This window comes from Pseudomonas oryzihabitans NBRC 102199 (assembly GCF_000730625.1).
GTDB lineage: Bacteria > Pseudomonadota > Gammaproteobacteria > Pseudomonadales > Pseudomonadaceae > Chryseomonas > Chryseomonas oryzihabitans.
In genome coordinates, this window is record NZ_BBIT01000016.1 from 1 (window position 1) to 101,992 (window position 101,992).

The 101,992-nt window shown below is 67.4% G+C and carries 86 protein-coding genes, 2 tRNA genes and 4 pseudogenes; 52 read left to right on the plus strand and 40 right to left on the minus strand.

What is annotated here, in order from left to right:
- Positions 1 to 118 precede the first annotated feature (118 nt).
- From POR01S_RS17545 to ribA, 3 genes are all read left to right on the plus strand, one after another.
- Positions 119 to 628: a phosphatidylglycerophosphatase A family protein gene (locus tag POR01S_RS17545; protein WP_042137302.1), complete on the plus strand. Its 510-nt coding sequence runs from the start codon at positions 119 to 121 to the stop codon at positions 626 to 628.
- Positions 629 to 655: 27 nt separating this feature from the next.
- Complete coding sequence (locus tag POR01S_RS17550; protein ID WP_027599166.1) at positions 656 to 1,288, plus strand: retropepsin-like aspartic protease family protein; 633 nt, start codon at positions 656 to 658, stop codon at positions 1,286 to 1,288.
- Positions 1,289 to 1,383: 95 nt separating this feature from the next.
- On the plus strand, positions 1,384 to 2,010 hold the full coding sequence (gene ribA, locus POR01S_RS17555; RefSeq protein ID WP_027601106.1) for a GTP cyclohydrolase II: 627 nt from the start codon (positions 1,384 to 1,386) through the stop codon (positions 2,008 to 2,010).
- On the opposite strand, the pseudogene POR01S_RS24360 reads toward ribA, so the two are convergent.
- The 5 genes and pseudogenes from POR01S_RS24360 to POR01S_RS17575 form a co-directional block, all read right to left on the minus strand.
- Positions 2,011 to 2,532, minus strand: a pseudogene (locus POR01S_RS24360) (methyl-accepting chemotaxis protein); the annotation flags it as partial.
- Positions 2,533 to 3,179: 647 nt separating this feature from the next.
- A pseudogene (locus POR01S_RS24365) lies at positions 3,180 to 3,501 on the minus strand (methyl-accepting chemotaxis protein); the annotation flags it as partial.
- A 786-nt stretch (positions 3,502 to 4,287) separates the two neighbouring features.
- Positions 4,288 to 6,237, minus strand: a complete 1,950-nt coding sequence (gene dxs / locus POR01S_RS17565) for a 1-deoxy-D-xylulose-5-phosphate synthase (RefSeq protein WP_042137306.1) — start codon at positions 6,235 to 6,237, stop codon at positions 4,288 to 4,290.
- Positions 6,238 to 6,387: 150 nt separating this feature from the next.
- Positions 6,388 to 7,266, minus strand: a complete 879-nt coding sequence (locus POR01S_RS17570; protein ID WP_042137307.1) for a polyprenyl synthetase family protein — start codon at positions 7,264 to 7,266, stop codon at positions 6,388 to 6,390.
- Positions 7,263 to 7,505 carry an exodeoxyribonuclease VII small subunit gene (locus POR01S_RS17575; RefSeq protein WP_007161201.1) on the minus strand — a complete coding sequence of 81 codons (243 nt, stop codon included), beginning with the start codon at positions 7,503 to 7,505 and terminating at the stop codon, positions 7,263 to 7,265. Before POR01S_RS17575 ends, POR01S_RS17570 begins: the two co-directional genes overlap by 4 nt.
- Before the next feature lie 263 nt (positions 7,506 to 7,768).
- On the opposite strand from POR01S_RS17575, the gene ilvA reads away from it, so the two are divergent.
- Positions 7,769 to 9,310 carry a threonine ammonia-lyase, biosynthetic gene (ilvA, locus tag POR01S_RS17580; RefSeq protein ID WP_042137309.1) on the plus strand — a complete coding sequence of 514 codons (1,542 nt, stop codon included), beginning with the start codon at positions 7,769 to 7,771 and terminating at the stop codon, positions 9,308 to 9,310.
- Between the two features lie 219 nt (positions 9,311 to 9,529).
- Here the strand turns inward: ilvA and POR01S_RS17585 are convergent, their stop codons facing one another.
- The 6 genes from POR01S_RS17585 to exaC form a co-directional block, all read right to left on the minus strand.
- Positions 9,530 to 10,591 (minus strand): AsmA family protein, encoded by a 1,062-nt coding sequence (locus tag POR01S_RS17585; RefSeq protein WP_042137394.1) that lies wholly within the window; start codon positions 10,589 to 10,591, stop codon positions 9,530 to 9,532.
- A 468-nt stretch (positions 10,592 to 11,059) separates the two neighbouring features.
- Entirely contained in the window at positions 11,060 to 11,587 is a 528-nt protein-coding gene (gene ppa, locus POR01S_RS17590; RefSeq protein ID WP_007161198.1) for an inorganic diphosphatase, read from the minus strand.
- Positions 11,588 to 11,638: 51 nt separating this feature from the next.
- Positions 11,639 to 12,475: a M90 family metallopeptidase gene (locus POR01S_RS17595; RefSeq protein ID WP_042137311.1), complete on the minus strand. Its 837-nt coding sequence runs from the start codon at positions 12,473 to 12,475 to the stop codon at positions 11,639 to 11,641.
- Between the two features lie 4 nt (positions 12,476 to 12,479).
- On the minus strand, positions 12,480 to 13,127 hold the full coding sequence (locus POR01S_RS17600; RefSeq protein ID WP_007161196.1) for a DedA family protein: 648 nt from the start codon (positions 13,125 to 13,127) through the stop codon (positions 12,480 to 12,482).
- Between the two features lie 175 nt (positions 13,128 to 13,302).
- Positions 13,303 to 14,334, minus strand: coding sequence for an alcohol dehydrogenase AdhP (adhP, locus tag POR01S_RS17605; protein WP_042137313.1), 1,032 nt, complete (start codon positions 14,332 to 14,334; stop codon positions 13,303 to 13,305).
- Between the two features lie 253 nt (positions 14,335 to 14,587).
- The gene (exaC, locus tag POR01S_RS17610; RefSeq protein ID WP_042137315.1) at positions 14,588 to 16,108 is read right to left on the minus strand and encodes an acetaldehyde dehydrogenase ExaC; all 1,521 of its coding nucleotides are present in this window, start codon (positions 16,106 to 16,108) and stop codon (positions 14,588 to 14,590) included.
- A gap of 247 nt (positions 16,109 to 16,355) precedes the next feature.
- Between exaC and POR01S_RS17615 the strand changes: the two genes are divergently transcribed.
- A complete protein-coding gene (locus POR01S_RS17615; protein WP_042137317.1) occupies positions 16,356 to 18,248 on the plus strand; it encodes a sigma-54-dependent Fis family transcriptional regulator in 1,893 nt (630 codons plus the stop codon).
- Between the two features lie 185 nt (positions 18,249 to 18,433).
- On the opposite strand, the gene POR01S_RS17620 is transcribed toward POR01S_RS17615, so the two are convergent.
- Together POR01S_RS17620 and POR01S_RS17625 are read right to left on the minus strand one after the other, a co-directional pair.
- Positions 18,434 to 19,594 (minus strand): SLAC1 family transporter, encoded by a 1,161-nt coding sequence (locus POR01S_RS17620; protein ID WP_042137319.1) that lies wholly within the window; start codon positions 19,592 to 19,594, stop codon positions 18,434 to 18,436.
- Between the two features lie 130 nt (positions 19,595 to 19,724).
- A complete protein-coding gene (locus POR01S_RS17625; protein ID WP_042137321.1) occupies positions 19,725 to 20,099 on the minus strand; it encodes a COG4315 family predicted lipoprotein in 375 nt (124 codons plus the stop codon).
- Between the two features lie 207 nt (positions 20,100 to 20,306).
- On the opposite strand from POR01S_RS17625, the gene mpl reads away from it, so the two are divergent.
- The 3 genes from mpl (at position 20,307) to POR01S_RS17640 (ending at position 22,745) form a co-directional block, all read left to right on the plus strand.
- Complete coding sequence (gene mpl / locus POR01S_RS17630; RefSeq protein WP_042137323.1) at positions 20,307 to 21,662, plus strand: UDP-N-acetylmuramate:L-alanyl-gamma-D-glutamyl-meso-diaminopimelate ligase; 1,356 nt, start codon at positions 20,307 to 20,309, stop codon at positions 21,660 to 21,662.
- Entirely contained in the window at positions 21,662 to 22,294 is a 633-nt protein-coding gene (ubiX, locus tag POR01S_RS17635) for a flavin prenyltransferase UbiX (protein WP_007161189.1), read from the plus strand. Before mpl ends, ubiX begins: the two co-directional genes overlap by 1 nt.
- A gap of 178 nt (positions 22,295 to 22,472) precedes the next feature.
- Positions 22,473 to 22,745: a YceK/YidQ family lipoprotein gene (locus POR01S_RS17640; protein WP_027601095.1), complete on the plus strand. Its 273-nt coding sequence runs from the start codon at positions 22,473 to 22,475 to the stop codon at positions 22,743 to 22,745.
- Here the strand turns inward: POR01S_RS17640 and POR01S_RS17645 are convergent.
- Positions 22,742 to 24,157, minus strand: coding sequence for an aminotransferase-like domain-containing protein (locus POR01S_RS17645; RefSeq protein WP_042137325.1), 1,416 nt, complete (start codon positions 24,155 to 24,157; stop codon positions 22,742 to 22,744). The two genes, POR01S_RS17640 and POR01S_RS17645, sit on opposite strands and share 4 nt — an antisense overlap.
- A gap of 145 nt (positions 24,158 to 24,302) precedes the next feature.
- On the opposite strand from POR01S_RS17645, the gene POR01S_RS24035 reads away from it, so the two are divergent.
- Complete coding sequence (locus tag POR01S_RS24035; protein ID WP_007161186.1) at positions 24,303 to 24,431, plus strand: hypothetical protein; 129 nt, start codon at positions 24,303 to 24,305, stop codon at positions 24,429 to 24,431.
- Here the strand turns inward: POR01S_RS24035 and POR01S_RS17650 are convergent.
- Both POR01S_RS17650 and POR01S_RS17655 read right to left on the minus strand, forming a co-directional pair.
- A complete protein-coding gene (locus tag POR01S_RS17650; RefSeq protein WP_042137327.1) occupies positions 24,419 to 24,895 on the minus strand; it encodes a YbaK/EbsC family protein in 477 nt (158 codons plus the stop codon). The genes POR01S_RS24035 and POR01S_RS17650 overlap by 13 nt on opposite strands.
- A 63-nt stretch (positions 24,896 to 24,958) precedes the next feature.
- Positions 24,959 to 26,335: an L-serine ammonia-lyase gene (locus tag POR01S_RS17655; RefSeq protein ID WP_042137329.1), complete on the minus strand. Its 1,377-nt coding sequence runs from the start codon at positions 26,333 to 26,335 to the stop codon at positions 24,959 to 24,961.
- Between the two features lie 126 nt (positions 26,336 to 26,461).
- Between POR01S_RS17655 and POR01S_RS17660 the strand changes: the two genes are divergently transcribed.
- A complete protein-coding gene (locus POR01S_RS17660) occupies positions 26,462 to 27,397 on the plus strand; it encodes a LysR substrate-binding domain-containing protein (protein WP_017642882.1) in 936 nt (311 codons plus the stop codon).
- A gap of 307 nt (positions 27,398 to 27,704) precedes the next feature.
- Here the strand turns inward: POR01S_RS17660 and POR01S_RS17665 are convergent, their stop codons facing one another.
- From POR01S_RS17665 to POR01S_RS17675, 3 genes are all read right to left on the minus strand, one after another.
- Positions 27,705 to 28,346 carry an oxidoreductase gene (locus tag POR01S_RS17665; protein ID WP_017642883.1) on the minus strand — a complete coding sequence of 214 codons (642 nt, stop codon included), beginning with the start codon at positions 28,344 to 28,346 and terminating at the stop codon, positions 27,705 to 27,707.
- 89 nt (positions 28,347 to 28,435) lie between these two features.
- Positions 28,436 to 29,974, minus strand: a complete 1,539-nt coding sequence (locus POR01S_RS17670; RefSeq protein ID WP_027598856.1) for a C13 family peptidase — start codon at positions 29,972 to 29,974, stop codon at positions 28,436 to 28,438.
- 21 nt (positions 29,975 to 29,995) lie between these two features.
- On the minus strand, positions 29,996 to 31,489 hold the full coding sequence (locus POR01S_RS17675) for an AhpA/YtjB family protein (protein WP_027598855.1): 1,494 nt from the start codon (positions 31,487 to 31,489) through the stop codon (positions 29,996 to 29,998).
- Positions 31,490 to 31,678: 189 nt separating this feature from the next.
- On the opposite strand from POR01S_RS17675, the gene serB reads away from it, so the two are divergent.
- Complete coding sequence (serB, locus tag POR01S_RS17680) at positions 31,679 to 32,833, plus strand: phosphoserine phosphatase SerB (protein WP_042137332.1); 1,155 nt, start codon at positions 31,679 to 31,681, stop codon at positions 32,831 to 32,833.
- Positions 32,834 to 32,860: 27 nt separating this feature from the next.
- Here serB and POR01S_RS17685 read toward each other — a convergent pair whose 3' ends face one another.
- The 5 genes from POR01S_RS17685 to POR01S_RS17705 are packed head-to-tail and all read right to left on the minus strand — an operon-like array spanning position 32,861 to position 40,119.
- Positions 32,861 to 34,939: an EAL domain-containing protein gene (locus POR01S_RS17685; protein ID WP_042137334.1), complete on the minus strand. Its 2,079-nt coding sequence runs from the start codon at positions 34,937 to 34,939 to the stop codon at positions 32,861 to 32,863.
- A gap of 40 nt (positions 34,940 to 34,979) precedes the next feature.
- Entirely contained in the window at positions 34,980 to 36,764 is a 1,785-nt protein-coding gene (locus POR01S_RS17690) for a cyclic-di-GMP receptor FimW-related protein (RefSeq protein ID WP_027598852.1), read from the minus strand.
- 43 nt (positions 36,765 to 36,807) lie between these two features.
- Positions 36,808 to 37,716, minus strand: a complete 909-nt coding sequence (gene asd / locus POR01S_RS17695; RefSeq protein ID WP_042137337.1) for an archaetidylserine decarboxylase — start codon at positions 37,714 to 37,716, stop codon at positions 36,808 to 36,810.
- 16 nt (positions 37,717 to 37,732) lie between these two features.
- Positions 37,733 to 38,542 (minus strand): rhodanese-like domain-containing protein, encoded by an 810-nt coding sequence (locus POR01S_RS17700; RefSeq protein ID WP_042137340.1) that lies wholly within the window; start codon positions 38,540 to 38,542, stop codon positions 37,733 to 37,735.
- A gap of 59 nt (positions 38,543 to 38,601) precedes the next feature.
- Positions 38,602 to 40,119 (minus strand): HDOD domain-containing protein, encoded by a 1,518-nt coding sequence (locus POR01S_RS17705; protein WP_042137342.1) that lies wholly within the window; start codon positions 40,117 to 40,119, stop codon positions 38,602 to 38,604.
- Positions 40,120 to 40,236: 117 nt separating this feature from the next.
- Between POR01S_RS17705 and motA the strand changes: the two genes are divergently transcribed.
- From motA to POR01S_RS17720, 3 genes are all read left to right on the plus strand, one after another.
- The gene (gene motA / locus POR01S_RS17710; RefSeq protein WP_007161173.1) at positions 40,237 to 41,088 is read left to right on the plus strand and encodes a flagellar motor stator protein MotA; all 852 of its coding nucleotides are present in this window, start codon (positions 40,237 to 40,239) and stop codon (positions 41,086 to 41,088) included.
- Positions 41,088 to 42,248, plus strand: a complete 1,161-nt coding sequence (locus POR01S_RS17715; RefSeq protein ID WP_042137344.1) for a flagellar motor protein MotB — start codon at positions 41,088 to 41,090, stop codon at positions 42,246 to 42,248. Before motA ends, POR01S_RS17715 begins: the two co-directional genes overlap by 1 nt.
- Before the next feature lie 163 nt (positions 42,249 to 42,411).
- On the plus strand, positions 42,412 to 43,011 hold the full coding sequence (locus POR01S_RS17720) for a nitroreductase family protein (RefSeq protein WP_007161171.1): 600 nt from the start codon (positions 42,412 to 42,414) through the stop codon (positions 43,009 to 43,011).
- 48 nt (positions 43,012 to 43,059) lie between these two features.
- Here POR01S_RS17720 and rsgA read toward each other — a convergent pair whose 3' ends face one another.
- Positions 43,060 to 44,082: a small ribosomal subunit biogenesis GTPase RsgA gene (gene rsgA / locus POR01S_RS17725; RefSeq protein ID WP_007161170.1), complete on the minus strand. Its 1,023-nt coding sequence runs from the start codon at positions 44,080 to 44,082 to the stop codon at positions 43,060 to 43,062.
- 94 nt (positions 44,083 to 44,176) lie between these two features.
- On the opposite strand from rsgA, the gene POR01S_RS17730 reads away from it, so the two are divergent.
- The 5 genes from POR01S_RS17730 to POR01S_RS17750 all read left to right on the plus strand — a co-directional run bounded on the left by POR01S_RS17730 (position 44,177) and on the right by POR01S_RS17750 (position 48,829).
- The gene (locus POR01S_RS17730; protein WP_027598845.1) at positions 44,177 to 44,947 is read left to right on the plus strand and encodes a class I SAM-dependent methyltransferase; all 771 of its coding nucleotides are present in this window, start codon (positions 44,177 to 44,179) and stop codon (positions 44,945 to 44,947) included.
- Positions 44,948 to 44,997: 50 nt separating this feature from the next.
- A complete protein-coding gene (gene orn / locus POR01S_RS17735; protein ID WP_042137346.1) occupies positions 44,998 to 45,546 on the plus strand; it encodes an oligoribonuclease in 549 nt (182 codons plus the stop codon).
- 16 nt (positions 45,547 to 45,562) lie between these two features.
- Positions 45,563 to 46,177, plus strand: coding sequence for a trimeric intracellular cation channel family protein (locus POR01S_RS17740; RefSeq protein WP_042137396.1), 615 nt, complete (start codon positions 45,563 to 45,565; stop codon positions 46,175 to 46,177).
- A 97-nt stretch (positions 46,178 to 46,274) separates the two neighbouring features.
- Positions 46,275 to 48,146 carry a PAAR domain-containing protein gene (locus POR01S_RS23490; protein ID WP_042137348.1) on the plus strand — a complete coding sequence of 624 codons (1,872 nt, stop codon included), beginning with the start codon at positions 46,275 to 46,277 and terminating at the stop codon, positions 48,144 to 48,146.
- Entirely contained in the window at positions 48,143 to 48,829 is a 687-nt protein-coding gene (locus POR01S_RS17750) for a DUF2931 family protein (protein WP_042137350.1), read from the plus strand. The genes POR01S_RS23490 and POR01S_RS17750 overlap by 4 nt, the downstream gene beginning before the upstream one ends.
- Before the next feature lie 4 nt (positions 48,830 to 48,833).
- Here the strand turns inward: POR01S_RS17750 and queG are convergent, their stop codons facing one another.
- The gene (gene queG / locus POR01S_RS17755; protein ID WP_042137352.1) at positions 48,834 to 49,898 is read right to left on the minus strand and encodes a tRNA epoxyqueuosine(34) reductase QueG; all 1,065 of its coding nucleotides are present in this window, start codon (positions 49,896 to 49,898) and stop codon (positions 48,834 to 48,836) included.
- A 61-nt stretch (positions 49,899 to 49,959) separates the two neighbouring features.
- Between queG and POR01S_RS17760 the strand changes: the two genes are divergently transcribed.
- The 13 genes and pseudogenes from POR01S_RS17760 to POR01S_RS24375 all read left to right on the plus strand — a co-directional run bounded on the left by POR01S_RS17760 (position 49,960) and on the right by POR01S_RS24375 (position 65,042).
- A complete protein-coding gene (locus tag POR01S_RS17760) occupies positions 49,960 to 51,447 on the plus strand; it encodes a bifunctional ADP-dependent NAD(P)H-hydrate dehydratase/NAD(P)H-hydrate epimerase (RefSeq protein ID WP_042137354.1) in 1,488 nt (495 codons plus the stop codon).
- Positions 51,435 to 51,896, plus strand: a complete 462-nt coding sequence (gene tsaE / locus POR01S_RS17765; RefSeq protein ID WP_007161160.1) for a tRNA (adenosine(37)-N6)-threonylcarbamoyltransferase complex ATPase subunit type 1 TsaE — start codon at positions 51,435 to 51,437, stop codon at positions 51,894 to 51,896. The genes POR01S_RS17760 and tsaE overlap by 13 nt, the downstream gene beginning before the upstream one ends.
- Before the next feature lie 38 nt (positions 51,897 to 51,934).
- Positions 51,935 to 53,365: an N-acetylmuramoyl-L-alanine amidase gene (locus tag POR01S_RS17770; protein WP_027598837.1), complete on the plus strand. Its 1,431-nt coding sequence runs from the start codon at positions 51,935 to 51,937 to the stop codon at positions 53,363 to 53,365.
- Positions 53,358 to 55,256: a DNA mismatch repair endonuclease MutL gene (mutL, locus tag POR01S_RS17775; RefSeq protein ID WP_042137357.1), complete on the plus strand. Its 1,899-nt coding sequence runs from the start codon at positions 53,358 to 53,360 to the stop codon at positions 55,254 to 55,256. Before POR01S_RS17770 ends, mutL begins: the two co-directional genes overlap by 8 nt.
- A gap of 42 nt (positions 55,257 to 55,298) precedes the next feature.
- Positions 55,299 to 56,279 carry a tRNA (adenosine(37)-N6)-dimethylallyltransferase MiaA gene (miaA, locus tag POR01S_RS17780; protein ID WP_007161157.1) on the plus strand — a complete coding sequence of 327 codons (981 nt, stop codon included), beginning with the start codon at positions 55,299 to 55,301 and terminating at the stop codon, positions 56,277 to 56,279.
- Between the two features lie 87 nt (positions 56,280 to 56,366).
- On the plus strand, positions 56,367 to 56,612 hold the full coding sequence (gene hfq / locus POR01S_RS17785; RefSeq protein ID WP_007161156.1) for an RNA chaperone Hfq: 246 nt from the start codon (positions 56,367 to 56,369) through the stop codon (positions 56,610 to 56,612).
- Positions 56,613 to 56,632: 20 nt separating this feature from the next.
- Positions 56,633 to 57,937: a ribosome rescue GTPase HflX gene (gene hflX / locus POR01S_RS17790; protein ID WP_042137359.1), complete on the plus strand. Its 1,305-nt coding sequence runs from the start codon at positions 56,633 to 56,635 to the stop codon at positions 57,935 to 57,937.
- 98 nt (positions 57,938 to 58,035) lie between these two features.
- On the plus strand, positions 58,036 to 59,223 hold the full coding sequence (gene hflK, locus POR01S_RS17795) for an FtsH protease activity modulator HflK (protein ID WP_007161154.1): 1,188 nt from the start codon (positions 58,036 to 58,038) through the stop codon (positions 59,221 to 59,223).
- Positions 59,223 to 60,092 carry a protease modulator HflC gene (gene hflC, locus POR01S_RS17800; RefSeq protein ID WP_007161153.1) on the plus strand — a complete coding sequence of 290 codons (870 nt, stop codon included), beginning with the start codon at positions 59,223 to 59,225 and terminating at the stop codon, positions 60,090 to 60,092. Before hflK ends, hflC begins: the two co-directional genes overlap by 1 nt.
- Before the next feature lie 255 nt (positions 60,093 to 60,347).
- Positions 60,348 to 61,535 carry an ATP phosphoribosyltransferase regulatory subunit gene (locus tag POR01S_RS17805; protein WP_042137361.1) on the plus strand — a complete coding sequence of 396 codons (1,188 nt, stop codon included), beginning with the start codon at positions 60,348 to 60,350 and terminating at the stop codon, positions 61,533 to 61,535.
- A gap of 78 nt (positions 61,536 to 61,613) precedes the next feature.
- A complete protein-coding gene (locus tag POR01S_RS17810; protein WP_027601077.1) occupies positions 61,614 to 62,909 on the plus strand; it encodes an adenylosuccinate synthase in 1,296 nt (431 codons plus the stop codon).
- A gap of 1,104 nt (positions 62,910 to 64,013) precedes the next feature.
- Positions 64,014 to 64,184 (plus strand): annotated as a pseudogene (locus POR01S_RS24370) (HAMP domain-containing protein); the annotation flags it as partial.
- Between the two features lie 123 nt (positions 64,185 to 64,307).
- Positions 64,308 to 65,042 carry a methyl-accepting chemotaxis protein gene (locus POR01S_RS24375; RefSeq protein WP_391564043.1) on the plus strand — a complete coding sequence of 245 codons (735 nt, stop codon included), beginning with the start codon at positions 64,308 to 64,310 and terminating at the stop codon, positions 65,040 to 65,042.
- A gap of 91 nt (positions 65,043 to 65,133) precedes the next feature.
- On the opposite strand, the gene POR01S_RS17820 is transcribed toward POR01S_RS24375, so the two are convergent.
- Together POR01S_RS17820 and POR01S_RS17825 are read right to left on the minus strand one after the other, a co-directional pair.
- Positions 65,134 to 65,220 (minus strand) — tRNA-Leu (locus tag POR01S_RS17820).
- A 112-nt stretch (positions 65,221 to 65,332) separates the two neighbouring features.
- Positions 65,333 to 65,419 (minus strand) — tRNA-Leu (locus POR01S_RS17825).
- Positions 65,420 to 65,628: 209 nt separating this feature from the next.
- Here POR01S_RS17825 and rnr point away from each other — a divergent pair.
- The 10 genes from rnr (at position 65,629) to POR01S_RS17875 (ending at position 76,057) form a co-directional block, all read left to right on the plus strand.
- Complete coding sequence (gene rnr / locus POR01S_RS17830; RefSeq protein WP_042137366.1) at positions 65,629 to 68,433, plus strand: ribonuclease R; 2,805 nt, start codon at positions 65,629 to 65,631, stop codon at positions 68,431 to 68,433.
- Positions 68,430 to 69,182 carry a 23S rRNA (guanosine(2251)-2'-O)-methyltransferase RlmB gene (gene rlmB, locus POR01S_RS17835; RefSeq protein ID WP_027601074.1) on the plus strand — a complete coding sequence of 251 codons (753 nt, stop codon included), beginning with the start codon at positions 68,430 to 68,432 and terminating at the stop codon, positions 69,180 to 69,182. The genes rnr and rlmB overlap by 4 nt, the downstream gene beginning before the upstream one ends.
- Positions 69,183 to 69,311: 129 nt before the next feature.
- On the plus strand, positions 69,312 to 69,686 hold the full coding sequence (locus POR01S_RS17840) for a response regulator (RefSeq protein ID WP_007161147.1): 375 nt from the start codon (positions 69,312 to 69,314) through the stop codon (positions 69,684 to 69,686).
- 182 nt (positions 69,687 to 69,868) lie between these two features.
- Entirely contained in the window at positions 69,869 to 70,285 is a 417-nt protein-coding gene (gene rpsF / locus POR01S_RS17845) for a 30S ribosomal protein S6 (protein ID WP_007161146.1), read from the plus strand.
- A gap of 26 nt (positions 70,286 to 70,311) precedes the next feature.
- Positions 70,312 to 70,542, plus strand: coding sequence for a 30S ribosomal protein S18 (gene rpsR, locus POR01S_RS17850; protein ID WP_007161145.1), 231 nt, complete (start codon positions 70,312 to 70,314; stop codon positions 70,540 to 70,542).
- A 35-nt stretch (positions 70,543 to 70,577) separates the two neighbouring features.
- Positions 70,578 to 71,468 carry a hypothetical protein gene (locus POR01S_RS17855; RefSeq protein ID WP_027598829.1) on the plus strand — a complete coding sequence of 297 codons (891 nt, stop codon included), beginning with the start codon at positions 70,578 to 70,580 and terminating at the stop codon, positions 71,466 to 71,468.
- 20 nt (positions 71,469 to 71,488) lie between these two features.
- A complete protein-coding gene (gene rplI / locus POR01S_RS17860; protein WP_007161143.1) occupies positions 71,489 to 71,935 on the plus strand; it encodes a 50S ribosomal protein L9 in 447 nt (148 codons plus the stop codon).
- 150 nt (positions 71,936 to 72,085) lie between these two features.
- Entirely contained in the window at positions 72,086 to 73,480 is a 1,395-nt protein-coding gene (gene dnaB / locus POR01S_RS17865) for a replicative DNA helicase (protein ID WP_007161142.1), read from the plus strand.
- On the plus strand, positions 73,480 to 74,496 hold the full coding sequence (locus POR01S_RS17870) for a D-alanine--D-alanine ligase (RefSeq protein WP_042137369.1): 1,017 nt from the start codon (positions 73,480 to 73,482) through the stop codon (positions 74,494 to 74,496). The genes dnaB and POR01S_RS17870 overlap by 1 nt, the downstream gene beginning before the upstream one ends.
- Before the next feature lie 79 nt (positions 74,497 to 74,575).
- Entirely contained in the window at positions 74,576 to 76,057 is a 1,482-nt protein-coding gene (locus POR01S_RS17875; RefSeq protein WP_042137371.1) for a glucosyltransferase domain-containing protein, read from the plus strand.
- A 103-nt stretch (positions 76,058 to 76,160) separates the two neighbouring features.
- On the opposite strand, the gene POR01S_RS17880 is transcribed toward POR01S_RS17875, so the two are convergent.
- Positions 76,161 to 77,537 carry an amino acid permease gene (locus tag POR01S_RS17880; RefSeq protein WP_007161139.1) on the minus strand — a complete coding sequence of 459 codons (1,377 nt, stop codon included), beginning with the start codon at positions 77,535 to 77,537 and terminating at the stop codon, positions 76,161 to 76,163.
- A 358-nt stretch (positions 77,538 to 77,895) separates the two neighbouring features.
- Between POR01S_RS17880 and POR01S_RS17885 the strand changes: the two genes are divergently transcribed.
- Both POR01S_RS17885 and POR01S_RS23495 read left to right on the plus strand, forming a co-directional pair.
- Positions 77,896 to 80,163, plus strand: a complete 2,268-nt coding sequence (locus tag POR01S_RS17885; RefSeq protein ID WP_027598826.1) for a YgiQ family radical SAM protein — start codon at positions 77,896 to 77,898, stop codon at positions 80,161 to 80,163.
- A gap of 123 nt (positions 80,164 to 80,286) precedes the next feature.
- Positions 80,287 to 80,741 (plus strand): annotated as a pseudogene (locus tag POR01S_RS23495) (REP-associated tyrosine transposase).
- 93 nt (positions 80,742 to 80,834) lie between these two features.
- On the opposite strand, the gene POR01S_RS17890 reads toward POR01S_RS23495, so the two are convergent.
- The 7 genes from POR01S_RS17890 to urtA all read right to left on the minus strand — a co-directional run bounded on the left by POR01S_RS17890 (position 80,835) and on the right by urtA (position 88,266).
- On the minus strand, positions 80,835 to 81,689 hold the full coding sequence (locus POR01S_RS17890; RefSeq protein WP_042137373.1) for a shikimate dehydrogenase: 855 nt from the start codon (positions 81,687 to 81,689) through the stop codon (positions 80,835 to 80,837).
- Positions 81,690 to 81,693: 4 nt separating this feature from the next.
- A complete protein-coding gene (gene aroQ / locus POR01S_RS17895; RefSeq protein ID WP_042137376.1) occupies positions 81,694 to 82,137 on the minus strand; it encodes a type II 3-dehydroquinate dehydratase in 444 nt (147 codons plus the stop codon).
- A gap of 146 nt (positions 82,138 to 82,283) precedes the next feature.
- Positions 82,284 to 82,982: an urea ABC transporter ATP-binding subunit UrtE gene (urtE, locus tag POR01S_RS17900; protein ID WP_027601068.1), complete on the minus strand. Its 699-nt coding sequence runs from the start codon at positions 82,980 to 82,982 to the stop codon at positions 82,284 to 82,286.
- 99 nt (positions 82,983 to 83,081) lie between these two features.
- A complete protein-coding gene (gene urtD, locus POR01S_RS17905; protein ID WP_027601067.1) occupies positions 83,082 to 83,927 on the minus strand; it encodes an urea ABC transporter ATP-binding protein UrtD in 846 nt (281 codons plus the stop codon).
- The gene (gene urtC / locus POR01S_RS17910) at positions 83,924 to 85,003 is read right to left on the minus strand and encodes an urea ABC transporter permease subunit UrtC (protein WP_027598821.1); all 1,080 of its coding nucleotides are present in this window, start codon (positions 85,001 to 85,003) and stop codon (positions 83,924 to 83,926) included. The genes urtD and urtC overlap by 4 nt, the downstream gene beginning before the upstream one ends.
- A complete protein-coding gene (gene urtB / locus POR01S_RS17915) occupies positions 85,000 to 86,568 on the minus strand; it encodes an urea ABC transporter permease subunit UrtB (RefSeq protein WP_042137378.1) in 1,569 nt (522 codons plus the stop codon). The genes urtC and urtB overlap by 4 nt, the downstream gene beginning before the upstream one ends.
- 423 nt (positions 86,569 to 86,991) lie before the next feature.
- A complete protein-coding gene (urtA, locus tag POR01S_RS17920; protein ID WP_027601065.1) occupies positions 86,992 to 88,266 on the minus strand; it encodes an urea ABC transporter substrate-binding protein in 1,275 nt (424 codons plus the stop codon).
- 277 nt (positions 88,267 to 88,543) lie between these two features.
- Here urtA and POR01S_RS17925 point away from each other — a divergent pair, with 277 nt between their 5' ends.
- From POR01S_RS17925 to POR01S_RS17935, 3 genes are read left to right on the plus strand one after another with little or no spacing between them, the layout of a single operon-like run.
- Entirely contained in the window at positions 88,544 to 89,500 is a 957-nt protein-coding gene (locus tag POR01S_RS17925; protein WP_255211838.1) for an NAD(P)-dependent oxidoreductase, read from the plus strand.
- Between the two features lie 2 nt (positions 89,501 to 89,502).
- The gene (locus POR01S_RS17930) at positions 89,503 to 91,020 is read left to right on the plus strand and encodes an aldehyde dehydrogenase family protein (protein WP_152643573.1); all 1,518 of its coding nucleotides are present in this window, start codon (positions 89,503 to 89,505) and stop codon (positions 91,018 to 91,020) included.
- Positions 91,021 to 91,023: 3 nt separating this feature from the next.
- Positions 91,024 to 92,178 carry a M20 aminoacylase family protein gene (locus POR01S_RS17935; protein ID WP_042137382.1) on the plus strand — a complete coding sequence of 385 codons (1,155 nt, stop codon included), beginning with the start codon at positions 91,024 to 91,026 and terminating at the stop codon, positions 92,176 to 92,178.
- 222 nt (positions 92,179 to 92,400) lie between these two features.
- Here the strand turns inward: POR01S_RS17935 and POR01S_RS17940 are convergent, their stop codons facing one another.
- A complete protein-coding gene (locus POR01S_RS17940; protein ID WP_042137384.1) occupies positions 92,401 to 93,303 on the minus strand; it encodes a LysR family transcriptional regulator in 903 nt (300 codons plus the stop codon).
- Between the two features lie 329 nt (positions 93,304 to 93,632).
- Here POR01S_RS17940 and POR01S_RS17945 point away from each other — a divergent pair, with 329 nt between their 5' ends.
- From POR01S_RS17945 to POR01S_RS17960, 4 genes are all read left to right on the plus strand, one after another.
- Positions 93,633 to 94,958 (plus strand): DUF3100 domain-containing protein, encoded by a 1,326-nt coding sequence (locus POR01S_RS17945; RefSeq protein WP_027598814.1) that lies wholly within the window; start codon positions 93,633 to 93,635, stop codon positions 94,956 to 94,958.
- 243 nt (positions 94,959 to 95,201) lie between these two features.
- On the plus strand, positions 95,202 to 96,128 hold the full coding sequence (gene rbsK / locus POR01S_RS17950; RefSeq protein ID WP_027601062.1) for a ribokinase: 927 nt from the start codon (positions 95,202 to 95,204) through the stop codon (positions 96,126 to 96,128).
- Positions 96,129 to 96,175: 47 nt separating this feature from the next.
- Positions 96,176 to 97,507: an L-fucose:H+ symporter permease gene (gene fucP / locus POR01S_RS17955; protein ID WP_027598812.1), complete on the plus strand. Its 1,332-nt coding sequence runs from the start codon at positions 96,176 to 96,178 to the stop codon at positions 97,505 to 97,507.
- Positions 97,508 to 97,520: 13 nt separating this feature from the next.
- Positions 97,521 to 98,606, plus strand: a complete 1,086-nt coding sequence (locus POR01S_RS17960) for an aldose 1-epimerase family protein (RefSeq protein ID WP_042137386.1) — start codon at positions 97,521 to 97,523, stop codon at positions 98,604 to 98,606.
- Here the strand turns inward: POR01S_RS17960 and deoR are convergent.
- The gene (gene deoR / locus POR01S_RS17965) at positions 98,599 to 99,363 is read right to left on the minus strand and encodes a DNA-binding transcriptional repressor DeoR (RefSeq protein WP_027601060.1); all 765 of its coding nucleotides are present in this window, start codon (positions 99,361 to 99,363) and stop codon (positions 98,599 to 98,601) included. The genes POR01S_RS17960 and deoR overlap by 8 nt on opposite strands.
- A gap of 94 nt (positions 99,364 to 99,457) precedes the next feature.
- Between deoR and deoC the strand changes: the two genes are divergently transcribed.
- Positions 99,458 to 100,135: a deoxyribose-phosphate aldolase gene (gene deoC / locus POR01S_RS17970; RefSeq protein ID WP_042137388.1), complete on the plus strand. Its 678-nt coding sequence runs from the start codon at positions 99,458 to 99,460 to the stop codon at positions 100,133 to 100,135.
- A 138-nt stretch (positions 100,136 to 100,273) separates the two neighbouring features.
- Here deoC and cobM read toward each other — a convergent pair whose 3' ends face one another.
- Both cobM and POR01S_RS17980 read right to left on the minus strand, forming a co-directional pair.
- Positions 100,274 to 101,005: a precorrin-4 C(11)-methyltransferase gene (gene cobM / locus POR01S_RS17975; protein WP_042137390.1), complete on the minus strand. Its 732-nt coding sequence runs from the start codon at positions 101,003 to 101,005 to the stop codon at positions 100,274 to 100,276.
- Entirely contained in the window at positions 101,002 to 101,724 is a 723-nt protein-coding gene (locus POR01S_RS17980) for a cobalt-precorrin-6A reductase (protein ID WP_042137392.1), read from the minus strand. Before POR01S_RS17980 ends, cobM begins: the two co-directional genes overlap by 4 nt.
- Positions 101,725 to 101,992: the final 268 nt, after the last annotated feature.

The window sequence follows — 101,992 nt, forward strand, 5'->3', positions numbered from 1 at the left end:
GGTGATCGGGCGAGTCGAGGCGGGCAGTGGCGTTGTCGTCCTCGCCGCCGACGGTCAACCCATGATCCCGGCGCAGGCCGGCTTCCAACATTTCTAGCGCCCCGCGCGGAGTCCTCTCTTGAGCGAACAGCAAGCCCCCGCCCAGCCGGTCCCTCCGTCGGTCTGGCGCGATCCCTGGCACTTCCTGGCCTTCGGCCTGGGTTCCGGTACCCTGCCCAAGGCGCCCGGGACCTGGGGTTCGCTGATCGCCTTGCCCTTCCTGCCGCTCTGGCAGCTGCTCGGCGGCTGGAGCTATCCGCTGCTGCTGGTGCTGGTGACCGTCTTCGGCTGCTGGTTGTGCGGCAAGGTCGCCCGCGAGCTGGGCGTGCACGATCACGAGGGCATCGTCTGGGACGAGATGGTCGGCATCTGGATCACCTTCTGGCTGGCGCCGCCGGGCCTGATCTGGCTGCTGGTGGGTTTCGTCGCCTTCCGCGTGCTGGACATCTGCAAGCCCTGGCCAATCCGCTGGCTGGATGTCAATGTCCGCGGCGGCGTCGGCATCATGGTCGACGATGTACTGGCCGGCATCCTCGCCTGGCTGGTGGTTCAGGGATTACACATCGGTTGGGGTCATCTCGTCGGCTGACGAGACGCAGGCCCAAGGAGCAGGGCAGTGAAAAGACTGGGCGCGTACGGCCTCCTGTTGGCCGTCGGTTCGCTCGCCTGGGCGCAACCCCAGGTCAGGGTCGTGGGGTTGTTCAACGGCGCGGCGGTGGTCAACGTCAATGGCCAGCGCAAGTTGCTGCGGGTCGGCCAGCGCCTGGACGACGTCGAGGTGGTCAGCGCGGATCCCCAGCAGGCGGTGCTGCGCATAGACGGCCGGACCCAGGCCTTTACCCTCGACCGCGAATATAGCGATGGCTACAGCGCCCCGCAGCGCCGCGAATTCAGCGTGCCGCGCAGCAACAACGGCCATTACCAGGTCACCGCCAACGTCAATGGCCGTCCGGTGTCGCTGCTGGTGGACACCGGCGCCACCAGCGTCGCCCTGAGTGGCGCCCAGGCCGATCAGCTGGGCATCAGCTATCGCGACGGCACCCCGGGCTGGGTGGAGACCGCCAGCGGCCATGCCCGCGCCTGGCGCACCACGCTCAAGCAGGTGCGCCTGGGCGATGTCGAGGTGGTCGGGGTGGACGCCATGGTCCTGGAAGGCAACTATCCCAGCCAGGGCCTGCTGGGCATGAGTTTCCTCAACCGCGTGGGCTGGCGCGAGGCCCAGGGCATCTTCTACGTCCAGGCACGCTGATAGATCATCGGGTATCGACGTCATAACCCCTGGCGATGACGCCGGAGCCGGGGAAAAGGTTACAATGTACGTCTTTCCCCGCCAGGAGCCCGCAGGTGTCCGTCGTCTTTGTCGCCGCCTCCCAACTGCCCACCCCCTTTGGCCTGTTCACCATGCACGGTTTCCTCGACGAAACCGATGGCAAGGAGCACGTCGCCCTGACCTTCGGTGACGTGGCCGATGGCGAGCCGGTCCTGGGACGGCTGCATTCCGAGTGCCTGACCGGCGACGCGCTGTTCAGCCTGAGATGCGACTGTGGCTTCCAGCTGGAAGCGGCGCTGCGCGCCATCGCCGAAGCCGGGCGTGGCGTGCTGCTCTATCTGCGCCAGGAAGGACGCGGCATCGGCCTGCTCAACAAGATCCGCGCCTATGAGTTGCAGGATGCCGGCGCCGATACCGTGGAAGCCAACGAGCGCCTGGGTTTCGGCGCCGACCAGCGTACCTATGCGCTGTGCAAGCCGATGCTCGAACACCTCGGCATCACCTCGCTGCGGCTGATGACCAACAATCCGCGCAAGGTGAAGGCGCTCGAGGTCCTGGGCATCCCGGTCGCTGAGCGGGTGCCGCTGCAGGAAGGCCTCAATCCGCACAACCGCCGCTATCTGCTGACCAAGGCCGGCAAGCTCGGCCACATGCTCGGCAATCTGCATCAGAACGAAGAGACCGCCGATCCGGCCTCCTGATCAGCCGGCTGCGCGCGCCGGTTCCAGGCGCTGCGCGGCTTCCTGCAATTCCAGTACCTGTTGATCCACGTTGCGACTGGCGCCCAGGGTGGTCTGGGCCAGCTCGGCGCTGCGCCGTGCCTGGTCCTGGGCCGCCTGGCTGCGTAGCTGCAGCTGGTTGCCGCTGGTATCCAGGGCCTCCAGGGTGTGGCCGATGTGGGTCAGGTGCTCCTGCAGCGCGCCGACATCGCGATCGATGGCGCCCAAGGCCTCCTGGGCCTGGTCCGAACGACTGCGCGAGGTCTGGGCGTCCGCCTTGCAGCGCTGCATGGCGGCCACCGCCTGTTCCGACAGCAGGCGGATCTGGTCGAGGATGCTGGCGATCTCGCGGGTGGAATCCGCCGAATGATTGGCCAGGCGCCGCACCTCGTCGGCGACCACGGCGAAGCCGCGTCCCTGATCGCCGGCGCGGGCCGCTTCGATGGCGGCGTTGAGCGCCAGCAGGTTGGTCTGTTCTGCGATGCCGCGGATGGTGTCGGTGACATGGCGCACCGCGTGGGTCTGCTCGTTGAGCGCGCTGATGGTGCTGGCCGAGGTGCCGATGGTGCCATCGAGGATTTCCAGATCGCGGGCCACCTGGCCGACCAGCAGATTGCCGTGGTCGCTGCCGTTGCGTGCCCGGGTCGAGAGGCCGCTGCTGTCGCGCACATGTGCGGCCATCTCCTGGCTGCCCTGCAGCATCGTCTGCATGGCCTGGGTGTTGGCCTCGGCCGCCTGCCATTGCTGTTCGGCTTCCTGGCTGGCGTGCTGAGCCCCGCGCTGCAGACTGGCGGCATCGGCGCTGAGGGCGCGGGTGACCTGCTTGACGGTCTGCAGCGAGGTGTCGAGGCGATCGACGAAGCTGTTGATCCAGACCGCCAGCTCGCCGGTCTCGTCGGCGCGAAAGCCCTGGCGATCCAGGCGCTGGTCGAGACTGGCGCCGCATTCGGCGATGTCCAGGAAGAAGTCGCCCAGGCGTTGCAGGCGACGGGTACAGGGCCGCACCACCAAACCGCCGTAGAGCGCCAGGGCGAGGGCTGCACTGCCCAGGGCGAAGCCGCTTTGCCACAGCGGTTGCCAGAGGCTCAGTGCGGCCTGCAGGCCCCAGGCGCCCGCACCCAGCAGCAGGGCGCCGAGCAGCAGGTGCTGGGTCAGACTGCCGCCACGATAGGCTTCTTCCAGATCCGCTTCGCAGAGCAGGCCCCAGGTATCCGGCGAACCAGGCAATTGCAGGGTAAGGCCGGCGCCGATTACCGGGACGTGGCGGTAATCGGAATAGCCTGGATAGGCGACGAACAAATTGCGCCCCTTGCGAATGGTCTCGCGCACCCCAGGGTGCAATTCCTTGGTCGCCGGGGCGGTGAATTTCAGCTCGAACTCGGTGTGCTCGCGGATCCGTACCGTCCCGAAGGGGGTGGCGACCCCTTGCTTGAGGTTATCGCCGGCGGTGAAGGTGGCGTCTTCGAAGCGCGAGCGCGACAGCGCGGTGCCGGGCGCTATGCTGGGGTCGGCGACCGCCTTGACCATGAACAGGTAGTTGTCGCCGGAATCCGGAAAGACATGCCCAGCCTCGCGCTGAATGAGATCGCTGAGGACATCGTTGGGCAGGCGCAGACAGAGACAGCCCAGCGGCTTGCCGGCTTGGCGCAGCGGCTGGTGGAACAGCAGGGTGACGGCATCGTGGAAGGCCGAGGTGGTCGGGCCCAGGGCGAGGGTGACCGGATCGCGATAGGGGCCCTGCAGAAAGGGCGCCTGCAGACCGCGGGCGAGGGCCGCGGCGTCGTGCCGCTGTCCCTGGCGCTGACGTGCGGTGGAGGCGAGGACCAGGCCCTGGGTATCCACCACGAAGAGTTCGGAGGCCGCGCCCAGGTGCAGCAGGGCGTCGTCCAGGATTTGGGGATCCAGCGCGGGCCAGCCGGTCTCCACCGCCCCGGCGATCCGTTCCAGTTGCTGCCAGTGTCTCTGGGGCCAGGTCAGCAGCAGATCACGACGGGTGCCGGCCAGGCCGGCAAAGGTCTTTTCCAGGCGTGCCTGTCGACCTCCGTTGCGCAGGCAGGCCCAGCCACGGGCGATCTTTCCATTGCGCCCCAGCCAGGGCAGCCAGCGGCGCTCGGGGCCGCTCAGATCCATGTCACTCATAACACCCATCCTTGTCGCCACGCTGATTGTAGTCAGCAGCCAGCATGGTGGGGGCTCCAGCCGCGTACTAGAGCGGCTGGACGAGGTGTCGGTGCCTTCAGATCAGCGGTGCGCGGCCCTTTAGGCGGAGGCGCCGCGGGCCAGGCGTGGCGAGGTATCGGCCTGGGCGGCTTCCAGCCGTGCCAGGCGCTCGCGTACCGCGCGCTCGATCCCGGCGACGTCCAGACCGCACTCGGCCAGCATGTCGGCCGGCTTGGCGTGTTCGATGTAGCTGTCCGGCAGGCCCAGGTTGAGCACCGGCTGGACCAGGGCATTGGCCTGCAGGAATTCGTTGACCGCACTGCCGGCACCGCCCATGACGCTGTTTTCCTCGACGGTGACCAGCAGGTCGTGGTCGGCGGCGAACTGGCGGATCAGGGCTTCGTCCAGCGGCTTGACGAATCTCATGTCGGCCACGCTGGCGTCCAGGCGCTCAGCGACCTGCAGGGCCTCGGCCAGTTGCACGCCAAACACCAGGAAGCCGACGGTGGGGCCGTTTTTCAGGCTGCTCTGGCGACGCACCACGCCCTTGCCGATGGGCAGGGGTTCCAGACCCGGATCAAGGGCGGCGTTGGGGCCGCTGCCACGCGGGTAGCGCACCGCGGCGGGGCCTTGGTGGCGATAGCCGGTGGTAAGCAGGCGGCGCAGCTCGTTCTCGTCGCTGGGCGCCATGATCACCATGCCGGGTATGCAGCGCAGGTAGGACAGGTCGAAACTGCCGGCATGGGTCGGACCGTCTTCGCCGACCAGGCCAGCGCGGTCGATGGCGAAGAGCACGTCCAGATGCTGCACCGCCACGTCATGGATCAGCTGATCGTAGCCACGCTGCAGGAAGGTGGAGTAGATGGCCACCACCGGCTTCATGCCGTCGCAGGCCAGGCCCGCGGCCAAGGTCACCGCGTGCTGCTCGGCGATGGCCACGTCGAAGTAGCGCTCGGGATAGCGTTCGGCGAAGCGGATCAGGTCGGAGCCTTCCTTCATCGCCGGGGTGATGCCCACCAGCTTGGCATCGGCGGCGGCCATGTCGCACAGCCAGTCGCCAAAGATGTTGGAGTACTTGGGCGCGCCCGGGCGCTTGGGCTTGGCGTCCAGCGGCTCCAGCTTGGTGATGGCGTGGTAGCCGATGGGGTCTGCCTCGGCGATGGACAGGCCCTTGCCCTTGCGGGTGATGACATGGAGGAACTGCGGGCCCTTGGCGTCGCGCAGATTGCGCAGGGTTGTGACCAGGGTCGGCAGGTCATGACCGTCGATGGGGCCGATGTAGTTCCAGCCCAGTTCCTCGAACAGGGTGCCGGGTACCAGCATGCCCTTGGCGGCCTCTTCGGTGCGGCGGGCGATTTCCCAGGCACCGGGCAGCTTGGAGAGGGCCTTCTTGCCGTTCTCGCGCAGGTGCTGGTAAGTGCGGCTGGAGAGCAGCCGCGCCAGGTAGTTGGACAGGCCACCGACGTTGCGCGAGATGGACATGTCGTTGTCGTTGAGCACCACCAGCATGTTGGCGCCGGTGTCCGAGGCGTGATTGAGCGCCTCGAAGGCCATGCCCGCGGTCAGGGCGCCGTCGCCGATCACCGCGACCGATTTGCGCTCGATGCCTTGCAGCTGGGCGGCGATGGCCATGCCCAGGGCGGCGCCGATGGAGGTGCTGGAGTGACCGACGCCAAAGGTGTCGTACTCGCTCTCGCTGCGGCGCGGGAAGGCGGCCAGGCCGTCCTTCTGGCGCAGGCTGGCCATGCCTTCGCGGCGACCGGTGAGGATCTTGTGCGGATAGGCCTGGTGGCCGACGTCCCACACCAGCCGGTCTTCCGGGGTGTTGAAGACGTAGTGCAGGGCCACGGTCAGTTCGATGACGCCGAGGCCGGCGCCGAAGTGACCGCCGGTCTGGCCCACGGTCCACAGGAGAAAGGCGCGCAGTTCGTCGGCGACGGCTTCCAGCTCGGCGTCACCGAGCTGGCGCAGCTGGACCGGCGAGTCGATGCGGTCGAGCAGGGGCGTCGCGGGACGCTGGCGGGGAATCTCGTGAAACGTCTTGGGCATCTGGCTGATCACTTTGCGCAGAGAATTAGGCAGTTTACCCGATGCCCGCGTGGCATCCCAACAGCGGACAGGGCGTCTTGTTATGCCCCTGTGACAACGGACCCGGGGGCAAATGCGGCCCGGGTCACGAGTTTTTCCGCGGGCGAGCGCTCAGTTGCGCCGCTCGACGATGTAGCGGGCCAGGGCGCGCAGGGGTTCGGCGGGCTCGCCCAGGGGCTCGATGGCCGCCAGGGCAGTGTCGCGCAGCTCCAGGGCATAGGCCTTGGCCACGTCCAGGCCGAGCAGTGCCGGGTAGGTCGGTTTGTCGCGGGCGAGGTCGGCGCCCTGGCGTTTGCCCAGGGTCTGGGTATCGCTTTCGATGTCGAGCACATCGTCCCAGACCTGGAAGGCCAGGCCGATGGCCTCGGCATAGCGGGCCAGGGCCTCACGCTCGGCGGCACCGGCGGCTTCGCTGGCCAGGGCGCCGAGTTGCACGCTGGCGGCGATCAGGGCGCCGGTCTTGTGCAGGTGCATGGTTTCCAGCGCCGGCTGGTCGATACGGCGGCCGACCGACTCCAGGTCGATGGCCTGGCCGCCGACCATGCCGGCCGGGCCGCTGGCGCGCGCCAGCACCGCGACCATCTCCAGCCGTACCGCGGCGTCCTGGGGCGCCGCCAGCAGGGTCTCGAAGGCCAGCGTCTGCAGGCCGTCGCCGGCGAGGATGGCGCAGGCCTCGTCATAGGCCTTGTGGGTGGTGGGCCGGCCGCGGCGCAGGTCGTCGTCGTCCATGGCCGGCAGGTCGTCGTGGACCAGGGAATAGGCGTGGATCAGCTCCACCGCGCAGGCGGCCTGGTCGGCCCGCGCCGGATCGCCGCCCAGGGCTTCGCAGGCGGCATAGACCAGCAGCGGCCGCACCCGCTTGCCACCACCCATGACGCTGTAGGCCATGGCCGCATAGAGCCGGGCGAGTTCGGCGCGCGGGGCGGTGAAGAGCGGGGCGAGGGCGGTGTCGACGCGGCTCTGGCAGCGCTGCTGGTAGGCCTCGATCATGCGTCGTCCCCGACCGGGGCGAAGGGCGCGGCGCTGAGTTCGCCATCCTTCTCCAGCAGGATCTGCACCTTCTGCTCGGCTTGGGCTAGGGCGCCCTGGCATTCGCGGGTCAGGCGGATGCCCTGTTCGAAGGCGCCGAGGGAGTCCTCCAGGGACAGCTCGCCACTTTCCAGGCGTTCCACCAGGGTCTGCAACTCGGCCAGGGATTGTTCGAAGTCGGGAGCTTTCTTGCGGGCCATCGGGATTCTCGACAGAGGCGATCGGGTCGCGGGAAGGGGGCAATGGGTCGGCCATTGTGCCACAGCCATCGGCGCCGCTTGACGCCATGCCCGGCCAGGCCCTAGGGTAGCGGTCATGAAAACGCGCAGCCACCAACGCCCCAGCATTATTACCGCCATTACCTGATGGCGGGACAGCGTTAGCTGCGCAACCAGACCCGCCCAAGAGGCGGGTTTGTACTTTCTGACTCCTGGGCCCCGATGAAACACCCCAGGAGCCCGCCATGACCGCCCAGGAACCCGCCACCGATCTCTTGCAGCGCTATGCCCGCAAGATCCTCGAAGCCCCCGTCTACGACGTGGCGATCGAAACGCCCCTGCAACCGGCGCGGGCGCTGTCCGAGCGGCTGGGCTGCCAGGTGCTGCTCAAGCGCGAAGACCTGCAGCCGGTGTTCTCCTTCAAGATCCGTGGTGCCTACACCAAGCTGGCCAGCCTTTCGGCCAGCGAAAAGGCCCGTGGCGTCATCACCGCCAGCGCCGGCAATCACGCCCAGGGCCTGGCCCTGGCGGCGCGCGAACTGGGCGTGCGGGCGATCATCGTGATGCCGCGCACCACGCCCGAGCTCAAGGTCATCGGCGTGCAATCGCGTGGCGGCGAGGTGGTGCTGCACGGCGACGCCTTTCCCGAGGCCCTGGCCGAGGCGCTGCGCCTGGCCGACGAGCAGGGCTACACCTTCGTCCCGCCCTATGACGATCCCGACGTCATCGCCGGTCAGGGCACCGTGGCCATGGAAATCCTGCGCCAGCATCCTGGTCGGCTGGATGCCATCTTCGTCCCGGTCGGGGGCGGTGGTCTGATCGCCGGTATCGCCGCCTATGTGAAGTACCTGCGGCCCGAGATCAGGATCATCGGCGTCGAACCGGACGATTCCAACTGCCTGCAGCAGGCCCTGGCCGCCGGCGAGCGGGTGGTCCTGCCACGAGTCGGGCTGTTCGCCGACGGCGTGGCCGTGGCCCAGATCGGCGATCACACCTTCGAGATCTGCCGGCGTTATGTCGATGAGGTGATCACCGTCAGCTCGGACGAGATCTGCGCGGCGATCAAGGACATCTACGACGATACCCGCTCCATCACCGAACCTGCTGGCGCCCTAGGCGTGGCCGGGATCAAGAAATACGCCGAGCGTGAAGGTTCGAGCGGCCAGGTGCTGGTGGCCATCGACTCGGGCGCCAATATCAACTTCGATCGGCTGAGACACGTGGCCGAGCGCGCCGAATTGGGCGAGCAGCGCGAAGCCATCATCGCCGTGACCATCCCCGAACGGCCGGGCAGTTTTCGCGCCTTCTGCGAGGCCCTGGGCCGGCGGCAGATCACCGAATTCAATTACCGCTACCACACTGGCGAAGAGGCCCATATCTTCGTCGGCGTCCAGACCCATCCCCAGCGCGATCCGCGTGACGCCCTGATCCAGGGCCTGCGCGACCAGGGCTTCCCGGTGCTGGACCTGACCGACAACGAACTGGCCAAGCTGCATATCCGCCACACCGTGGGCGGCCATGCGCCGCGGGTCGGCCAGGAGCAGGTGTTCCGCTTTGAATTCCCCGAGCGGCCCCGAGCGCTGTTCGATTTCCTCGACCGCCTGGGCGGGCGCTGGAACATCAGCATGTTCCACTACCGCAACCACGGCGCGGCGGATGGGCGGGTGTTCGCGGGGCTGGAAGCCAGCCAGGCCGAGCGGCCGGAGCTGTTGGCTACCCTGGATGCCATCGGCTATCGCTATTGGGACGAGACCGAGAATCCGGCGTATCGGTTGTTCATTGGATAGACCGAGTCAGAGGGATCGCGGCCATGGCGGTCCGCAAATGTGGTCAATTCCGGAGATTGGAGTATCGCCAAATCGTGGCCATGGGCCGCTCCTACCTCGTACCTACGGTCACACCTGAGCCTGTAGGAGCGGCTCATGGCCGCGATTGGCACTGGGGCCTATCAGTAGAAAACGCTGCGCGGTTTTCCACGCTACGAAGCGGGCACAAGACGCCGGACCTCAATCCGCGTCATAGCGGGCACTGAACGCCTGTACGAAGGCGTTGCGCAGGATATTGAAGAAGGCCTGCAGCGGGCTGATGTCCTGGTTCTTCACGCTGCCCGAGAGATCCACCCGGGTGGCGAACTGGTCGCGGGGCTGGTTCTTCAGCAGCGTCTGGGCGGTGCCGACCACGGCTTCCCAGGCGCTTTCCAGGGCGTTCTTGTTGCGATTCTCGACGTCCTGCTGCCAGTCGAAGATATCGACGTTCTTCATCAGGGGTTTGACGTAGCCGCTGAGCCGGCCATCCACCGCCTTGGCTTCGACCACCACGTCACCGCTGCCGGCGCGGAAATCGAACTTGCCATAGGCACGGGCGAAGTCGTTGAGCTTGGGCAGGTCGATGTCGGTCACGCGCAGACGGAAGTCGAAGTCGGTGAAGTCCTTGAAGGGATCGAAGCGGGCACTGGCTTCCAGCGGCGCGCTGCCGAGCACGGCGGCCTTGCCTTCGAAGTGGGCGATGCGTTCGCCCTGGGCGTCGGCGGCGTTGGTCAGGTTGTAGAGGCTGGCATTGACGTCGGTGGCCGCCAGATTCACCTGGGGCCTGGAGTTGAAGTTGCGGAAGGTCACCCGTCCATTGACCACCCGCACCTCGTCGAGAGTGATGGAGATCAGCTTGTCCACCTGGTCCTGCCAATCGGTGCCTTCACCGGTCTGCGACTGCTCCTTGCGTGCGCCGCCGTCGACGAAGTTGAGTTCGGGGCGATCGAAGAGGATGCGTCCGACGATGGCATGGTCCCGCCACAGCGAGCGCCAGCTCACCGCGATGTCGATGCTGGGCGCCTTGAGAAAGGGCACCGGCACCTTGCCGTTGACCTTGACGATCTCCAGCCCCTCGATGCAATAGGCGCCGCGCCACCAGGCCAGGTCCACGTCGGTCACCTGGCCGCGGTAGTCGCCCATGTCCGCCAGCTTGTCGTTGAGGTAATGGCGGATCAGCAAGGGCGCGGCCAGGTGCAGGCACAGCAGCAGGACGATCAGGCCGATGAGGATATAAAGCGGCAGGCGCAGACGACGGGACATGACGGTGGCTCGGGACAAACTTCGTCCCCGGTCGACCCTGGGCGCCCCGCATGAGTTTCTTGCGACCAGGTGTGACGGGAGGAGCCGGTCGCTGCGCTGGCAACGAAGGGCTCTGGCGTGCCGCCTGGCGAACACCAGACCTCGGCGCCGGTCGTCGGTCCGCTGGGCCTGGCTGAGCGCTGCTCGAATCGCAGACGCAAAAAAGCCGGCTTGTGGCCGGCTTTCGAGGGCGGGTTGAGCTGATTTTTGGTGAGCCCGGCCCGCCCGGGTTGCCCTTGCCGGGCAGATGAGAAAGAGGCCTGGGGCCTCCGGCGGCGATCGGCAGATGGCGGATCGGCGCAGGGTCGCGGATGGCGACGAGGGGTGCAGGGTAGTCGCTTTGCCGCCGGATAGGAAGCCCGGCGTGGCCGCTGTGACGTCCGGAAACAGAAAAGCCCGGCGAACCGGGCTTTGCGACAGCGGCGTGGATCAGCCCTTGTAGGCGGCCACGGCCTTGGTGATCTCGGCGCGGGCGGCGTCGGCGTCGCCCCAGCCTTCGACCTTGACCCACTTGCCCTTTTCCAGATCCTTGTAGTTCTCGAAGAAGTGCTTGATCTGCTCCAGCAGCAGGGCCGGCAGGTCGGTGTATTCCTTCACGTCCTTGTACAGAACGCTCAGCTTGTCGTGGGGGACGGCGATCAGCTTGGCGTCACCGCCGGCTTCGTCGGTCATGTGCAGCACGCCGACCGGACGGGCGCGGATCACGGCGCCGGGAGCGACCGGGTAGGGGGTCACGACCAGCACGTCCAGGGGATCGCCATCGTCGGCCAGGGTGTTGGGGATATAGCCGTAGTTGGCCGGGTAGAACATGGGGGTGGCCATGAAACGGTCGACGAAGAGGGCGTCGCTGTCCTTGTCGATCTCGTACTTGATCGGCGCGTGGTTGGCCGGAATCTCGATGGCGACGTAGATGTCGTTCGGCAGGTCTTTGCCGGCGGGAATCTTGCTGTAGCTCATGAACGGGTCCCTCTGGTCGGTTGGGAAAAGTGGCCGGGAGTATAGGCGCTTTCAGATCGGGGTTCGAGCCTCGGACCCCGGGGGTGTCGGCTGTTGCACGCTCGCCAGGCTGACGGCGAGACGCTGGCGCGGATCCTGGCGGAACAGCTGCTGCAGCTGAGCGTAGACCGCCGGATAGTGTTCGCCGAGCAGGTCGGGCGCGCTGAAGAAGTACTCGCAGGCGACGGCGAAGAATTCCTCGGGGCTTTCCGCCGCATAGGGGTCGAGTGCGGTCTCGGCGTCCGGATCGGCGTCGAGCTGGCGATTGAGTTCGTCATAGGCGTGCTGCAGGGCGCCGGTCCAGGCCGCCTGGGGCATGCCTGGGTGCAGTGGTGGCTGACCGTTGCACAGGCCGCCGGCGAGCAGGTCGAGGAGGTGGGCGAATTCGTGGATGACCAGGTTGTAGGCCTCCCAGCCGCCACTGGCCTGGATGCCGGGCCAGGCCAGCACCACCTGGCCGCGATCCCAGGCTTCGCCGTCGCGCTCCTCGTCCCATTCGTGCTCCAGGCCGCCCTCGTCGCGATGGCGCTGGGGACTGACGAAGGCGTCCGGGTAGACGACGATCTCGCGGACGTTGGGATAGAGCGCCGCTTCCGGCAGGTGCAGCAGCGGCAGCAGGGCCTGGGCGGCCAGCAAGAGGCGGTCGCCGTCGTCCAGTTCCAGCCCCTGGAGCAGGGTAAGGCGCTTCTCGGCGAGAAACAGCACGCAGTGCTCGCGCAGCCAGGCGTCTTCCGCGACGGTCAGACCATCGAGGATCGGCAGGCGCTGACGCAGGCGCGCCCAGAGCTCGTCGGCGATGGCGACCCGCGCAAGCAGGCGCCGCTCGCGCCAGGCGCGCCAGAAACCCAAGGACTCAGACTCCGCTCTGCACCGCGGCGCGTCGGCTCTTGATCAGACCGAGGATCATCGGCAGCAGGGAGATGCCGATGATGGCCAGCACCATCAGGGTGAGATTCTGCTTGATGAAGGGCACGTTGCCGAAGAAGTAGCCCAGGCTCACCAGACCACCGACCCACAGCAGCGAGCCGAGCACGCTGTAGGCCAGGAAGTAGGGATAGTGCATGCGGCCGACGCCGGCGACGAAGGGGGCGAAGGTGCGGATGATGGGCAGGAAGCGCGCCAGGGTGATGGTCTTGCCGCCATGGTGCTCGTAGAAGGCCTGGGTGCGCAGCAGATAGTCGCGGCGGAACACCTTGGAATGGGGGTTGCTGAACAGCTTGTCGCCGGCGAAGCGGCCGATCAGGTAGTTGGTGCTGTCGCCCGCCACCGCGGCGAACATCAGCAGTCCGGCCAGCAGATAGGGGTCCATGTCGCCGAGGGCGGAGAGCGCGCCGGCGATGAACAGCAGGGAGTCGCCGGGCAGGAAGGGCATGACCACCAGGCCCGTCTCGCAGAAGATCACGGCGAAGAGAATGGCGTAGATCCAGGTGCCGTACTGGGCGACCAACCCGCTGAGATAGACGTCGAGGTGCAGGATCAGATCGATCGGGTTGAATTCCATGGGGCGTGCCTACCGTGGTTGCGAGGGTCCGGCGGCGATTATAAAGGCAGCCGGGACCGGGTTTTGTGGCCTGGTCGAGATCGGCGCCGGGAAAAAACGCCAGCCGCTCAGAGGTCAGGGTAGGGCAAAGGTTCAGTCCCGCGCCCGGATGGGCGCGGGAGTGGCGAGCCAGGTCTCAGCTCAGCGCCATGTCGATCACCACCCGACCCTCGATGCCGCCCTGGTGCATGCGGGCGAAGATGTCGTTGATGTTCTCCAGCGGTTCGGCGCTCACCGTGGCCTTGACCTTGCCCTCGCCGGCGAAGTCCAGCGCCTCCTGCAGGTCCAGGCGGGTGCCGACGATGGAGCCGCGCACCGTGGTGCCGTTGAGCACCATGTCGAAGATCGACAGCGGGAAATCGCCCGGCGGCAGGCCATTGAGGGCGATGGTGCCGCCGCGGCGGGTCATGCCGATGGCCTGTTCGAAGGCCTTGGGCGAGACCGCCGTGACCAGGGCGCCGTGAGCGCCGCCGATCTCCTTCTTGAGGTAGGCCGCCGGATCCTGCTCGCGGGCGTTGACCGTGACCTCGGCGCCCAGCCGGCGGGCGAGGTCGAGCTTCTTGTCATCCACGTCCACCGCCGCCACGTTGAGGCCCATGGCCCGGGCGTACTGCACCGCCATGTGGCCAAGCCCGCCGATGCCGGAAATCACCACCCAGTTGCCCGGCTTGGTATCGGTCATCTTCAGGCCCTTGTAGACGGTGACCCCGGCGCAGAGGATGGGCGCGATCTCGACGAAGCCGACGTTGTCCGGCAGGCGGCCGACGTAGCCGGCATCGGCCAGGGTGTATTCGGCGAAGCCGCCGTTCACCGAGTAGCCGGTGTTCTGCTGGGATTCGCAGAGGGTCTCCCAGCCGCCCAGGCAGTGTTCGCAGTGGCCGCAGGTGGAATACAGCCAGGGCACCCCGACCCGGTCGCCTTCTTTGACGTGGGTGACCCCCGCGCCTACTGCCACCACATGGCCGACGCCTTCGTGGCCGGGGATGAAGGGCGGATTGGGCTTGACCGGCCAATCGCCCTGGGCGGCGTGCAGATCGGTGTGGCAGACGCCGCTGGCGGCGATCTTGACCAGCACCTGGCCGGCACCCGGGGTCGGCACCTCGACTTCGCGGAATTCCAGGGGTTTGCCAAAGGCGGTGACGACAGCGGCTTTCATTGTTTTGGGCATGACGAGTCCCTCATGGAGGCATGATGCGTGGATGAAGCCAGACGGGGCCTGCGCCGGGACGCACCTGTCCACCACGGGCGGCCGTTGCGTCTAGCGTCGGCCACCCACGGGGAGGGGGTGTTGATCCAGGTCAGGCGGGAGGCGCGCCCTGACGTCCTGCTGAGGCGCGCGATACAGGCGTCGTCTTCGCGGAGCGGCGTTGGCCCCGGGGCACAGTCAGTGGCGGCCGTACCCCGGGGTCTGCCGGTCGCTCCTAGAAGAAGCCCAGCGGATTGATGTCGTAGCTGACCAGCAGGTTCTTGGTCTGCTGGTAGTGGTCGAGCATCATCTTGTGGGTTTCCCGGCCGACGCCGGATTTCTTGTAGCCCCCGAAGGCGGCATGGGCGGGGTAGAGATGGTAGCAGTTGGTCCAGACGCGACCGGCCTTGATGCCGCGGCCCATGCGGTAGGCACGGTTGATGTCGCGGGTCCAGACGCCGGCGCCGAGGCCGAACTCGGTGTCGTTGGCGATGGCCAGGGCCTCGGCTTCGTCCTTGAAGGTGGTGACGCCGATCACCGGGCCGAAGATCTCTTCCTGGAAGACGCGCATCTTGTTGTGACCCTTGAGCAGGGTCGGCTGGATGTAATAGCCGCTAGCCAGGTCACCCTGCAACTTCTCGACGTTGCCGCCGGTGAGGAATTCGGCGCCTTCCTCGCGGGCGATCTCCAGGTAGGAGACGATCTTCTCGAATTGCTGCTGGGAGGCCTGGGCGCCGACCATGGTGTCGGTGTCCAGCGGATCGCCACGCTTGATCTGGGCGATCTTCTTCATCACCGCTTCCATGAAGGGGGCGTAGATGGATTCCTGCACCAGGGCGCGGGACGGGCAGGTGCAGACCTCGCCCTGGTTAAAGAAGCCCAGGACCAGACCCTCGGCGGCCTTCTCGATGAAGCTCGGCTCGGCCTGCATGATGTCTTCGAAGTAGATGTTGGGCGACTTGCCGCCCAGCTCCACGGTGCTCGGGATGATGTTCTTGGCCGCGCAGGAGAGGATGTGCGAACCCACCGGGGTGGAGCCGGTAAAGGCGATCTTGGCGATGCGGGTGCTGGTGGCCAGGGCCTCGCCGGCCTCCTTGCCATAGCCCTGCACCACGTTGAGCACGCCGGGCGGCAGCAGGTCGCCGACCAGTTCGACGAACAGGGTGATGGACAGCGGGGTCTGCTCGGCGGGCTTGAGCACCACGCAGTTGCCGGCGGCCAGCGCCGGGGCCAGCTTCCAGGCGGCCATCAGCAGCGGGAAGTTCCAGGGGATGATCTGGCCGACCACGCCCAATGGCTCGTGGAAATGGTAGCTGGCGGTCTTGTCGTTGATCTCGGCGGCGCTGCCTTCCTGGGCGCGGATGCAGCCGGCGAAGTAGCGGAAGTGGTCGGCTGCCAGGGGTACGTCGGCGTTGAGCGTCTCGCGCACCGCCTTGCCGTTGTCCCAGGTTTCGGCGACGGCCAGTTTTTCCAGATTCTGTTCGATGCGGTCGGCGATCTTGAGCAGGATCAGCGAGCGGTCCTGCACCGAGGTGCGGCCCCAGGCATCGGCGGCGGCGTGGGCGGCGTCCAGGGCGCGCTCGATGTCGGCGTCGTCGGAGCGGGGGAATTCACCGATCACCGAGCCGTTCACCGGGGAGGTGTTGGTGAAGTACTGGCCTTTCACCGGAGCGACGAATTCGCCGCCGATGTAGTTGCCGTAGCGGGCCTGCAGGGTCAGCAGGGCGTCTTGGGTGCCGGGAGCTGCGTAGCGCATGGTGGGTCTCCTGTTTGTTCTTGTATGAAGCGGCGCACCGATCCTGAGCAAGGCGCGGGCCAAGTCGGGCGAACCCGCATGGTTGCGGCCTTGCGGCCTGTCTCGGGGAAAGCCGCCGCCTATCACTGTGACAGAGGTGTCACCCCGTGGCGTGACAGCCTGTCACCTGGGGGTGACAAGGTGCCCAGTCCGCCCGATTTGGCCTATGCTGGAGGCCGCGCAGACGCCCCCGCGGAGGACAACAACAATGGCCGCCACCCCGTCCGATCGTCATGCCAGCCAGGTGCTCGAACTCGCTCGCGGCGCCGTCCTCGACGGCCCGGCCAGCGATCCGGCCATCGCCCGCTCCTGGCGGCGCTGTCTCGACGAACACCAGCTGGACCCGGCCGCTCTGGTAGCGCCCTGGGTGCTGGAGCGCGCCCGCTTCGACGAGCATCGCCAGCGCCAGCAACGGGTCCTGCAGATCGCCCGCGGGCAGATGAATGCCCTGCACCAGCAACTGGGCGGCGCCGGCCATGCCGTGCTGCTCACCGATGCCCGTGGGCTGATCCTCGATTGCGTCACCGCCGAGGCCGAGCGCGAGACCTTCCAGCAGGCCGGGCTGTGGCTGGGCGCCGACTGGAGCGAGGCCTGCGAGGGCACCAACGGCATCGGCACCTGCGTGGTGGAACGCCAGGCGCTGACCATCCATCGCGACGAACACTTTCGCAGTCGCCATACCCAGCTGACCTGCTCGGCCAGTCCGGTCTTCGATCCGGCCGGCGAGTTGCTGGCGGTGCTGGACGTCTCCACCGCCCGCCAGGAGGCCTCGCGCCAGGGCCAGTTCCACACCATGGCGCTGGTCAATCTCTCGGCCAAGCTGATCGAGAGCTGCTACTTCCTCGACCGCTACGCCGACGGCTACCTGCTGCGCTTCCATGCCCAGGCGGCCTATGTCGGCCTGCTCAGCGAAGGGCTGCTGGCCTTCGACGCCGAGGGTCGCGTCCAGGCCGCCAACGAGACCGCCCTGATGCTGCTGGGCCTGGCGCGTAGCGCGGTGCTGGGGCAGCGGATGGAGAGCCTGTTCGAGTTGCGGCAGGACGACCTGCTGGAGCGCGCCCGTCCGCAACCCAGCGCCTGCTGGGCGCTGCGTGGCCGCCAGGGCCAGGGCTTCCACGGCCTGGTGCGCGGTCCCCAGGTACGGCCGGTCACCTCGGTGGCGGTGCCCAAGGCGCCCCTGCCCAGCGGCATCTGCCTGGCCGATCCGGCCCTGGCGCGGGATTTCAGCCGGGCGCTCAAGGTCCTGGAGCGCGACGTGCCGGTGCTGCTGCACGGCGAGACCGGCACCGGCAAGGAAGCCTTCGCCAGCGCCCTGCACCGCGCCAGCAGTCGCGCCGGCCAGGCTTTCGTCGCCCTCAATTGCGCGGCCATCCCGGAGACGCTGATCGAAAGCGAGCTGTTCGGCTATCGCGGCGGCAGCTTCACCGGGGCGCGCAAGGAAGGCATGGCCGGCAAGTTGCAGCAGGCCGATGGTGGCATCCTTTTCCTCGACGAGATCGGCGACATGCCGCTGGCGCTGCAGACCCGGCTGCTCAGGGTGCTGGAAGAACGCCAGGTGGTCCCCCTCGGCGGCGGCGCGCCCCGGGCTCTGGACCTGCGCCTGGTCAGCGCCAGTCACCGCGATCTGGAGGCCCTGGTGGCCGCCGGCAGCTTTCGTGAAGACCTCTACTATCGCCTGCGCGGCCTGGTGGTGACCCTGCCGGCGCTGCGCGAGCGCAGCGACCGTGGCGAGTTGCTCGATCTGCTGCTGGCCGAAGAGGCCCGCGGCGAGGCGATCCGCCTCGATCCGGCGGCACGTGCCTGCCTGCTGGCCCAGCCCTGGCCCGGCAACGTCCGCCAGTTGCGCACCGTGCTGCGCACCCTGGTGGCCCTGAGCGAAGACGGCCATATCGGCCTGGACGAGCTACCGGCGGAGTGTCGTGGCGCCCGGCTGCCCCTGCCGTCCAGCGCGGCGCCGGTCGACAGCGCCCGGGAGGAGCTGCGCGCGGTGCTGGACGACTGCCACTGGCAGATGACCCGTGCCGCCAAGCGCCTGGGGGTGAGTCGCAACACCCTCTATCGCTGGCTGCATCAGCACGGCCTGCAGCGCCCCCAGGACTAAGAGCCTGTTCAAAGTCTGCTGCGCGTCGGCCAAACGGCGTTAAAAATGGCCTGGAAGGCCAGCCCCGTCGGAATGCTCATTTACTCTTTGTAAACTCGAGCGCGAGTCCGATCCGCTTCCTCAGCTATTTTCGCGGGGCCGCCTAGGCCTTGTTTGTCTCTAGCTCGCGAGCCTTTGAAAAGGCTCTAGCGCACCTTCTTGCACAGGTGGGCGATGCAGGGCGAGACGAACAGACCGCCCCGGTAGGCGCCGGCCAGGGTGCGGCTGGCGACCAGCAGCCACAGCAGGGCCAGCAGCACCACCAGCGCGGCGCCCAGGCCGGTGAAGAAGGGCGCCGCCAGGGCCTCGCCCAGGCGCAGGGTGGTCAGGGCATAGACGCCCAGGGGAAAGGTGAAGCCCCACCAGCCCAGGTTGAAGGGCATGCCCTCGCGGGCCTGACGCTGGGTCACCAGCACCGCCAGCGCCAGCCACCAGAGTCCCAGGCCCCAGAGCAGCAGCGCGCCCAGCAGGCCCAGGCCCCGGGCGATCTCGCCAATGCCGGCCAGGCCATGGGCGGCGAACACCGCGGGCGCCGCGCTGCCCAGTACCAGGAGACCCAGGGCACCGGTGGCGATCGGACCCAGCGCCAGCCAGCTCGACGCCGCCATACTGGCCGGCGGCAGCCTGTGCAGCGCCAGGCGCAGCAGCAGGATCACCAGCAGGCTGAGGGCGACCGGCACCGAATAGGCCCAGAGCACATAGCTGGCGACGAGTACGGTGAATTGCTCGCCGGCCGCCAGATGCGGCACCAGCAGGCCACCACTGGCCGCCGCCACCTCCGCGGCTACCACCGGCAACAGCCAGACGGCGGTCATCTGGTCGATGCGATGCGCCTGGCGGGTAAACATCAGATAGGGGATCAGCACCCCGCAGGCCAGTGCCATGGCCACATCCAGCCACCAGAGGCCGAGTGCCAGGGGCAGCACCGCCGCGCCCCAGCGCGGCAGGCCGAACAGCAGCAGGCCGTTGATTAGCGTGGCCAGGCCCATGGGGATGGTACCGATAGACATCGAGACGGTGGCGTGGGCGAAGATCTCGCGGGCCTCGTCGAAGAACAGCAGCCAGCGCGCGGCATAGAGCCCGGCGAACAGGCAGAACAACAGCACAGCGAGCAGCCAGAGGCCCTCGGCGAGGGCGGGCAATCCAGGCAACCGCCAGGGAAAGGCGGCCAGGGCGAGGGCCAGCACGCCGGTGCCCATGGTCACGGCGAACCAGTTGGGGGTGAACTGGCGGATGACCTCCAGGGGGCGGTCGAGCTGGCTGAAGGGTCTGAGGGCCTGCGCTGGGACAGCGGCGAAAAACGGCATGGCCGGGCTCCTGAAAGGGAAGGCCCTCAGGCTATGCCTGCTCGCTTATCATTAAAAATGAATGATCATGAAATATTAAACCATAGGATAGATAAGGCGCTGCCCGCACGGGGCAGACAGCGCCCGGGCATCAGGGCTTGGCCACGTGCCAGACCTGATTGACGCCATCCCCGGTGGTATCGCCCGGCTTGCTGTCCTTGACCCAGGTATACAGCGGCTTGCCCTGGTAGGCCCATTGCTGGCTGCCGTCGTCGCGAGTGACCAGGCTGTAGCCATCGGCAGCCTTGGCGCCCGCTTCGGCTGTCAGCGGTGGCCAGTTCTGGGCACAGGGACCGTTGCAGGCGGACTTGCCCGCGCTGTCCTTGGCGAAGGTGTAGAGCGTCATGCCCTTGCCGTCGACGAGCACGTTGCCCAGGGCGGTGTCGGCGACCTTGGTCGGCGCGGCGGCCAGGGCCAGGCTGGCGAAGGAGAGAGTTGCAGCGATGATCAGCAGGTGTTTCAGCATGGTCGACCTCTTGTGCTTGTTATCAGGGCGAACGGAGCCTCGGCTACTTGGGCATCCGCAAAGCCAGGGATGCCTTGCGCACTCTAGTCGAAATCCTGCCGTCCGGGGCCGGCGCAGCGCCGGGTATCCGCGACGGCCATCGCTCCGGCGGCGCGGCCCCCCGTGCTAACCTTGCCGCCGTTCAATCTGCAGCGGAGCCCGCCTGTCATGCACATCCACATCCTCGGTATCTGCGGCACCTTCATGGGGTCGCTCGCGGTGCTGGCCAAGGAAGCCGGCCATCGCGTGACCGGCTCCGACGCCAACGTCTATCCGCCCATGAGCACCCAGCTGGAGGCCCAGGGCATCGAGCTGACCCAGGGCTACGATCCGGCCCAACTGGATCCAGCGCCGGACCTGGTGGTGATCGGCAACGCCCTGTCGCGCGGCAATCCGGCGGTGGAATACGTGCTGGATAAGGGCCTGCCCTATGTCTCCGGCCCCCAGTGGCTGGCCGAGCACGTCCTGCAGGGCCGCTGGGTACTGGCGGTCGCCGGCACCCATGGCAAGACCACCACCACCAGCATGCTGGCCTGGGTGCTGGAGCACGCCGGCATGAGCCCGGGCTTTCTCATCGGCGGGGTGCCGCAGAATTTCGGCATCTCGGCGCGCCTGGGCGGCACGCCTTTCTTCGTGGTGGAAGCCGACGAATACGACAGCGCCTTCTTCGACAAGAGATCCAAGTTCGTCCACTACCGGCCGCGGACCACCATCCTCAACAACCTGGAATACGATCACGCGGACATCTTCCCGGATCTGGCGGCCATCGAGCGGCAGTTCCACCATCTGGTGCGGACCATCCCCAGCAGCGGCCTGATCATCCATCCCACCGCCGAAACGGCCCTGGTGCGGGTGCTGGAGATGGGCTGCTGGACCCCGGTGCAGACCACTGGCGCAGGTGGCCAGTGGCAGGCCCGCCTGCTGGCCGAGGACGGCTCGCGCTTCGAGGTGCTGTTCGAAGGCCAGGTGCAGGGCACGGTGAACTGGGAACTGACCGGCCAGCACAACGTGGCCAATGCCCTGGCCACCCTGGCCGCGGCTCGTCATGTCGGCGTGGTGCCGAGCCTGGGCGTCGCGGCCCTGAGCGAATTCCGCAGCGTGAAGCGACGCATGGAAAAGGTCGCCGAGGTGCGCGGCGTGACCGTCTACGACGACTTCGCCCACCATCCCACCGCCATCGCCACCACCCTGCAGGGGCTGCGTGCCCGGGTCGGCAGCGAGCGGATCATCGCCGTCATCGAGCCGCGCTCCAATTCCATGAAGCTGGGCGCCCACCGTGACGGCCTGCCGGCCAGCGTCACCGGCGCCGACAGCGTCATCTGGTACGCCCCGCCGAATCTGGGCTGGGACCTGGCCGGCACGGCCGAGGCCTGCGCCGTACCGGCCGTGGTCTGCGATTCCCTGGAGGCGATCATCACCCGGGTCCAGGCCGAGCTGGACGGCCCCACCCACGTGGTAATCATGAGCAACGGCGGCTTCGGCGGCCTGCACGGCAAGCTGGCCGCCGCCCTGGAGCAGGCATGATGGCCGGCCCGGAACGCATCACCCTGGCGCTGACCGGCGCCTCCGGCTCCCAGTACGGCCTGCGCCTGCTGGACTGCCTGGTGCAGGAGGAGCGCGAGGTGCACTTCCTCATCTCCAAGGCCGCGCAGCTGGTGATGGCCACCGAGACCGACGTGGTGCTGCCGCCCAAGCCCCAGGCCATGCAGGCCTTTCTCACCGAATATACCGGCGCGGCGCCGGGCCAGGTGCGGGTGTTCGGCCAGAGCGACTGGATGGCGCCGCCGGCGTCCGGTTCCAGCGCTCCGGCGGCCATGGTGGTCTGCCCCTGTTCCACCGGCACCCTCTCGGCCATCGCCACCGGTGCCAGCAACAACCTCATCGAGCGCGCCGCCGACGTGGCCCTCAAGGAGCGGCGGCAACTGATCCTGGTGCCGCGCGAGTCGCCGTTCTCCAGCATCCACCTGGAAAACATGCTCAAGCTGTCCAACCTGGGCGTGACCATCCTGCCGGCCTCGCCGGGCTTCTACCACCAGCCGCAAACCCTCGACGACCTGGTGGACTTCGTGGTGGCGCGCATCCTCAACACCCTGGGCATCCCCCAGGACATGCTGCCGCGCTGGGGCGAACATCACCTGTCCGGCAACGATGACTAGGTTCTGTACGAAAAGTCGCCGAGCGAAGGTCAGGCAAGGCAAAAATCAGCGAGGAAGCGGACCGGGCTCGCGCTCGAGTTTACGAATGGTAAATGAGCATTCCGAGCTGATTTCTAACGCAGCATCACCGAGCGCAGGCAGTTTTCGTATAGAACCTAGGGCCGTCGCGCGCCTCGGCCTGCTGCTAACGACTGTCCTGGTCCTCGGCGGCTGCGCCACGGCGCGCACCCTGGACGCCGCCAAGCCCGGCGCGCCGGTGGTCTATGCCGGCACGCGGCTGGATCTCTATGCTCTGCAGGGCGGCTGTTGCGCTTGGGAGCGCTTTGGCGCCGAGGCACCGGCCTGGCCGGTGCTGGACCTGCCCGCCAGCGCCCTGCTCGACACCCTGCTGCTGCCGCTGTCCCTGCCGGCCGCCATCGGTGGGCGCGGCAGTGTGCGTGGCGGCCTCTAGAACGCCTTCAGCAACTCGCCGAGCCTGGCCATGGCCGCCTCGCTGCGGGTGTCCCAGGGATGGCCGCAATTGAGTCTGATGCAGTGGCGAAAGCCCTGCTGCGCGGAAAAGATCGGGCCCGGCGCCAGGCTGATGCCTTCGGCGAGGGCCTGGCGGTAGAGCGCCAGGCTGTCCACCCGGGTGGGCAATTCGAACCAGAGAAAGTAGCCACCCTGGGGCCGGCTGACGTGGGTGTCGGCGGGAAAGTAGCGCCGCGCCGCAGTCAGCATGGCCTGGCGCTGGCGATCAAGACTCAGGCGCAGACGACGCAGGTGGCGATCATAGCCGCCGTGCTGGAGGTAGTCGGCCAGGGCGGCCTGGGCCGGCATCGAGGGGGTGATGGTGGTCATCAGCCGCAACCGCGCGACGGCGCCGGCCTGGCGACCGGCGGCGATCCAGCCGATGCGATAGCCGGGCGCCAGGCACTTGGAAAAGGAGCCGCAGTGCAGCACCAGACCGTCGCGGTCGAAGCGCTTGACCGGGCGGTGCGGTTCGCTGCCGCTGTAGAGCTCGGCATAGACGTCGTCTTCCAACAGCGGAACCTGATGGCGTTGCAGCAGGCCATAGAGGCGCTGCTGGGCGCTATCGTCGAGACTGACCCCGGTGGGATTCTGCAGGCCGCTCATGAACCAGCAGGCCTTGATCGGCAGGCGACTCAGGGCTTCTTCCAGGGCGTCCAGGTTGAGCCCACGCTCGGCATCGACGGGAATCTCCACCGCCTTGAGCTGCAGCCGCTCCAGCACCTGCAGGCTGGCGTAGAAGGCCGGGCTTTCCACCGCCACCAGATCGCCGGGACGGGTCAGGCTCTGCAGCCCAAGGTTGAGCGCCTCCAGGGCGCCGTGGGTGATCACCAGTTCTTCGCCGACCTCCGGCATGCCGGCCAGGCCGTAGCGCCGGGCGATCTGCCGGCGCAACTCGGGATGACCGGGGGTGACGTAGGCGGTGAGGTCTTGGGCGGGCAGGTCGCGCAGGCCGTGGGCCATGCTGCGGGCCATGCTGCGGGCCAGGCGCGCCAGGGGAAAGAGATCAGGGCTGGGAAAAGCAGAGCCGAAGGGCACGATGGCCGGATCCTGCAGCGACTGCAGCACCGAATAGACCAGGTCGCTCACCGCGACCTCGGTGCCTTCCAGAGGCGCCAACAGCGGCGCCGCGTCGCGCGCCCGGGCCGGTTCGCGGACGAAATAGCCGGACCGCTCGCGGGCCTCGATCAGCCCGCGACTCTCCAGCAGGTAATAGGCCTGGAACACCGTGGAGGGGCTGATGCCATGGGTCTGGCTGGCGCTACGTACCGAGGGCAGCCGCTCGCCGGGGGCGAGGACACCGCGGGTCATGAGGGTGGCGAGCTGATCGGCGAATCTTTCGTAGCGCTTCATGCAGGGCCAGGGCAGGGGAGACCGTCACTATAGCGAGCCGGGCCCCATCTGATCCGGTTTTTCATGTGTCTACCTGCTGCTGTAACGCGGGCGGCGGGAGGCCTAAGCTTTATCCATCCCTTTCTGGCATCCCTCGGAGGCAGCCATGGACGATGGTATCTTCATGATTCTCTTCAGCCTGCTCGCACTCATCCTGCTCGGCGGCGGCTACTACGCCTGCGTGGTGTTGAACAAGGACCGGCGCGACGTGGAAAAGAACGATCAGCTGCGCTGATCGCCCACCTCGCAGACATCCACCCAGCGCGCCTCGCTGAGGGCGGCCAGCCGCTCCGGGGTGAGGCGCACGCAGCTGTGGATGGCACCCGCGGCCGGTAATACCTCGTCGAAGGCTTTCAGCGATTCATCGCAATAGACCGGCAGCGGTGTGGCCAGCCCGAACGGGCAGACGCCGCCCACCGGATGCCCGGTGAGGCCTTCCACGGTGGCGGCATCGAGCAGCTTGGCCTTGCCACCGAAGGCGGCCTTGAGCTTGCGGTTGTCCAGGCGCGCATCGCCGCGAGCCACCAACAGCAACTGCTGCTCCCCGACTTTCAGCCCCAGGGTCTTGGCGATCCGCCCCGGCTCCACGCCATGGGCGGCCGCGGCCAGGGTGACGGTCGCGGTACTGGTGGTGGCCTCGAGGATCTCGAGATCGGGAGCGATGCAGGCAAGGTGCTGGCGGACGGAGTCGAGGCTCACGGGGCTTCCCGTGCAGGTAAACCCCGACTTTCGGCAATCCGTACCGCCCGCGTCAAGGCTGGCTCAGCACTCCACAAAGGTCACGGCCAGGCCGCCGCGCGAGGTTTCCTTGTACTTGCTGTGCATGTCCGCGCCGGTTTCCTTCATGGTGCGGATCACCTGGTCGAGGGAGATGAAGTGCTCGCCGTCGCCGCGCAGGGCCATCTGGGCGGCGTTGATCGCCTTGACCGCGGCGATGGCATTGCGCTCGATGCAGGGCACCTGCACCAGGCCGCCGACCGGATCGCAGGTCAGTCCCAGGTTGTGCTCCAGGCCGATCTCGGCGGCGTTTTCCAGCTGCGCCGGACTGGCGCCCAGCACCTCGGCCAGACCGGCCGCGGCCATGGCGCAGGCCGAGCCGACCTCGCCCTGGCAGCCCACCTCGGCACCGGAGATGGAGGCGTTCTTCTTGCACAGGATGCCGACCGCGGCGGCGGCGAGCATGAAGCGCACCACGTCGTCGTCGCAGGCGTCGGGATTGAATTTCATGTAGTACATCAGCACCGCCGGGATGATCCCGGCCGCGCCGTTGGTGGGCGCGGTGACCATGCGTCCGCCGGCGGCGTTCTCCTCGTTCACCGCCAGGGCGAAGAGGTTGACCCATTCCATGGCGGAGAGCGTGGAGCCGATGACGTTGGGCTTGCCGATGGCCTGCAGACTCTGGTGCAGGCGGGCGGCGCGGCGACGCACCTTGAGGCCGCCGGGCAGGATGCCCTCGTTGGCGAGACCGTTCTGCACGCATTCGCGCATCACGCTCCAGATGCGCAGCAGGCCGCTGCGGATCTCTTCCTCGGAGCGCCAGCTCTTTTCGTTGGCCAGCATCAGCTCGGCCACGCCCAGGCCATGACGGCGACACAGCTGCAGCAGCTCGGCGCCGCTGGAGAAGTCGTAGGGCAGTTCGGTGGTGTCGTTGTCCAGCACGCCGCTGGCGGCCTGGGCGGCGTCCACTACGAAGCCACCACCGATGGAATAGTAGGTCGCCTCGGCCACCTCGCCGGTGGCGCCAAAGGCGGTCAGGGTCATGGCATTGGGGTGATAGGGCAGGCTCTCGTCTAGGAGCAGCAGGTCTTCCTGCCAGTCGAAGTGGATCGCCTGGCGCCCGGCCAGCAGCAGCTGGCGCTCATTGCGCAGGGCTTCGATGCGCGGCTCCACGGCGGCGGGATCGACGCGATCCGGCCATTCGCCCATGAGGCCGATCAGGGTGGCGCGGTCGGTGCCATGGCCGACGCCGGTGGCCGAGAGCGATCCGTAAAGGCGTACCTCGATCCGCTTGACCTGTTCCAGCAGACCTTCGTCGACCAGGCGCTGGGCGAACAGGGCGCCGGCCCGCATCGGGCCCACGGTATGGGAACTGGACGGACCCACGCCGATTTTGAACAGGTCGAAGACGCTGATGGCCATGACGATAATCCCTGATTGAGCTTGAATGGTCGCCAGACAAGGTGCCGGCGGATGGCTCATAGTGGTGATAAGCCCTCAGCTCGCACAAACGAAAGCTTCTAAGCGATCCTTTAGCGGAACTCATCGATGAGCCGGATCCTCAACGCCCAAACCCAGGCCTGGCTGCAGGTCTTCGCCTGCGCCGCCCGGCACCTGTCCTTCACGCGCTGCGCCGAAGAGTTGCACGTGACGCCGGGCGCCATCAGCCAGCAGATGCGCCAGCTGGAAGAGCGCCTGGGCTTCAAGCTGTTTCACCGGGTGGCCCGTGGCCTGGAGCTGACCGCCGAAGGCCAGCGCCTGGCAACCACCCTGAATCAGGCCTATGGGCTGATCGACGCCGAATTGCGCCGTCTCAACGCCGGTCAGTTCGGCGGCGTGGTGCGCCTCAGGTCGATCCCTTCGTTCCTGGGCAAGTGGCTGACGCCGCGACTGCCGCGGCTGCAGGCGCGCTTTCCCGACCTGCAACTGCGGCTGGTGGCCGAAGACAGCAGCTGGTCGCTGCGCGAGGGCGAATTCGACCTGGCCATCGACCTCAACGACGGCAGCTATCCGGGCCTGGCCTCGACGCCGCTGATGGAGGAAGAGATCTTTCCGGTCTGCGCGCCCAGCCTGCTGGCGGGGCGACCGCCGCTGGAGCGGCCGGAGGACCTGGAGTTCTATCCGCTGCTGCACGACATCACCGCCTGGCGCGGCAGCTACGAATACGCCGAATGGGAATTCTATCTGGCCAGCATCGGCGCGCCGGCGCTGGATGTGCGGCGGGGTCACACCTTCAACCGCAACCACCTGACCATAGAGGCGGCCATCGCCGGCATGGGCGTCGCCATCGCCCGCCGCGCCTTGATCACCGACGAGCTGGCCCGTGGCGTGCTGGTGGTGCCGCCCTTCGGCCGTTCGGTACCGGCGCACAAGAGGTACATGCTGCTCTATGCCCAGGGCGCCCTGGCCGATCCCCGCCTGCGCGCCCTGCACGACTGGCTGGTGCAGGAGGTCGACCAGATGGTGCTGGCCCAGCCGGCCTGAGTGGCCTTGATAGCTCGGTAGTATGGAAAACGGCACAGCCTTTTCCGCTGGTGAGTTCGCCGTGAGGCGCGCCCTCACCCCAGCCCTCTCCCAGAGGGAGAGGGGGCTTATCCAAGCGAGGAGGGTCTTGTGCAGGCTCCGTAGCGTGGAAAACGGCGCAGCCTTTTCCGCGGGTGGCTTCGTCGTGAGGCGTGCCCTCACCCCAACCCTCTTCCGGAGGGAGAGGGGGCTATCCGAGCGGGGAGTGGCCGCATCGGCGGACCGCCATGACCGCGAGGGCGGCAACTCTGCCCCTGGCTCTACGCCTTCATCGCCCCAGCTTGCGCAATTCGTCCGATTCCACCACGCGCACGCCCTTGCCTTCTTCCAGGGCCAGGCGCCAGAGCGCGCGGGCCAGCACGGCGGCTTCGATGCCGTGCCACTTGCCGGGCAGCCATTGCGACAAGGGGGCGGCCAGGCGCTCGCCCAGGCGTTCTTCCTGGCGCTGGCCGATCAGCAGCGACGGTCGGGCCAGGGTCAGTTGCGTCCAGCCCTGGGCGCGCAGGGCTTCTTCAAGCTCGCCCTTGACCTTGTTGTAGAAGATCGAGGATTGCGGATCGGCGCCGATGGCGCTGACCACGATGTAGTGGCGGGCGCCCAGTTCCAGGGCGCGCTGGCCGACCGCCAGGGGCAGGCCATAGTCCACGGCGCGAAAGGCGGCTTCGGAGCCGGCCTGCTTCATGGTGGTGCCCAGGCAGCAGAAAGCCACGTCCAGCGGGCCTTCCAGGGTCGGCAGCAGGCTGTTGAGGTCACCCACCGGATTGTCCAGCCGGGCGTGTTCCGCCAGCGGGCGACGGGTCGGCGCCAGCACCCGGGGGACCGTCGGCTCGTTGAGGAGGCGGTCGAGCAGGTGTTCGCCGGTCAGGCCAGTGGCGCCGGCGATGAGGGCATGCTGAGGCGTCAGGTACACGGGGCTCTCCTTGTAGCGGCGACCGCTGATGTCAGGTTGGACCTCAGGCGTTCCGGTTGTTCGTCAAAGCCCCAAGGCAAAGGCAGTTCTCAGCGACCCGCGCGCCAGGCGCGCCACTTCTGCAGCACGGCCGGCGGCGCCCAGAGCTGCGGCTCGGACGGGTCGAAGCCTTCGGTCTTCTCGCGCACCGACACGGTGTCGCGGGCGCGCTGGAAGGCCTGCTCGGGATCGTCGGTGTGCTGGAAGGCCTCGGCGAACAGGGCACGGCCGAAGTAGGTGAAATCGGCTTCGTCGGTGCAACCGAAGGAGGTGCGATCGGCCTTGGAGGCGGTCATCACCAGGGTATGGTCGTCCTGCAGTTGCGGGATGAAGCCGCCGCTGTAGCAGCTGGAGACGATGATCAGCTTGTCGCGTCCGCGCAGCGGCGCGAGCAGGCGGCCGAGCTCCGCCGCCGGCAGGCTGGAGAGATCCAAGCCCGGCTGGGAGAGCACCAGCTGATGGTCGGCCGAGCCGTGGCTGGTCAGGTAGATGAGGATGAGGTCTTCCGGACCGGTGCGCTGGGCCAGCGCCTGCAGGCTCTGGTAGAGATTCTCGCGGGTGGCCAGCGGATGGTCGCTGCGGATGTCCTTGGCGTTGATCAGGTGGACGACGTCGCGGGCGCCCCAGGTGGTGGTCAGGAAGTTGGCCACATAGTTGGCCTCGCGCTGGAACACGCCCTGGCCGCCGTCGCCGGCCAGGACCAGGCCATAGAGTTCGGTGGCGGGGGTGGAGGCAGGGATCTGCTGCAATTCCTGGTCGAGCACCTTGCCCTGATCGAGCAGGGCGCGCTCCAGGGGATCGGCGATGTACTGGCCCTGGTCGTCGCGGATGCGCTTGCCGCCTTCCCAGAGGCCCCGTTCCACCTGGCCGTCGGCGCGGGTCAGGACGCCCATGCCGGCATAGACGCCATCGGCGAAGTTGCCGCGATAGACGCTGCCGTCGCTGTTGGTGAGCACGCCCTGGCCATCGAATTTCCAGTTGCGGAAGGCGCCGCGGTACTGGCTGCTGTCGCTGCCGACGAATTCGCCGTTGCCGGTCAGCTCGCCGCCACTGAAGCGCCCGCGCCAGAGATCGCCACCGGCGCTGCGATAGACGCCGGCGCCTTCGAACTGGTCGTCGACGAATTCGCCGTCATAGCGATCGCCGCCCGGCTCCTGCCACTGGCCGACGCCATTGAGGTGGCCGTCGTTGAAGGTGCCGATGGTCTGGGTGCCGTCGCTGTCGAGCTTGGAGCCCTGGCCCTGCATGCGGCCATTGACGAAGCTGCCGTGGTACTCCCAGCCGCTGCTGCTGATCAGATTGCCCTGGCCATGGTAGAGACCGCGGCGAAAGGTGCCCTGGTAGTAGGTGCCGTCGGCGAATTGCTGTTCGCCGGGGCCCTCGGCCAGGCCGTCCTTGAAGCGGCCCTTGAGCCAGTTGCCGTTGGGCCACTCGATGCGCCCGCTGCCGTTGAGCAGACCGCTGACGATCTCGCCGGTATAGACCCCGCCATCGGGCAGTCGCACGCTGCTCGCGTTGGGCGCCGCCTGGGCAGCGCAGGCCGCCAGCAACAGCGCAACGAGGGCGAGACGGGGCAGGAGGGCGCTCATAGGTGGGGTCGGGTGGGCGCTTTAACGCGCCTCGAGCCGGACCAGATGACGCTCCAGCGTCGCGGAGTAGGGTTCCAGGAGACGTTCCACGCAACTGGCCCCGGCGGGGCTGGCGATGGTGCGGATACGGGCGCGTTTACGCAGCAGCTCGTCCTCGGCGATGCTCTGCTCGACCAGCAACAGGTTGCGACTGTGGCGACTCAGCGCCTGGGCATTGCGCACGGTGGTGTTTTCCAGCAATTGGGCAAGCTCCAGGCCGGCGAGGCGTTCGCCCTGCGTCAGACCCAGTTGCAGCTGCAGGGTTGCACCGCTGCCGACCACTTCCACCTGCAGCGCATGACCCAGGGCACGCATGATCTCGCCGCAGCATAGCGCGCGGGTCAGGTAGTCGTCGTCGTCGCTGCGCTCGTGGAAGAGGATCAGGCTGCCCCCGTCCTTGAGGGTGTGGAGTTCGCCGTCATAGAGCTCGGTGGCCTGCTGCAGGCAGTCGCGATAGCGCTCCAGCAGCTGTTCGAGGCGGCTGCGCGGCAGCCGGCTGAGCTGGTCCTGGGCGCCGAGCTGGATGGCCAGCACCGCGGAGGTGACGATATCGGGTTCGGTGGGCACCACCGGAGCGGGCGTGGGCGGCGGCTCGGTGAAGGAGTCCGGTACCAGCTCGGCGAAGGCGTCGGCGTCCAGCTCGCTGTCGGCGTCTGCCACGGGCGCCTTGCGCGCGGCCGGTTTGGCGGCGGCCTTGCGCGCAGGCGGCTTGACGCTCAGGCCACCCTGCTCGTCGGCGAAGGGATCGTCGTCTTCGTCGGCCACTTCCGCCTTGGGCGGCTTGGGCGGTACCAGGCGGCTCTGCAGCTGACGAGCCAGGTCGCCCAGTTCGTCGAGGCGACCGGCGCCCGGTGCGGGGTCATCGGGATCGCGCAGCCAGACGCGCAGCTCCAGCAGCGGCGTCGACAGCTGGCGCCCGAGGCGCAGGCTGAGGATCAGCGTCAGGGCCAACAGGATGAGGCCCAGCAGTCCCATGTTCTGCAGGCTGATCATCATCGGCTGCTGGAACTGGTCCATGTCCAGCGCCAGGCGCACCTGGCCGGCGGTGACGTCCTGAAAGCGGATCGGCGTGCTGTAGATGCCGTCGGTGGCGGTCAGCAGGCCCTGGCTCGGGCGCGTGCCGGATTCGGCCAGCACCCGGTTGTCCGGGCTGTAGACCGCGGCATGGGCCACCAGCGGATTGCGCGCCAGGTTGCTCAGCAGCACGTTGAGGCTGAGGTTGTCGTTGGCCACCAGCAATTCGGCGGCGGAGTTGGCGGTCTGGGTCACCAGGCTCTGGCCGACGGCGTCGGCCTGCTGCTGCATGGCATGGCGAAACTGCATGCTCATGATGCCGGCATAGATCACCAGGGCGGCCGCCACCAGCAGCAGGCTGTGGGAAACGATGCGCAAGGCCACCGGCACACGACGCTGGCGCAGGGCTCGGTAGATCAGCAGGAAGAAATTATCGGGCTTGACGGTCGCGGGGCGGGTCACAGAAATCGTTTCTTTGGACAAAAAATGTGCGGCCAGTATAACCAGCGCGCCAGGGGTGCGAAAACGGCGAATGCAGGGCTTCGCCCGCAAAAGAGGCCGGCGGTGGACTCCCGCCGCCAGCCGGTGCCCATGGCTCGGCACCGTCGGGGCGAAAGGGTAGACTGCGCGCTTTTCCGCGAGGGGATCGCCATGCAAGACGTTATCGGACTCCAGGCCGTGGGTATCCTGCCCGCCGACTGGTTGGCTGCTCTCACCGGCGCCCTGGCCGCGGCCGGTGCCCGGCTGGAATCGCTGCAGCAGCAGGGGTTGGACAACAGTGCCGCCGTGACCCTGCTGATCAGCCCGGCAAGTGCTGGCGCCGCGTTGCAGCAGGCGCTGCAGGCCCTGGGCCTGCAGGTGGCGCCCCTGGCGCAGCCGGCGCCGGAAACCGGCGAAGCCCATGTCCTGACGCTGATGGGTCGTACCCTGGCCGATCTGCCGCTGACCCGCCTGGCCGCGCTGTGCCGCGAGCAGGGCCTGAACATCCATGCCATCCGCGCCCTGAGCGAGCCGGGCGCGACCACGCGCGCAGCCCTGGAGCTGCGCGTCACCGGCGAGCCGCACGAGCCCCAGGCGCTGCGCGCGGGGCTGCTGGCGCTGGCTCAGGAAGGCCAGGCCGACATCGGCTGGCAACCTGACGATCTGCAGCGGCAGCATCGCCGCCTGGCGGTGTTCGACATGGACAGCACCCTGATCCAGGCCGAGGTCATCGATGAACTGGCCAAGGCCGCCGGCATCGGCGAGCGGGTGGCGGCCATCACCGAGCGCGCCATGCGTGGCGAGATCGACTTCCGCGCCAGCTTCACCGAGCGCATGGCGCTGCTGCAGGGCCTGTCCGAAGAGGTACTGGAAGACATCGGTGCCGGGCTGCGCCTGACCGAGGGCGCCGAGCGGCTGTTCGCCGAGTTGAAGCGGCTGGGCTACAAGACCGCCATCCTTTCCGGCGGCTTCACCTATTTCGCCCGCCAGGTGCAGGCACGTCTGGGCATCGACTACGTCTATGCCAACGAACTGGAGATCGTCGACGGCAAGCTGACCGGCCGCGCCGTCGAGCCCATCGTCGATGCCCAGCGCAAGGCCGACCTGCTGCAGGAACTGGCCAGCCGTGAAGGCCTGACGCTGGAGCAGACCATCGCCGTGGGCGACGGCGCCAACGACCTGCCGATGCTGGCCCTGGCCGGGCTGGGCGTGGCCTTTCGCGCCAAGCCGCTGGTGCGCCAGTCCGCGCGTCAGTCGGTGAGCGTGCTGGGCCTGGATGGCGTGCTCTATCTGCTCGGCGTGGAAGACCGGCTTACCCGCGGCTGAGGTCGCGTTCGACGGCCACCCCGAGCCCTAGTGCTCGGGGTGGAATTCGTAGTCCATCGCCTGACTGGGCTCCTGCAGGTAGTAGCCCTGGATGAAGTGCACCCCGACCTGCCAGAGCTGGGCCAGCACGCTGGCGCTCTCGACGAAGGGCGCGATGGTCTGGACGTTCTGGGCGCTCAACTCGGCGACCATGGCCTTGAGCCGCTCCTGGTGCTCCGGCTGTCCCAGATCCTTGATCAGCTTGCCCGACAGCTTGACGTAATCCGGTACCAGCAGCCGCAGCGACGCCAGAGGCGGATCGCCGGCGGCAAAGCCGCTCAGGGTGACCGGATGACCCTGGCGGCGCAGGCGCTGCGCCATGGCCAGGGCCTGCTCCGGCTGGGCCAGCAGGTCTTCTTCGCTGAGCTGGAAGATCACCGCCTCGGCGTCCAGCTGTTGCCCCTGCAGGGTTTCCCGCAGCCAGGGCAGCAACTCCAGATCGCCCAGGGTCGCGCCCGAGAGGTGCACGAAGATGCGGGTACCGTGGCCGCGGGCGCGGTGTTCGCCCAGCTGACGCACCGCCTGCTGGATCACCCAGCGATCGATCTGGCCGCTCAGGCCGCTGTCGCGGGCGGTGCGGGCGAATTCGGTCGGGGAGACCTCTTCGCCCTGGGGATTGACCAGCCGCAGCAGCGCCTCGTAGTACTCGTGGCTGCTGCCGCGCAGGCCGATCACCGGCTGGAACAGCAGGCGGAAGCCGTTCTGCTGCAGGGCCTGCTTGACCATGGCCACCAGATTGCCGCGATTGGCGGCGGCGGCCAGCTCTTCCTGGGGATCGTAGCGTTTGCAGGCGTTGCCGCCGCGCTGGGCGACCTGGCGCGCGGAGCGGTGCGCCCGGTCCACCAGATCACCGGCGCTCTTGGTGTGGTTGTCCAGGCTGACCACGCCGATGGAATAGCTGATCGCCAGGGTGCGCCCGGCCAGGGTCAGCGGCTGCCGCTCCTGACGACCCAGCAGGCGCTCGAAGGCGCTGTCCAGGCTGGCGTCGGCCGCCTGCGGCAGGAGGGCGGTAAAGGCATCATCGGCGAAGCGCGAGAGGGTCACCAGGGTGCCGAAGTGCTCGCGCAGGCGCTCGGCCAGGGCCACCAGCAACTCGTCCATGGCGCCTATGCCCAGCTCCGCCAGCAGGGTCGGATAGCGATCGATGCTCAGGTAGGCGAAGCTCGCCGGCGCGCCGAGTCGGGCGCGCTCCAGGGCGTCTTCGAGCAGTTCGAGCATGCGGCTGCGATTGAGCAGACCGGTCAGGGTGTCCTGGAAGCGCACCTCGCGCAGCTGTTCCTCGAGGGCTTCGGCGGCCGGGGCCGCGCGTTCCTCGCGCAGGTGCAGCTGCACGCAGGGTTCATCGAGGTAGATGGCCGGCGTCAGGCGCAGGCGCACGCCGAGGGTGCTGCCGTCCTGGCGGACGCACCGGCAGTCCAGCTCGCGGGGGCTGGGGTCGTCGCGCAACTGGCGGAAGGCTTCGCGCAGCGCCGGCTGGTCGGCGGCGGCGATGAGATCCATCAGCGGCGTGATCTCCAGGTCTTCCGCGGACGGATAGCCCAGCAGCTCCACATAGGCCGAGTTGACGTGGATATGCAGGCCGTCGTGGACATAGGCGACCGCCTCCACGGCGTTGGCCAGCAGCAGCTGGCAGCGCTGTTCGGCCTCGGCCAGGGCCTGCTCCAGGCGCCGGCGTTCGTGGCGCTCGGCCAGGTTGCCGAGTTCGCGCAGACTGGCCAGCAGCAGGTGCTCGTCGTTGTCGCTGGCGATGCCATCGCGGGCGCCCAGGCGCAGGGCGTCGAGCACCGCTGCGGGATCGTCCGGCGGCACCCGCTGGATGACGGCGAGTTGGGGCACGCGGCGACGCAGCTGGCGCAGCGCGCTCAGGCTGTCGAGTTCGGGAGAGGGCGGGGCGAGGATGGCGAGGTCCCAGGACTGGGACAGCAGTTCGTCGAGACCTGCAGGGTCGGTCAGACGCTGGGCCCGCGTCGCCCGTCCGGCGTTGCGGAACAGACTGACCAGGCGTTCCGCCTCGTTCTGCGATGCTTCGAGCAGTAACAGGCGGATCGCACTGTGTTCGGCGGCCATGGTCTATTCGCGCCCTGGCGATAACGATGATTTATCGAAGCTACAGAGACTTCCACAGCGAGTCAAAGTCTTCTTCCTGCCGGGCGCCACCGCCGGCAGGGCCGCCGCTGGGCTGAGCGCCGCTCTGTTCCAGCAGGTGATATTCGAAGACGCTGAAGCTCACCGTCATGCTGCGACGCCGGTCGAGCATGCCGCGCTGCTCGTTGCCCTGCTGATTGATCTGCACCTTGCTGCCCTCCTGAAAGGGTAGTCGCGGCGCGATCAGGGTCGGCGCCTGGTCGATGGCCTTGATCTCCGGCAGCAGCAGGGCACGCAGGTACTGACTGTTCTGCTCGGCCTTGCGCAGCAGCTGCAGCCCGCAGGGCCGTGCGGTGGGGGCCAGCAGTTCGACGCCCATGTGGGTTCCGCTGCCGGGCACCTGGCGTACCCAGCGCACCACCGCCGGGCCCCAGTTGTGATCCTCGGGCAGGCGCACGCCGAGCAGTTCGCCGGCCTGCAGCTGCTCGGGGACCTCGCCGCTCCAGCTCAGGCAATAGCCGCCCGGACTGTGATTGACCACCTGCACCGCATGGATCGGAAAGGCCGGACTGGCCGCCTCGCCGTCGCCGGGCAGGACGTCGTAATGGATTTCTTCCAGGGACTCGGCGCTCCAGTCCAGGGCGTCGGGTGCGCGGGTATCGGCATCGAAGGCCAGCGACCAGACGTCTTCCTTGGGCTTGGGCGCAAAGGCGTCCGGCACGGCCTGCGCCGACAGGCGCAGGGTGTCGGCGAACACCTGCCCCCCCGCGAGCTGGTAATGCAGGGCGCTCATGCCGATGCAGACCTGCACCTGGCCCTGGCCGGGCATGCGCTGGAAGGCGCGGTCCGCTTCCTGGCCCCAGGCGCCGACCAGGTGCTGCAGCAGATCCAGGGACAGGTCGCCGTGCACCGGCAGGCGCGCGCGCGGCCGCTGCTCCGGCGCCAGCGCCAGATAGTCCTCGATGGCCTGCACCAGCTGTTGCGGCGCAAGACCGAGCAGACCGTTGAGATTGGCTTCACGCAACAGCGAACGATAACGCGGCGGCGCGTCGATCTGCGGCGCCACCACCATCAGGGTGCCGTTCTGCTCGGGCCCTTGCAGGCGGATCAGGCTGGCCCAGTCGTCCAGGTGCAGGGTCAGCTGGGCGATATGGCTCTGGCGCAGCTGGTTGCAGCGCGCGGCACCAAACAGCAGGGCGGCGCCATAGGCCTGGGTGATGGTCTGGCTGCCGTCGCCGGGCAGCAGTTCGTCGCGAATCTTCTGGTTGTGCAGGCCGGTGGTCACTGCCAGCCGATAGAGCTGGTGCAGCTCCAGCCAGAGGTTGTCGTGCACCGGGGTATAGAGCTGGGCGGCGCGGATCAGCGGCCCGAGCAGCGCGCGTAGGGCGCGCTGGATGGCGGTGGCCAGCAAGGTGCTGCGTTCGCCGCGCTCGCTTTCCTCGACCACGATCAGCTTGTAGCCGGCGGCCAGCAGGTTCTGCAGGGCCTGGCAGAGATTGGCCACCTTGCGCGAGCGCTCGTCGAGCACGATGGCCTGGTTGAGCACATGACGTTCGAGCTGCTGGCAGACCCGCTGCACGTCCGAGCGCAGGGCTTCGAGCAGGCGCAGGCGCGCTTCCGGCGTCAGGATCAGCCGGTTGAGTTCCAGCAGGCCCTGATAGAGCAGCCGGGCGAATTCGCCCAGCTTGGCCCGTGGCAATTGCTCCAGCCAGCGCTTGAGGCCGGCCGGGGTGGCGTCACAAAACGTCAGGCTGCGCTGATCGGGCGTCGGTACCCGCAACATGAGCTGTGGCCTTTTGCTATCCATTCGCCGCGCACACTCCTGGTTCGATGGGCAATGAACCGCGCATCTAGGCGAGAGGCCCTGGCTCGGAAACGGTGGTCAAGGGGGCCGACGTGGTCGGAACCCCCAGCAGTTGCCCCATGTTGACGGTGGACAACGCGCCGAGTTCAGCGGACCAGTTCACCGCGTCCGGGCCGAACAGCACGATGGCGGTGGAGCCCAGCTTGAAGCGCCCCAGCTCGTCGCCGGTACGCAGGGTGATGGGCGCGCGGGCGGCCTCGTCGTAGGCAAAGCTCTTGAGTTCGCGCTTGGGCGGCGTGACCAGGCCGGCCCACACCGTCTCGATGCTGGCGACGATCATGGCGCCGACCAGGATGACCGCCATGGGGCCCACGGCGGTATCGAAGATGCAGACCACCCGCTCGTTGCGGGCGAACAGCTCGGGCACGTTCTCGGCGGTGAGCTGGTTGACCGAGAAGATGCGGCCGGGCACATAGACCATCTCCTTCAAGGTGCCGGTGAGCGGCATGTGCACCCGGTGGTAGTCCTTGGGCGACAGGTAGATGGTGGCGAAATGGCCGCCCATGAAGGGCGCGGCGCGCAGGCCGTCGCCGCCGAGCAGCTCCAGCAGGCTGTAGCTGTGGCCCTTGGCCTGCAAGATGCGGCCGTGCTCGATGCGACCGAGCTGGCTGATGGCGCCGTCGCTCGGGCTCACCACCACACCGGCTTCGGCCGGCAGCGGGCGGGCGCCGGGCTTCAGGGCGCGGGTGAAGAAGGCGTTGAAGTTCTCGTAGGCGGTGGGGTCTTCCACCTGGGCCTGGCGCATGTCGACGTCATAGTGACGGACGAACCAGCGGGTCAGCAGATTCTTGAACCAGGGCGCCCGGCACTCGGCGAAGCCGCCGATCACCCGCGACAGCAGATGGTGCGGCAGCAGGTGCTGGGCGAGGATGAACAGTCGGTCTTGCAGTTTCATGGGAGGTCCTTGGCAGTCATTCGATGGGGGTGTCGGGGTGGTTGCCCCATTCGCCCCAGGAGCCGGCATAGGCTTTGACCCGCGGATAGCCCAGGGCCTTGGCCGCGAGGTAGGTGAAGCCGGATCGGTGATGGGTCTGGCAGTGGGTGATGATTTCCTTGTCGCGGGTGATGCCCAGGCGTTCGAGTTCGGCGCCCAGGTCCTCGCGGAGGCGCAGCTGGCGCTCGCGATCCATGCCGGCGGTCCACTCGAAGTTGATCGCCCCGGGAATGTGGCCACCACGGGCGGTCAGCACCTTTTCGCCGCGGTATTCGTCGGCGCCGCGGGCGTCCCAGATGGCTAGGTCCTCGGCGCCCAGCCGGCTCTGCAGATAGGCGCGGCTGGCGGTGGGCTCCTCGTGCAGGGTCAGGGCAACCGGCGCCCCGGCCGGCGCGGGCACCGCGGTGCTCAGCGGCAGGCCGGCGGCGATCCAGCCCTGGCGGCCGCCGTTGAGGTAGTGATAGTGGCCGTGCCCGATGACATCGAGCAGCCAGATGAAGCGTCCGGCCCAACCGCCGCCTTCGTCGTCATAGACCACGTAGACGGCTTCGTCGCGCTGGCCCAGTTCGCCGAACAGCTGCTCCAGGTCCGCCTGGGCCGGCAGCAGGCCGGGCGCCGGCTTGCTGCCCAGCTGGGTGCGGGCGGGCGCGACATGGCGCGCGCCGGGCAGATGGCCCTCGGCATAGTGGGCGGCGCTGCAGAGATCCACCAGGATGAGTTCGGGCGCATCCAGGCGCGCCGCGAGATCGGCCGGTTCGATCACCAGGGGCAGGGCGGAAAAGGGCATCGCGGATTTCCCGTCGGTCCGTAGCAAAGGTGAAGTGTACCGAGGTTGACCGGCCAGCGTCAGGTCGGTCGTACCCGCGGACGATTGGCGAAGGTGCCGATGGCGCGCTCGATGCAGGTGAAGGTCTTGTCCAGCGCCGCGGTCCGACGGGGATCCGCCGGCTGCAGTTCGCTGTCCAGGATCGCCAGCAGCACCACCCGTTCGCCAAAGCCCAGACTGCGCAGCCAGAGCCGTTCGTTGCTGAACAGCCGGCGCAGATCGGCGGGCAGGTGCGGCGCGAAACGCGCTCGGTTGCCGTCATCGATGCGCAACTGGCCGGGGCTGCCGAACAGCTTGGCCAGCAGCGGATGGCTGGCGATGTCCAGTTGCAGGCCGGGGGCGTCGTCCAGGCCATGGTGCAGCTGGACATTGCCCTTCTGGCCGTTGCGATCCGGAGTCAGCAGCAGCAGCCGCGGCAGGCCGCAGGCCACCAGCGCCTGGCGGGCGCAATCGAACAGCTGGGGCAGGGTGGCGAAGGCGCTGGGCGTGTGCAGCAACTGCTCGCAGAGTCCGCGCCAGCGCTGCGCCTGACTCTCGCTGGCGACCTGGACCCGGGGCACCGGCTTGAGGCGCCGTTCGCCCGGCGGCCAGACCAGGCCTTCGGCCGGGTGCCAGAGGCCGGGTCGGGCATGGCGCTGGGCGTCCTGCACCGCCAGTTCGTGGCTGCGACTCTGCACCCGTGCCAGTGGCAGTTGCAGGTAGAGGGCGCTGAAGCGCTGCCAGCGCAGGGTGTGGGGACCGTCCCAGGCATGGTGGCTGGCCAGCGCCAGGCCGTTGGCCAGGAGGATGGTGTTGCCGGGATGGGTCAGCCAGCGCCGTAGCGTGGGGTCGTCGTCGAGGCGCTGCTGCTGTTCGAGGGGATCGTCGCCATGGGCGATGTGCAACGCCCTGACCAGTTGCCGGCGATCCTGGTCCAGCAGCCGATAGCCTTCGACGATCCACTCGGGCAGCTGCCAGTGACGGGCCAGCGCCTGGCACAGGCGGATCGCCGGCACGCCGAGCAGCTCGCGCTCGACCTTTATCGCCGGTTCGCCTTCGCCCAGCACCCGCCGCTCCCATTCCTCGAAGAGTTCCGGATAGCGGGTCGCCAGCGGCCAGAGCGGCGCCAGAAAGAGCAGGGCGGCCAGGCGGATGTCCGGCCACAGTCGCGCCAGGGGCACGCCGAACAGGCCCAGCCCTAGGGTCATGGCGTGCTGGCTGACCAGGCACAGCTGGCGCAGCGGACGCGGCAGGCGTTCCTCGGCCAGGGTCGGCTGGCGGGCGATCAGGTATTCCGCCGGGCCGAGTCCGACGCGGCCGAGCACGGCTTCCAGACTGGCGGCCGGATCGCCGAGGCTGGCATGGCCGCGATTGGCCTCGCGCAGCAGGGCCAGCGCCAGGGGGGGGGACTCGCAGAGCCGTTCGGCGATCTCATGCAACGCCAGACGGCCATCGGCCAGGGCGCGGCGCAGACGCTCCGCGGTGGCGGTGGCCACCGGCAGGCGCACGCCTTCCAGGTGTTTGACCCAGTCTTCGACGGTGTTCGGGCGGCTGGACATACGACGGTCGCCTTGAAATTTGATGAAAGGCCTTCAGTCCGGGGCGCCGGGTCCGATAAAGGGGGCGTGAGGGTGATTCCCCGGCTCAATTTTCCTTAGCACACAGTATTCCCAACCATGGCAAAAATCATCGGCATCATCGTGATATTCGCGTCGGTCCTCGGCGGCTACATCCTCGCGCATGGCAAGATCGCTGCGATCATCCAGCCGCTCGAGGTTCTGATCATCGGCGGTGCCGCCCTGGGGGCCTTCCTGCAGGCCAACCCGGGCAGCACCTTCATGCAGGTGTTCAAGAAGTCGCTGAAGATGTTTGGCAATCGCTTCACCCACGCCTTCTACCTGGACGTGCTGAAGCTGCTCTACGAGATCCTCAACAAGAGCCGGCGCGAGGGCATGATGTCCATCGAGGCGGACGTCGAGGACCCCAAGGCCAGTCCGATCTTCAGCAAGTACCCGAACATCCTCAAGGATGAGCGGATGACCGCCTACGTCGCCGACTACCTGCGACTGATGTCCTCCGGCAACATGGCCCCCCACGAGCTGGAAGGCCTGTTCGACATGGAACTGGCCGGCATCAAGGAAGAGCTGGAGCATCCGTCCCACGCGGTATCGCGGGTCGCTGACGGCCTGCCCGGCTTCGGCATCGTCGCCGCGGTACTGGGCATCGTGATCACCATGGGCATGCTCGGCGAGGGCGACCAGGCGGCCATCGGTGGCCACGTGGGTGCGGCCCTGGTGGGGACCTTTCTCGGTATTCTCGCGGCCTACGGCTTCTTCGGACCGCTGGCGACCTGCCTGGAGCACGACGCCAAGGAAGAACTCAATGTGCTGGAGGCCATCAAGGCCTGCCTGGTCGCCGCTGCCAGCGGCATGCCGCCCACCGTCGCCGTGGAATTCGGTCGCAAGGTGCTGTTCCCGGCGCACCGGCCGTCCTTCAGTGAACTCGAGCAGGCGATGCGGGGCAGCTGATGGACAACAACCAGCCGATCATCGTCAAGCGCGTCAAAAAGAGCGCCGCCGGCCACCACGGCGGCGCCTGGAAGATCGCCTTCGCCGACTTCGCCACCGCCATGATGGCGTTCTTCCTGGTGCTCTGGCTGATGTCCTCGGCCACCCCGGAACAGAAGAAGGCCATCGCCGGCTACTTCCAGGATCCGATCGGCTTCACCGAAAGCGCCAGCCCCTATGTCATCGACCTGGGCGGTACGCCGACGCCGGCGCCCGACCGCACCCTGAATCCCGAGATCCAGGCCCAGCCGGATTCGACCCAGAACAAGGTCAACCCGGACATGGAGGAGCGCGCCGACCCCAACGATTCCAACCGGGTGCAGCCCGATCCGACCCAGTCGCCGGACAGTTCGCCGGATCGCCAGCCGAATGCGGCGGCGCAGAAGGATCAGAACCAGCAGGCCCAGAAGATGGATGCCAGCCAGGCGGAAAAGATCGCCGAGCAGGTCGACAAGGAGCGCCTGGAGCTGTTGCTGCAGGAGCTGCAGAACAAGATCGAGCAGAATCCGGAACTGCAGAAGTTCAAGGACCAGATCCTGCTGGAAATCACCCAGGACGGCCTGCGCATCCAGATCGTCGATGCCGAGAACCGGCCGATGTTCGACTCCGGCAGTCCGCGGCTGAAGTCCTATTTCGAGGACATCCTGCTGGCCATGGCCGACACCATTCGCCAAGTGCCGAACAAGATCAGCATCAGCGGCCATACCGATGCGGCGCGCTACAACGGCAAGGGTGACTTCAGCAACTGGGAGCTGTCCGCCGGTCGCGCCAACGCCGCACGCCGGGCGCTGATCGCCGGTGGCTATCCGGAAGAGCAGGTGGCGCGGATCGTCGGCTATGCCTCCTCGGCCCCCTTCGATCGCGAGCATCCGCTCAATCCGGTCAACCGCCGCATCGACATCATCGTGCTGACCAAGAAGGCCCAGCAGGCCATCGAGGGACGCGCCGGCGGCAACCAGGCACCCAAGCCCGCGGCCGGCGCCGCCCCGGCGGCGAGCCGGAGCGGGGTCTCCAGCGGTGGCGTCAGCGCCACCGGTAACCTGGCGCAACCCATCAACAACGCGGCCTTCAAGCAGCAGATCAATGCCTTCGATGCGGGTGTCATCCAGAGCAAGCCCTGAACGGTCGCGCTGATAGATAGGAAAATTCGCTGCTAGCGTTCGGTTTTTTCGTCCGTTGACGTGAAGACGGCTGGTTAAGCTGCAGGGGTTTCATGACGGATCGGGCACCTTGCGCCCTCGTGCGCGGTCTCCCGATCTCCGATTCCCTTGCAGGAGCCTTCCGATGAGCAACGCCTTTATCGACACCATCAAGCGCCGCCGCAGCCAGTACGCGCTGGGCAAAAATCTGCCGCTGGCCCAGGACCAGGTCACCGCGCTGATCCAGGAGGCCGTCAAGCTGTCGCCCTCCGCCTTCAATTCGCAGAGTTCGCGCGCGGTGATCCTGTTCGGCGCCGAGAGCGACAAGTTCTGGGGCTTCGTCATGCAGGCGCTGCGGCAGATCGTGCCGGCCGACGCCTTCGCCGCCACCGAAGGCAAGATCAACAGCTTCGCCGCCGGTGCCGGCACTGTGCTGTTCTACGAGGATCGGCATGTGGTTGCCGGCCTGCAGGACAAGTATCCGGCCTACGCCGACAACTTCCCGATCTGGTCGGAGCAGGCCAGCGGTATCGCCCAGTTCTCGGTGTGGACGGCCCTGGCCAATGCCGGTATCGGCGCCAGCCTGCAGCACTACAATCCGCTGCCCGACGCCCTGGCCGCCGCCGAGTGGAAGCTGCCGGAGACCTGGCACCTGCGCGCCCAGATGCCCTTCGGCTCCAACGAAGGCGACTTCCCCGAGAAGGGCTTCATGGACGACGCCGAGCGCTTCCGCGTCTTTGGCTGATGGTCCTCGACTGATAGAGCAAAACGCCGGGCTTGCCCGGCGTTTTGCTTAGTAGCGCGACTCGCCTTCGAGGCTGGCCAGGATATGCCGGTAACTGGCCATCCGCTGCGGATGGATGTCACCGCGCTCCAGGGCAGCGAGCAGGGCGCAACCGGGCTCCCGCTCATGCTTGCAGTCGCGGAAACGGCAGTGGCCCAGGTAGTCGCCGAATTCCTTGAAGCCAGCTTCGACATCATCACGGCTGACGTGACTGAGGCCGAATTCGCGGATGCCGGGCGAGTCGATCAGGTCGCCGCCGTCGGGAAAGTGGAAGAGCCGGGCGGTGGTAGTGGTGTGGGTGCCCTTGTTGGTCAGCTCGGACAGCGGGCCGACGCGGGTATCGACGCCCGGCAGCAGGGCATTCACCAGCGACGACTTGCCCACCCCGGACTGACCGACGAAGACACTGACGTGCTCGTCCAGGGCACTCTTGAGCTGGTCCATGCTCAGGCCATTGTGGGCCGAGACCTCCAGCAGCGGATAGTCCAGTTCGCGGTAGATGCCCAGCAGGTCGTCCAGCGCCGGGCCGTTGTGCTCGTCGATCAGGTCGGCCTTGTTGAGCAGCAGCAGCGGCTGGATGCCGGCGTGCTCGGCGGCCACCAGGTAGCGGTCGATGAGGTTGGCGTGGGGCGTGGGCAGCGGGGCGAAGACGATCACCAGGCGGTCGACGTTGGCCGCCACCGGCTTGAGCAGGCCGCGCATGTCCGGCCGGCAGATTTCCGAGCGGCGCGGCAGCTGGGCGACGATGACGCCATTGCCCTGGAGGCTGGCGCGAAACACCACCCGGTCGCCGGTGACCAGGGTCGGCAGGTTGGCACGCAGGTGACAGCGCTGCAGCTGGCCGTCGTCATCCTCGACCTCCACTTGAACGCCGAAGTGGGCGATCACCAGGCCCTGTTGCTCCGGGCCCAGGTCGCCGCCTTCGAGCTCGTCGATCAGCTTGGATTCGCGCTTTTCCGCGCGGGCGGCGCGTTCGGTCTGGATTTTCTCGATCCGCCAGCTCTGGCGACGGGTCAGGTGGCGTTTGGCCATGGGATGTCCGCGGGTTTCAGGACCGCTGAGTCTAGCATTGGCCGCCTCCCCCGGATTACCTAAACTTGGCGTACCTCGTCGCTTCGGAGCCCCCATGCTGGCCCATCTCGCCTCGCGCTATCCGCTGTTGCTGGCCGTGCTGGTGCAACTGGCCGCCCTGGTGGTCGCCGTCGTCGGCATCCGCCTGTGGGCCAGCTTCGCCGGCCAGCGCCCCTCGCTGCTGGCGCTGGTCTGCCTGCAGGCGGTACTGGCGGCCCTGCTGGGCGAGTTGCTGGGACTCGCCCGCTGGTGGGTCTTCATCAATCTGCTGTTCGCCCCGGCGCTCTATCTGGTCAGCGGTCGCGGGCTCTCGGCGGGCATCGCCGCGCTCGGCTTCCTGCTGCTCCTGCTGCTGAACTGGAACAGCCTGCGCGAGCGGGTACCGCTCTATCTCACCGGCCGCCAGACCCGCGAACGGCTGGCCGAACTGCTCGCCGAGCGCGAGCCGACCTTTCGCTTCGTCGACCTGGGCTGCGGCCTGGGCGATACCCTGGTCGATCTGTCCCGGCGCTTTCCGCAGGCCACCTTCGTCGGCGTGGAGACGGCGCCGCTGAGCTTCGCCCTGGCCTGGCTGCGCTGCCTGCCGCGGCGCAATTGCCAAGTGCGCTATCGCGATCTCTGGCGGGTGGAGCTGGGCGAGTTCGACGTCGTCTACTGCTTTCTCTCGCCGGCGCCCATGCCACGCCTGGGCGACAAGGCCCGCACGGAGCAGCGCGCCGGCAGCTGGCTGATTAGCAACACCTTCGAGATTCCCGGCCAGCCCGCGGATCGGGTGCTGGAGGTAGGGGACCTGCGCGGCAGCCGGCTGCTGCTCTGGCATCGTTAGGTGCGCGGCAGGCGCGCTGCTACACTGGTGCCATCATCAAGGAGTTCACCATGACCGCCCCCAATCCTCAGCACCTGATCTGGATCGACCTGGAAATGACCGGCCTGGATCCAGATCGGGACGTGATCATCGAGATGGCCACCATCGTCACCGACAGCGATCTCAATGTGCTGGCCGAGGGCCCGGTACTGGCCATCCACCAGTCGGACGAGATCCTGGCCGGCATGGACGAGTGGAATACCCGTCAGCACGGCGGCTCGGGCCTGACCCAGCGGGTACGCGAGAGCACCGTCGACACCGCCCAGGCCGAGGCCCTGACCCTGGAGTTCCTGCGTCAATGGGTGCCCAAGGGCAAATCGCCGATCTGCGGCAACAGCATCTGCCAGGACCGGCGCTTCCTCTATCGCCGCATGCCGGAGCTGGAAGCCTACTTCCACTACCGCAACCTGGACGTCTCCACCCTCAAGGAACTGGCCGCGCGCTGGGCACCCCATGTGCGTGACGGCGTGAAGAAGAGCGGCAGCCACCTGGCGCTGGACGACATCCGCGATTCCATCGCCGAGCTGCGTCACTACCGCGAGCACTTCATCAAGGTCTGACGGCCACCCGTCGGTGCTGCTGTCCATCCTCTACCTGGTCGCCATCACCGCCGAAGCCATGACCGGCGCCCTGTCCGCGGGGCGCCGCGGCATGGACCTGTTCGGCGTGGCGCTGATCGCCAGCGTCACCGCCCTGGGCGGCGGCTCGGTGCGCGATGTGCTGCTGGGGCACTATCCGCTGGGCTGGGTAAAGCACCCGGAGTACCTCGCGCTCACCGTCGGCGCGGGCCTCGCCACCGTGGCCATCGCGCGGGTCATGCGCTATCTGCGCCGGTTGTTCCTGGTGCTCGACGCCCTGGGCCTGGTGGCCTTTACCGTGATCGGCTGCCAGGTGGCCCTGGAAATGGGCCTGAGTCCGGCCATCGTCATCGTCAGCGGCACCCTGACCGGCACCTGCGGCGGCATCCTGCGCGACATCCTCTGCAACGACGTACCCCTGATCCTCAGGCGCGAGCTCTATGCCAGCGTGGCGGTACTCTCCGCCGGCTGCTACCTGCTCTGCCGCCCGTGGCTCGGCGAAGAGCAGGCACTGCTCATCACCCTGGCCGCGGGGCTGCTGCTGCGCCTGCTGGCGCTGAGATTCAACTGGCAGATGCCGACCTTCACCTATCCGGACGATCCCCACGGCTAAGGCCATGACGATTTGCACGGTATCGCGCTGAAAGGCTTGTCCTAGAGCCTTTTGTGCGGCATTTTTCAGGCCCCAGTTACCGATAGGGAGATCGGTCATGTCTGGAAAGCCCGCTGCTCGCCTGGGCGACGCCGTCGCCTGCCCCAAATGTGGTTCCACCGCCCTGGTCCAGGGCTCCGCCGATGTCACCTTCGATGGCCTGCCCGCCGCGACCCTCGGCCATGCCTGCGGCTGTGGCGCGGCCCTGAGCGCCGCGGTCATCCCCAACGTCCTGATCAACGGCCGGCCTGCGGCGGTGCTCGGCAGCCTCACCAGCCATGGCGGCGTGGTGATCGGTGGTTCCGGCACCGTCATCATCGGCCTGGACGCAGGCGGCGCGGCCAAGGGCACCTGCGCAAGCCATGCAGGTGCTACCGGCCTGGCACCGGGGCAGGGCAAGCCTTCGGCGCTGCGCGACCGGGAGCGACAGGGCAGCGAGGGACCGGCCAAGCGCCCGGACAGCGCGCCCGTCGCCAGGAATGAAGTCGCCGAACAGGCGGAGCGCCCGCTGGAACAGCGCATCACCCTGCGCATCGGCGTCTTCTTCGACGGTACCGGCAACAACCTCTTCAACGCCGCCACCGGCGCCGCCTGCCGGGCGGAAGAGCAGGGGTTTGATACCAATCAAGCCGAGAGCATCGCTCGGCACTGCCAGGCGTTCATGGGCAATCCGGACAGCAGTTATGCCAACGCCGATACGAACATCGTGCGGTTGTATCGGCTCTATCAAGACGATACTCAGCGTGCCGTCGAGCAGGACGAAAAGTCAGCGGCTATTCCGGTCTATATCGAAGGTATCGGCACTCGGGCCGGACAACCTGATAGCGCCTTGTCCATGGGAACGGGCTTGAGTGCCAGTGGTGTGCTGGGATGTGTTCAGACGTTTCCAGTCGCGTTCGGTGAGCGCTACGATCAATTCAAGCGCATCAATCCCAATGTCGTCGTTGAAGCCATCAAATTCGATATTTTTGGCTTTAGCCGGGGTGCCGCGGCTGCACGCCACTTCGCAAACGAGGTGCTCAAGGCGGGCGGCGGTATTGCTGCGGCGGGTTTAGCCAGGTGCTTTTCGTGGCAGAGCGCTAAGGTCAGGCTCAACTTCATCGGACTATTCGATACCGTAACGGCGATAGCGGACCCCAGGCGTGGCGACTTTACCCCGACCAATATCGCCAACCCTGGCGTCAACCTCTATCTGCCGGCAGGATGTGCCGACAAGGTGGTGCACCTGGTCGCACGTGACGAGCACCGGCGTAACTTCGCCCTTACCAGTGTTGCGCCCCAGCATCAAGAAATTGCCCTGCCGGGTGCTCATGCCGACTTAGGTGGAGGCTATGCGCCCGAGATGACCGAGCGCCTGCTGTTGACGCGACCACGCGCCTCGCGAGAGCGCTATGGCACCGACAGCCAGGCGGCCTGGAGCTATCGCCAAGCCCAGCGGGAGCTGGCGCAGTTGCAACGAGAGCCCTGGTACGACCCAGGCTCCACCACCTTGGCAATCGATACCTGGCGCAACAACTTGCCACGTACCCGCGGCGAGATGCCGGAAACCGAGGTTATCGCCGCGATCCGCCTGGAACGTCAGGTGCGCGGTGAGCTGTCCTTGGTCTACTTGCGTGTGATGCATCGCCTCGCCGTTGCCAACGGAGTGCTCCTGGCGGCCATCGATGAAGCTGATCCTGAATTACGCCTGCCCGATGAGTTGAAGGAGATTGCTACCAAGCTGCAAGCCAACGTCCAGGGTGTTCCGCTGCATATCGACCAAGCTGAGGCTCGCCTGCTGTTCGGTCGCTATGTACATCTTTCCGCTCACTGGAACGCGCTATTGGGTAAAGACCTTAGCAACCTGGGCATCTTCTTCGTTAACGCCCCTACGGCCGCTGGTAAACGCAACGTCTATCCCAACCGTCCCCAGGCAGGTTATCCCGAATGAATCGCTGGCTGCTGTGCCTTGTTCTCGCGCTCGGCCTCGCTGGCTGCCAATCCAGCGCCGTGCCAAAGCCTAAGCTTCCTTACGACGCTTGGTACCTGGGTTTTCTAGCACCCAATTACATGGAGGTCTGGTTGGAGTTGGCCAATGTCAGTGACATCGATGGCCGCTTTTTTCCTAATGCCATGGGTGGCGTAGTTGCCATGGGACAGCCCGCGAGTCTGTCAGCGACTGCCAAGGGCTGGCCTAGGAGAATCGGGTCGGGCAAAGGCCTCTACATGACCGGGCTAGATCTGCCCTATATGGTAGCGCTGCGCTGGCAGTCAATGGTTGAGCCCCAAACCTATCAGGCGGTATTCGCCATTCCCGCCTGGGCGCGGGCAAAAATGCTCGAACGCCTGCCAGCCGAGTGTCCGGTCAGTGGTCGCACTTCCGATTATCGCAAGGACCTCACCATCGGCCTGGCGCCTGGCGGGGTGGTCAAGGTCTGGATCATGGGCCCCTGCCTCGACCCCATCGAGGTCCTGACCCTCCAGGCCGAGATCGAGCCCAAGGGGCCCTATGGCGGCAAATCCAACGGCAAGTACCGGCCGCTGTCGCCGGTGGTCAAGCGCTATGTCGACAAATACGGCGTCCCTTACGGCAGCTGGTGGGCGCCGATCCCCTACACCACGGTAGGGCCCTGAGCGCCTAGCTTGCCGCGTGTCGCTGCAGCGCCCATTCCACGTGCTCGCGCACCAGGGGGGAGGGGTGTTCGCGCTGCAGCTTCAGGGCTTCCACCACCGGGATGCTGGTCGGGGCGTTGCCCAGGCCCACGGCCAGGTTGCGCAGCCAGCGCTCGTAGCCGGCGCGGCGTAGCGGCGAGCCTTCGGTGCGGCTGAGGAATTCGGCTTCGGTCCAGCGAAAGAGTTCGGCCAGACTGGCGCTGTCCAGACTGTGGCGTGGCTGGAAATCGCCTTCGGCGGTGGGCTTGGCGAAGCGGTTCCAGGGGCAGACCAGCTGGCAGTCGTCGCAGCCGAAGACCCGGTTGCCGATCAAGGGGCGCAGCTCCGGCGGAATGCTGCCCTTGAACTCGATGGTCAGGTAGGAAATGCAGCGCCGGGCGTCGAGCTGATAGGGGCCGACGAAGGCCTGGGTCGGGCAGATGTCCAGGCAGGCGCGGCAGGTGCCGCAGTGGTCACGCGGGGTGGGTTCGTCCACCGGCAGCGGCACGTCGACGAAGAGTTCGCCGAGAAAGAACCAGCTGCCGGCCTTGCGATTGAGCACCAGGGTGTTCTTGCCGATCCAGCCCAGGCCGGCCTGTTCGGCGATGGCCTTTTCCAGCACCGGCGCGCTGTCGACGAAGGCGCGATAGCCGAAGGGGCCGATCTCGCCCTGGATGCGCTCGGCCAGGTGCTGCAGGCGCTTGCGGATCAGCTTGTGATAGTCGCGGCCCAGGGCGTAGCGCGAAACGTAGGCGGCCGCGCCGTCGGCCAGGCGCTCGCTCATGCGCGTGTCGCCGGGCAGGTAATCCATCCGCAGGGAAATCACCCTCAGGGTCCCCGGCACCAGTTCGGCCGGTCGCGAACGTTTGCTGCCGTGCGCGGCCATATAGTCCATCTCGCCATGGAAACCGGCGGCCAGCCAGCGCTCCAGATGTTCCTCGTGACGTGCCAGATCCAGCCCGGCAATGCCGGTCTGCTGAAAGCCCAATTCCCGACCCCAGGTCTTGATGAGGTCGGCCAGGGCGGCGAGATCGAGAGCGACAGCGGACATCGACGGGAACGCACAGGCAGGAGGGCCGCCTATTTTGCCAGACTCCGGAGGCTTTCCCAGCATGCACGACGAACTGCCGTTCCAGCTCTACAGCGCCCAGCAGGTGCGGGATCTCGACGCCCAACTGATCGCCGGCGGTCTGCCCGGCCTCGAGTTGATGAGACGCGCGGCGGCCGCGGCCTGGCGCTCGTTGCGCCACGGCTGGCCCCATGCCGGCGCTCTCTGCGTGCTGGCCGGCGGTGGCAACAACGCCGGCGACGGTTATCTGGTCGCGGCGCTGGCGCGCAAGGCCGGCTGGCAGGCACGGGTCTGGCACCTGGCCGATCCGACCGGACTCCAGGGCGATGCCGCCCTGGCCCATGCCGAGGCCCTGGCCGCCGGCGTGGACATCCAGCCCTGGCGCGCGGATGCCCCGCTGGAGGGTCTGGTGGTCGATGCCCTGCTGGGCACCGGCCTCAAGGGCGCGGCGCGCGAGCCCTATGCCGCGGCCATCGAACGGATCAACGCCAGCGAATTGCCGGTGGTGGCCATCGACCTCCCTTCCGGACTGGATGCCGACACCGGCGCCGCGGCGGGCCCTCTGGTGCGCGCCGATCTGACCATCACCTTCATCGGCCTCAAGCTCGGCCTGTTCACCGGCAAGGGGCCTGACCATGTCGGCAGTCTGGTGTTCGAGCCGCTGATGGAGGAACCGCAGAATCCCGCCCACGCCACCGCCCAGCGGCTGGCGCCCGGCAACCTGCCGCGGCTGGCCAGGCGCCCGCTCAATGCGCACAAGGGGCAGTACGGCCATCTGCTGGTGATTGGCGGCGACGAAGGCACCGGTGGCGCAGCCATCATGACCAGCGAGGCGGCGCTGCGCTGCGGCCCCGGCATGCTCAGCCTGGCGACCCGGCCCTCCAATGTCACCGCGGTGCTGGCGCGGCGGCCGGAGGTCATGGTCGCCGGGGTGCATTCCAGTTTCGCCGTGCTGGAACTGGCCAAGAAGGCCGATGTGCTCGCCGTCGGGCCGGGCCTGGGGCAGGGCGCCTGGGGCAAGGCCCTGGCCAGTGCCGCCGCAACGCTGGACGCGGTCCAGGTCTGGGACGCCGATGCCCTCAACCTGCTGGCCGCCGGGGTGGTCCAGGCGCCGCGCGGGCCCTGGGTGATGACGCCCCATCCGGGCGAGGCGGCGCGGCTGCTGGAGGTCTCGATCAAGGACATCGAAGCCGATCGTCCCGGTTGCGCCCGCGAACTGGCGCGGCGCTATGGCGGCGTGGCGCTGCTCAAGGGCTTCGGTACCCTGATCGCCCATCCGGACGGTCGCATGGCGCTGTGCGGCGAGGGTCATCCGGCGATGGCTACCGGTGGCCTGGGGGACATCCTCACCGGTATCATCGCCGCCCTGCTGGGGCAGGGGCTGGCGCCCTTCGAGGCCGCCTGCCTGGGCGCCTGGCTGCACGGCCGTGCCGGCGCCGAGCTGGGTCGCCAGGGCCGCGGTCTCGCCGCCAGCGATCTGCCCCCGGTCGCCCGCCAGTTGCTCGAGGAACTCCAGCCATGCCTGAACTGACCCTGCACGCCGCCGACGAAGACGCCATGTACGCCCTGGGTGCCCGCCTGGCCCAGGCCAGCGGCGGTCGTGGCGTACTCTATCTGCACGGCGATCTGGGCGCCGGCAAGACCACCCTGTCGCGGGGCATCCTGCGTGGCCTCGGCCACACCGGGGCGGTGAAGAGTCCCACCTTCACCCTGGTCGAGCCCTACGAACTGGCCAGTGGCGCGGTCTATCACTTCGATCTCTATCGCCTGGCCGATCCGGAAGAACTGGAATTCATGGGGATTCGCGACTACTTCACACCCGAGGCCTTGTGCCTGGTGGAATGGCCCGAGCGCGGTCAGGGCTTTTTGCCAAAGCCGGACCTGGACATTACCATTACGCCACGCGCCGACGGCCGTGATCTGCGCCTGACTAGTCATGGCGCTCACGGCGAGGCCTGGTGCGCCGCCCTCGCGCCCTAGGCGCCGATCCCTCGTTCTCCAGCTATACGGTCGCAGGCATGCGCAAGCGTTTTTTCAGGTCGGGACTCGGCCTGTTGTTGTTGATTCTCAGCAGTCAGCTGCTGGCCGCCACCCAGATCAAGGGCATGCGCGTCTGGCGTGCGCCCGACAACACCCGTCTGGTGTTCGATCTGACCGGCCCGGTCAAGGCCAGCGTCTTCACCCTCAGTGCCCCGGATCGCATCGTCATCGACCTGTCCGGCGCGCAGCTCGACGGTGGATTGAACGAAAAGCCGCTGCGCAACACCCCCATCACTGGTCTGCGCGCGGCCCAGCGTTCGCCGGGCGAGGTGCGCCTGGTGCTGGACACCAAGGGTGCCCTGACGCCCAAGAGCTTTACCCTGGCGCCCAACAAGGAATACGGCAATCGCCTGGTGGTCGACCTCTACGACCAGGGCACCGATCCCGCCACCAGCGACATTCCCGCCACCGTCACGCCCAATCTGCCGGCTACGCCGGTGACCCCGGCGCAGCCGGCGACCCGTTTGCCGTCCAGCCCCAGCGGCAAGCGCGACGTGGTGGTGGTGATCGACCCCGGCCACGGCGGCGAAGACCCGGGTGCCATCGGTCGCGGTCGGTTGTACGAGAAGAACGTGGTACTGGCCATCGCCAAGCAGTTGCAGGCCAATCTCAATCGGCAGAAGGGCTTTCGCGCCGAGCTGACCCGCACCAGCGACTACTTCATCCCGTTGCGCCAGCGGCAGATCATCGCCCGCAAGAAGGGCGCCGACCTGTTCATTTCGATTCACGCCGATTCGGCGCCCAGTGCCAGCGCCGAGGGCGTTACCGTCTTCGCCCTGTCCCAGCGCGGCGCCACCTCCGAGGCGGCGCGCTGGCTGGCCGATGCGGAAAACCGCTCCGACCAGGTCGGCGGGGTGTCCGATGCCCTGGACAACAAGGATCCCATGCTCGCCGGGGTGCTCATGGACCTGTCCATGACCGCCACCGTGGCCTCCAGCCTGGAGGTCGGCCAGACCATCCTCAGCCAAGTCGGGCGCGCCACCAAGCTCTTGCACACGCGGGTGGAGCAGGCCGGCTTCATGGTGCTGAAGTCGCCGGACATCCCCTCGATCCTGGTGGAAACCGGCTTCATCACCAATGCCAACGAATCGGCCAAGCTGGCCAGTCCGGCGCACCAGGGGCTGCTCGCCCGGCAGATCCAGGCCGGTATCGTGCAGTACTTCCAGCACCGTCCACCGCCCGGCACCTACCTGGCCTGGCAGCGTGAACAGCGGGGCGACAAGGTCGGCAGCGTGCGCGGCTTCGATCAGCACCGGGTGCAGCCCGGCGAAAGCCTGAGCCTCATCGCCCGTCGCTATGACGTCGATCTCTCCACCCTGCGGGCGGCCAATGGGCTGCGTGGTAATCGCATCCGCTCCGGCCAGGTATTGACCATCCCCACCCACGAACTGGCGGCCAGCAATGACTGAACCCCGGCGCATCCAGCTGCTCAGCCCGCGGCTGTCCAACCAGATCGCCGCCGGCGAGGTGGTCGAACGACCCGCCTCGGTGGCCAAGGAGCTGCTGGAGAACAGCCTGGACGCCGGGGCCCGGCGCATCGATATCGAGGTGGAGCAGGGCGGGGTCAAGCTGCTGCGCATCCGCGACGACGGCCATGGCATCCCGCCGGACGACCTGCATCTGGCCCTGGCGCGCCATGCCACCAGCAAGATCTACCACCTGGACGAACTGGAAAGCGTCACCAGCCTGGGCTTTCGCGGTGAGGCCCTGGCGTCGGTCAGTTCGGTGTCGCGCCTCACCCTGACCTCGCGCTTTCGCGGCGAAGACCAGGCCTGGCAGGTGGAGACCGAAGGCCGCGAGATGCAACCGCGGGTGCAGCCCGCCGCCCATCCCCAGGGCACCTCGGTGGAGGTGCGCGACCTGTTCTTCAATACCCCGGCGCGACGCAAGTTCCTGCGCGCCGAAAAGACCGAATTCGATCACCTGCAGGAAGTGGTGCGGCGCCTGGCGCTGGCGCGCTTCGACGTCGGCTTTCATCTGAGACACAACGGCAAGAGCGTGCTGGCCCTGCATCCGGCGGGCGATCCTCAGAGCCAGGGTCGGCGGGTCGGCGCGGTCTGCAGTCCGGCCTTTCTCGAGCAGGCTCTGCCGCTGGAACACGAGCGCAACGGCCTGCGCCTCTGGGGCTGGGTCGGCCTGCCGACCTTTTCGCGCAGCCAGGCGGATCTGCAGTACTTCTACGTCAACGGCCGCATGGTGCGCGACAAGCTGGTCGCCCATGCCGTACGCCAGGCCTATCGCGACGTCCTCTACAACGGTCGCCACCCGGCCTTCGTGCTGTTCCTGGAAGTGGATCCGGCGGCGGTGGACGTCAACGTCCACCCCACCAAGCACGAGGTGCGCTTCCGCGACAGCCGCCAGGTGCACGACTTTCTCTACGGCACCCTGCACCGGGCACTTGGCGACATCCGCCCGGATGACCAGCTCGCCGTGGTGGCGCCCACCGCACCGACGCCGCTGAGCGGTCCGGCCGCCGGTGAATTCGGCCCCCAGGGCGAGATGCGCCTGGCTGCCGCCGTGTTGCACGACAGCCCTGCGCCGCCGGCCCAGCCCTTCGCCGGTGGCGGCGGTTCGGGTGGTGCCGCGCACTACAGTCCTGCCCCGCAGCCCTATGCCGGCGCGCCGGTGGCCGAGGTGCAGAGCGCCTACAAGGCTTTCTTCGCGCCGCTGCCGGAGGGTGCCGAGGCCGCGGCCCTGCCCGCGGAGCAGGGCGACGTGCCGCCGCTGGGCTATGCCCTGGCGCAGCTCAAGGGCATCTACATCCTGGCCGAGAACGCCCAGGGCCTGATCCTGGTGGACATGCACGCCGCCCACGAGCGCATCACCTACGAACGACTCAAGGTGGCCATGGTCAGCGAAGGCCTGCGCGGCCAGCCGCTCTTGGTGCCGGAGTCCCTGGCCGTCAGCGAGCGCGAGGCCGACTGCGCCGAAGAGCATGGCCAGTGGTTCGAGCGCCTCGGCTTCGAACTGCAGCGCCTGGGTCCCGAGACCCTCGCCATCCGCCAGATCCCCGCCCTGCTCAAGCAGGCCCAGGCGGCGCGGCTGGTGCAGGACGTGCTCGCCGACCTGCTGGACTATGGCACCAGCGATCGCATCCAGGCGCACCTCAACGAATTGCTCGGCACCATGGCCTGCCACGGCTCGGTACGGGCCAACCGGCGGCTGACCCTGCCGGAAATGAATGCCCTGCTGCGCGACATGGAAACCACCGAGCGCAGCGGCCAGTGCAACCACGGTCGTCCCACCTGGGCCCAGCTCAGCCTGGACGATCTGGACAAACTCTTCCTGCGCGGCCGCTGACCGCCCGCCGCGCCCTGCGCGGCGCCCCTTCGAGAATCCGCAATGACCGCCCCTCTGCCGCCCGCCATCTTTCTCATGGGGCCGACCGCCTCCGGCAAGACCGATCTCGCCATCGAGCTGGCGCGGCTGCTGCCCATCGAGCTGATCAGCGTGGATTCGGCGCTCATCTATCGCGGCATGGACATAGGCACCGCCAAGCCCAGCGCCGAGCTGCTGGCCGCCCATCCGCACCGGCTGGTGGACATCCGCGACCCCGCCGAGAGCTATTCCGCCGCCGAATTTCGCGCCGATGCCCTGGCGGCCATGGCCGAGATCACCGCGGCCGGACGCATCCCGCTGCTGGTGGGTGGCACCATGCTCTACTTCAAGGCCCTGCTCGAAGGCCTGGCCGACATGCCCGGTGCCGACGCCGAGGTGCGGGCCGAGATCGAGGCGCTGGCGGCCACGGCCGGCTGGGGCGAGATCCACCGGCAACTGGCCGAGGTCGATCCGGTATCGGCCGCGCGCATCCATCCCAACGATCCCCAGCGCCTCCTGCGCGCCCTCGAGGTGTATCGCGTCAGCGGCCAGTCGATGACCGAGCACCGCGCGCTGCAATTGCGCGCCAATGCCGATTCGAACGGGGCGCCCCAGACGCAATTACCCTATACTGTGGCCCAATTGATCCTGGCGCCCGGCCGGCGTGAGGTGCTCCATGCGCGTATCGCCGAGCGCTTCAGCCTGATGCTGGAACAGGGCTTCATCGACGAAGTCTCAGCCTTGCGGGAACGTCCCGATTTGCATCCTGGTCTGCCGTCCATGCGATCCGTAGGCTATCGTCAGGTGTGGGAGTTCCTGGAAGGGGGTTGCACGCGGGAAGAGATGGTGGCGCGTGGCGTTGCGGCGACGCGGCAGTTGGCGAAGCGGCAGTTGACCTGGTTGCGTGGCTGGCCCGCCGCACACACCTTCGACAGCCTGGCTTGTGACAATCTGCCGCGGATCTTGAAATGCCTGGCCGGTGACACCATATCGCCCCGCAGCTGAATCGTTTTTGTCCGCGTGTCCATGGTGGGCAGCGGAAACTGGCATGTCGCCAGATCGATATTTTCATTTCCTTAGGAGAGCGACACGATGTCAAAAGGGCATTCGCTACAAGACCCTTACCTGAACACCCTGCGTAAAGAGCGCGTTCCGGTTTCCATCTATCTCGTCAACGGTATCAAGCTGCAGGGTCAGATCGAGTCCTTCGACCAGTTCGTGATTCTGCTCAAGAACACCGTCAGCCAGATGGTCTACAAGCATGCAATCTCCACCGTGGTGCCGAGCCGCCCGGTCCGTCTGCCCAGCTCCGAGACGAGCGAGTCGGATAGCGAATAAATAACGAGAGGAGCGCCCTGTTGTTCTTCGAGCGTCACGAAGGTGGTGAGCGGGCCATTCTGGTCCATTTGGAAGGCCTGCATCCCGAGGCGCGCGAAGATCCTCAGGAGTTCCTCGAACTCGCGCGATCGGCGGGTGCGGAGACCGTGGCGTTCGTCACGGTGAACCGCAGCCAGCCGACGGCGCGTTATCTCATCGGTACCGGCAAGGTCGAAGAGTTGCACGATCAGGTGCACGCCCATGCCGCTGATCTGGTCATCTTCAACCATGACCTCACGCCCAGTCAGGAACGCAACCTCGAAAAAGCCTTCGAGTGCCGCGTCCTCGATCGCACGGGCCTTATTCTCGACATCTTCGCTCAGCGCGCCCGGACCCACGAGGGCAAGCTGCAGGTGGAACTCGCCCAGCTCGAGCACATGAGCACCCGGCTGGTGCGCGGCTGGACTCACCTCGAGCGCCAGAAGGGCGGCATCGGTCTGCGTGGTCCGGGTGAAACCCAGCTCGAAACCGACCGTCGTCTCCTGCGGATCCGCATCCGCCAGATCCGCCAGCGCCTGGACAAGGTGCGCAGCCAGCGCGAGCAGGCCCGGCGCGGTCGCCGGCGTGCCGAGATTCCCTCGGTGTCCCTGGTCGGCTACACCAACGCCGGCAAGTCCACCCTGTTCAACAGCCTCACCGAATCCGGCGTCTACGCGGCCAACCTGCTGTTCGCCACCCTCGATCCCACCCTGCGCCGTCTGGAATTGCCGGACCTGGGGCCGATCGTGCTGGCCGATACCGTGGGCTTCATCCGCCATCTGCCGCACAAGCTGGTGGAGGCCTTCCGGGCGACCCTGGAGGAATCCAGCAACTCCGACCTGCTGCTGCACGTGATCGATGCCCACGAGGACGATCGCCAGCTGCAGATCGAGCAGGTCGAGGCGGTGCTGCACGAAATCGGTGCCGACGAGCTGCCGATGTTGGAGGTCTACAACAAGCTCGATCTGCTCGACGGGGTCGAGCCGCATATCCAGCGCGACGATGAAACCGGACGGCCGATCCGGGTCTGGGTCTCGGCGCGCGAAGGCCGTGGTCTGGAGCTGGTCGGTCAGGCCGTGGCCGAACTGCTCGGCGAAGATCTTTTCGTCGGGGTGCTGCGCCTGCCCCAGCGGCATGCCCGGCTGCGGGCCCGGCTGTTCGAGCTGGGCGTGGTTCGCCAGGACGATCATGATGACGAAGGCAACATCCTGTTGTCTGTACGAGTACCCCGCGCCGAACTCAATCGACTGCTCAGCCGGGCCGGTGAAGAACCGGAAGTCTTTATCCAGCAACATGTTTTGCAATAAACCCCCGCTCGGCGCTTTTGTTCGGGCAGGGACCATCCGGTAGCATTGGTCGGCGCGCCATTTCGGCGCGTTTTCGCGTTATCAGTAGGGAGAGCGCTATGGCTTGGAACGAGCCCGGTGGCAACTCGAACAATCAAGACCCCTGGGGCGGCCGCAACAACAACGGTGGCGGCAATGGTGGACGCAAGGGGCCGCCGGATCTCGACGAAGCCTTGCGTAAGTTTCAGGACCGCATTAACCGCCTGGTCGGCGGCAAGAAGCGCTCCGGCGGCAGTGGCGGCGACAGCTTTGGCTCGGGTGGTGGCAAGGGTTTGCTGCTGCTGGGCGTGCTGCTGGTCGGCGCTCTCTGGCTGTACAACGCCGTCTACGTCGTGGACGAGCAGGAGCAGGCGGTGGTGCTGCGCCTGGGCAAATACCATGAGACGGTAGGGCCCGGCCTGAACATCTATTTCCCGCCCTTCGAGACCAAGTACCAGGAAAACGTCACCCGTGAGCGGGCCTACAGCAAGCAGGGCGCCATGCTGACCCAGGACGAGAACATCGTCGAGGTGCCACTGACCGTCCAGTACCGCATCACCAATCTCAAGGACTTCGTCCTCAACGTCGACCAGCCCGAGGTCAGCCTGCAGCAGGCGACCGACAGCGCCGTGCGCCACGTGGCCGGCTCCTCGACCATGGACCAGTTGCTGACCGACGGCCGCGAGCAGGTCGCCACCAACGTCCGCGAACGTCTGCAGCGCTTCCTCGACACCTACGGGACCGGCATCACCGTGACCCAGGTGAACATCCAGAGCGCCTCGGCGCCGCGTGAAGTTCAGGAAGCCTTCGACGACGTGATCCGTGCCCGTGAAGACGAGCAGCGCGAGAAGAACCAGGCCGAAGCCTATGCCAACGGCGTGATCCCCGAGGCCCGCGGTGCTGCCCAGCGCATCATCGAGGAAGCCAACGGCTATCGCGACGAAGTCGTCGCCCGGGCCCAGGGTGATGCCTCGCGCTTCAGCCAGCTGGCGGTCCAGTACGCGGCCAATCCGCAGCTGACCCGCGAGCGTCTGTACATCGAGACGATGCAGGAAGTGCTCGGTCAGGCGAGCAAGGTCATGGTCACCGGTCAGGCCGGCCAGAACCTGCTCTATCTGCCGCTCGACAAGCTGATGCAGAACCGTGCCCCGGCACCGACCTCGGCGATCAGCAGTGGCGCTGCCCCGGCGGCGTCGAGCGATACGGCGGCCTCGGTCATTCGCAATCTGCCGCAGTCCACCGAAGCGCGTACGAGGGAGAGCCGCTGATGAGCAATAAATCGCTGGCCGCGCTGATCGTCGTGGTCGTTCTGGGTCTTGCCGCCTGGAGCAGTCTGTTCGTGGTGAAGGAGACCGAGCGGGCGGTGATGCTGCGCTTCGGTCGTGTGGTCGAGCCCAATCTGGAGCCCGGCCTGCACTTCAAGATTCCCTACGTCAACCGGGTGCGCAAGTTCGACGCCCGCCTGCAGACCCTGGATACCCCGACGCAGCGTTTCCTGACCCTGGAAAAGAAAGCGGTGATGGTGGATGCCTACGCCAAGTGGCGCATCTTCAATGCCGATCGCTACTACACCGCGACCTCGGGTCTCAAGCAGATCGCTGACGAGCGACTGCTGCGCCGCCTGGAGGCGGGGCTGCGTGACCAGTTTGGTCGTCGCACCTTGCACGAGGTGGTGTCCGGTGAGCGGGATGCAATGGTCGGTTCGCTGACCGCGGCGCTGAACAAGATGGCCAACCAGGAGCTGGGTATCGAGGTGCTGGACGTGCGCGTCAAGGCCATCGACCTGCCCAAGGAAGTCAGTCGCAGCGTCTATGAGCGGATGAGCACCGAGCGCGAGCGGGAAGCCCGCGAGCATCGCGCCAAGGGTCGCGAGCTGGCGGAAGGCATCCGTGCCGACGCCGATCGTCAGCGCCGTGTGCTGCTGGCCGAAGCCTATCGCCAGGCCGAACAGGCCCGCGGTGAAGGTGATGCCCAGGCGGCCCAGGTGTATTCCCAGGCCTACTCGAAGAATCCGGCGTTCTTCTCCTTCTATCGCAGCCTGCAGGCCTATCGCTCCAGCTTCTCCAGCAAGAGCGACGTCCTGGTGCTGGATCCGAAGAGCGATTTCTTCAAGTATTTCCAGAGTCCGGGGCAGTGAGGTCCGGGATGAACGGCGCCTAGGCTTCGCTCGTCGTTCATCCCCGATCGCCGATTTTTTCGTGTTATCATGAATCAGCCGGGGCCATCCCCGGCTTTTTTGCGTCCGTACGAAACCCGTGGAAGGGCGACGCCCTGGCTGATCCGGGTAGCAATCCACGGCAGAGCGGCTCGATCCGGCGGCAGGATTCTCCAGGAATCCACTGCGCCGACCTCGGCAGCCGCGTGCCGATCCATGACATGGAGAAGAGGCCTAATGGCTACGGTAGACCGCTGGCTGCTGCCTGACGGTATCGAGGAAATCCTGCCGCCCGACGCGGCGCGCATCGAAGGTGCTCGGCGTCGGGTGCTGGAACTGTTCCATTGCTGGGGCTACGAGTTCGTCATCACCCCGCACCTGGAATTCCTGGAATCGCTGCTCACCGGCGCGGCCAAGGAACTGGAACTGCGCACCTTCAAGGTGACCGATCCCAATTCCGGCCGCCTCATGGGCTTCCGCTCCGACATCACGCCCCAGGTGGCGCGCATGGAAGCCCATAGCCTCAAGCAGAGCGGTCCGAGCCGACTGTGCTATGCCGGCAGCGTGCTGCATACCCGTCCCCGTGCCCTGTCCACCTCGCGCAGCCCGATCCAGGTCGGCGCCGAGCTCTATGGCGTGCCCGGCAGCGAAGGGGATCTGGAAGTCATCAGCCTGATGCTCGACGTGCTCGAGCAGGCCCAGGTGCCCGACGTCCACATGGATCTGGGGCATGTGGGGATCTATCGCGGGCTGTGCCAGGCGGCCGGTGTCTCCGGCGCCAGCGAGCAGCAGCTGTTCGATGCCCTGCAGCGCAAGGCGGTCGACGAGATCGCCGAATTGACCGCCGACCTGCCCGCCGCCGAGCGCGGCTGGCTGCGGGCGCTGGTCGAGCTCAGTGGCGATGCCACGGTGCTCGAGCAGGCGCGGCAGCGCCTGGCGGGTGCGCCCGCGGGCGTCCTGCAGGCACTGGACGAGCTGATCGCCCTGGCCGATTCGCTCAAGGGGCGTTTCCCGGGCGTGCCGCTGTATTTCGATCTGGGCGAGTTGCGCGGTTATCACTACCACACCGGGGTGGTCTTCGCCGCCTTCGTGCCGGGCACCGGGCAATCCATCGCCCAGGGCGGTCGCTATGACAACATCGGCGCCGACTTCGGGCGTTCGCGTCCGGCCACCGGCTTTTCCACCGATCTCAAGACCCTCGTCGAGCTGGGCACCGCCGTGCTCGACGAACCGCGCCGCGGCATCTGGGCGCCGGCGGGCGATGCGCCGGTGCTCTGGCAGGCCGTGCGCGAATTGCGTGCCGCGGGCGAGCGGGTGGTCCAGGCCACCGCTCATGACGACGCGGACCAGCTGCACAGCTCGGGCTGCGATCGCCGGCTGATCGAGCAGCAGGGCGCCTGGGTCGTGGTGCCCTTGAATTCCTAAACACCGGATCTGGCATCCGGGTGAACGTGAGCATCGTCGGCCTGGCCGACAGAAATCTTCCTGACAGGGGATAAGGTTATGGGTAAGAACGTCGTCGTCCTGGGCACCCAGTGGGGTGATGAGGGCAAGGGCAAGATCGTGGACCTGCTGACCGACCAGGCCGCTGCCGTGGTGCGTTATCAAGGTGGTCACAACGCCGGCCACACGCTGGTCATCGATGGTCAGAAGACCATCCTGCGGCTGATTCCCTCGGGCATCCTGCGCGCCGACACCCAGTGCCTGATCGGCAATGGCGTGGTGCTCTCGCCGGAAGCCCTGTTCAAGGAAGTCGGCGAGCTGGAAGCCCGCGGCGTGCCGGTGCGCGAGCGCCTGCGCATCAGCTCGGCCTGCTCGCTGATCCTGCCCTATCACGTGGCCCTGGATCAGGCGCGCGAGAAGGCGCGCGGCGAAGCCAAGATCGGCACCACCGGTCGCGGCATCGGCCCGGCCTATGAAGACAAGATCGCCCGTCGCGGTCTGCGCGTCGGCGATCTGTTCCACCCCGAGCGTTTCGCCGTCAAGCTCAAGGAAGTGCTGGACTACCACAACTTCGTCCTGCAGAACTACTTCAACGAGCCGCCGGTGGACTTCCAGAAGACCTACGACGAGGCCATGGAACATGCCAAGGTCATGCAGCCGCTGGTCATGGACGTCGTCAGCCGTCTGCACGAGCTGCGCAAGGCCGGTGAGAACCTGATGTTCGAAGGCGCCCAGGGCACCCTGCTGGACATCGACCACGGCACCTATCCCTTCGTCACCAGCTCCAACACCACCGCCGGTGGCGTGGCGACCGGTTCCGGCGTGGGTCCGCTGTACCTGGACTACATCCTCGGCATCACCAAGGCCTACACCACCCGCGTCGGCTCCGGTCCCTTCCCGACCGAGCTGTTCGACGAAACCGGTGCCTACCTGGCCAAGCAGGGCCACGAATTCGGCTCCGTGACCGGCCGTCCGCGCCGTTGCGGCTGGTTCGATGCCGTCATCCTGCGTCGCTCCATCGAGATCAACAGCATCTCCGGTCTGTGCCTGACCAAGCTGGACGTGCTCGACGGTCTGGAAACCGTGCGCATCTGCACCGGTTACAAGGATGCCGCCGGCAACCTGCTGACCGAGGCGCCCACCGACGCCGACAGCTACATCGGTCTGCAGCCGGTCTACGAAGAGATGCCGGGCTGGAGCGAATCCACCGTGGGTGCCCAGAGTCTCGAGGCGCTCCCGGCCAACGCCCAGGCTTACATCCGCCGCATCGCCGAGCTGGTCGAGGCGCCGATCGACATCGTCTCGACCGGTCCGGATCGCAAGGAAACCATCGTGCTGCGCCATCCTTTCGCCTGATGCGCTAAAAGGATGCAGCCGGAAAAGCCCCGCCCCGCGGGGCTTTTCCATTTCTGGCGGGCGAGAGACGCTGGTAGGCCGGGGACGGCCGCTGGTCCGAAATGGCCAGCATATTGCTATGACTATTTACTGCTGAGCCTCCAGCTCCCCTCGAGCTGGCCGACAGCCTGTAAATGTCCCTTGTCGCTGGAGACCTCCATGTCGTTTCTCTTGTCGCTGCTGCGCAGTCGCCTGTTGCTGCCGGTATTCATCAGTCTTTTGCTCGCGGTCATGCTCCAGGTAGCCCTGGCGCTGTGGCTGACCCAGGATGCGGTGAAGGGGCTGCAGTCAGGCCTGGCCACCCGCCTGTCCGGCGAGTCCGAGCAGCTCGCCGACACCCTGCGCCAGGCCGGGGGCGAGGTGGATGGCAGTCTTGCCGAACTGGCGGGGCAGACACGTGCGCGGCTGGCCGAGGGGCTTGCGCAGCGGCTGGCGCGCGAGCGGCAGCAGGTGGGTGAGACCCTGACCGCTACCCTCAAGAGCAATGCGCAGAATCTGGCCGAGCTGCTTGCGGGCGTCGCGCCCAAGGCGATGTGGGACGCCGATGTGCCGGCCCTGTCCGACCTGGCGCGGCGTGCGCAAGGCAATCCCGAGGTGCTCTTCGTGGTCTTCCAGGACGCCCAGGGCCAGAATCTGACCCGCTATCTCAATCGCCAGGACGAGCGCGTGGCCCGCCTGCTCGCCGTGGGCCAGGGCGAGGGCGCCCTGGCCAAGGTGCTGGATGCCGCGACCCGGGATCCTTCGGTCTATCGCGTGGATGCCTCCATCAGTCCCAATGGCGTGGAGATCGGCAAGGTGGTGGTAGGCTTTTCCACCCAGACCATCGAGCGCACCGGCGCGGCCCTGGACAAGAGTTTCAAGACCCTGATCGACGACGCCGGCGGTCTGGTCTCCAGCAGCGTGACGGCCGCGGCCAAGGGCAGTGCGGCGACCCTGGCGACGCGCCTGGAAGGCACGCGCCAGGCTGCCCTGGCCATGAGTCGCAATGCCGGTGAAACGGTCGCCACCCTGGCGGGCGCGCTGCGCTGGCAGATCGCCCTGGGGCTGATCGGGGTCGGCGTGGTGATGGTCGTGGCCGTGGCGCTGGTGCTGGGGCGCCGGGTGCTGCGGCGGATCGGCGTGCTGCAGCGGGCGCTGGACGATCTGGCAGCCGGGGAGGGGGATCTCACGCGCCGTCTGCAGCTGGGGCAGGGCGATGAGATCCAGGCGCTGGGTGGCGCGGTCGATCGCTTCCTGGCCAAGCTGCAGCCGCTGGTGGGCAAGGCCCATGGCGTCGCGGCGCGTACCGGCGAGGAAATCCGCGGTTTGGCCGGCAGCAGTGCCACCGCCGAAGCGGCGGCGTTGCGCCAACGCGAAGAGGTGGCGCGCAGTCTGGAGGCCTTGTCCGGTATCGCCGCGGAAGCCCAGGGCGAAAGTCAGGCCATGCAGGGCGCCCTGCAGCAGGTGGAGGCCATTCGCAGTTCCACCCAGAGCAACGCCCGCATCGCCACCGAGGTGGCCGAAGGTATCGAGGGGCTGGTGACCCAGGTCGAGTCCGGCGCCCAGGTGATCGAGCGGCTGGCCGCGCAAAGCGAGCAGATCGAGGTGGTGCTGGACGTGATCCGCGGCATCGCCGAGCAGACCAACCTGCTGGCGCTCAATGCGGCCATCGAGGCGGCCCGGGCCGGCGAGAGCGGACGTGGCTTTGCGGTGGTCGCCGACGAGGTGCGGGCGCTGGCCAGCAAGACCCAGGAATCCACCGGCAGCATCCGGACCCACATCGCCGGTCTGCAGGAAGGCGCGCGCGAAGCTGTCGCCGCCATAGGCGCGGCGCGCCAGCAGGCCGGCAGCGGGCTGGCGGTGCTGCGCGACAGCAAGCGCATCCAGCAGGATGTCCACCGCGCCGTGGATCAGGTGCATGCCAGCATGACCACGGCTGCCCAGGCGGCCCAGCGTCAGGCGGAGGGCGCCGCGGCGGTACGCCAGCGGGTCGAGGTCATCCATGGCGAGACGCTGCGCGCAGCCGAATCGGTGGCGGCCACTGCGCACAGCAGTCGGACTCTGGCGGAGCTGGCCGCCCAGTTGCGCGGCAGTCTGGGGCAGTTCAAGGCGTAGGGGAGGGCCCCACGCCTTTTCGCGGGCAAGAAAAAACCGGCCGAAGCCGGTTTTTTCTGTTGCGTCCGATCCGGGATCGTCCGCTTGGTATTGGTGCCCAGGAGAAGACTCGAACTTCCACGGTGTTGCCACCGCTAGGACCTGAACCTAGTGCGTCTACCAATTCCGCCACCTGGGCCTGCAGTGCGACTTCTGGTCGCTTCCCGTCACCCTTGCGGGTTTCAGGATTAAAAAACCGGCTAGTACCGGCTTTTCGTCGACCGATCTGCAAATCGATCGACTATAATGAGTGGTGCCCAGGAGAAGACTCGAACTTCCACGGTGTTGCCACCGCTAGGACCTGAACCTAGTGCGTCTACCAATTCCGCCACCTGGGCACTCAAGGCGATGATTGCTCATCTCCGGCGTCGTGATTGCTCACGGCGTCGTGGGGCGGCACTTTACTCAGGGGGCGTTTGCTTGTAAACCCCTGCTGTGAAAAATATTTTATTGAGCATGCCAGGCTAACTATTGCGTGGTTTTCACGTTTCAATAGGCGCCATGGCAGTTCCTACCGAACCAAGACACAGAAGGTAACCCCAGACTGATGGCCGATTGGCAATCCCTCGATCCCGAGGCCGCCCGGGAAGCGGAAAAGTACGATAACCCCATTCCGAGTCGCGAACTCATTCTGGCTCATCTCGCCGATCGCGGCGCCCCGGCCACACGGCCACAGCTCGCCGAAGAATTCGGTCTCGTCACCGAAGACCAGCTCGAAGCCTTGCGGCGCCGCATGCGCGCCATGGAGCGCGACGGTCAGGTGATCTACACCCGCCGCGGTGCCTATGCGCCCATCGACAAGCTGGACCTGGTGCGTGGCCGCATCGCCGGCCATCGCGATGGCTTCGGCTTCCTGATCCCCGACGACGGCAGCGACGACCTCTTCCTCAGCCCGGCGCAGATGCGCCTGGTGTTCGATGGCGACATCGCCCTGGCGCGGGTCGCCGGCCATGATCGGCGCGGTCGTCGCGAAGGCGGCCTGGTCGAGGTGGTCACCCGGGCGCACGAGTCGCTGGTCGGGCGCTTCTTCCAGGAGAGCGGCCTGGCCTACGTGGTGCCGGACAATCCCAAGATCGGTCAGCAGGTGCTGGTGCCCGAGGGCAAGCACGGCGGCGCCGCTCACGGCCAGTTCGTGCAGGTGCGCATCGACGAGTGGCCCACCACCTTCCGCCAGGCCCAGGGCGAAGTGGTCGAGATCCTGGGCGACTACATGGCGCCGGGCATGGAGATCGAGGTCGCCCTGCGCAGCTACGACATCCCCAACGAATGGCCCAAGGCCGTCGAGAAGGAGGCTGCCAAGCTCAAGCCCGAGGTGGAGGAGAAGGACAAGCAGAAGCGCATCGATCTGCGCCAGCTGCCCTTCGTGACCATCGATGGCGAAGATGCTCGCGACTTCGACGATGCCGTCTATGCCGAGGCCAAGAAGTCCGGCGGCTGGCGGCTGTACGTGGCCATCGCCGACGTCTCCCACTACGTCAAGGTCGGCTCGGCGCTGGATGCCGAGGCGGAAAAGCGCGGCAACTCGGTGTATTTTCCCGAGCGGGTGATTCCCATGCTGCCGGAGGCGCTGTCCAACGGCCTCTGTTCGCTCAATCCCCAGGTGGATCGCCTGGCCATGGTCTGCGAGATGACCATCGCCGCTTCCGGGCGCATGACCGGCTACCAGTTCTACGAAGCGGTCATCCACTCCCATGCCCGTCTGACCTACAACAAGGTCTCGGCGGTGCTGGAACAGCCCAAGTCGGCCGAAGGCAAGCAGTTGCGCAAGCAGCTCGGCGACGTGGTGCCGCACCTGGAGCAGCTCTACAGCCTGTACAAGGTGCTGCTGGCCGCTCGTCATGTGCGTGGCGCCATCGATTTCGAGACCCAGGAAACGCGCATCGTCTTTGGCGCCGATCGCAAGATCTCGGAGATCCGTCCGACCCAGCGCAACGATGCCCACAAGCTGATCGAGGAGTGCATGCTGTGCGCCAACGTGGCCACCGCCAAGTTCCTCGAAAAGCACAAGGTGCCGGCCCTCTATCGGGTGCACGAGGCGCCGCCCCTGGAAAAGCAGACCAATCTGCGCCAGTTCCTCGGTGAGATGGGTCTGTCGCTGACCAAGGGCAAGGCCAATCCGGTGCCGTCGGACTACCAGGCGCTGCTGCAGCAGATCCGTGAGCGGCCGGATTTCCGGCTGATCCAGACGGTGATGCTCAGATCCCTGAGTCAGGCGGTCTACAGCCCGGACAACAACGGTCACTTCGGTCTCAACTACGAGGCCTACACCCATTTCACCTCGCCGATCCGGCGTTATCCGGATCTGCTGGTGCACCGGGCGATCCGCAGCGTCATCCGCTCCAAGCTGGAGACCAAGCACGTCAAGCGCGCAGGCGCGACGAGCATGGCCAAGGCGCGCATCTATCCCTACGACGAGTTGCGCCTGGATCAGCTCGGTGAGCAGTGCTCCATGACCGAGCGCCGCGCCGACGAAGCCACGCGTGATGTGTCTAACTGGCTCAAGTGCGAGTTCATGAAGGATCGCGTCGGCGAGACCTATGCCGGCGTCATTACCGCGGTGACCGGTTTCGGCCTGTTCGTCGAACTGTCCGAGGTCTTTGTCGAGGGCCTGGTGCACGTCACCGCGCTGCCGGACGACTACTACCATTTCGACAGCGTCCATCATCGCCTCTCCGGCGAGCGCAGTGGGCGCAGCTATCGCCTGGGCGATCCCATCGAGGTGGTGGTGGCCCGGGTCGACCTGGACGAGCGCAAGATCGACTTCGTGCTGCCGGCCTCGGCCGGCGCGCCGCGGGTCCGTGAAGAGCGCGAGCCGCGCCGCAAGCGTGACGGTCGCGGTCGTCGCCGCGAGGCGCCGGCAGCGGAAGACCAGGCCGTCGCCCCGACGCCGGAAGCCCCGGCCACCTCGGTGTCGCCGGAATTGCTGGAGCAGGCCGACAAGCTGTTGGGCAATACCGACGTCAAGCGCAGTCGTGCGGTGAAGCAGGCGCTGCTGGCGGAAGCCAAGGTCGAGGGCGGCAAGCCCAAGGCCAAGGGCAAGTCCGGCGGTCAGGACAAGGCCGGCGCCCAGGGCCAGGCCACGACTCAGGGCAAGACTGCCAAGGGCAAGGCCAGTGCCACGGCCAAGGCGCGTACCGCTCCGGCGAAGCGTCAAGCGCAGGGTGCTGCTGCCGAAGGCGCCGCTGCGGTGGAAGCCAAGGTCAAGAAGGCCAAGGCCGCTGCCGCCAAGAAGAAGTCGGCTGCCAAGCCCAAGGTCGAAGGCCAGGCCCAGGCCGCGGCCAAGAGCAGGACCAAGGCCAAGGCCAAGAAGCCGCATCGCAAGGGCCAGGCGCGCCCCAAGGATGACGCATGAGCCAGCTGGAAACCGTCTACGGTATCCACGCCGTGGAAGCGCTGCTGCGCTTCCACCCGCGGCGGGTGAAGCAGCTCTGGATCGCCGAAGGGCGGCGTGAGCCGCGGGTGGAGGCCCTGCTGGAGCTGGCCGCCGGTCAGCGCCTGGCGGTGGAAACCAAGCCGCGGGCGTTGCTCGACGAGCTGGCCGAGGGCGTGCATCAGGGCGTGGTGGCCCAGGTCAGCCCCAGCCAGGTCTGGGGCGAGGCCATGCTCGAGGAGTTGCTCGATCGGGCCGAAGGTCCGCCGCTGCTGCTGGTGCTCGATGGCGTGACCGATCCGCACAACCTCGGCGCCTGCCTGCGCAGCGCCGATGCCGCCGGAGCCCTGGCGGTGATCGTGCCCAAGGACAAGTCGGCCACCCTGACCGCCGTGGTGCGCAAGGTCGCCTGTGGGGCCGCCGAGGTGCTGCCGCTGGTGGCCGTCACCAACCTGGCGCGGACTCTGGAAAAGCTGCAGAAGCGTGGCCTGTGGATCGTCGGGACTGCCGGTGAGGCGACCCAGGAGATCTATGACGTCGACATGAGTGGGCCGACCGTGGTGGTCATGGGGGCCGAGGGCAAGGGCATGCGCCGACTGACCCGTGAGCATTGCGATCATCTGGCTCGGCTGCCCATGGCCGGCAGCGTCAGCAGTCTCAACGTTTCGGTGGCGACCGGGGTCTGCCTGTTCGAGGCCGTGCGTCAAAGACGCGCCTCTGCGCCCAGCTAGCCCGCGCTAAGAAACGTCTGGGTACCGACGCAGCGCGTATCGCACTATACGAATCGCGCTGCAGTGCGCAGAATATCGGCCTCGCTCCGGGAATGCCGGGGCGAGGCCTGTCAACAAGAGGACGCCCGCGTGAGTCAGGAGATCCAGGAGCCGGTAGGCTTGCGAGTGCTGCTCGTCGAAGACGATGCCACGCTGCGCATGCTGACCACCGAAGTCATCGAGGAGCTGGACCATCAGGTTACGGCCGTCGCCTCGGCGGAGGCCGCCCTCGAGTTGCTGCCGCAACGCGAACACGATGTGCTGTTCACCGATATCGGGCTGGGCGGCATGTCCGGCATCGAGTTGACCCGCCGCGCCCTGGCGATGGATCCGACGCTGCGCATCGTGGTCGCCTCGGGTTATGCCTTCGAGCGCGAGCCGGGGATGGAGGCGCGGGTCGGGGTGCTGATCAAGCCCTATGACCTGAACAAGATCCGCCAGGCCCTGGCCGACGTGCAACGCTGAGTGCCTGGGGCTGCCCGGCGGTCGCGTCGGTCATGCCTGCGGTTGCGCCCCCCGGCGCCCTTCTCTAGAATGTTGCCCCTTGCCCGGAGTGCGTCCGCATTCCGCAGGGCAAGTCATCCGAACTATTCACTCCTTGTCTGACCGCGTTTCCGCGGCAGGCTGCAACCCGTAAGGAGCATTAAATGCGTCATTACGAAGTCGTGTTCCTGGTTCATCCGGACCAGAGCGAACAGGTGGGCGGCATGGTCGAGCGCTACACCAAGGCTATCGAAGAAGACGGTGGCAAAGTCCATCGCCTGGAAGACTGGGGCCGTCGTCAGCTGGCTTACGCCATCGACAACGTTCACAAGGCTCACTATGTGCTCATGAACATCGAGTGCAGCGCCAAGGCCCTGGCCGAGCTGGAAGACAACTTCCGCTACAACGACGCCGTGATCCGCAACATGATCCTGCGCCGTGACGAGGCCGTCACCGGTCAATCCGAGATGCTCAAGGCCGAAGAAAACCGCAACGAGCGTCGCGAGCGTCGCGAGCGTCCTGCCGAGTCCGAGTCCGAGTCCGCCGAAGGCAACTCCGACGACGCCGACAGCGCCGAGTAATCTGGATCTAGCGAGGAATCATTGTCATGGCACGTTTCTTCCGTCGTCGTAAGTTCTGCCGTTTCACCGCCGAAGGCGTGAAAGAGATCGACTACAAGGATCTCAACACCCTGAAGGCCTACGTCTCCGAAACCGGCAAGATCGTCCCGAGCCGTATCACTGGCACCAAGGCCAAGTACCAGCGTCAGCTGGGTACCGCCATCAAGCGTGCCCGTTACCTGGCCCTGCTGCCCTACACCGACAGCCACGGTCGTTGATCGACGCCTGATCACGAATAACGGATAAACACGGCATGCGGCCTCTGGCTGAGTTCATCATGCGCGGCCGTACTCAAGCCACCCTCGTGGTGGTGCTGGGTGCAGTCGTGCCGCTGCTGTACTGGATGACCGCTGCCGGTGGCAGCCTGGTGCTGTTGCGCCGGGGACCTGCCGCGGCGGCCGGGGTGCTGGTCTGGGCCCTGTTGCCAGCGCTGTTCTGGCTGTATCTGGGTGATGCCAGCATCGTGCTGGTGTTGCTGGGTTCGACGCTGCTGGCGGCCATCTTGCGCCAGAGTCTGTCCTGGACCCGGGTGCTGTTGGCCAGTGTCCCCTTGGGGCTGGTCTTCGCCCTGGTGCTGGGCCAGGTCTATGCCGAGGGCATCGCGCAACTGGCGGAGGAAATCCGTCGGTTGCTGCCCCAGGTGTTGGGCCCGAGCGCGGCGCAGTTGCCGCCGGAAAAGCAGGCGCAGTTGCAGCAGTTGCTGCTGCCCGTGCTGACCGGCCTGATGGCGGCGTTCTTCCAGATCACCTGCCTGCTGTGCCTGATGCTCGGGCGCTACTGGCAGGCGGCGCTGTACAACCCCCAGGGGTTCGGTCGCGAATTTCGCGCCCTGCGTCTGCGTCCGGCCATCGCGCTCGGCCTCCTGGCCCTGCTGGTGCTGGCGCCGAACCTGGGCAGCGGGCTTGGCCTGCTGACCCCGCTGTGCAGCGTGCCGCTGGCCTTTGCCGGCATCGCCCTGCTGCACGGGCTGGTGGCGGCCAAGCGCCTGGCAGGATTCTGGCTGGTGGGGCTGTACGTGACGCTGTTGCTGTTCGGGCAGCTGATCTATCCGTTGTTGGTGATTCTGGCTGTGATCGATAGCGTGTTCGATTTCCGTGGGCGGTCCGCGCAAGAGCCGCAGGGGCCCGCGGACGGTGAAGGTTAAAAGTTAAGAGGAAAGACTCAATGGATGTCATCCTGCTGGAAAAGATCGCCAACCTGGGCAACCTGGGCGACAAAGTGAACGTCAAGGGCGGTTACGCCCGTAACTTCCTGCTGCCGCAGGGCAAGGCCACCGCAGCCACCGCTGCCAACGTCGAGGCTTTCGAAGCTCGTCGCGCCGAGCTCGAGAAGCAGGCTGCCGAGAAGAAGGCCGAGGCTGATGCCCGTGCCGCCAAGCTGGCCGACCTGACCGTTACCATCGCCGCCAACTCCGGCGACGAAGGCAAGCTGTTCGGTTCCATCGGCACCCGCGACATCGCCGAAGCCGTCAGCGCCGCCGGCGTTGAGCTGGACAAGAGCGAAGTTCGCCTGCCCAACGGCGCCCTGCGCAGCGTTGGCGAATACGATGTCGAAGTGCACCTGCACACCGACGTCGAAGCCACCGTCAAGGTCGTCGTCGTCGCTGAATAAGCGCGCCGTCGCCTGACTGGCGGACTTGCGCCCCGGCGCCGGTCTGTCGACAATCGGGCACGTCATTGCCAAGGCAGTGACGTGCCCTTTGTCTTTTCTGCCCTATCGAAAATCATTTCGCCGCCCGCAATGGGGGCCCAAGACCTGCGCATGAACGAGATTTCCCTGCCCGAGCAGTACGATCTGCAGACCGCTGCCCTCAAGGTCCCGCCGCATTCCATCGAGGCCGAACAGGCCGTGCTGGGTGGTCTGATGCTGGACAACAACGCCTGGGAGCGCGTGCTCGATCAGGTGTCCGATGGCGACTTCTATCGCCACGACCACAGACTCATCTTTCGCGCCGTGGCCCGTCTGGCCGAGCGCAACCAGCCGTTCGACGTGGTGACCCTGTCCGAACAGCTGGACAACGAAGGTCAGCTGCCCCAGGTGGGCGGCCTGGCCTATCTGGCCGAGCTGGCCAAGAACACCCCCTCGGTGGCCAACATCAAGGCCTATGCGCAGATCGTCCGCGAGCGGGCCACCCTGCGCCAGCTGATCGGCATCAGCGCCGACATCGCCGACAGCGCCTACAACCCGGAAGGCCGCGGCGCCAACGAGCTGCTCGACGAAGCCGAGCGCAAGATCTTCGAGATCGCCGAGGCGCGGCCGAAGTCTGGCGGGCCGGTCGGGGTCAACGACATCCTGACCAAGGCCATCGACCGCATCGATACCCTGTTCAACTCCAGCGATGCCATCACCGGCGTGTCCACCGGCTTCGCCGACCTGGACGAGAAGACCAGCGGCCTGCAGCCGGCCGACCTGATCATCGTCGCCGGCCGTCCCTCCATGGGCAAGACCACCTTCGCCATGAACCTGGTGGAGAACGCGGTGCTGCGCACCGACAAGGCGGTTCTGGTGTTCTCCCTGGAGATGCCCGCCGACTCCATCGTGCTGCGGATGCTCTCGTCCCTCGGCCGCATCGACCAGACCAAGGTGCGCTCCGGCAAGCTGGACGACGATGACTGGCCGCGGCTGACCTCGGCGGTCAATCTGCTCAACGACCGCAAGCTGTTCATCGACGATACCGCCGGCATCAGTCCCTCGGAAATGCGCGCCCGCACCCGGCGCCTGGTGCGCGAGCACGGCGACCTGGCGCTGATCATGGTGGACTACCTGCAGCTGATGCAGATCGGTGGCAGCAGCGGCGAGAACCGCACCAACGAGATTTCCGAGATCTCCCGCTCGCTCAAGGGCCTGGCCAAGGAATTCAACTGCCCGGTGGTGGCGCTCTCCCAGCTCAACCGCTCGCTGGAACAGCGGCCGAACAAGCGTCCGGTGAACTCCGACCTGCGCGAATCGGGCGCCATCGAGCAGGACGCCGACGTCATCATGTTCGTCTACCGGGACGAGGTGTACCACCCCGAGACCGAGTACAAGGGCGTGGCGGAAATCATCATCGGCAAGCAGCGTAACGGTCCGATCGGTACCACGCGGCTGGCCTTCATCGGCAAATACACCCGGTTCGAGAATCTCGCGCCCGGCAGCTACGTTTTCGAGGACGAATGATGGTCAAGGACAAGCTGAAGATCGCGGTCCTGCTCGGCGGCACCAGCGAAGAACGCGACGTGTCCATCGCCAGCGGTGCCCAGGTGGTGGCGGCGCTGCGCCGGCGTGGGCATCAGGTGGTGACCGTGGATGCCGCCCTGGGGCTGCTCGATGAAGACGCCGAGCGCGCCCTGCTGGAAGCCCGCGTCGGCCTCGAACCGCCGGAGCGGACCGCCCTGGTGCGGATGCGCGGCCAGGATGCCGGCGCGGTGCTCAGCCGTGCCCAGCTGGGCGACCAGGATCTGCTGTTCCTCGCCCTGCACGGCGGGACCGGCGAGAACGGCACCCTGCAGACCCTGCTCGACCTGGCCGAGTTGCGCTACACCGGCAGCGGCCGGGTGGGCAGCGCCGTGGCCATGGACAAGGACCTCAGCAAGCGGCTGTTCCGGGCCGCTGGCGTACCCACCGCCGACTGGCTGATGGCGCCGGTGGATGCCGCGACCGTGGCCGACACCCTGGGCTTTCCGGTGATCGTCAAACCCAGCCAGCAGGGTTCCACCGTGGGCCTGAGCAAGGTCAGCCGCGCCGAGGACCTGCAACCGGCCATCGAGCTGGCGCTGCGCTATGACCGCGAGGTGATGATCGAGCGCTTCGTCGCCGGGCGCGAGCTGACCGTGGGCGTACTGGGCGACCAGCCACTGGCGGTGGGCGAGATCGTCCTCGGCCAGAGTGGCGTGTTCGACTACACCAGCAAATACCAGCCCAAGGGCGCTGTGGAAGTCTTTCCGGCCGAGGTCTCCGCGGAGATCGCCGAGGAAGCGCGCCGGCTGGCCCTGGCCGCGCATCGGGCGCTCAAGCTCGACGGCTACAGTCGCGCCGACTTCCGCCTGGACGCCGAGGGACGGCTCTGGTGTCTGGAGGTCAACACGCTGCCGGGCATGACCGCCACCAGTCTGCTGCCGCAATCGGCCGCGGCCATGGGCATCGACTTCGACGAACTCTGCGAGCGCATCTGCCAGCTGGCCCTGCAGGACTGACCCCACGCAGCCGGCGCCGCTATCGCTTCGGGTGGTGGCGGCTGCGTCTCCCGTCGAAGCCGGATCCGGATCCGCCGCCATGCCCCAGACGCTCACCCCGGTGCAGACCCGGGCGCTGTTCCTTTCCGCACTGCTGCTGTTCGTCCTGCCCTTCATCCTGGTCGACTTTCCCTATGTCGATGACAACTGGCGCATCCAGCTGGAGAACGGCCCGGAGTGGCGCCAGCAGGGGCGGGTGCTCACCGAGGTCTTCTATCGGCTGCTGACCTTCAGCGGCAGTACCCTCAACCTCTTCCCCCTGCCGCTGCTGATCGCCTGCGCCGCCGCGACCTGGGCCCTGACCGATCTGGCCAGGCACTGCTTCGGCGCGCCGCGACCGACCCAGTGCCTGGCCCTGCTGCCGCTGTGGTTCTCGCCGTTCTGGCTGGGCAACCTGACCTACCAGTACGATGGCCCGACCATGGCCCTGAGTCTGGTGGCGGTGATCTATGCGGCGATCTTTCGCAGTCGTCACACCGTGCTGGCGCTGCTGGTGCCGGCGGCGCTGCTGGCGGCGGCCGTCGCTTTCTACCAGGTGGCCCTCAATGTCTTCGTCGGCCTCTGCTGCCTGGAGTTCATCCGCGCCGTGCAACGCCGCGAGGCCCCGGCGCAGGCCCTGCGGCTGGTGCTGCGCCAGGGCCTGCAGTTGCTGCTGGGTTGCGCCCTCTACTTCCTCACCGCCTATCAGCTGATGGCGACCACGCGACACGCCGGTGTGGGTGGCCAGGTGCTGCCCGAGCTCTGGCATCGGCTGGGCGAGGTGCTGCAGAGCGTCGGCCTGCTGGTCACCCCCGGCAATCTCTGGCTGTGGTGGCTGTTTGGTGGGCTGGCGGCGATCGGCTATGGCCTGGGCGGCCTGACCTATGCCCGCGCCTATGGCCGCCGGGCGCTGCTGCCCCTGCTGCTGTACGGCGCGACGCTGCCGGTGCTGGCCGCCTGCGTGGCCGGCATCACCCTGCTGTTCAGCGATTTCATCCTCGAGGCGCGCACCCTGATGGGCCTGGCGGTCATCCTGACCCTGGCCCTGCTGCTGGCCCACGACCTGCTGGAGCGCCTCCAGCCACGGCTGACCTGGCTGCTGGTGCTGCCCGTGCTGTGGATGCTGTCGCTGGCCTATGCCTATGGCCAGGTGCTCTCGGCGCAAAAGACCTTCGAGCGCGGTTTCGTCCAGGAACTGCACCATGACCTCAGCAGCCTTCCGGAGCTGCGGCCGCTCAAGCGGCTGCTCTGGACCGGAGGTCCGCTGGAGGTGGCCTGGCTGCCGCTGGCGCAGAAGACCTTCGAGCAGGTGCCGGTCCTGCCCTTCATCCTCGGCCTGTCGCCGGGCAACTTCATGATCGCCGAACGCCTGCTGGATCTGGGGGTGATCGACGATGCCGACAGCGACAGCTGCACCCAGCGGGTGGCCGTGCCCGGTGCCGCCACGCGACTGGTGGACAATCGCTTCTACGACATCTGGGCGGTGGGCGAGGACGGCTGCATCATCATGAAGCCGCAAAGGCCCTGGGTGCCGTTCGAGTAGGGAGGTAGGTTGGGCTGAGACGGCTCCATCGTCGAAGCCCAACGATCGGTGCCTACCCCAGGTGTTGGGCTTCGCTTGCGCTCAGCCCAACTACCCGTAGCGATCAGCCGCGGCGCAGCCGGTAGCAGAGGAACAGGAAGGCCAGCCAGACCGGGATGGCATAGACCGAGACGGCGATGCCGGGGATGCGCAGCATCAGCACCAGGATCATGCCGACGAAGGCCAGGCACAGCCAGTTGGCGAAGGGCGACCAGAAGGCCGGGAAGTGCGAGGTGCGCCCGGCCTGGCGCTGGGCGGCGCGGAATTTCAGGTGGGTCAGGCTGATCAGCGCCCAGGCGATCACCAGCGAGGCCACCACCAGCGACATCAGCAGCTCCAGGGCATTCTGCGGCAGCAGGTAGTTGACCACCACGCAGAGCAGGGTCACCGCCGAGGACACCGCGATACCCAGCAGCGGCACGCCACGGCGATTGGTGCGCAGCAGGGCGCGCGGGGCGTCGCCCTGTTCCGCCAGGCCGTAGAGCATGCGGCTGGTGCAGTAGACGCCGCTGTTGTAGACCGACAGCGCCGCGGTCAGCACCACGAAGTTGAGCAGGTGAGCGGCGGTGTCGCTGCCGAGCAGGGCGAAGGTCTGCACGAAGGGACTGCCGGCGTAGTCGTCACCGCCGGCGCCGATGCTGCGCACCAGTTCGTCCCAGGGATGCAGCGACAAAAGGATGGTCAGGGCGCCGACATAGAAGATCAGGATGCGCCAGACCACCTGGTTGATGGCCTTGGGGATCACGCTGCGCGGCTGGTCGGCTTCGGCGGCGGTGATGCCCACCAGTTCCAGGCCGCCGAAGGAAAACATGATGATCGCCAGCACGGCGAACAGACCGCTCCAGCCGTTGGGCAGGAAGCCGCCATGACTCCAGAGATTGCTCACCGAGGCCTCGGGACCGCCGCTGCCACTGACCAGCAGCCAGAGCCCGAAGGCCATCATGCCGAGGATGGCCACCACCTTGATCAGCGCGAACCAGAACTCGGTCTCGCCAAAGGCCTTCACGTTGAACAGGTTGATGGCGTTGACCAGCACGAAGAACACCAGGGCGCTGGCCCAGGTCGGCACCTCGGGCCACCAGTACTGCACGTACTTGCCCACCGCGGTGAGCTCCGACATGCCCACCAGCACATAGAGCACCCAGTAGTTCCAGCCGGAGAGAAAGCCCGGGAAGCGGCCCCAGTAGCGACTGGCGAAGTGGCTGAAGGAGCCGGCGACGGGTTCCTCGACGATCATCTCGCCGAGCTGGCGCATGATCAGGAAGGCGATGAAGCCGGCGATGGCGTAGCCGAGGATCATCGCCGGACCGGCGGATTTCAGCACCCCGGCCGAGCCGAGGAACAGACCGGTGCCGATGGCTCCGCCGAGGGCGATCAGCTGGATATGACGATTCTTCAGGCCGCGCTGCAACTGGCCGGCGGCGGGTTGGGGCTGGGACATGGACGGGGGCGTCTCGGTGGTGAAGGGGAGCGGGCGGCTATGGTAGCACTCCTGTCGAGTGAGGCCGCTGAGTGGGCTTTCCCTCACCCCCGCCCTCTCCCTGGGGGCGAGGGGGAAGAGCGTAGCGTGGCGGGGGTTGCCGGTGAGTCTCCCTGATGGCCCTCTCTCCCCAAGGGAAGGGGACAAATAGCTGCGCGGTGTGCTTTTGCCCCCTCTCCCCCGGGGAGAGGGTTGGGGTGAGGGCGGGTCCAGAGCCACCGTCGATAGCCAAAGGCAATCGATGTCCGGGGGCTGAACTGGTCATTTTTTGTGCTATTCTTCGCGCCCTCCTAAAAACCCCCCTTTCCCGGAAGCTGCCATGCAAGCCGCCACGCCGCTGTTCGACTATCCGAAATACTGGGCCGAGTGCTTTGGTCCTGCACCCTTCCTGCCCATGAGTCGGGCGGAGATGGAGCAACTCGGCTGGGACAGCTGCGACATCATCATCGTCACCGGGGACGCCTACGTCGATCATCCGTCCTTTGGCATGGCCATCATCGGCCGGCTGCTGGAGGCCCAGGGCTTCCGCGTGGGCATCATCGCCCAGCCGGACTGGCAGTCGAAGGACGACTTCATGAAGCTCGGCGAGCCGAATCTGTTCTTCGGGGTGGCCGCGGGTAACATGGACTCCATGATCAACCGCTACACCGCGGACAAGAAGGTCCGGTCCGACGATGCCTATACCCCGGGCAACGTCGCCGGCAAGCGACCGGATCGCGCCAGCCTGGTCTACAGCCAGCGCTGCAAGGAGGCCTACAGCCACGTGCCGATCGTGCTCGGCGGCATCGAGGCCTCGCTGCGCCGGATCGCCCACTACGACTACTGGCAGGACAAGGTCCGCCGCTCGATCCTGATGGACGCCACCGCCGACATCCTGCTCTATGGCAACGCCGAGCGGGCGGTGGTGGAGATCGCCCAGCGCCTGTCGCGTGGCGAGCGCGTCGAGTCCATCACCGATGTGCGCGGCACCGCCTTCATCCGTCGCGATACGCCCGAGGGCTGGTTCGAGGTCGACTCGACCCGCATCGACCGTCCCGGTCGCGTCGACAAGATCATCAATCCCTATGTGAACACCCAGGACACCGAGGCCTGCGCCATCGAGCAAGCCAAGGGTGAGGTTGAGGATCCCAACGAAGCCAAGGTGGTGCAGTTGCTGGAAAGCCCGCGCATGACCCGCGACAAGACGGTGATCCGCCTGCCGTCCTTCGAGAAGGTGCGCAACGACCCGGTGCTCTATGCCCACGCCAACCGGGTGCTTCACCTGGAAACCAACCCGGGCAACGCCCGGGCGCTGGTGCAGCGGCATGGCGACGTGGACGTCTGGTTCACGCCGCCGCCCATCCCCATGACCACCGAGGAAATGGACTACGTGTTCGGCATGCCCTATGCGCGCGTGCCGCACCCGGCCTATGGCAAGGAAAAGATCCCGGCCTACGAGATGATCCGTTTCTCGGTGAACATCATGCGTGGCTGCTTTGGTGGCTGCACCTTCTGCTCCATCACCGAGCACGAAGGCCGGATCATCCAGAATCGCTCCCATGACTCGATCATCCGTGAGATCGAGGAGATGCGCGACAAGGTACCGGGCTTTACCGGCGTGGTCTCGGACCTCGGCGGGCCGACCGCCAACATGTACCGCATCGCTTGCAAGGACCCGGAGATCGAGCGCCACTGCCGCAAGCCGTCGTGCGTGTTCCCCGGCATCTGCGAGAACCTCAACACCGATCACTCGTCCTTGATCGAGCTCTACCGCAAGGCGCGGGCACTGCCGGGGGTGAAGAAGATCCTGATCGCCTCGGGGCTGAGATACGACCTGGCTGTGGAATCGCCCGAGTACGTCAAGGAACTGGTCACCCACCATGTCGGCGGCTACCTGAAGATCGCGCCCGAGCACACCGAGCGCGGTCCGCTGGACAAGATGATGAAGCCCGGCATCGGCAGCTACGACCGCTTCAAGCAGATGTTCGAGAAGTACACCAAGGAGGCGGGCAAGGAGCAGTACCTGATCCCGTACTTCATCGCCGCGCATCCGGGTACCACGGACGAGGACATGATGAACCTCGCCCTCTGGCTCAAGCGCAACGGCTTCCGTGCGGACCAGGTGCAGGCCTTCTATCCCTCGCCGATGGCCACCGCCACGGCCATGTACCACTCGGGCAAGAATCCGCTGCGCAAGGTCACCTACAAGAGCGATGGCGTGACCATCGTCAAGAGCGACCAGCAGCGCCGCCTGCACAAGGCCTTCCTGCGTTACCACGATCCCAAGGGCTGGCCGATGCTGCGCGAGGCGCTCAAGGAGATGGGCCGTGCCGACCTGATCGGGCCGGGCAAGCACCAGCTGATCCCGGCCACCCAGCCGGTGGGCGACACCGGTTACCAGAGCGCGCGACGCAAGAATTCCACCCCGGTGGGCAGCAAGAAGGCCGGCACCGGCGCTGGGCGCATCCTGACCCAGCACAACGGCCTGCCGCCCCGCGCCAGCGACGGCAGCAAGGCCTGGGACAAGGGCCAGGAAGGCCAGGCCGCCGGCTACGCCAAGGGCGGTCCGCGCAAGAAGTCGCGGCGCCAGCCGAACATGCCGCGGTAGGGTTCTATCGCGGCCATGGGCCGCTCCTACAGAGAGCGATGCTTTTGTAGGAGCGGCCGCATCGGCGGACCGCCATGGCCGCGATTAAGATCTTGAATTGTCTTCATCACTCAAGGACGAGCGATGTCATCACGTCATGCGGCGCTACGCAGGGGCCGGGTTTCTCTGCCTGGCCAGCTGTATCTCCTTACCGCTACGACCGTGGAACGCCAGCCGCTTTTTTCCGATTTTCATCTGGCGTGTACGGCTGCCCGTACCTTTAGCGATCCTTGTCTGCTCAATGACGCCAGGCTGCTTGCCTGGGTGTTGATGCCGGATCACGTTCACTGGCTCATCGCACTTGGCGAACGTTTCAGCCTGGACGAGCTGGTGCTCCGTCTCAAATCAGCAAGCGCACGTCGGGTCAATGCGATCCGCAATACCAAAGGGGCTGTGTGAGCGTCGGCCTATCATGACCATGGTCTGAGAGCCGAAGAAGATGTCCAGGCGGTGGCCCGTACATCGTCGCCAATCCGGTAAGGGTGGGGTTGGTGAAGCGGGCGCGTGATTATCCGTTTTGGGATGCGGTGTGGTTGTAGATGGTTGCGCGGAAATTATCGCGGCCATGGGCCGCTCCTACGGGGCATATCGGAGCCTGTAGGAGCGGCCCATGGCCGCGATCAAACGTGCTATCAACCGCGCAATTCGGCGAAGTGGGCCTGCATGCGGTCGGCGTTGGCGCTGCGGCCGCTGAAGAGTTCGAAGGCCTTGACCGCCTGGAACACGGCCATGGTGCCGCCGTCCAGGGTGCGGCAGCCGAGGGCGCGGGCCTGGCGCAGCAGTTCGGTCTCCAGCGGGAAGTAGATGATTTCTGCGACCCACAGGCCGGGATGCAGCAACTCGGCCGGCAGTGGCATGCCGGGCAGCTTGGCCATGCCCACCGGCGAGGTGTTGACCAGGCCATCGGCGGCGGCTACCGCGGCGGCCCGGTCGGTGCCGACCGCGGCGCGCCCGGGGCCGAAGTGGCGGGTCAGGTTGTCCACCAGCGCCTGGGCGCGCTCGGCCTCGACGTCGAAGATGAACAGCTGGTCCACCCCCTCGGCGAGCAGGGCGTGGGCCACGGCGCTGCCGGCGCCGCCAGCGCCCAACTGCACTACCAGCCGCTTGGCCACGTCCGGCAGGCCGCGGCGAAAGCCTTCGGCGAAGCCCAGGCAGTCGGTGTTGTGGCCCACAGTGCGGCCGTCGGCCAGCACCACGGTGTTCACCGCGCCGATGCCGCGCGCCTCGGGGGAGAGGTCGTCGAGCAGCGGGATGATCGCCTGCTTGCAGGGAAAGGTGATGTTGAGACCGGTGAAGCCGGTGCGCTGGGCGGCCTGCAGCAGCTCGGGCAGGGCGTCGGCGGAGAGGCCGAGCACGTCCAGGTCGATCAGGCGGTAGAGGTATCTGAGGCCCTGGGCGTCGCCTTCGCGTTCGTGCATGGCGGGCGTCAGCGAAGCCTGGATGCCGGCGCCGATGAGGCCGGCGAGAATGGATTTGGGTGCTGTCATGGCGTTAGTTTCCCTGGTGGGCGATGAGGGCGCTGATGGCGGCGCGATACCCCTGGCTGCCGAGGCCGCAGATGACGCCGACGGCGATGCCCGAGACATAGGAATGGTGACGGAAGGCTTCGCGGCGATGCACGTTGGACAGGTGCACCTCGTAGACCGGCAACTCGCTGGCCACCAGGGCATCGCGGAGGGCCACCGAGGTGTGGGTCCAGGCGGCGGGATTGATCACCACCCCGGCATAGGCGCCGCGGGCCGCGTGGATCCAGTCGAGCAATTCGCCTTCGTGGTTGGTCTGGCGGAAATCCACCTCGTACCCCTCGGCGGCGGCGGTCTCGGCACACAGCCGGGCGACGTCGGCCAGGGTCTCGTGGCCGTAGGTGGCGGGTTCGCGGGTGCCGAGCAGGTTGAGGTTGGGTCCGTTGAGGACCAGGATGCGACGGGAGGACATGACAGCCTTCTCTCTTGGGGTCTTGCCGGGCAGGCGCTGCCCGGCGCTGGAGAGAAAATGTACCAGTCGGTTAATTTCGTCAATCGAGGCGAACGGGCGGGCGGCCGAGCAGGTCGCGGAAGCGTTCGATTATCGACCTTGGTGGCTCAGATCGCCACCAGTCCTCGTACCCCTTCGGCCTCCATGTCGGCGCCGCGACCGCGCTGGACGATCTCGCCACGGGACATCACCAGATAGCCGTCGGCCAGCTCGCTGGCGAAGTCGTAGAACTGCTCCACCAGCAGGATGGCCATGTCGCCACGCTTGGCGAGGTGGGCGATAACGGTGCCGATCTCCTTGATCACCGAGGGCTGGATGCCTTCGGTGGGTTCGTCGAGGATCAGCAGTCGCGGGCGGCTGGCCAGGGCGCGGCCGATGGCCAGTTGCTGCTGCTGGCCGCCGGAGAGGTCACCGCCGCGGCGCTGGCGCATTTGCCGCAGCACGGGGAAGAGTTCGTAGATGGACTCGGGCACCTCGCGGGCCTCGCGGGCGGGAAAGCGCGACAGGCCCATGAGCAGATTTTCCTCGACGGTGAGGCGCGGAAAGATCTCGCGGCCCTGGGGCACGTAGGCGATGCCGGATTGCACGCGCTGGTGCGGCTTGCGACTGGTGATGTCCTGGCCTTCCCAGGTGACGCTGCCGCGCTTGGCCGGGATCAGGCCCATGAGGCAGCGCAGCAGGGTGGTCTTGCCGACGCCGTTGCGGCCGAGCAGGCTGGTGACCTCGCCGATGGGGGCGTCGAAGGACAGGCCACGCAGGATGTGGCTGCCGCCGTAGTACTGATGGAGTTCGTTGACCTGGAGCATGGGGGCCTCGGGAAGGTTCTATCGCGGCCATGGGCCGCTCCTACGGATAGGGTGCCGCTCGTGGCCATGGCCGCGATGCGCATTCTCAAGTCTGGGGCGCTAGCGCCCCAGATACACCTCGATCACCTGTTCGTTGGCCTGGACCTGGTCCAGCGAGCCTTCGGCGAGGACGTGGCCCTGGTGCAGCACGGTGACGTGGTCGGCGATGCTGCCGACGAAGCCCATGTCGTGCTCCACCACCATCAGCGAGTGCCGGGGCACCAGCGACTTGAACAGCTCGGCGGTGAATTCGGTCTCGGCGTCGGTCATGCCGGCCACGGGTTCGTCGAGCAGCAGCAGTTGCGGCTCCTGCACCAGCAGCATGCCGATCTCGAGGAATTGCTTCTGGCCGTGGGAGAGCAGGCCAGCGGTGCGGCCGCGGGATTCCTGCAGGCGGATGGTGGTGAGCACCTCTTCCAAGCGGTCGCGCTGTTCGCCGGAGAGGCGCGCGCGCAGGCTGGCCCAGACCGACTTGTCGGTCCGTTGCGCCAGCTCGAGGTTTTCCCAGACGGTCAGGGCCTCGAACACCGTGGGCTTCTGGAATTTGCGCCCGATGCCGGCCTGGGCGATTTCCACCGGTTGCAGGCGGGTCAGGTCCAGGGTCTCGCCGAACCAGGCGCTGCCGCGGTCGGGGCGGGTCTTGCCGGTGATGACGTCCATCATGGTGGTCTTGCCGGCGCCGTTGGGGCCGATGATGCAGCGCAATTCGCCGACGCCGATGTAGAGGTTGAGGTCGCGCAGGGCCTTGAAGCCATCGAAGCTGACCTCGATGCCTTCCAGGCTGAGGATGGTGCCGTGGCGGGTATCCAGGCCCGTGCCGGCGCGATGGCCGAGACCGCTGGCTTCCGCGCCGATGCCGGCATCGAGCACTTCCGCGGCGGTGGGAGGTACGGGGGCGGCTTTCATGCGTCGCGCTCCTTCTTGATGAGGCCGATCACGCCACGCGGCAGATAGAGGGTGACGACGATGAACAGGGCGCCGAGAAAGAACAGCCAGTATTCCGGGAAGGCCACGGTGAACCAGCTCTTGGCACCGTTGACGATGCCGGCGCCGAGCACCGGGCCGATCAGGCTGCCGCGTCCGCCGAGGGCGACCCAGATGGCCGCTTCGATGGAGTTGGTGGGGGCCATCTCGCTGGGGTTGATGATGCCCACCTGGGGTACGTAGAGCGCCCCGGCCAGGCCGCAGAGCACCGCCGAGAGCACCCAGACGAACAGCTTGAAGCCGCGCGGATCGTAGCCGCAGAAGGTCACCCGGTTCTCGGCGTCGCGAATCGCCGTGAGGATGCGGCCGAACTTGCTCTGCGCCAGGCGCCAGCCCAGCCAGAGGCTGGCCACCAGCAGGGCCACGGTGAGCAGGAAGAGCACCGCCCGGGTGCCCTGGGCGGCGACCGGAAAGCCCAGCAGGGTGGTGAAGCCGGTGAAGCCGTTGTTGCCGCCGAAGCCGGTCTCGTTGCGAAAGAACAGCAGCATGCCGGCAAAGGTCAGCGCCTGGGTCATGATCGAGAAGTAGACGCCCTTGATCTTCGAACGGAAGGCGAAGAAGCCGAACGCCAGGGCCAGCAGACCGGGGGCCAGCACCGCCAGGCACAGCGCCCAGAGGAAGTGGTCGGTGCCGGCCCAGAACCAGGGATAGCGGGTCCAGGAGAGAAAGCTCATGAACGGCGGCAGACCGTCACCGGCGGCCTGGCGCATCAGGTACATGCCCATGGCGTAGCCGCCCAGGGCGAAAAACAGCCCGTGGCCGAGGGAGAGCATCCCGGCATACCCCCAGACCAGGTCCAGCGCCAGGGCGACGATGGCGTAGCAGAGGATCTTGCCCACCAGGGTGAGGGTGTAGGCCGAGACCTGGAAGGGGTTGTCGGCCGGCAGCAGGGACAAGAGCGGCAGGGCGATCAGCACGGCGAGGGCCAGGCCGAGCACGGCCAGGCTCAGGCGCGGGCCGACCTTCTGCACAGCGGTAAGCGCGAGTGGCTGGTTCAATCGATGACCCTCCCCTTGAGGGCGAACAGGCCCTGGGGCCGCTTCTGGATGAACAGGATGATCAGGCCGAGGATGAGGATCTTGCCCAGCACGGCGCCGATCTGGGGTTCGAGGATCTTGTTGACGATGCCCAGGCCGAAGGCCGCCAGCACGCTGCCGGCCAGTTGGCCGACGCCGCCGAGCACCACCACCAGGAAGGAGTCGATGATGTAGCTCTGGCCAAGGTCCGGACCGACGTTGCCGATCTGCGACAGAGCCACGCCGCCGAGGCCGGCGATGCCGGAACCGAGGCCGAAGGCGAGCATGTCGATGCGACCCGTCGGTACCCCGCAGCAGGCGGCCATGTTGCGATTCTGGGTCACGGCGCGCACGTTGAGGCCCAGGCGGGTCTTGTTCAGCAGGGTCCAGGTGAGGATCAGCACGAAGACCACGAAGCCGAGGATGATCACCCGGTTCCACGGCAGGAGCAGGTTGGGCAGCACCTGGATGCCGCCGGACAGCCAGGCCGGGTTGGCCACCTCGACGTTCTGGGCGCCAAACAGCACCCGCACCGCCTGGATCAGCATCAGGCTGATGCCCCAGGTCGCCAGCAGGGTCTCCAGCGGTCGGCCATAGAGATGGCGGATCACGGTGCGCTCCAGCGCCATGCCGATGGCGGCGGTGACGGCGAAGGCCACCGGCAGCGCCAGCAGCGGGTACCAGGCCAGCCATTCGGGCGCCAGGCGTTGCAGGGTCAGCTGCACCACATAGGTGCTGTAGGCGCCGAGCATCAGCATCTCGCCGTGGGCCATGTTGATGACGCCGAGCAGGCCATAGGTGATGGCCAGACCCAGAGCGGCCAGCAGCAGGATGGAGCCGAGCGACAACCCGGTGAAGGCCTGGCCGAGCAGGTCGCCCAGCAGCAGCTTGCGGTCCACCTGGGCAAGGCCGGTGGCAGCGGCCTTGCGGACGTCTTCGTTGGCTTCCACGGCCGGATCGAGCAGGGCCTGCAGGCGGGTCTTGGCCTGGGGCTCACCGGATTCGCCGAGCAGCCGCACCGCGGCCAGGCGCACGGCGGGATCGGGGTCGGTCAGCTGCAGATTGGCCAGGGCGGCGGCAAGGGCGCCTTTGACGTCCTTGTCGGCTTCGTTCTGCAGGCGCTTTTCCAGGAAGGCACGCTGCTCGGGCTTGGCCTCCTGGCGCAGGGCCTGGGCGGCGGCCAGGCGCACGCTGGCATCGGGCGACAGCAGCCCGCCGCTGGCCTGGGCGGCGCCGATGAGGATGCGCAGACGGTTGTTCAGGCGTACCGGCTTGGGTGTGCCGGTGGGAGGGGTGGCGTCGCCTTCGGCGGCGCTGTAGCTGTCGCCGGTCTTGTAGAAGGGCCGCTTGTCTTCATCGACATAGAAGCGGCCGTCCTGCAGTGCCTGGAGCACCGGGAGCTGGGCGGGATCGGGCGCGGCGGCCCAGTCCTGGAGGAGTTTGGCCTGGTCGTTGGCGCTGGCGGCGGCCAGGTCGGCGGCGGGGCCGGCCTGGGCGGTGCCCATGAGCAGCAACAGCAGGGGCAGTAGAAAAAGGCGTAGGGACATACTCGGCCTCGTGGGTGGGTAAAGGCTCCTGCCCGGCGTCTCCCGGGAGAGGGCGGGCGTGGCCTCGTTTCTGGTGCCGGCGTCCGGCGGTCTGGCCGGGTGCGCTGGCGGGCCCTCACCCCGGCCCTCTCCCAGGGGGAGAGGGGGCGGAGCGGAGCGTTGGTGGTGCGGGCGCTTCCGGTTCTGGCGGGAAGCGCCTTGGTCCTCTCCCTAGAAGAGCGGGGGAAGAGCTGTTGGCCTTGGAGCGCCTTTTGCCTTTACCCCGGCCCTCTGCCAAAGAGAGGGGAAGAACTGTTGGCTTCGGTGCGCCTGTTGCCCTCACCCCAACCCTCTCCCGGGGGGAGAGGGGGCAAGAGCGAGGTGCCACCTTGCAGGCTTCGCTCCCCTACCCTCGGAGTGAGGGGCCGGGAGTGAGGCGGGCCGTTACTGGCCGCTCTTCACCGGTTCGTCGGATTTCTTGTCGTTGCCGGGGATGTAGGGGCTCCAGGGCTGGGCGCGGACCGGGCCCTCGGTCTGCCAGACGACGTTGAACTGGCCGTCGTCCTGGACCTCGCCGATCATCACCGGCTTGTGCAGGTGATGGTTCTTCTCGTCCATCTTCACGGTGTAGCCGTCCGGCGCGGCGAAGGTCTGGCCGGCCATGGCCTTGCGCACCTTGTCGACGTCGGTGCTGCCGGCCTTTTCCACCGCCTGGGCCCACATGTGGATGCCGATGTAGGTGGCTTCCATGGGGTCGTTGGTCACGGCGGTCTGGTAGTTGGGCAGGTTCTTGGCCTTGGCGTAGGCCTTCCAGGCCTCGACGAACTTCTTGTTCACCGGGTTATCCAGCGACTCGAAGTAGTTCCAGGCGGCCAGCTGGCCCACCAGCGGCTTGGTGTCGATGCCGCGCAGTTCTTCCTCGCCCACCGAGAAGGCCACCACCGGCACGTCGGTGGCCTTCAGGCCCTGGTTGCCCAGTTCCTTGTAGAAGGGCACGTTGGAGTCGCCGTTGATGGTGGAGACCACCGCGGTCTTGCCGCCGGCGGAGAATTTCTTGATGTTGGCGACGATGGTCTGGTAATCGCTGTGGCCGAAGGGGGTGTAGACCTCTTCGATGTCCTTGTCCTGCACGCCCTTGCTGTGCAGGAAGGAGCGCAGAATCTTGTTGGTGGTGCGCGGATAGACGTAGTCGGTGCCCAGCAGGAAGAAGCGCTTGGCGGCCCCGCCTTCTTCGCTCATCAGGTATTCCACTGCCGGGATGGCCTGCTGGTTCGGCGCCGCGCCGGTGTAGAAGACGTTGGGCGACATCTCTTCGCCTTCGTACTGCACCGGGTAGAACAGCAGGCCGTTGAGTTCTTCATAGACCGGCAGGACCGATTTGCGCGAGACCGAGGTCCAGCAGCCGAAGGTGACCGCGACCTTGTCCTGGGTCACCAGCTGGCGCGCCTTCTCGGCGAACAGCGGCCAGTTGGAGGCCGGATCCACTACCACCGGTTCCAGCTTCTTGCCCAGTACCCCGCCCTTGGCGTTGATCTCGTCGATGGTCATCAGCGCCATGTCCTTGAGCGAGGTCTCGGAGATGGCCATGGTGCCGGACAGCGAATGCAGGATACCGACCTTGATGGTGTCCGCGGCGTGGGCGGCACTCCAGGGAAACAGACCGCTCATGAGCAGAGCGGACGCGGCAAGGGTGGTCTTCAGTAGTGGGCGGCGCTTCATGCGAAAGGCTCCTAAGCGAACGTGCGCTGTTGTTGGGCTGGACTGCTGGCCAGCCAGGGCGCCTTTTCAGGAACTGTGCCAGGCGTCGGCGAGACGCATAGGGACTGGCGCCTCGGCCTCGGCGGTGACTTCGCGGTCGGTCGCCCTGCACCGGTCTGGGGCTGGGCAGTGCCCTTGAATCGCGCCTTTGCACGATGCTGGTGCCTCTGGCTCGCGTTGCCTTTTGCGCAACATGAAAGTCCGAATGCCGTATTGGTGGTGATGCCTGGGGCCTCCCATACTCGATCGCCAAGGGGCCGGCCACCGGGTCGGTCACCGCCAATTCGAAGCAGAGGAACAAGGCATGGGCAGGCAGGTCGGGGTCATCGGACTCGGCAACATGGGCGGCAACATGGCGATCACCCTGGCGCGCAAGGGCGTGACCGTCACCGGACTGGATCCTTCCAGCGCCGCCTGCGAGCGGGTCGCCGCCCAGGGCGTGGCCATCGCCGGCGACCTGGCGGCCCTGGCCGCCAGCAGCGACGTCATCGTGCTGTCGCTGCCCAAGGCCGAGCATGTCGAGGCCGTGTGCCTGGGCGAGGCGGGTCTGGTCAGCCGCGTGCGACCGGGCACCGTGGTGGTCGACACCACCACCTCCACCCCGGAGACCAGTCGCCGGGTGGCGGCGGCCTTCGCCGAGGTCGGCGCCGACTTCCTCGATGCCCCGGTTTCCGGCGGCCCCGCCGGTGCCGCGGCCGGCACCATGACCATGGTGATCGGCGGCAGCGAGGCGGCCCTGGCCAAGGCGCTGCCGGCGCTGGAAGCCATGAGCGCGACCCGGGTGCATATCGGCGCCGTGGGTGCCGGCAACATCGCCAAGATCGCCAACAACCTCCTGGCCGCGGCGCACCTGATCACCACCGCAGAAGCCGTCACCATGGCCGCCCGTGCCGGCGTCGCCCCGGAAAAGCTGCTCGAAGGCATCAATGCCGGTTCCGGGCGCAGCGCCGCCAGCCAGGGCATGTTCCCCACCTGGGTGCTGAACAAGGCCTACGACTCCGGCTTCACCATGGGCCTGATGCGCAAGGACGTGGGCCTGGCCCAGCAGCTCATCGCCGAACTCGGCCTCGACCTGCCACTGGCCGCGGCTACGGCCCAGGCCTGGAAGGCCAGCGCCGAGACCCTGGCCGATGGCGAGGATTTCTGCGCCATCGCACGACGTACCAGCGAAGACCTGTTCGGCAAGGGGGAATGATCATGATGGACTCCAAGACACTGGAATTGCTCAAGCCCTTCTGGGGCGACCGCCAGCAGGTCGCCAGCTTTGTGGACGGCACCTTCGTCGACGGCAGCGGCGAGCGGATCACCGTGCGCAACGCCCATGACGACAGCCCCGCCTACAGCTACCCCGACGCCGACCTGGCCGTGGTCGAGCGCGCCGATACCGCCGCCCGCCGGGCGCGCGAGGAATGGCGCGCCCTGACCGCCCAGGCGCGCGGGCGCATCATCTACCGGGTCGGCGCCCTGATCCGCGAGGAAGCCGAGGTTTTGGCGCAACTGGAATCCCAGACCGCCAACAAGCCGATCCGTGATGCCCGCGTCGAGGTGCTCAAGGTCGCCGAGATGTTCGAGTACTACGCCGGCTGGGCCGACAAGCTGCACGGCGAAGTCATCCCGGTGCCCACCAGTCATCTCAACTACGTGACCTACGAACCCCTGGGCACGGTGCTGCAGATCACCCCCTGGAACGCGCCCATCTTCACCGGCGGCTGGCAGATCGCCCCGGCCATCACCGCCGGCAACGCGGTGATCCTCAAGCCGTCCGAGCTGACCCCGGTGACCTCGCTGCTGCTCGGCGTGCTGGTGGAACGCGCCGGCGCGCCCAAGGGCCTGGTCAACGTGCTCGCCGGCCAGGGTCATACCGTGGGCCAGCAGGTGATCGCCCATGCCGACATCCGCAAGGTGGTCTTCGTCGGCTCGCCGGCCACCGGCCGGCACATCGCCGCCGCCGCGGCCCAGCGCTGCATCCCGGTGGTGCTGGAGCTCGGCGGCAAGTCGGCCAACATCGTCTTCGAAGACGCCGACCTGGACCTGGCCGTGCGCGGCGCCCAGGCGGCGATCTTTTCCGGCGCCGGCCAGAGTTGCGTCTCGGGTTCGCGGCTGCTGGTGCAGGAATCCATCTACGAGCGCTTCATCCAGGCGGTGGCCCGCGCCGCCAGCCAGTTCAAGGTGGGTGACCCGAGCGATCCCGAGACCCAGATCGGTCCGATCCACAACGCCAAGCAATTCGCCCATGTGCGCACCATGGTGGAAGGCGCCCTGGGCGAGGGCGCGCGGCATGTCGCCAATGGCGTCGAGCCGCTGCCCGCCGGGACCGGCTACTACGTCAATCCCACGGTACTGGCCGGCCACAATGGCCTGAGCTGCGCCCAGGAAGAGATCTTCGGGCCGGTGGTGGTGGCCATTCCCTTCAAGGACGAGGCCGACGCCATCCGCATCGCCAACGACAGTCGCTTCGGCCTGGCCGGCGCGGTCTGGACCCGTGACGTCGGGCGCGCCCACCGGGTGGCCCGTGGCGTGCGCGCCGGCACCTTCTGGGTCAACGGCTACAAGACCATCCACGTCAGCTCGCCCTTCGGCGGCTATGGCGAGAGCGGCTACGGTCGCTCCTCCGGCCTCGACGCCCTGCGCGAATACAGCGAGGTGAAGAGCGTCTGGGTGGAAACCGCCGCCGTTCCCGCCGCCGGCTTCGGCTACGGCGCCAGCCTGGAGTAGCCCATGACCATTCACCAAGCGCTGCTGGACGACGCCCGCAGCTGGCGTCGCGATTTCCACGCCCATCCCGAACTGGGTTTCGCCGAGCACCGCACCGCGGCGCGGGTCGCCGAATTGCTGGAGGGCTTCGGCCTGGAGGTCCATCGTGGCCTCGGCGGCACCGGCGTGGTCGGGGTGTTGCGCCAGGGCGAGGGCCCGAGCCTGGGGCTGCGCGCCGACATGGACGCCCTGCCGATGCAGGAGGTGGGGGACGTCCCCCATCGTTCCACCGCCGCCGGGCGCATGCATGCCTGCGGCCATGACGGCCACACCGCCATCCTGCTGGCCACCGCGCGCCACCTGAGCGAAAACCGCGATTTCCGCGGCACCCTCTACTTCGTCTTCCAACCCGCCGAAGAGAATCTCGGCGGCGCCCAGAAGATGATCGAGGACGGCCTGTTCGAAAGGTTTCCGATGGACGCCATCTACGGCCTGCACAACTGGCCGGGGCTGCCGGCCGGCCAGGTGGTGGTCAATCCGGGTGCCATGATGGCTTCGCTGGACACCTTCGCCATCACCCTGACTGGCAAGGGCTGCCACGCGGCCATGCCCGAGCGCGGCCGCGATCCCATCGTCGCCGCGGCGGACCTGATCCTGCAGCTGCAGACCATCGTCGCCCGACGGATCTCGCCACTGGCGTCGGCGGTGGTCAGCGTGACCATGATGGAAGCGGGGGAGGCGATCAACGTCATCCCCGAGGTGGCGCGACTCCGGGGCACGGTGCGTTGCCTGGACGGCGCGGTGCGCGCCGAGGTGGAGCGGCTGATCGGCGAGATCGTCGCCCAGGCGCCGCTGGCCCAGGGCGTGCGCGGCGAACTGGAATTCACCCGCGGCTATCCCGTGACCCAGAACCATCCGGCCCAGGCCGCGCGGGTGCGTGAGGCGGCGGTAAGGGCCTTTGGTGCCGAGCGGGTCAGCGACGGCGTACCGCCATCCATGGCCTCCGAGGACTTCGCCTTTATGCTGGCGGCGCGTCCCGGCGCCTATCTCTGGCTGGGGGTCGACGGCGCCCAGCCCTCGGCGCCGCTGCACAACCCGGCCTATGACTTCAACGACGCCATCATCGAACCGGCCGTACGGTTGTGGGCCGAGCTGGTGCGCCAGGAACTGCCCGCCTGAGACGCCTTAGCGTCTGCTCAAAGGCTTGCGAGCTAGAGTCAAGCAAGGCGCAACGACCAACGGGAGTAACAGCCGAAGGCTGGCCCGGAGGGTGAGCGCTAGCGAATCAAAGGCCTGAGGAAGCGGAGTTTACTCATGGTAAATGAGCATTCCGGCCGGGCTGGCGACCCAGGGCCTTTTCAACGCAGTTTGGCCGACGCGCAGCTGGCTTTGGGCAGGCGCTCAGCGAAAGGCGGTCATCTGTTGCACCAGGCTGGTCCGCAACTCGTCCGCGGCGCGGCTGAGCTTGCGGCCCAGGCGGGTGACCAGCTCGACGTGGGCACGGGCGAAGCCGGGATCGGCCAGGGGCAGGGCGCGCAAGGCGCCGCTGTCCAGTTCCTGGGTCGCGGCGAACAGCGGCAGGAGGGTGACGCCGCCCTGCTGGGCATAGTGCTTGAGCAGGGCGAAGGTGTTGCAGGTCAGGGTCGGCGCCAGGCGCTGGCCGGCGGCCTGCTCCACAGCGTCGAGCATCTGGCGGATACCGTAGGAGATGTCCGGCAGCGCCAGGCGATGCTGGCCCAGCTCCGTCAGGGTCACGGGGCCCTGGGTCGCGGCCAGCGGATGCTCCGGCGCCACCATGGCATAGAGCGGCTGCCCGCGGCTGCCATGCACCCGCAGGTGCGGATCGCGCGGCGGATTGAACACCAGCCCCAGTTGCGCCTCGTCTTCCATCACCTGGCGAATCACCTCGTTGGTGCCCACCACGTTGACCCTGACCTCGATCTCCGGATGCCGCGCGGAAAAGTCGCCCAGGCTGCGCGACAGGTCGCCGATGAAGCCTTCGCCGATGGCCAGCACCACGCGACCGGTGCGCAGCCCCTGCAGATCGGCGATGGCGTCTCTCAGCCCGTCGAGCTGGGTCTGACGCTGGCGGAAGTAATCCAGTACCAGGCGCCCGGCCTCGGTCGGGGTGATGCCGCGGCGGTGGCGCTCGATCAGGTCGACGCCCAGTTCCGCCTCGACCTGGGCGATCTGCCGGCTGACTGCGGACGGGGCGATATCCAGGGCGTCGGCGGCGGCGCGCACGCTGCCCAGCCGCACCGCCTCGACGAAATAGTGCAAGCGTTGTTCGTGAATTCCACGCATCCGTGTGTTCTCGTAAAGGCAACGGAAAAGGCCATTTCCAGTATTGGAGAGAGAACAGGGCGCTGTCCATACTCGGGCCAAGACCACGGCCGCCCCGGCCTGGCCGAGGCCCGCGACGCAGAGCCCCGGAACGGCGCAGAACCCCGCGCGAGACCCTGTCCGCGGCGGGCTTCCAGCCTCCGGTACGCCAGCCGTGCGACCTCGACCAGACCTCCAGAACGACCGGGTCGCGCTCCCTCGCGGAGCCCTTTTCTGCCCAGCGGGCTTCGCCGCTCGCGACTGCCAACCATACCAACAACCGAGCCCGCGAGCGGGCCGCAGGGGGAAGAATGAGCGCCAATCCGACGCTGGCCGTGGGCCAGGACCGAGCTGTCAGCGATACCGTGAAACTCTATTTCTGGGCGGCGCTGGTGCTGCTGATCGCCGAGCTGATCGGCTCGGTCAGCATCCCGCTGGGCCCGGGCAAGGTGGTGCTGTTGCCGATGATCTGGGCGCTGCTGCTGGGCGCCGCCATTGGCCTGGCCAGCACGCGACTGCCGCAGGGCCTGAGCGTCAGCCGTAGCGCCCAGGTGCGCTCGGCGGCCATCCTGCAGTACGCCTTGCTGATCTTCATCGCCAAGCTCGGCCTGGTGGTGGGCGGTTCCCTGCCCACGGTGATCGCCGCCGGCTGGGCGCTGGCCTTCCAGGAGCTGGGCCATTTCGTCGGCACCATCCTGCTCGGCCTGCCCGTGGCGCTGCTGCTGGGCATCAAGCGCGAGGCCATCGGCGCCACCTTCTCCGTGGGGCGCGAACCGAGCCTGGCGATCATCGGCGAACGCTACGGCATGGACTCCCCGGAAGGCCGCGGCGTGCTCGCCGAGTACCTCACCGGCACCCTGATCGGCGCGGTGTTCATGGCCATCGTCGCCGGCTTCATCGCCAGCCTCAACATCTTCCACCCCTATTCGCTGGCCATGGGCGCCGGCATCGGCTCGGGCAGCATCATGGCCGCCGCGGCCGGTGCGGTGGCGGCCCAGCAGACCCCCGAGGTGGCCAAGGAGGTCATGGCGCTGGCCGCCGCGGCCAACCTCATCACCACCACCCTGGGTACCTATTTCACCCTGTTCATCTCCCTGCCGCTGGCGGTCTGGGGCTATCGGGTGCTGGAGCCGCGCATCGGCCGGACGACCAAGGCCTCCTTCGCCCAGAGCGCGGTAGACCAGACGGTGGTGGACGAGCCGGTGGAGCTGGGCTGGTCGGGACGCCTGAGTGCCTGGTTCGCCGCGGCCGGCCTGGCCCTGCTGGGTACCTTCGTGGCGACCAAGACGCTGCCGGCTGCCGCCCTCATCGCGGTGGCGCTGATGATCGGTGCGGCCGTCGTCGGCGAGCTGCTCTGCCAGCTGTTCCGCCGCAAGGTGCCGGCGGTGTGCTGGGTGTCGCTGGTGGCCATGTTCCTCACCTCGCCCTGGTGCCCGCTGGCACCGCAGATCACCGCCGCCGCCAACAGCGTCGGCGTGTTGGCGGTGATCACGCCCATGCTGGCCTTCGCCGGCCTGTCCATCGCCAAGGACATCCCGGCCTTTCGCCGGCTGGGCTGGCGCATCGTGGTGGTCTCCCTGACCGCCGGCTTCGGCACCTTCATCGGCGCCGTGTTCATCGCCGAACTCTTCCACTGATCCGCCCCGCACGCACCGGGTCCCCGGTGCGCCGCTTCCCGCTGCCGTACCGCACCGCCGTCCGATCTCTCCGTTTCTCGCATTTCGTGTGTCGCAGCTCCCAGCCTTGAGGGTTGGACGCTCGCTGTCGTCCGTGGACGATCACCGGCGCTTGAGCTGCGCCCCGAGTTGCAGTATCTATGATGGAAAATTAACAAAAACCGTTAATTTAATAACATCAAGAAAAACGGAGGCGCGCTCGGCATGGGCAAAATCGCGGTCATCGGCAGCAACATGGTCGATCTCATCACCTATATCGAGCGACTGCCCGTCCAGGGCGAGACGCTGGAAGCGCCGGACTTCGCCCTCGGCTGTGGCGGCAAGGGCGCCAACCAGGCGGTCGCCGCGGCCAAGCTGGGCAGCGAGGTGCTGATGGTGACCAAGGTCGGCGACGACCTCTTCGCCGACAACACCCTGGCCAACTTCCGCCGCTTCGGCATCGACACCCGCCACGTGACCCGCGCGCCCGGGCGCTCCAGCGGCGTGGCGCCGATCTTCGTGCAGCCCGATTCGCACAACAGCATCCTCATCGTGAAGGGCGCCAATGCCGCCCTCGGTCCGGCCGACATCCAGGCCGCGGAAGCCGATCTGCGCGACTGCGCGCTGATCGTGCTGCAACTGGAGATCGCCCTGGAGACCGTCTATGCCGCCATCGACTGCGGTCAGCGCCTGGGCATCCCGGTGCTGCTCAATCCGGCGCCGGCGGTGGCCGACCTGAGCGCCGCGCACCTCGCCCGGCTGGACTACTTCGTCCCCAACGAGACCGAGCTGGCCCTGGTCAGCGGCCTGCCGGTGGCGGATCGCGACAGCGCCTTCGCCGCGGCGCGGGTATTGGCCGGTCGCGGCATCCGGCACGTGGTGGTCACCCTGGGCGCCGCGGGCGCGCTGTACGTGGGCGAGGAGGGCGAATTCAGCCTGCCCGGCCAGCGGGTGGCGGCCCTCGACACCACCGGCGCCGGCGATGCCTTCATCGGCTGCTTCGCCCACGGCCGCGTCCAGGGCCTGGGCCTGCGGGAGGCCATGCAGCGGGCGGTGGCCTATTCGGCGCTGTCGGTCACCGGGCGCGGCACCCAGACCTCCTATCCCGAGGCCGCGGTCTTCGAAGACTACCTCGCTTCCCTGGATCTCTGACCCGCGCGCGGCGATCCCCCACCCTGGCACCTCTACGGAGAACAACAATGAGCCAGTCACCCCTGCGGCCCAGTGCCGACGGCTACTACCTGAACCGCACGCCGTGGTTCGCCTTCATCCTGCTGTGCTGCATCTTCGCCCTCTGGGCCGCGGCGGCGAGCATGAACGACGTGCTCATCGCCCACTTCAAGAAGGCCTTCCTGCTCAGTGACTTCCAGACCGCCTTCGTCCAGTCGGCCTTCTATCTCGGCTATTTCTTCCTGGCCCTGCCGGCCGCGCTGATGGTGCGACGCTTCAGCTACAAGACGACCATCCTCTTCGGCCTGTTCCTCTACATGGTCGGCTGCCTGCTGTTCTTTCCCGCCGCCTCCATGGCCAAGTACGGCATGTTCCTGCTGGCGCTGTTCGTGATCGCCGCCGGGCTGTCCTTTCTGGAGACCGCCTGCAACACCTATTCGACCCTGCTCGGGCCGCGCGAGACCGGCACCCGTCGGCTGAACATCTCCCAGACCTTCCACCCCTTCGGCGCCATGACCGGGGTCTATGTCGGCAGTTTCGTGATGTTCAAGGAGGGTGACGCCAGCCAGGCGCAGCTGCTGCAGATGAATCCCGCCGAGGCCGCCGCCCAGCAGTTGCAGATGATCCAGGCCACCCTGACGCCCTACCAGTGGATGATCGGCGTGCTGGTGCTGATCTTCGTGCTGATCGCCTGCACCCGCTATCCGGCCTGCAAGGGCAACGAGCGCGTACGCAGCGAGGGCGACGGCGTCGCCGCCAGCCTGGGTCGGCTGCGACGCAATCCGCGCTTCGTCTTTGGCGTGCTGGCGCAATTCCTCTACGTCGGCGCCCAGGTCGGCGTCTGGAGCTTTACCATCCGCCTGGCCATGCAACTCGGCGGCATGAACGAGCGCAGCGCCTCCTGGTTCCTGCTCACCACCTTCGCCGCCTATTTCGTCGGCAAGCTGATCGCCAACCTGCTGATGCGCCGCTGGCATCCGGCCAAGGTGCTGGGCGTCTACGGGGTGCTGTGCATCGCGCTGCTGGCCTACACCATCCTGGTGCCCAACATCACCGCGGTGTACGCCGCCGTGGGCGTGAGCATTTTCCTTGGCCCCTGCTGGCCGACCATCTATGGCCTGACCGTCGACGGCATCGGCCGGGACACCGAATTCGGCGGCTCGCTGCTGGTGATGAGCATCGTCGGCGGCGGGGTGATCCCGATCTTCCAGGGCCTGCTGTCGGACTACACCGGCGGCAACATGCAGCTGGCCTATTCGGTGCCGCTGCTGTGCTTTACGGTGATCGTCGCCTACGCCCTCTATTGCCTGCGTCACCCGGCCAGCGAACGGCTGCCGGTGGGCGCCGCCCAGACCGCCTGAGGAGGGCGCCGTCATGTCCGTACGCCTGCCCCTGCAGCCTGAGCAATTCACCGCCGACGAGCGCACCCTGCTCGCCAGCGACGCCTTCCAGGTGCGCGCCTGGACCTATCCCTCCGGGGTGCGCGCCCTGGCGCTGGAGAATCGTCGTGGCCGCCTGGTGGTGCTGCCCTACCAGGGGCAGATGATCTGGGACGCCAGCTTCGACGGCTGCCGCCTGACCATGCCGGGGCTGTTCGACCAGCCGCGGCCGACCCGGCGGATCATCGAGACCTATGGCTGCTTCATGTTCCACGCCGGGGTGCTGCGCAACGGCTGCCCGGCGCCGGAGGACAGCCACGAGTTGCACGGCGAGCTGCCCTGCGCGCCGCTGGACGAGGCCTGGCTGGAACTGGGCCAGGACGCGGAGGGCGATTTCCTGCGCCTGGGCGGCCGCCACGACTACGCCATGGGCTTCGGCGATCGCTATCGCGCCCAGCCCCGCGTGACCCTGAGAGCGGACAGCGCGGTGTTCGAACTGGGCCTGGAGGTGGAAAACCAGGCCGGCCAGCCCATGGACCTGATGTACATGGCGCACATGAACTACGCCTATGTGCCCGGCGGACGCTTCCATGAGCCGCTCGGGGTGGCCCGCACCCGGGTGCGCACCAGCGTGCCGGCCCATGTGCGGCCGACCGCCGACTGGCAGGCCTTCATCGCCGCACTGGCGGAAGACCCCGAGCGACTGCGGGTGCTGGATGCGCCGGCGCGCTACCAGCCGGAGATCGTCAGTTTCATCGATGCGCCGGGGACCGACGCGGCGGGGGAGGCGCATTTCCTGCTGGAGCATCCGGGCGGCGCCGCCTTCTACACGGCCTATCGCCCGCAGGACTTGCCCCATGCCACGCGCTGGGTGCTGCACAACCCCGATCAGCAGGTGGCGGCCTTCGTGCTGCCGGCGACCTGCGAACCGGAGGGCTATCTGGCCGAGACGACCAAGGGGCAGGTGCAGCAGCTGCAACCGGGAGAGCGTCGCGCCTTCAGCGTCAGGACCGGCTATCTCGCCGCCGCCGAGCGCGAGGCGCTGCTGACGCGCCTGGCCGACCCGGCGCGGATCAGGTAAGCAGTTGCGCGCCGTTCGCCTCGATCCGCTCGCGATAGCTGCGCGGAATGCGTCCGTCACTGACCACCAGGTCGAAGTCGCCGAGCGCCGCGAAATGCGCGGCGCGCACCACGTCGAACTTGGTATGGTCGACCAGCAGGAGCCGCTGCTGGGCCTGGCGCAGGACCTTCTGCTTGACCTCGACCTCGTTGAAGTTGAAGCAGGTGACGCCAAAGTCCGCGCTCACCCCGGCCGCCGAGACGAAGGCATGGGTGAGGCGCACGCCATCGAGCACCCCGGTCTCCAGGCGACTCTCGAAGATCTGGTTCTTGCGCTGGAAGGTGCCGCCGCAGACCACCAGGGTGCAGTTGACCTTCTGCTGCAGCTTGAGCAGCACATTGAGCGAATGGCAGACGGCGGTGAATTCCAGGTCATCGGGAATGAAGTCCACCACGAAGGGCGTGGTGGTCCCGCAATCGAGGAAGACGGTGTCGCCGGCGCGGATCTGCGCCGCGGCCAGCCGACCGATGCGACGCTTTTCCTCGACCTGGCGCAGGTCCTGTTCCACCACCTGGTAGCCGGGCGCCTCGCTGCCGCCGACATCGCGGGTGACATGACCGCCGAGCAGGCGAAGGCCGTCCGGCGGGAGCCGCAGGTCGCGTCTCAGGGTCATTTCCGAGACACCCAGCAGCTGGGCCATCTCGCGCAGGTGAATGGCGTGCTGATCCTGCAGCGCCTGGTGCATCAGCTTGAGCCGAGCGGCTTTCTTGCTATCCATGAGGGGTGCGCTAGGGGAGTCCGACTAGAGGTGCAGGCCGCACCAACCAAGAATTCTGATCCGATCATACGCTACCCGTGCCTGAGGAGGCCCCATGCAGCTTGAACCCGGCGAACTCGCCAAGACCATCGACCACACCCTGCTCGCCGCCGACGCCCGCCGCGCCCAGATCGACCGCCTGTGCCAGGAGGCGCGCACCCATGGCTTCTATTCGGTGTGCGTGAATTCCGCCCAGGTCCCCCATGCCGCGGCGCAACTGGCCGGCAGTGCGGTCAAGGTCTGCGCGGTGGTGGGCTTTCCGCTCGGCGCCGGGCTGAGCGCGGCCAAGGCCTTTGAGGCCGAGCAGGCCATCGCCGCCGGGGCCGGGGAGATCGACATGGTGCTCAACCTCGGCTGGCTCAAGGATGGCCTGCTGGAGGAGGTGTCCGCCGATATCGCCGCGGTGCAGGCCGCCTGTGGCGCGGTGCCGCTCAAGGTGATCCTGGAGACCGGTCTGCTCGACGATGAGCAGAAGCGCCAGGCCTGCCGGATCTGTCGCGACCTCGGCGTCGCCTTCGTCAAGACCTCGACCGGTTTCGGCCATGGCGGCGCGACCCTGGACGATGTCCGCCTGATGCGCGAAGAGGTGGGTCCGGAAATGGGCGTGAAAGCCTCCGGCGGCGTGCGTGACCGCGCCACCGCCCAGGCCATGCTGGACGCCGGCGCGACCCGCCTGGGGACCAGCTCGGGCGTGGCCATCGTCAGCGGTGGCGAGGGTGGGGCGGGGTATTGAGCTCCGGAAATCGCCGTCATTTCTCTCTAGGGTAGGGGTGTTTTATCGCGGCCATGGGCCGCTCCTACAGGCTCCGATGTAACCGTAGGAGCGGTCGCTACGGCGCACCGGCATGGCCGCGATAAAGGCATTTGATGACTACCCCGGCCCCTGCCGATAAAGCTTGGAATCGCTGAAATCCCCTGGCGCCAGCACCTCGCCGACCAGGATCAGCGCGGTGCGGCGGAAATCCTTGTCCCGCGCCCGTTCGACGATGTCGGCCAGGGTGCCCCGGACGCTGTCCTGGTCCGGCCAGCTGGCGCGGTGGACGATCGCCACCGGGCAGCCGGGGCCGTAGTGCGGCAGGAGGTCGGCGACGATGCGCTCCAGCTGGCCGACGCCGAGGTGGATGGCCAGGGTCGCGCGATGCCGCGCCAGGTCGGCCAGCGCCTCGCCTTCCGGCATGGCCGTGCGGCTGGCGTAGCGGGTCAGGATCACCGTCTGGCTGACCCCGGGCAGGGTCAGCTCGCAACCCAGCAGGGCGGCGCAGGCGGCGGTGGCGGTGACGCCGGGCACGATCTCATAGGGAATACCCAGCGCCTGCAGGCGGCGGATCTGCTCGCCGATGGCGCCGTACAGCGAAGGATCGCCGGAATGCACCCGGGCCACGTCCTGGCCGCGGGCATGGGCGGCGGCCAGATGGCCGACGATGGCGTCCAGGTCCAGGCGGGCGGTGTCGATCACCGTCTCGGCCTGGTGACCTTCCAGCACCGCGGGCGGCACCAGGGAGCCGGCATAGAGGATCACCGGGCACTGGCGGATCAGCCGCTGGCCCTTGACGGTGATGAGGTCGGGATCGCCGGGGCCGGCGCCGATGAAATGAACGGTCATGGGGTTTCCTCGGCCAGGGCGGCGAGCAGGTCGGCGACGCTGGCGAATTCACGATCGACGCTGGGCAACGCGGGGCGGCGCAGGATCAGCACCGGCAGACCCCGCTCGCGGGCCACCTGCAACTTGGGCTGGGTGGCGGCGCTACCACTGTTCTTGCTGATCAGCACATCGAAGTCACCCTGGGCGAACAGCACGCGCTCGGCCTCCAGGGCGAAGGGACCACGGTCGGCGATGATCCGCGCCCGTGCGTGGCCGGGATGGGCGTCGAGCAGGCGCAGGGTCCAGAACTGGTGGGGCGGGATTTCCGCGAGGTGCTCCAGGGATTCGCGACCCAGGGTGAAGAAGGGGCGGGTGAAGGGCGCCAGGGTGGTCTGGAGTTCGCTCCAGTCGGCCACCTCGCGCCAGTCGTCGTCGGGACCAGCCTGCCAGCCGGGGCGGCGCAGGGCCCAGCAGGGGATACCGGCCTGGGCCGCGGCCAGGCCGGCGTTGTGGCTGATCCGGGCGGCGTAGGGATGGGTGGCGTCCAGCAGCAACTCGATGCCTTCACTGTGGAGAAAGGCGGCCAGCCCCGCGGCGCCGCCATAGCCGCCGACCCGCACCTGGCAGGGCAGGTCCTGGGGCACCCGACCGAGACCGGCGAGGCTGTAGAGGGCCTCGGCCGGCAGCGTGCGGGCGATGGCCAGGGCTTCGGTGGTGCCGCCGAGCAGAAGGATCTTCATGGGCGGTCTTCCCCCGGAGCGGCGGAGGTTTCGTCATGCATGGCGCGCCCTCACCCCCGGCCCCTCTCCCCGAGGGAGAGGGGAGGAAAGGCGGTGCCGGGGGGCGAGCGGCGGAGTAGGGGTATTGGTCTCGCAGGCGGCTTTCCCGCTGGTCATTGCAGCGTGCTCAGCAAGAGTCGCGGGCGTCAGCCCGGACGCCAGACTTCCGAGCCACCACCCAACCACCCCCTCGCCCCCACGGGGAAAGGGCTGGGGTGAGGGGGCAAAA

Excerpts from the sequence above, each read along its gene's own strand:
- dxs (WP_042137306.1), bottom strand. The coding sequence starts at position 6,237 with ATGCCCAAGACGTTTCACGAGATTCCCCGCCAGCGTCCCGCGACGCCC.
- POR01S_RS17570 (WP_042137307.1), bottom strand. The coding sequence starts at position 7,266 with ATGATCGAGGCCTACCAGCAGCGCTGCCAGAGCCGCGTCGACACCGCC.
- POR01S_RS17575 (WP_007161201.1), bottom strand. The coding sequence starts at position 7,505 with ATGGCCCGCAAGAAAGCTCCCGACTTCGAACAATCCCTGGCCGAGTTG.
- ilvA (WP_042137309.1), top strand. The coding sequence starts at position 7,769 with ATGACCGCCCAGGAACCCGCCACCGATCTCTTGCAGCGCTATGCCCGC.
- POR01S_RS17585 (WP_042137394.1), bottom strand. The coding sequence starts at position 10,591 with ATGTCCCGTCGTCTGCGCCTGCCGCTTTATATCCTCATCGGCCTGATC.
- ppa (WP_007161198.1), bottom strand. The coding sequence starts at position 11,587 with ATGAGCTACAGCAAGATTCCCGCCGGCAAAGACCTGCCGAACGACATC.
- POR01S_RS17600 (WP_007161196.1), bottom strand. The coding sequence starts at position 13,127 with ATGGAATTCAACCCGATCGATCTGATCCTGCACCTCGACGTCTATCTC.
- adhP (WP_042137313.1), bottom strand. The coding sequence starts at position 14,334 with ATGCCCAAAACAATGAAAGCCGCTGTCGTCACCGCCTTTGGCAAACCC.
- exaC (WP_042137315.1), bottom strand. The coding sequence starts at position 16,108 with ATGCGCTACGCAGCTCCCGGCACCCAAGACGCCCTGCTGACCCTGCAG.
- POR01S_RS17615 (WP_042137317.1), top strand. The coding sequence starts at position 16,356 with ATGGCCGCCACCCCGTCCGATCGTCATGCCAGCCAGGTGCTCGAACTC.
- POR01S_RS17620 (WP_042137319.1), bottom strand. The coding sequence starts at position 19,594 with ATGCCGTTTTTCGCCGCTGTCCCAGCGCAGGCCCTCAGACCCTTCAGC.
- POR01S_RS17625 (WP_042137321.1), bottom strand. The coding sequence starts at position 20,099 with ATGCTGAAACACCTGCTGATCATCGCTGCAACTCTCTCCTTCGCCAGC.
- mpl (WP_042137323.1), top strand. The coding sequence starts at position 20,307 with ATGCACATCCACATCCTCGGTATCTGCGGCACCTTCATGGGGTCGCTC.
- ubiX (WP_007161189.1), top strand. The coding sequence starts at position 21,662 with ATGGCCGGCCCGGAACGCATCACCCTGGCGCTGACCGGCGCCTCCGGC.
- POR01S_RS17645 (WP_042137325.1), bottom strand. The coding sequence starts at position 24,157 with ATGAAGCGCTACGAAAGATTCGCCGATCAGCTCGCCACCCTCATGACC.
- POR01S_RS24035 (WP_007161186.1), top strand. The coding sequence starts at position 24,303 with ATGGACGATGGTATCTTCATGATTCTCTTCAGCCTGCTCGCACTCATC.
- POR01S_RS17655 (WP_042137329.1), bottom strand. The coding sequence starts at position 26,335 with ATGGCCATCAGCGTCTTCGACCTGTTCAAAATCGGCGTGGGTCCGTCC.
- POR01S_RS17660 (WP_017642882.1), top strand. The coding sequence starts at position 26,462 with ATGAGCCGGATCCTCAACGCCCAAACCCAGGCCTGGCTGCAGGTCTTC.
- POR01S_RS17670 (WP_027598856.1), bottom strand. The coding sequence starts at position 29,974 with ATGAGCGCCCTCCTGCCCCGTCTCGCCCTCGTTGCGCTGTTGCTGGCG.
- serB (WP_042137332.1), top strand. The coding sequence starts at position 31,679 with ATGCAAGACGTTATCGGACTCCAGGCCGTGGGTATCCTGCCCGCCGAC.
- POR01S_RS17685 (WP_042137334.1), bottom strand. The coding sequence starts at position 34,939 with ATGGCCGCCGAACACAGTGCGATCCGCCTGTTACTGCTCGAAGCATCG.
- POR01S_RS17690 (WP_027598852.1), bottom strand. The coding sequence starts at position 36,764 with ATGGATAGCAAAAGGCCACAGCTCATGTTGCGGGTACCGACGCCCGAT.
- asd (WP_042137337.1), bottom strand. The coding sequence starts at position 37,716 with ATGAAACTGCAAGACCGACTGTTCATCCTCGCCCAGCACCTGCTGCCG.
- POR01S_RS17700 (WP_042137340.1), bottom strand. The coding sequence starts at position 38,542 with ATGCCCTTTTCCGCCCTGCCCCTGGTGATCGAACCGGCCGATCTCGCG.
- POR01S_RS17705 (WP_042137342.1), bottom strand. The coding sequence starts at position 40,119 with ATGTCCAGCCGCCCGAACACCGTCGAAGACTGGGTCAAACACCTGGAA.
- motA (WP_007161173.1), top strand. The coding sequence starts at position 40,237 with ATGGCAAAAATCATCGGCATCATCGTGATATTCGCGTCGGTCCTCGGC.
- POR01S_RS17715 (WP_042137344.1), top strand. The coding sequence starts at position 41,088 with ATGGACAACAACCAGCCGATCATCGTCAAGCGCGTCAAAAAGAGCGCC.
- POR01S_RS17720 (WP_007161171.1), top strand. The coding sequence starts at position 42,412 with ATGAGCAACGCCTTTATCGACACCATCAAGCGCCGCCGCAGCCAGTAC.
- rsgA (WP_007161170.1), bottom strand. The coding sequence starts at position 44,082 with ATGGCCAAACGCCACCTGACCCGTCGCCAGAGCTGGCGGATCGAGAAA.
- POR01S_RS17730 (WP_027598845.1), top strand. The coding sequence starts at position 44,177 with ATGCTGGCCCATCTCGCCTCGCGCTATCCGCTGTTGCTGGCCGTGCTG.
- orn (WP_042137346.1), top strand. The coding sequence starts at position 44,998 with ATGACCGCCCCCAATCCTCAGCACCTGATCTGGATCGACCTGGAAATG.
- POR01S_RS23490 (WP_042137348.1), top strand. The coding sequence starts at position 46,275 with ATGTCTGGAAAGCCCGCTGCTCGCCTGGGCGACGCCGTCGCCTGCCCC.
- POR01S_RS17750 (WP_042137350.1), top strand. The coding sequence starts at position 48,143 with ATGAATCGCTGGCTGCTGTGCCTTGTTCTCGCGCTCGGCCTCGCTGGC.
- queG (WP_042137352.1), bottom strand. The coding sequence starts at position 49,898 with ATGTCCGCTGTCGCTCTCGATCTCGCCGCCCTGGCCGACCTCATCAAG.
- POR01S_RS17760 (WP_042137354.1), top strand. The coding sequence starts at position 49,960 with ATGCACGACGAACTGCCGTTCCAGCTCTACAGCGCCCAGCAGGTGCGG.
- tsaE (WP_007161160.1), top strand. The coding sequence starts at position 51,435 with ATGCCTGAACTGACCCTGCACGCCGCCGACGAAGACGCCATGTACGCC.
- POR01S_RS17770 (WP_027598837.1), top strand. The coding sequence starts at position 51,935 with ATGCGCAAGCGTTTTTTCAGGTCGGGACTCGGCCTGTTGTTGTTGATT.
- mutL (WP_042137357.1), top strand. The coding sequence starts at position 53,358 with ATGACTGAACCCCGGCGCATCCAGCTGCTCAGCCCGCGGCTGTCCAAC.
- miaA (WP_007161157.1), top strand. The coding sequence starts at position 55,299 with ATGACCGCCCCTCTGCCGCCCGCCATCTTTCTCATGGGGCCGACCGCC.
- hfq (WP_007161156.1), top strand. The coding sequence starts at position 56,367 with ATGTCAAAAGGGCATTCGCTACAAGACCCTTACCTGAACACCCTGCGT.
- hflK (WP_007161154.1), top strand. The coding sequence starts at position 58,036 with ATGGCTTGGAACGAGCCCGGTGGCAACTCGAACAATCAAGACCCCTGG.
- hflC (WP_007161153.1), top strand. The coding sequence starts at position 59,223 with ATGAGCAATAAATCGCTGGCCGCGCTGATCGTCGTGGTCGTTCTGGGT.
- POR01S_RS17805 (WP_042137361.1), top strand. The coding sequence starts at position 60,348 with ATGGCTACGGTAGACCGCTGGCTGCTGCCTGACGGTATCGAGGAAATC.
- POR01S_RS17810 (WP_027601077.1), top strand. The coding sequence starts at position 61,614 with ATGGGTAAGAACGTCGTCGTCCTGGGCACCCAGTGGGGTGATGAGGGC.
- rnr (WP_042137366.1), top strand. The coding sequence starts at position 65,629 with ATGGCCGATTGGCAATCCCTCGATCCCGAGGCCGCCCGGGAAGCGGAA.
- rlmB (WP_027601074.1), top strand. The coding sequence starts at position 68,430 with ATGAGCCAGCTGGAAACCGTCTACGGTATCCACGCCGTGGAAGCGCTG.
- rpsF (WP_007161146.1), top strand. The coding sequence starts at position 69,869 with ATGCGTCATTACGAAGTCGTGTTCCTGGTTCATCCGGACCAGAGCGAA.
- rpsR (WP_007161145.1), top strand. The coding sequence starts at position 70,312 with ATGGCACGTTTCTTCCGTCGTCGTAAGTTCTGCCGTTTCACCGCCGAA.
- POR01S_RS17855 (WP_027598829.1), top strand. The coding sequence starts at position 70,578 with ATGCGGCCTCTGGCTGAGTTCATCATGCGCGGCCGTACTCAAGCCACC.
- rplI (WP_007161143.1), top strand. The coding sequence starts at position 71,489 with ATGGATGTCATCCTGCTGGAAAAGATCGCCAACCTGGGCAACCTGGGC.
- dnaB (WP_007161142.1), top strand. The coding sequence starts at position 72,086 with ATGAACGAGATTTCCCTGCCCGAGCAGTACGATCTGCAGACCGCTGCC.
- POR01S_RS17870 (WP_042137369.1), top strand. The coding sequence starts at position 73,480 with ATGGTCAAGGACAAGCTGAAGATCGCGGTCCTGCTCGGCGGCACCAGC.
- POR01S_RS17875 (WP_042137371.1), top strand. The coding sequence starts at position 74,576 with ATGCCCCAGACGCTCACCCCGGTGCAGACCCGGGCGCTGTTCCTTTCC.
- POR01S_RS17880 (WP_007161139.1), bottom strand. The coding sequence starts at position 77,537 with ATGTCCCAGCCCCAACCCGCCGCCGGCCAGTTGCAGCGCGGCCTGAAG.
- POR01S_RS17885 (WP_027598826.1), top strand. The coding sequence starts at position 77,896 with ATGCAAGCCGCCACGCCGCTGTTCGACTATCCGAAATACTGGGCCGAG.
- POR01S_RS17890 (WP_042137373.1), bottom strand. The coding sequence starts at position 81,689 with ATGACAGCACCCAAATCCATTCTCGCCGGCCTCATCGGCGCCGGCATC.
- aroQ (WP_042137376.1), bottom strand. The coding sequence starts at position 82,137 with ATGTCCTCCCGTCGCATCCTGGTCCTCAACGGACCCAACCTCAACCTG.
- urtE (WP_027601068.1), bottom strand. The coding sequence starts at position 82,982 with ATGCTCCAGGTCAACGAACTCCATCAGTACTACGGCGGCAGCCACATC.
- urtD (WP_027601067.1), bottom strand. The coding sequence starts at position 83,927 with ATGAAAGCCGCCCCCGTACCTCCCACCGCCGCGGAAGTGCTCGATGCC.
- urtB (WP_042137378.1), bottom strand. The coding sequence starts at position 86,568 with ATGTCCCTACGCCTTTTTCTACTGCCCCTGCTGTTGCTGCTCATGGGC.
- urtA (WP_027601065.1), bottom strand. The coding sequence starts at position 88,266 with ATGAAGCGCCGCCCACTACTGAAGACCACCCTTGCCGCGTCCGCTCTG.
- POR01S_RS17930 (WP_152643573.1), top strand. The coding sequence starts at position 89,503 with ATGATGGACTCCAAGACACTGGAATTGCTCAAGCCCTTCTGGGGCGAC.
- POR01S_RS17935 (WP_042137382.1), top strand. The coding sequence starts at position 91,024 with ATGACCATTCACCAAGCGCTGCTGGACGACGCCCGCAGCTGGCGTCGC.
- POR01S_RS17940 (WP_042137384.1), bottom strand. The coding sequence starts at position 93,303 with ATGCGTGGAATTCACGAACAACGCTTGCACTATTTCGTCGAGGCGGTG.
- POR01S_RS17945 (WP_027598814.1), top strand. The coding sequence starts at position 93,633 with ATGAGCGCCAATCCGACGCTGGCCGTGGGCCAGGACCGAGCTGTCAGC.
- rbsK (WP_027601062.1), top strand. The coding sequence starts at position 95,202 with ATGGGCAAAATCGCGGTCATCGGCAGCAACATGGTCGATCTCATCACC.
- fucP (WP_027598812.1), top strand. The coding sequence starts at position 96,176 with ATGAGCCAGTCACCCCTGCGGCCCAGTGCCGACGGCTACTACCTGAAC.
- POR01S_RS17960 (WP_042137386.1), top strand. The coding sequence starts at position 97,521 with ATGTCCGTACGCCTGCCCCTGCAGCCTGAGCAATTCACCGCCGACGAG.
- deoR (WP_027601060.1), bottom strand. The coding sequence starts at position 99,363 with ATGGATAGCAAGAAAGCCGCTCGGCTCAAGCTGATGCACCAGGCGCTG.
- deoC (WP_042137388.1), top strand. The coding sequence starts at position 99,458 with ATGCAGCTTGAACCCGGCGAACTCGCCAAGACCATCGACCACACCCTG.
- cobM (WP_042137390.1), bottom strand. The coding sequence starts at position 101,005 with ATGACCGTTCATTTCATCGGCGCCGGCCCCGGCGATCCCGACCTCATC.
- POR01S_RS17980 (WP_042137392.1), bottom strand. The coding sequence starts at position 101,724 with ATGAAGATCCTTCTGCTCGGCGGCACCACCGAAGCCCTGGCCATCGCC.